This window comes from Streptomyces sp. 71268, assembly GCF_029392895.1.
In the GTDB taxonomy this organism is placed as follows: domain Bacteria; phylum Actinomycetota; class Actinomycetes; order Streptomycetales; family Streptomycetaceae; genus Streptomyces.
Genome location: NZ_CP114200.1, coordinates 7,418,851 through 7,534,193, shown reverse-complemented (window position 1 = coordinate 7,534,193; position 115,343 = coordinate 7,418,851). Strand labels below are relative to the sequence as shown.

Annotated in this window: 76 protein-coding genes, 2 tRNA genes, 5 pseudogenes and 1 riboswitch (1 of these 84 running past the window's edge); of the genes and pseudogenes, 40 read left to right on the top strand and 43 right to left on the bottom strand. The window is 72.6% G+C overall.

Features of this window, described 5'->3' with window-relative positions; all coding sequences use genetic code 11:
- The 5 genes from OYE22_RS30130 to fabD form a co-directional block, all read right to left on the bottom strand.
- Window positions 1-6,735, bottom strand: partial view of an SDR family NAD(P)-dependent oxidoreductase gene (locus tag OYE22_RS30130; protein WP_277323347.1) — the start only. The gene continues 7,491 nt to the left of window position 1, outside the view; 6,735 of the gene's 14,226 nt are visible here — the first part of the coding sequence; its start codon is at window positions 6,733-6,735; its stop codon lies beyond the left edge, outside the window.
- A 46-nt stretch (window positions 6,736-6,781) separates the two neighbouring features.
- Complete coding sequence (locus OYE22_RS30125) at window positions 6,782-13,978, bottom strand: SDR family NAD(P)-dependent oxidoreductase (RefSeq protein WP_277323346.1); 7,197 nt, start codon at window positions 13,976-13,978, stop codon at window positions 6,782-6,784.
- Entirely contained in the window at window positions 13,972-18,018 is a 4,047-nt protein-coding gene (locus tag OYE22_RS30120) for a beta-ketoacyl synthase N-terminal-like domain-containing protein (RefSeq protein WP_277323345.1), read from the bottom strand. The genes OYE22_RS30125 and OYE22_RS30120 overlap by 7 nt, the downstream gene beginning before the upstream one ends.
- 205 nt (window positions 18,019-18,223) lie before the next feature.
- Window positions 18,224-19,042: an enoyl-CoA hydratase/isomerase gene (locus OYE22_RS30115; protein WP_277323343.1), complete on the bottom strand. Its 819-nt coding sequence runs from the start codon at window positions 19,040-19,042 to the stop codon at window positions 18,224-18,226.
- A complete protein-coding gene (gene fabD / locus OYE22_RS30110; protein WP_277323342.1) occupies window positions 19,043-21,439 on the bottom strand; it encodes an ACP S-malonyltransferase in 2,397 nt (798 codons plus the stop codon).
- 933 nt (window positions 21,440-22,372) lie between these two features.
- Here fabD and OYE22_RS30105 point away from each other — a divergent pair.
- The 3 genes from OYE22_RS30105 (at window position 22,373) to OYE22_RS30095 (ending at window position 25,469) form a co-directional block, all read left to right on the top strand.
- Complete coding sequence (locus tag OYE22_RS30105) at window positions 22,373-23,323, top strand: acyltransferase domain-containing protein (RefSeq protein WP_277324393.1); 951 nt, start codon at window positions 22,373-22,375, stop codon at window positions 23,321-23,323.
- A complete protein-coding gene (locus OYE22_RS30100) occupies window positions 23,320-24,624 on the top strand; it encodes a beta-ketoacyl synthase N-terminal-like domain-containing protein (RefSeq protein ID WP_277323341.1) in 1,305 nt (434 codons plus the stop codon). The genes OYE22_RS30105 and OYE22_RS30100 overlap by 4 nt, the downstream gene beginning before the upstream one ends.
- A 137-nt stretch (window positions 24,625-24,761) precedes the next feature.
- Window positions 24,762-25,469 (top strand): hypothetical protein, encoded by a 708-nt coding sequence (locus tag OYE22_RS30095; RefSeq protein ID WP_277323340.1) that lies wholly within the window; start codon window positions 24,762-24,764, stop codon window positions 25,467-25,469.
- Between the two features lie 89 nt (window positions 25,470-25,558).
- Here OYE22_RS30095 and OYE22_RS30090 read toward each other — a convergent pair whose 3' ends face one another.
- The 3 genes from OYE22_RS30090 to OYE22_RS30080 all read right to left on the bottom strand — a co-directional run bounded on the left by OYE22_RS30090 (window position 25,559) and on the right by OYE22_RS30080 (window position 29,121).
- Window positions 25,559-26,560 (bottom strand): SDR family oxidoreductase, encoded by a 1,002-nt coding sequence (locus OYE22_RS30090; protein WP_277323339.1) that lies wholly within the window; start codon window positions 26,558-26,560, stop codon window positions 25,559-25,561.
- A gap of 742 nt (window positions 26,561-27,302) precedes the next feature.
- Window positions 27,303-28,013 carry a ribonuclease H gene (locus OYE22_RS30085; protein ID WP_277323338.1) on the bottom strand — a complete coding sequence of 237 codons (711 nt, stop codon included), beginning with the start codon at window positions 28,011-28,013 and terminating at the stop codon, window positions 27,303-27,305.
- 100 nt (window positions 28,014-28,113) lie between these two features.
- Window positions 28,114-29,121 (bottom strand): DUF4232 domain-containing protein, encoded by a 1,008-nt coding sequence (locus OYE22_RS30080; RefSeq protein ID WP_277323337.1) that lies wholly within the window; start codon window positions 29,119-29,121, stop codon window positions 28,114-28,116.
- Window positions 29,122-29,648: 527 nt separating this feature from the next.
- Between OYE22_RS30080 and OYE22_RS30075 the strand changes: the two genes are divergently transcribed.
- The 6 genes from OYE22_RS30075 (at window position 29,649) to OYE22_RS30050 (ending at window position 39,191) form a co-directional block, all read left to right on the top strand.
- Window positions 29,649-30,743 (top strand): endonuclease/exonuclease/phosphatase family protein, encoded by a 1,095-nt coding sequence (locus OYE22_RS30075; protein ID WP_277323336.1) that lies wholly within the window; start codon window positions 29,649-29,651, stop codon window positions 30,741-30,743.
- Window positions 30,744-30,998: 255 nt separating this feature from the next.
- Window positions 30,999-31,466 (top strand): GntR family transcriptional regulator, encoded by a 468-nt coding sequence (locus tag OYE22_RS30070; RefSeq protein WP_277324392.1) that lies wholly within the window; start codon window positions 30,999-31,001, stop codon window positions 31,464-31,466.
- Window positions 31,467-31,470: 4 nt separating this feature from the next.
- Window positions 31,471-32,403 (top strand): ABC transporter ATP-binding protein, encoded by a 933-nt coding sequence (locus OYE22_RS30065; protein ID WP_277324391.1) that lies wholly within the window; start codon window positions 31,471-31,473, stop codon window positions 32,401-32,403.
- Window positions 32,400-33,479, top strand: a complete 1,080-nt coding sequence (locus tag OYE22_RS30060; RefSeq protein ID WP_277323335.1) for an ABC transporter permease — start codon at window positions 32,400-32,402, stop codon at window positions 33,477-33,479. The genes OYE22_RS30065 and OYE22_RS30060 overlap by 4 nt, the downstream gene beginning before the upstream one ends.
- Before the next feature lie 112 nt (window positions 33,480-33,591).
- Window positions 33,592-36,951 carry a S8 family serine peptidase gene (locus OYE22_RS30055; protein WP_277323334.1) on the top strand — a complete coding sequence of 1,120 codons (3,360 nt, stop codon included), beginning with the start codon at window positions 33,592-33,594 and terminating at the stop codon, window positions 36,949-36,951.
- A 164-nt stretch (window positions 36,952-37,115) separates the two neighbouring features.
- Complete coding sequence (locus tag OYE22_RS30050; protein WP_277323333.1) at window positions 37,116-39,191, top strand: SMI1/KNR4 family protein; 2,076 nt, start codon at window positions 37,116-37,118, stop codon at window positions 39,189-39,191.
- A 466-nt stretch (window positions 39,192-39,657) separates the two neighbouring features.
- Here OYE22_RS30050 and OYE22_RS30045 read toward each other — a convergent pair.
- A tRNA-Pro gene (locus tag OYE22_RS30045) sits at window positions 39,658-39,731 on the bottom strand.
- 194 nt (window positions 39,732-39,925) lie between these two features.
- On the opposite strand from OYE22_RS30045, the gene OYE22_RS30040 reads away from it, so the two are divergent.
- The gene (locus tag OYE22_RS30040) at window positions 39,926-40,219 is read left to right on the top strand and encodes a YiaA/YiaB family inner membrane protein (RefSeq protein WP_277323332.1); all 294 of its coding nucleotides are present in this window, start codon (window positions 39,926-39,928) and stop codon (window positions 40,217-40,219) included.
- A 123-nt stretch (window positions 40,220-40,342) separates the two neighbouring features.
- Here OYE22_RS30040 and soxR read toward each other — a convergent pair whose 3' ends face one another.
- Window positions 40,343-40,852: a redox-sensitive transcriptional activator SoxR gene (gene soxR, locus OYE22_RS30035; RefSeq protein ID WP_277323331.1), complete on the bottom strand. Its 510-nt coding sequence runs from the start codon at window positions 40,850-40,852 to the stop codon at window positions 40,343-40,345.
- 183 nt (window positions 40,853-41,035) lie between these two features.
- Between soxR and OYE22_RS30030 the strand changes: the two genes are divergently transcribed.
- Window positions 41,036-41,109, top strand: a tRNA-Pro gene (locus OYE22_RS30030).
- 133 nt (window positions 41,110-41,242) lie between these two features.
- Here OYE22_RS30030 and OYE22_RS33505 read toward each other — a convergent pair.
- The 8 genes and pseudogenes from OYE22_RS33505 to OYE22_RS29995 form a co-directional block, all read right to left on the bottom strand.
- Window positions 41,243-41,560 (bottom strand): annotated as a pseudogene (locus tag OYE22_RS33505) (site-specific integrase); the annotation flags it as partial.
- 184 nt (window positions 41,561-41,744) lie between these two features.
- Window positions 41,745-43,286 (bottom strand): alanine/glycine:cation symporter family protein, encoded by a 1,542-nt coding sequence (locus tag OYE22_RS30025; protein ID WP_277323330.1) that lies wholly within the window; start codon window positions 43,284-43,286, stop codon window positions 41,745-41,747.
- Between the two features lie 1,413 nt (window positions 43,287-44,699).
- Window positions 44,700-44,852 (bottom strand): annotated as a pseudogene (locus OYE22_RS30020) (transposase); the annotation flags it as partial.
- A gap of 165 nt (window positions 44,853-45,017) precedes the next feature.
- Complete coding sequence (locus tag OYE22_RS30015; protein ID WP_277323329.1) at window positions 45,018-45,407, bottom strand: DUF962 domain-containing protein; 390 nt, start codon at window positions 45,405-45,407, stop codon at window positions 45,018-45,020.
- Window positions 45,404-46,024 (bottom strand): DUF6875 domain-containing protein, encoded by a 621-nt coding sequence (locus OYE22_RS30010; RefSeq protein ID WP_277323328.1) that lies wholly within the window; start codon window positions 46,022-46,024, stop codon window positions 45,404-45,406. Before OYE22_RS30010 ends, OYE22_RS30015 begins: the two co-directional genes overlap by 4 nt.
- 152 nt (window positions 46,025-46,176) lie before the next feature.
- The gene (locus OYE22_RS30005) at window positions 46,177-47,259 is read right to left on the bottom strand and encodes a methyltransferase (protein ID WP_277323327.1); all 1,083 of its coding nucleotides are present in this window, start codon (window positions 47,257-47,259) and stop codon (window positions 46,177-46,179) included.
- 35 nt (window positions 47,260-47,294) lie between these two features.
- Window positions 47,295-48,734, bottom strand: a complete 1,440-nt coding sequence (locus OYE22_RS30000) for a cytochrome P450 (protein ID WP_277323326.1) — start codon at window positions 48,732-48,734, stop codon at window positions 47,295-47,297.
- Window positions 48,735-48,833: 99 nt separating this feature from the next.
- Window positions 48,834-49,922 (bottom strand): UbiA family prenyltransferase, encoded by a 1,089-nt coding sequence (locus tag OYE22_RS29995; RefSeq protein WP_277323325.1) that lies wholly within the window; start codon window positions 49,920-49,922, stop codon window positions 48,834-48,836.
- Window positions 49,923-50,975: 1,053 nt separating this feature from the next.
- Here OYE22_RS29995 and OYE22_RS29990 point away from each other — a divergent pair.
- The 4 genes from OYE22_RS29990 (at window position 50,976) to OYE22_RS29975 (ending at window position 54,606) form a co-directional block, all read left to right on the top strand.
- Window positions 50,976-51,401, top strand: coding sequence for a CBS domain-containing protein (locus OYE22_RS29990; RefSeq protein WP_277323324.1), 426 nt, complete (start codon window positions 50,976-50,978; stop codon window positions 51,399-51,401).
- A gap of 582 nt (window positions 51,402-51,983) precedes the next feature.
- A complete protein-coding gene (locus tag OYE22_RS29985; protein ID WP_277323323.1) occupies window positions 51,984-52,319 on the top strand; it encodes a hypothetical protein in 336 nt (111 codons plus the stop codon).
- Window positions 52,316-53,833 (top strand): C2 family cysteine protease, encoded by a 1,518-nt coding sequence (locus OYE22_RS29980; RefSeq protein ID WP_277323322.1) that lies wholly within the window; start codon window positions 52,316-52,318, stop codon window positions 53,831-53,833. The genes OYE22_RS29985 and OYE22_RS29980 overlap by 4 nt, the downstream gene beginning before the upstream one ends.
- Window positions 53,830-54,606: a hypothetical protein gene (locus tag OYE22_RS29975; RefSeq protein ID WP_277323321.1), complete on the top strand. Its 777-nt coding sequence runs from the start codon at window positions 53,830-53,832 to the stop codon at window positions 54,604-54,606. The genes OYE22_RS29980 and OYE22_RS29975 overlap by 4 nt, the downstream gene beginning before the upstream one ends.
- 76 nt (window positions 54,607-54,682) lie before the next feature.
- Here the strand turns inward: OYE22_RS29975 and OYE22_RS29970 are convergent, their stop codons facing one another.
- The 4 genes from OYE22_RS29970 to OYE22_RS29955 all read right to left on the bottom strand — a co-directional run bounded on the left by OYE22_RS29970 (window position 54,683) and on the right by OYE22_RS29955 (window position 60,621).
- Window positions 54,683-55,102, bottom strand: a complete 420-nt coding sequence (locus tag OYE22_RS29970) for a GtrA family protein (RefSeq protein ID WP_277324390.1) — start codon at window positions 55,100-55,102, stop codon at window positions 54,683-54,685.
- Complete coding sequence (locus OYE22_RS29965) at window positions 55,102-56,052, bottom strand: glycosyltransferase family 2 protein (RefSeq protein ID WP_277323320.1); 951 nt, start codon at window positions 56,050-56,052, stop codon at window positions 55,102-55,104. Before OYE22_RS29965 ends, OYE22_RS29970 begins: the two co-directional genes overlap by 1 nt.
- Before the next feature lie 78 nt (window positions 56,053-56,130).
- Window positions 56,131-58,863 (bottom strand): YfhO family protein, encoded by a 2,733-nt coding sequence (locus OYE22_RS29960; protein ID WP_277323319.1) that lies wholly within the window; start codon window positions 58,861-58,863, stop codon window positions 56,131-56,133.
- 714 nt (window positions 58,864-59,577) lie between these two features.
- A complete protein-coding gene (locus OYE22_RS29955) occupies window positions 59,578-60,621 on the bottom strand; it encodes a LuxR C-terminal-related transcriptional regulator (protein WP_277323318.1) in 1,044 nt (347 codons plus the stop codon).
- A 433-nt stretch (window positions 60,622-61,054) separates the two neighbouring features.
- On the opposite strand from OYE22_RS29955, the gene OYE22_RS29950 reads away from it, so the two are divergent.
- Window positions 61,055-62,224 (top strand): S8 family peptidase, encoded by a 1,170-nt coding sequence (locus OYE22_RS29950; RefSeq protein ID WP_277323317.1) that lies wholly within the window; start codon window positions 61,055-61,057, stop codon window positions 62,222-62,224.
- Window positions 62,225-62,604: 380 nt separating this feature from the next.
- Window positions 62,605-63,063: a lamin tail domain-containing protein gene (locus OYE22_RS29945; protein WP_277323316.1), complete on the top strand. Its 459-nt coding sequence runs from the start codon at window positions 62,605-62,607 to the stop codon at window positions 63,061-63,063.
- A 73-nt stretch (window positions 63,064-63,136) separates the two neighbouring features.
- Here OYE22_RS29945 and OYE22_RS29940 read toward each other — a convergent pair whose 3' ends face one another.
- A complete protein-coding gene (locus OYE22_RS29940; RefSeq protein ID WP_277323315.1) occupies window positions 63,137-64,363 on the bottom strand; it encodes a pyridoxal-phosphate dependent enzyme in 1,227 nt (408 codons plus the stop codon).
- A 169-nt stretch (window positions 64,364-64,532) separates the two neighbouring features.
- On the opposite strand from OYE22_RS29940, the gene OYE22_RS29935 reads away from it, so the two are divergent.
- Entirely contained in the window at window positions 64,533-65,471 is a 939-nt protein-coding gene (locus OYE22_RS29935; protein WP_277323314.1) for a nitrilase-related carbon-nitrogen hydrolase, read from the top strand.
- Between the two features lie 42 nt (window positions 65,472-65,513).
- Here the strand turns inward: OYE22_RS29935 and OYE22_RS29930 are convergent, their stop codons facing one another.
- The 3 genes from OYE22_RS29930 to OYE22_RS29920 all read right to left on the bottom strand — a co-directional run bounded on the left by OYE22_RS29930 (window position 65,514) and on the right by OYE22_RS29920 (window position 70,194).
- A complete protein-coding gene (locus OYE22_RS29930) occupies window positions 65,514-66,440 on the bottom strand; it encodes a ribokinase (protein WP_277324389.1) in 927 nt (308 codons plus the stop codon).
- Between the two features lie 66 nt (window positions 66,441-66,506).
- Window positions 66,507-68,465: a substrate-binding domain-containing protein gene (locus OYE22_RS29925; protein ID WP_277323313.1), complete on the bottom strand. Its 1,959-nt coding sequence runs from the start codon at window positions 68,463-68,465 to the stop codon at window positions 66,507-66,509.
- A complete protein-coding gene (locus OYE22_RS29920) occupies window positions 68,455-70,194 on the bottom strand; it encodes an ATP-binding cassette domain-containing protein (RefSeq protein ID WP_277323312.1) in 1,740 nt (579 codons plus the stop codon). The genes OYE22_RS29925 and OYE22_RS29920 overlap by 11 nt, the downstream gene beginning before the upstream one ends.
- Before the next feature lie 411 nt (window positions 70,195-70,605).
- Between OYE22_RS29920 and OYE22_RS29915 the strand changes: the two genes are divergently transcribed.
- From OYE22_RS29915 to OYE22_RS29895, 5 genes and pseudogenes are all read left to right on the top strand, one after another.
- Window positions 70,606-70,938: a putative quinol monooxygenase gene (locus OYE22_RS29915; protein WP_277323311.1), complete on the top strand. Its 333-nt coding sequence runs from the start codon at window positions 70,606-70,608 to the stop codon at window positions 70,936-70,938.
- Between the two features lie 195 nt (window positions 70,939-71,133).
- Window positions 71,134-72,225: a glycosyl hydrolase family 18 protein gene (locus OYE22_RS29910; RefSeq protein ID WP_277323310.1), complete on the top strand. Its 1,092-nt coding sequence runs from the start codon at window positions 71,134-71,136 to the stop codon at window positions 72,223-72,225.
- Window positions 72,226-73,044: 819 nt separating this feature from the next.
- Window positions 73,045-73,701 (top strand): alpha/beta fold hydrolase, encoded by a 657-nt coding sequence (locus OYE22_RS29905; protein WP_277323309.1) that lies wholly within the window; start codon window positions 73,045-73,047, stop codon window positions 73,699-73,701.
- 114 nt (window positions 73,702-73,815) lie between these two features.
- Window positions 73,816-75,435: a hypothetical protein gene (locus tag OYE22_RS29900; RefSeq protein WP_277323308.1), complete on the top strand. Its 1,620-nt coding sequence runs from the start codon at window positions 73,816-73,818 to the stop codon at window positions 75,433-75,435.
- A gap of 12 nt (window positions 75,436-75,447) precedes the next feature.
- Window positions 75,448-75,735, top strand: a pseudogene (locus tag OYE22_RS29895) (aminoglycoside phosphotransferase family protein); the annotation flags it as partial.
- 21 nt (window positions 75,736-75,756) lie between these two features.
- Here OYE22_RS29895 and OYE22_RS29890 read toward each other — a convergent pair.
- Window positions 75,757-76,119 (bottom strand): signal peptidase I, encoded by a 363-nt coding sequence (locus OYE22_RS29890; protein WP_277323307.1) that lies wholly within the window; start codon window positions 76,117-76,119, stop codon window positions 75,757-75,759.
- Window positions 76,120-76,355: 236 nt separating this feature from the next.
- On the opposite strand from OYE22_RS29890, the gene OYE22_RS29885 reads away from it, so the two are divergent.
- Window positions 76,356-76,712 carry a hypothetical protein gene (locus OYE22_RS29885; protein WP_277323306.1) on the top strand — a complete coding sequence of 119 codons (357 nt, stop codon included), beginning with the start codon at window positions 76,356-76,358 and terminating at the stop codon, window positions 76,710-76,712.
- A gap of 89 nt (window positions 76,713-76,801) precedes the next feature.
- On the opposite strand, the gene OYE22_RS29880 is transcribed toward OYE22_RS29885, so the two are convergent.
- Both OYE22_RS29880 and OYE22_RS29875 read right to left on the bottom strand, forming a co-directional pair.
- Complete coding sequence (locus OYE22_RS29880; RefSeq protein WP_348652255.1) at window positions 76,802-78,280, bottom strand: DUF1266 domain-containing protein; 1,479 nt, start codon at window positions 78,278-78,280, stop codon at window positions 76,802-76,804.
- A 338-nt stretch (window positions 78,281-78,618) separates the two neighbouring features.
- Window positions 78,619-79,902 carry a transglycosylase family protein gene (locus OYE22_RS29875; protein ID WP_277323305.1) on the bottom strand — a complete coding sequence of 428 codons (1,284 nt, stop codon included), beginning with the start codon at window positions 79,900-79,902 and terminating at the stop codon, window positions 78,619-78,621.
- A gap of 5 nt (window positions 79,903-79,907) precedes the next feature.
- Window positions 79,908-80,106: riboswitch (cyclic di-AMP (ydaO/yuaA leader) on the bottom strand.
- Between the two features lie 919 nt (window positions 80,107-81,025).
- Here OYE22_RS29875 and OYE22_RS29870 point away from each other — a divergent pair.
- Window positions 81,026-83,122, top strand: coding sequence for a serine/threonine-protein kinase (locus tag OYE22_RS29870; protein WP_277323304.1), 2,097 nt, complete (start codon window positions 81,026-81,028; stop codon window positions 83,120-83,122).
- Window positions 83,123-83,267: 145 nt separating this feature from the next.
- On the opposite strand, the gene OYE22_RS29865 is transcribed toward OYE22_RS29870, so the two are convergent.
- Together OYE22_RS29865 and OYE22_RS29860 are read right to left on the bottom strand one after the other, a co-directional pair.
- On the bottom strand, window positions 83,268-84,221 hold the full coding sequence (locus OYE22_RS29865; protein ID WP_277323303.1) for an alpha/beta hydrolase: 954 nt from the start codon (window positions 84,219-84,221) through the stop codon (window positions 83,268-83,270).
- A 308-nt stretch (window positions 84,222-84,529) separates the two neighbouring features.
- A complete protein-coding gene (locus tag OYE22_RS29860; RefSeq protein ID WP_277323302.1) occupies window positions 84,530-85,108 on the bottom strand; it encodes a TetR/AcrR family transcriptional regulator in 579 nt (192 codons plus the stop codon).
- Between the two features lie 213 nt (window positions 85,109-85,321).
- On the opposite strand from OYE22_RS29860, the gene OYE22_RS29855 reads away from it, so the two are divergent.
- The 3 genes from OYE22_RS29855 to OYE22_RS29845 all read left to right on the top strand — a co-directional run bounded on the left by OYE22_RS29855 (window position 85,322) and on the right by OYE22_RS29845 (window position 89,282).
- Entirely contained in the window at window positions 85,322-86,077 is a 756-nt protein-coding gene (locus OYE22_RS29855) for a Mut7-C RNAse domain-containing protein (protein WP_277323301.1), read from the top strand.
- A 251-nt stretch (window positions 86,078-86,328) separates the two neighbouring features.
- The gene (locus OYE22_RS29850) at window positions 86,329-88,311 is read left to right on the top strand and encodes a CocE/NonD family hydrolase (RefSeq protein ID WP_277323300.1); all 1,983 of its coding nucleotides are present in this window, start codon (window positions 86,329-86,331) and stop codon (window positions 88,309-88,311) included.
- A gap of 146 nt (window positions 88,312-88,457) precedes the next feature.
- Window positions 88,458-89,282 carry a class I SAM-dependent methyltransferase gene (locus OYE22_RS29845; RefSeq protein WP_277323299.1) on the top strand — a complete coding sequence of 275 codons (825 nt, stop codon included), beginning with the start codon at window positions 88,458-88,460 and terminating at the stop codon, window positions 89,280-89,282.
- 92 nt (window positions 89,283-89,374) lie between these two features.
- Here OYE22_RS29845 and OYE22_RS29840 read toward each other — a convergent pair whose 3' ends face one another.
- A complete protein-coding gene (locus tag OYE22_RS29840) occupies window positions 89,375-90,895 on the bottom strand; it encodes a SulP family inorganic anion transporter (protein ID WP_277323298.1) in 1,521 nt (506 codons plus the stop codon).
- 427 nt (window positions 90,896-91,322) lie between these two features.
- Here OYE22_RS29840 and OYE22_RS29835 point away from each other — a divergent pair, with 427 nt between their 5' ends.
- Window positions 91,323-91,724, top strand: a complete 402-nt coding sequence (locus OYE22_RS29835) for a MerR family transcriptional regulator (RefSeq protein ID WP_277323297.1) — start codon at window positions 91,323-91,325, stop codon at window positions 91,722-91,724.
- A gap of 43 nt (window positions 91,725-91,767) precedes the next feature.
- Here OYE22_RS29835 and OYE22_RS29830 read toward each other — a convergent pair whose 3' ends face one another.
- The 3 genes from OYE22_RS29830 to OYE22_RS29820 all read right to left on the bottom strand — a co-directional run bounded on the left by OYE22_RS29830 (window position 91,768) and on the right by OYE22_RS29820 (window position 94,106).
- Complete coding sequence (locus tag OYE22_RS29830; RefSeq protein WP_277323296.1) at window positions 91,768-92,340, bottom strand: TetR/AcrR family transcriptional regulator; 573 nt, start codon at window positions 92,338-92,340, stop codon at window positions 91,768-91,770.
- A gap of 163 nt (window positions 92,341-92,503) precedes the next feature.
- Complete coding sequence (locus OYE22_RS29825) at window positions 92,504-93,910, bottom strand: amidase (protein ID WP_277323295.1); 1,407 nt, start codon at window positions 93,908-93,910, stop codon at window positions 92,504-92,506.
- Window positions 93,897-94,106 (bottom strand): hypothetical protein, encoded by a 210-nt coding sequence (locus OYE22_RS29820; RefSeq protein WP_277323294.1) that lies wholly within the window; start codon window positions 94,104-94,106, stop codon window positions 93,897-93,899. Before OYE22_RS29820 ends, OYE22_RS29825 begins: the two co-directional genes overlap by 14 nt.
- A 285-nt stretch (window positions 94,107-94,391) precedes the next feature.
- On the opposite strand from OYE22_RS29820, the gene OYE22_RS29815 reads away from it, so the two are divergent.
- Together OYE22_RS29815 and OYE22_RS29810 are read left to right on the top strand one after the other, a co-directional pair.
- On the top strand, window positions 94,392-95,315 hold the full coding sequence (locus OYE22_RS29815; RefSeq protein ID WP_277323293.1) for an MBL fold metallo-hydrolase: 924 nt from the start codon (window positions 94,392-94,394) through the stop codon (window positions 95,313-95,315).
- A gap of 314 nt (window positions 95,316-95,629) precedes the next feature.
- Window positions 95,630-97,681: a serine/threonine-protein kinase gene (locus OYE22_RS29810; RefSeq protein ID WP_277323292.1), complete on the top strand. Its 2,052-nt coding sequence runs from the start codon at window positions 95,630-95,632 to the stop codon at window positions 97,679-97,681.
- Between the two features lie 284 nt (window positions 97,682-97,965).
- Here OYE22_RS29810 and OYE22_RS29805 read toward each other — a convergent pair whose 3' ends face one another.
- Complete coding sequence (locus tag OYE22_RS29805; RefSeq protein ID WP_277323291.1) at window positions 97,966-98,745, bottom strand: NAD(P)H-dependent oxidoreductase; 780 nt, start codon at window positions 98,743-98,745, stop codon at window positions 97,966-97,968.
- Between the two features lie 138 nt (window positions 98,746-98,883).
- Here OYE22_RS29805 and OYE22_RS29800 point away from each other — a divergent pair, with 138 nt between their 5' ends.
- The gene (locus OYE22_RS29800) at window positions 98,884-99,732 is read left to right on the top strand and encodes a helix-turn-helix transcriptional regulator (protein WP_277323290.1); all 849 of its coding nucleotides are present in this window, start codon (window positions 98,884-98,886) and stop codon (window positions 99,730-99,732) included.
- A 206-nt stretch (window positions 99,733-99,938) separates the two neighbouring features.
- Here the strand turns inward: OYE22_RS29800 and OYE22_RS29795 are convergent, their stop codons facing one another.
- Window positions 99,939-100,424 (bottom strand): hypothetical protein, encoded by a 486-nt coding sequence (locus OYE22_RS29795; RefSeq protein WP_277323289.1) that lies wholly within the window; start codon window positions 100,422-100,424, stop codon window positions 99,939-99,941.
- A 734-nt stretch (window positions 100,425-101,158) separates the two neighbouring features.
- Window positions 101,159-102,010 carry an NAD(P)-binding domain-containing protein gene (locus OYE22_RS29790; protein WP_277323288.1) on the bottom strand — a complete coding sequence of 284 codons (852 nt, stop codon included), beginning with the start codon at window positions 102,008-102,010 and terminating at the stop codon, window positions 101,159-101,161.
- 570 nt (window positions 102,011-102,580) lie between these two features.
- On the opposite strand from OYE22_RS29790, the gene OYE22_RS29785 reads away from it, so the two are divergent.
- From OYE22_RS29785 to OYE22_RS29765, 5 genes and pseudogenes are all read left to right on the top strand, one after another.
- Window positions 102,581-103,540, top strand: a complete 960-nt coding sequence (locus OYE22_RS29785) for a D-alanyl-D-alanine carboxypeptidase (protein ID WP_348652282.1) — start codon at window positions 102,581-102,583, stop codon at window positions 103,538-103,540.
- A gap of 93 nt (window positions 103,541-103,633) precedes the next feature.
- Window positions 103,634-104,551, top strand: a pseudogene (locus OYE22_RS29780) (endonuclease/exonuclease/phosphatase family protein); the annotation flags it as partial.
- 194 nt (window positions 104,552-104,745) lie between these two features.
- Entirely contained in the window at window positions 104,746-105,510 is a 765-nt protein-coding gene (cseB, locus tag OYE22_RS29775; RefSeq protein ID WP_277323287.1) for a two-component system response regulator CseB, read from the top strand.
- Between the two features lies 1 nt (window position 105,511).
- Window positions 105,512-106,825, top strand: coding sequence for a HAMP domain-containing sensor histidine kinase (locus tag OYE22_RS29770; protein WP_277323286.1), 1,314 nt, complete (start codon window positions 105,512-105,514; stop codon window positions 106,823-106,825).
- Between the two features lie 546 nt (window positions 106,826-107,371).
- Window positions 107,372-107,716: an MmcQ/YjbR family DNA-binding protein gene (locus OYE22_RS29765; protein ID WP_277323285.1), complete on the top strand. Its 345-nt coding sequence runs from the start codon at window positions 107,372-107,374 to the stop codon at window positions 107,714-107,716.
- Between the two features lie 98 nt (window positions 107,717-107,814).
- Here the strand turns inward: OYE22_RS29765 and OYE22_RS29760 are convergent, their stop codons facing one another.
- Together OYE22_RS29760 and OYE22_RS29755 are read right to left on the bottom strand one after the other, a co-directional pair.
- Window positions 107,815-108,225 (bottom strand): four-helix bundle copper-binding protein, encoded by a 411-nt coding sequence (locus tag OYE22_RS29760; protein WP_277323284.1) that lies wholly within the window; start codon window positions 108,223-108,225, stop codon window positions 107,815-107,817.
- 331 nt (window positions 108,226-108,556) lie between these two features.
- Window positions 108,557-109,363: an AAC(3) family N-acetyltransferase gene (locus OYE22_RS29755; RefSeq protein WP_277323283.1), complete on the bottom strand. Its 807-nt coding sequence runs from the start codon at window positions 109,361-109,363 to the stop codon at window positions 108,557-108,559.
- Window positions 109,364-109,656: 293 nt separating this feature from the next.
- Here OYE22_RS29755 and OYE22_RS29750 point away from each other — a divergent pair, with 293 nt between their 5' ends.
- Window positions 109,657-110,187: a TerD family protein gene (locus tag OYE22_RS29750; RefSeq protein ID WP_277323282.1), complete on the top strand. Its 531-nt coding sequence runs from the start codon at window positions 109,657-109,659 to the stop codon at window positions 110,185-110,187.
- A gap of 63 nt (window positions 110,188-110,250) precedes the next feature.
- Here the strand turns inward: OYE22_RS29750 and OYE22_RS29745 are convergent, their stop codons facing one another.
- Window positions 110,251-110,835, bottom strand: a complete 585-nt coding sequence (locus OYE22_RS29745) for an ABATE domain-containing protein (protein ID WP_277323281.1) — start codon at window positions 110,833-110,835, stop codon at window positions 110,251-110,253.
- 95 nt (window positions 110,836-110,930) lie between these two features.
- Between OYE22_RS29745 and OYE22_RS29740 the strand changes: the two genes are divergently transcribed.
- Both OYE22_RS29740 and OYE22_RS29735 read left to right on the top strand, forming a co-directional pair.
- The gene (locus OYE22_RS29740) at window positions 110,931-112,184 is read left to right on the top strand and encodes a SufS family cysteine desulfurase (RefSeq protein WP_277323280.1); all 1,254 of its coding nucleotides are present in this window, start codon (window positions 110,931-110,933) and stop codon (window positions 112,182-112,184) included.
- 199 nt (window positions 112,185-112,383) lie between these two features.
- Window positions 112,384-113,391, top strand: coding sequence for a helix-turn-helix domain-containing protein (locus OYE22_RS29735; protein WP_277323279.1), 1,008 nt, complete (start codon window positions 112,384-112,386; stop codon window positions 113,389-113,391).
- A gap of 50 nt (window positions 113,392-113,441) precedes the next feature.
- On the opposite strand, the pseudogene OYE22_RS29730 reads toward OYE22_RS29735, so the two are convergent.
- Both OYE22_RS29730 and OYE22_RS29725 read right to left on the bottom strand, forming a co-directional pair.
- Window positions 113,442-114,274 (bottom strand): annotated as a pseudogene (locus OYE22_RS29730) (IS5 family transposase).
- A gap of 41 nt (window positions 114,275-114,315) precedes the next feature.
- The gene (locus OYE22_RS29725; RefSeq protein ID WP_277324386.1) at window positions 114,316-115,242 is read right to left on the bottom strand and encodes a DUF3048 domain-containing protein; all 927 of its coding nucleotides are present in this window, start codon (window positions 115,240-115,242) and stop codon (window positions 114,316-114,318) included.
- Between the last annotated feature and the right edge of the window lie 101 nt (window positions 115,243-115,343).

The window sequence follows — 115,343 nt, the reverse complement described above, 5'->3', positions numbered from 1 at the left end:
GTCGTCGAAGTCGATGAACGGGTTGAGCACGTCGGAGTGGAGCGAGGGCACGAGCGTGCCGTGTCGCATCTGGAGCAGGACCTTGGTGAGTCCGGCGATGCCGGCGGCGGCCTCGGCGTGGCCGATGTTGGACTTCACCGAGCCGATGGCGCACGCGCCGCGCTCCCCCACGCCGTCGAACGCCTGGCTCAGGCCCCGGATCTCGATCGGGTCGCCCAGCTTCGTCCCGGTGCCGTGCGCCTCGACGTAACTGACGGCGCGCGGGTCGATCCCGGCCTGCCGCAGGGCGGCGCCGATGACGTTGCCCTGGGCGCCGGGGTTGGGAACGGTGTAGCCGTTGGTCCGGCCGCCGTGGTTAAGGGCGGTGCCCCGGATCACGCCGTAGATGTGGTCGCCGTCGCGCACCGCCCGCTCCAGCGGCTTGAGCAGGACGGCGCCCACCCCCTCGGCCGGCACGTAGCCGTCACCCTCGTCACCGAAGGACTCGCAACGGCCGTTGCTGGAGGCGAACTTGCCCTGCGACAGGAGCAGGAACTTGTTCGGGTGCAGGGAGAGGTTGACGCCGCCCGCGAGGGCCACGTCGCTCTCGCCGCGCCGGATGCTCTCGCAGGCCAGGCTGATGGCGGTCAGCGAGGAGGAGCACATGGTGTCCACGGCCAGCGACGGGCCGTGGAAGTTCAGGTGGTACGAGACCCGGTTGGCCATCGAGGCGAAGTTGCCGCCGGTGGCGATCGGCGCGCCGGCGAGCTGCCGTTCCAGGCCGAAGAACTGGTAGTCGGAGGTCATGACGCCGACGAAGACGCCCGCCCGGCGCACGCCGTCCGTGCCGTCCGTGCCGTCGAGGTCGCGCGGGGTGTACCCGGCGTCCTGGATCGCGGCGTACGTGGCCTGGAGGAACAGCCGTTCCTGCGGGTCCATCAGCTCGGCCTCGCGGGGTGCGATGCCGAAGAACAGCGGGTCGAACTGGTCGACGCCGTCCAGGAAGCCGCCCCACCGGCAGTAGACGCCCTGCTGCTCGTGGGCCTGGTGGTCCCAGCGGTCGGCGGGGACCTCGGTGACGCTGTCCCGGCCGGCGCGCAGGTTGTCCCAGAAGGTGTCCAGGTCGGGTGCCTGCGGGTACCGGCCGGCCAGGCCGATGACGGCGATGTCGGGCGAGCCGGACGGCCTCGTGGCCGCCGCGTCCGCCGCCGCGCCGACAGTGGCGGGCAGGAAGCGGGAGCGGCCCCGGCGGCGCGCGACGGCCCGCGGCCGGTCGGTCGCGGCCGGTTCGGCGACCGGCGCGGCGGCGGTGGCCGGGGTGGCGGAGGCCGGGGCGGTGGGTCCGGCCAACCGCGCCACCGCGGCGGGGTGCGAGTCCAGCAGGTACTGCCCCAGCTCCGCCAGCGTCTGGTACTCAAAGAACAGCGTCTTCGGCAGCTTGCCGAAGTCGCCCTCAAGCACGTCGGTGAGGGCCATGACGCTGATCGAGTCGATGCCGTACTCGCTCAGCGGGGCCTCGGGGTCGATGGTCCCGGCGTCGAGCTTCAGCTCCCGGGTGACGACGTCCGTCAGGTACGTGACGACGCGCGAGCCGTCGGGCGCGGGGCCGGCCGCCTGCTCCCGCCGCTCGCCGCCGGCGGGGGTCGAGCGGGCGGTGAGCCGGTCGATGGCGGTCGTCAGTCGCCGCTGGTCGCGGGCGGTCAGGGCGAGGGCCTGCGCGGCCTCGCCGCGCAGCGCCCGGTAGAACGCGGCGATGCCGGCCTCGCGGGGCATGGGCACCAGGCCGCTACGGGCCTCGAGTTGGGCGACGACCTGGTCGTCCACGCCCATGCCACCGTCCTGCCACAACGCCCAGTCGATGGTGAGCGTCCGGCCGCTGCGCAGACCGGCCCGCACCTGCTCGGCGCGGTGGGCCGCGAAGTGGTCCATGAAGGCGTTGCCGAGGGCGTAGTCCGCCTGGCCGGGGTTGCCGACACTGCCGGACGTGGAGCCGAAGCAGACCAGGAAGTCCAGGTCGAGCCCGGCGGTGGCGGCGTCGAGCGCCACCAGGCCGGTGACCTTCGGGGCCAGTACCTCGCGGACGTCGGCGAGTTCCTTGCGGATGAGGTAGCCGTCGCGCAGCACGCCCGCGCAGTGCAGGACGCCGTGCAGTCCGCGTCCGCCCGAGGTGAGGTCCGCGACGGTCGCGGCGACGGCGGCGGGGTCGGTGACGTCGAGCCTGCGGTACGACGCCGTGGCGCCCAGCTCGGCGAGGCGCGCGAGGGCCGCGTCGACGCGGTCGCCGGGCGCGGAGCGGCCGGTGAGGGTGATGGTCGCGCCGGGGGCGCGGCGGGCGATCTCCTCGGCGAAGAGCAGTCCGAGTCCGCCGGCGCCGCCGGTGATCAGGTAACCGCCGTCCGCGCGCCAGGGCTGCTCCGCGGTGGCGTCCGTGGCCTCGGGCAGCGGGCGCCACTCGGGCACGAGGCGGCGCTCGTCGGTGTACCGGACCTCGGGGTCGAGGTGCGGGCCGGCCGCCTCGGCGTCGATGCGGGCGAGGTTCGCGGGCGCGTCGTACGGGCCGGGCAGGGCGATGAGTTGGGTGCTCAGCCTGGGGTTCTCCAGGTGCGCGGTCTTCAGCAGCCCGGAGAGTCCGCCGTACACGTGCGCGTCGGCGCCCTGCGGTACGACGACCTGGAGCAGCACGTCCCGCGCCGGTCGGCCGGCCAGGACCTCGCGTACCTCGGTGAACAGTTGCTCGGCGAGCGCGGTGAAGCGCTGGGCGGCGTCGTCGCCGGTGGCGGTGAGCACGCTGACGCTCACGTCGGGGCCGAACGCGTCCGGGGCGGGTGCCGGGCTCGGGTCGCACAGCAGCAGGTGGCGCCGGGCCCAGGTGAGGGGCGCGCCGGCCTCGGCCTTGGGGCGGCTGGTCCAGGTGGCCTCCCAGACGCCGGTCGCCGGCGCGGCCGATGCCTGGTCGGGCATGTCGCGACTGCTGAGGCTGGTGGTGAAGCCCCGGAGGCGGGCGCGGACCTGCCCGGCGTCGTCGCACAGGTCGATGTCGTAGCGGGTCACCCAGGAGCCGGCCGACGGCAGACGGCGGACCACGGCCCAGGCCGGGGTGCCGGCCGGGGCGTAGATCTCCGCCTCGTCGAGGGCGACCGGCAGGTGGGCCGTCGTGCCCTCGACGGCCATGAATCCGGCGGTGGCCTGGAAGGCGCCGTCGAGGAGGCCGGGGTGCAGGACGTAGGCGTCGTCCGCCTCGGGCAGGGCGAGGCGGGCGACCACCAGGTCGGCGCCGAGGCCGAGTTCGGTGATGGTGCGGTGGGTGGGCCCGTAGCGGAGCTGGGCGGTAGCGAAGAGGTCGTAGCACTCGTCGCCGCTCAGGGTGCGGGTGCAGGCGGCGCGGAGGGCCGGCACGTCGATGACGGGCGCGGGCTCGGCCTGGGCGGGCGGTACGAGGACGGCGTCGCCCTGGCAGTGGATGTCGCCGTCGTCTTCGCCGGAGAAGATCTCGAAGCCGATGTCGCCGTTCGGTTCCGGGATGAGGGCGAGTTCGCCGGTCACCGGCGTCGCGTCCACGGCCAGCGGGCGCAGCCAGCGCAGGTTGACCAGGTGCATCCGGACGGCGTCGGCGTCGGCCCCGCGGGTCGCCTGCTGGACGGCCTCGCGGGCCATCTCCAGGTACGCCGCCGCCGGCAGGATCTTGTGGTCCTGGACGACGTGGTCGGTGAGGAAGGGCTCCGCGCCGGTGAACAGGGAGGTGTAGCGCTGTTCGGTCAGGTTGGAGGTGTTCTCGTGGACCAGCGGGTGCAGCCGCCCTACCGCCGCCACGGCGGCGGGACCGTCCGGGACCCAGCACTCCTGCCGCGCGAAGGGGTAGGTGGGCAGGCTGACGCGGGCGGGCGGCTGGTCGAACAGGTCCTGCAGGCGCGGGTCGTAACCCTGGCAGTACAGGTCGGCCATGGCCAGCAGGAGTTCCTGGTAGCGGCCGTGGTCCTGGCGGCTGCGGGGTGCCTCGGCGACCAGGTCGCCCACCAGGCTGTTCGGGGTGAAGTCCCGGGTGACAGTGCCCCGGTAGACCTTGCGCGGCTTGTCACCCTGGGCCGCCTGACGGAGCAGGCGCACCGCGTCCTCACGGTCCTGGACCACCACGGCACACCGATGCGCGAAGTGGTGCCGCCCCGCCATCAGGGTGTGACTGACCGACGCCAGATAACCCGCGCCCACCTCCGGGCGCGCCTCCAGGTGGTCCGCCAGCTCACCGAGCGCCCGGGACAGGGCCTCGGCGGTCTTGGCCGACAGGGGCAACAGGAAGGCGCTGGCGGCGGGTTGGCCGTCGATGGTGGCCTGCTCGGCGCGGGCGGAACCGTGCGCCTCCAGGATGACGTGGGCGTTGGTGCCGCTCATGCCGAAGGCGCTCACGCCACCACGGCGCGGCCGGTCGCCCTCCTGCGGCCAGGGGCGCGGGGAGCGGTTGACGAAGAACGGGCTGTCCTCCCAGCGGATGTAGTCGCTCAACTCCTCGCAATGAATGCTCGGCGGAATCACCTCCTGCTTCATCGCCCACGCCAACGCCATCACACTCACCAGACCCGAAGCGGCCTGGGTGTGACCGATGTTCGGCTTCGTCGACGTCAACGCACAGAAACCGGTCCGCTCCGAACCACCACGGAACGCCTCCGCCAACGCGTTGATCTCAATCGGGTCACCGAGTCGGGTGCCCGTGCCGTGCGTGACCAGGTACTCCACCGAATCGGCGGCCACCCCAGCCCGCTCGTGCACATCCCTGAGCAACCGCACCTGCGCCGCACCACTGGGCGCCGTGATCCCGTTCGTCCTACCGTCGTAGTTCACACCACTACCGAGCACCGTGGCGTAGATCCGCTGACCCTCCGCCTCCGCCGCAGGCTGCTTCCGCAACACCAGCACCGCGACAGCCTCACCCGGCACCATCCCGTCAGCCCGCCGGTCGAACGCCCGGCACACACCCTCCGGGGACAACATGCCCGCCTGTGCCATCGCGTCGTAGCTGGCGGGGTCGGCCAGCACGTTCACGCCGGCGACGATGGCGGTGTCGCAGTCGCCGTACCGCAGGCTCAGGCACGCCTCGTGCAGCGCCACCAGACCGGAGGAGCAGGCGGTGTTGATGGCCATGCTGGGGCCGGAGAGGTTGAGGAAGTAGGCCAGGCGCGAGGCCAGGATGGCGTTGCTGTTGGAGGTGACGCCGATGCCGCCGGTGAGCAGGTCGCGGTAGTCACCCTCCTCGACGCCGACGAACACACCCACCTTCTCGCGGCCGAGCTGCTCGGAGCCGTAACCCGCGTCCTCCAGGGCCCGCCACATCTCCTGGAGCAGCAGCCGCTGCCGCGGGTCCATCAGCTCCGCCTCGCGCGGCGAGATCTCAAAGAACAGCGGATCGAACTCCGCCACCCCCGGAATCGCGCCAAGACGCCGCTCCGTACCCCAGTCCGGACGACGATCGGCGGGCACCTCACCCACCACCGACCGACCATCGGCCAGGATCTCCCACAACTCCTCGACCGAACGCGCCCCCGGGAACCGACCACTCATCCCCACGATCGCCACCGGCTCGGCGGACTCGGCGGTGGCGCCGCCGGCCGGGGTGGCCGGGGCGCTCATCCGCAGCCGTCGGCGGCGGGGCTCGGGCCGTGCGCGGTCGGCGCGCGGGGTGGCGCCCGGGGCCGGGCGTGGTGTCGCGGTCGCGGTGGCGGCACTCGGCACGGTACGGGTGACGGTGCGGGCCTCTTGGTAGTGCCCCGCGAGGAGTTCGGCGTGCGCTTCGAGGAGGTGGCCGGCGAGGCCGTCGAGGGTGGGGTGGCTGAAGAACACGTCGGGGGTCAGCTCGATGCCGAGCCGTTCGCCGAGCACGCCGGCGAACTCCACCAGGCTGATCGAGTCGAACCCGTAGTCCTGCAGGTTGGCCGACCCGTCCAGCTTGTCGAGCGGCAGTTTGAGCAGGTGGAAGACGACGTCCCCGAGCTCCCACTCCAGGCACTGGGCCACCGACCAGCCGGCCATCTCGGCCCGCCGCCCGGGCCCCGCCGCCACCTCCCGCACGGTCTCCGTGACCCGCTGCTCGGCCCCGGCCGGGGCGCTCTCGGCGGGCGCGGCCTCCACCTGCTGCTCGTCGGCCGAGACGCGCAGCCCGCGGAAGCGGACCAGGCTGGTCCCGCGTCGGTCCACCAGGTCGACGGAGAGGGTGGCCTCCCGCTCCGACGGGCCCGTGGCGATGTCCACGGCGCCCCACACGGCCTGGCGGGAGGCGTCGGCGTAGGTCACCTCGTCGGCGCCGAGCAGCCAGACCTCACCCTCGCCCCAGCCCGCCTCGCGGGCGACGGCGGCGAGGCAGGCGGCGAGTTGCCCGGGCACGACCACGGCGTTGCCGCGCCCGCCGGAGGCGGCGCCCGGCTCGCCGAGGTCCACGCGCAGCGACCCGGGCCGGCCGGCCCCGTACGCGTCCACGTCCACGTGCTCGGGGGCGGCGTCGTGCAGGACGGTCACGGTCCCGGTGCTGCCGGTGGACTCGCCGGCGTCGGCGAACACCGCCCAGTCGTCGGCGGCGCCGCTGGCCCCCGGGTGCAGGTCCACGTGCACCTGCTGGCCGGGGCCGACGACGACCGGCCCGTGCCAGGCCACCTGGGTCAGCCGGACGACCGCTCCCGCGTCCCCGCGCTCCTCGGCGGCGAGGGTGGCGGCGGCCCGCACCATCTCAAGCTGAGCGGCCTCGGGCAGCACCTTGACACGCGAGGCGTCCATACCGTCAAACATGGGGATCGATTCCTCCTGCTAAAAGTGCCGCTGCTCAGCGAGTGGTGTTCTCGATGGGAATCAGCAGGTCGTTCAGAAAGGCTTCGCGGCCGGAGAACTTCGAGCTGAACCGGTGGATGACGTTGCCGTCCGACGTGTGCTCGTGCACCAGCGGATGGAGGCGGGAGTCCTGCGGGGCGACGGCCAGGGCGCTGCCCGGGGCGGCGGACGCCCAGTAGTGCTCCGTGCCGAAGGGGTAGCCGGGGAGGCTGGTCAGGCGGGGCTGGCTCTCCCACAGGCCCTCGAAGTGGGGCGGGTAACCCTGGGAGTAGAACTCGGCCAGGGCGGTGAGGTGGTCCGAGTACCGCTCGCTGTCGCCCCACACCGTGCGGCTGGCTCGTACCAGGCCCTCGATCAGCTTGCCGATCGTGGCGTTGGGGGCGAAGTCGCGGCTGACCGTGCCACGGACCAGGTTGGGGATCTTCACGCCGGCCGCCGCCTCGCGGAGCAGCCGGACCGCGTCCTCGCGGTCCTGGACGACCACGGCGCAGCGCAGCGCGAAGTGGTGCCGGCCGGTCATCAGGGTGCGGCTGACCGAGGCGAGGTAGCCGGCGTCGTCGGCGGGCTGGGCCGCCAGGTGGTCGGCCAGGCCGGTCAGCCGCTCCTGGAGCGCCTCCTCGGTCTTGGCGGAGACCAGGAGGAGGTGGTGTTGCGGGAAGGTGCGGCCGGTGTGGCCGGCGGCGTCCTCGCGCTCGGTGCCGTACGCCTGGAGGATGACGTGGGCGTTGGTGCCGCTCATGCCGAACGAGCTGACGGCGCCGCGTCGGGGCCGGCCCGGCGTCGCGGGCCAGGGGCGGGGTTGGCGGTTGACGAAGAAGGGGCTGTTGTCCCAGTCGATGTAGTCGCTGAGTTCTTCGCAGTTGATGCTCGGCGGGATGGTCTCCTTGCGCATGGCCGTCACCAGGGTGATGAGGTTGACCAGGCCGGAGGCGGCCATGCTGTGCCCCATGTTGGGCTTGATCGAGGTCAGCGCGCAGAAGCCGGTGCGGTCGGTGCGCGAGCGGAACGCCTCGGCCAGCGCGTTGGTCTCGATCGGGTCGCCGAGCCGAGTGCCGGTGCCGTGGCTGACCACGTACTCCAGCGTGTCCGGCGAGATGTGGTGTCGGTCGTAGAGGGAGGTCAGCAGGCGGGTCTGGGCCTCGCCGCTGGGCGCGGTGATGCCGTTGGTGCGGCCGTCGTAGTTGATGCCGCTGCCGAGGATCGTCGCGTAGACGAGGTTGCCGTCGTGCTCGGCCGCGCGCTGCTTCTTCAGTACGAGCACCGCGATGGCCTCGCCGGGCACCATGCCGTTGGCCCGCTGGTCGAACGCGTAGCACGTCCGGTCGGGCGAGAGCATGTTGGCCTTGTCCATGGCGACGAAGTCGTGGTCGGAGGCCATGAGGCTGGCGCCGGCGACGATGGCGGTGTCGCAGTCCCCGTACGCCAGGCTCAGGCACGCCTCGCGCAGCGCGACCAGGCCGGAGGAGCAGGCGGTGTTGATGGCCATGCTGGGGCCGGAGAGGTTGAGGAAGTAGGCCAGGCGCGAGGCCAGGATGGCGTTGCTGTTGGAGGTGACGGTGGCCTGGTCGTCGACGAGGTAGCGGTAGTCGCCCTCCTCGACGCCGACGAAGACCCCGACGTTGCCCGCGGCCAGCGACCGCTCGCCGTAGCCGGCGTCCTCCAGGGCCCGCCACATCTCCTGGAGCAGCAGCCGCTGGCGCGGGTCCATCAGCTCCGCCTCGCGCGGCGAGATCTCGAAGAACAGCGGGTCGAACTCCGCGATGCCCGGCACCGAGCCGAACTTCGGCGGCTGCTGGCCCTCGGGCAGCTCCTCGGTGGAGTGCCACGAGGCGCGCTCCTTCGGCGCCTCGCCGATGACGCTGCGGCCCTCGGTCAGGATCGACCACAGCTCGTCGACGGTGCGCGCGTCGGGGAAGCGTCCGCTCATGCCGACGATCGCGATGGGCTCCTCGGCGGCGCCGGTGGCCGTGGCGCGCGCGGGCACGGCCTCGGCGAAGCGCTCCGAGCGGCGCTTGAGGTCGCTAGCCGGGGCGGCCGGCGCCGTGGGGGCGGACGAGCCCTCGCGGTAGCGGGCGGCCATGTGCTCGGCGTGCGAGGTGAGGAGGAAGTTCGCCAGGCGCCCCAGGGTGGGGTGGCTGAAGAACAGGTCGGGGGTGAGGGTGAGGCCGAGCCGGCCACTGAGCGTGGTGGCGAACTTGGCGATGTTGAGGGAGTCGATGCCGTAGTTCGCCAGGTTCTCGTCGGCGTCGAGCTCCTGCGCCGGGATGGCGAGCACCTGTCCCGCGGCGTCGGCCAACTCCCAGGCCACGCACTGCGACACGGTCCAACCACGCATCTGCGGGCGGCGGCCCTCGCCGGGCGCCTGGGCCACGGTGGCCGCCGCGCGCGGGCGGGCCCGCTCCTGGCGCAGGGTGAGTTCGCTCAACCTGACGGCCACCGTGCCGTCGGCCGTGGCCAGCTCCACGGTCAGCGAGCAGGCGTCCGCGGGCCCGTCCGCGCGCGGGGTGACCAGCGCCCAGCACAGCGGCTGGGCCGTGGCCGCGAAGCCGGCCTCGGCCACGGTGGTGACCGTGCCCTGTTCGGCGCCCCAGCCAAGGCGCTGCCGGGCTGCGGCGAGACAGGCTTCCAACCGCGCCGAGTCCAGGACGAGTTCGGCGCCGTCCGTCTCGTGGGGCGCCGGGTCCAGCTCGACCAGCACCCGGTCCCGGCCCGGCAGCGCGCGCAGCGCGGGCAGGTCGAGCGCGGCGGGGTGGTCGTCGCCGGTCGGGGTGGCGACGGGGGCGGCCTCGCCGTCGCAGACCAGGTAGGCGTCATCGCCCTCGCCGGCGTAGATCGCCCAGTCGACCCGGCCCTCGCCCGCGTCCCGCAGGTCCACGCGCAGTTCCAGTGGCGTCGTGCCGTCGTCCCCGTCGGGGACGGTGACCGGCGCGTGCCAGGCCACCTCGCGCAGCGCGATCGGCCGCGCTCCCCCGCCCAGGCCCAACACCACGGCGGCGCGGGCCAGTTCGAGCAGGGCTCCGGTCTGCGCGGTGCCGTCGGAGAGCAGTCCGTACGCGTCGTGCGGGCCGCTGAAGGTGGAGGCGAAGCGCTGGCAGGTGACGTCGGAGACGTTGCGGTGTACCAGCGGGTGCAGGTGGGCGGTGGGCGCGCCCGTCGTGGTGACGGGCGCGGCGGAGACCCAGTACTCGGCGTGCTCGAAGGCGTAGCTGGGCAGACCCATGCGCCGCGGCGGGTTCGCGCCCCACAGGCCGGCGAACGCGGCCGGCTCGTGGCCCTGGCAGTAGGAGCGGGCCAGCTCGGTCAGCAGGCCGGGTCCCCGGTCGCCGGCGGCCTCGGCGGCCAGCTCGCGCAGCGCGCGGGTCTCGGCGGCGCTCGGGGTGAAGTCACGCGGCGCGCTGCCGCGCACCACCTCGGGCCCGTCGTGCCCGTCGGCCGCCCGACGCAGCGCGGCGACCGCCTCGGCGCGGTCCCGTACGACGAGGGCGCAGCGGCGCGCGAAGTGGTGCCGGCCGGCGAGCAGGGTGTGGCTGACGGAGGCCATGACGCCGGGGCCGACGTCGGCGGGCAGCGCGGCCAGGTGGTCGGCCAGGTTGGCGAGCTGGCGGGAGAGCGCCGCCTCCGTCTTGGCGGAGCACACCAGCAGGTGCCAGGGCGCGGCGGGCTGGTCGCCGAGGTGGGCCACCTCGTCGCGGGCGGTGCCGTGGCTCTCGATGACGACGTGCGCGTTGGTGCCGCTGAAGCCGAACGAGCTGACCGCGGCGCGGCGCGGCTGCCCCGCCCGCTCGGGCCAGGCGTGTGCCTCGCGGCTGATGTAGAAGGGGCTCTCGGACCAGTTGACGAAGTCGCTGATCTCCTCGCAGTTGATGCTCGGCGGGATGATCTCCTTGCGCATGCCGACGACCAGGCCGATGAGGCTGACCAGACCCGAGGCGGCCAGGGCGTGGCCGACGTTGGGCTTGGTCGAGGTCAGGGCGCAGAATCCGGTGCGCGCGGTGTGCGGCCGGAACGCCTCGGCCAGCGCGTTGATCTCGACGGGGTCGCCGAGGCGGGTGCCGGTGCCGTGGCTGACCAGGTGGCTCAGCGAGTCCGGCGAGATGCCCGCGCGCTGGTAGACCTCCTGGAGCAGGCGGGCCTGGGCGTTGCCGCTGGGGGCGGTGATGCCGTTGGTCCGGCCGTCGTTGTTGACGCCGCTGGCCAGGATGTTGGCGTAGATGCGGTGACCGTCGCGCTCGGCGTGCGGGCGCCGCTTCAGGACGACCACGGTGATGGCCTCGGAGGGCACCATGCCGTCCGCCCGCTTGTCGAAGGCGCGGCAGATCCCCTGCGCGGAGAGCATGCCGGCGCCGTCCATGACGTCGTACTCGCGGGGGGTCGTCAGCAGGTTGGCGCCGGCCACGATCGCGGTGTCGCAGTCCCCGTGCCGCAGGCTCAGGCACGCCTCGTGCAGCGCCACCAGGCTGGAGGAACAGGCGGTGTTGATCGCGATGCCGGGGCCGGTCAGGTTGAGGAAGTACGACAGGCGCGCGGCCATCACCGCGTTGTGGTTGGAGGTGATGCGCTCCTCGGCGAAGGCCAGGGAGCGGTAGTCACCCTCCTCGGCACCGACGAACACACCCACGCGCTCGGCGGCCAACTGCTCACGCCCACAGCCGGCGTCCTCCAGGGCCCGCCACATCTCCTCAAGCAGCAGGCGCTGCCGGGGGTCCATGGCCGCCGCCTCGCTGGGCGCGATCTCGAAGAACAGCGGGTCGAACTCGGCGATGCCGGGGATCGCGCCGACGGAGCGCCGCTTGTCGTCGGCCCACCACTCGCGCCGCTCGCGCGGCATCGGGCCGATCACGCTGCGGCCCTCGGCCAGCAGGTCCCAGAACTCCTCGACCGTACGGGCGGCGGGGAACCGCCCGCTCATGCCGATGATGGCGAACTGTTCGTCGACGGAGACCGCGTCCCGCGTGACGTCCGGCCCATCCGGCCGCCGCGCCGGGGCGGCGTGCGAGGCGGGTCGCGGCGCGGCCGCCCGGTGCGCGGGCTCGGCCACCGGCTCGTACCGCTGGGGCTGTTGGACCTGTTGGACCTGTTGGCCCTGTGATGCCTGCTGGCCGAGCGGCTGCGGGGCCGCCTCGGCGAGGGAGACCGCCTCCGCCTGTGGGGCGTGCGGTTCGGCCGGGGGCTTGGCGGGGGCGAAGCGGCTTCCGTCGCCGCGCCGGGTGCGCAGCTTGGCGCCGGGGCGTACGGGCGCCGCCTCGGGAGCGGGGGTCGCGTCGGGTGCCGGGTTCGCGTCGGCGAGCGTCGGGGCGGGGGCCGGCTCCCGGGTCGGCCCAGCGGGCGGCACGGGCGCGGTGACGGCCTCGGCGGCGGGCCGGGCCACGGGCGCGAGGTCGTAGTGGTCTGCCAGTTGGGCCCGGTGCCGGGTGAGCAGGAACTCGTGCAGCGTGTGCAGGGTGGAGTAGCTGAAGAAGACGTCCGGGGTGAGGTCGAGGCCCAGCCGCTCGGAGAGCACGCCGGCGAACTCCACCAGCGTGATGGAGTCGAAGCCGAAGTCCCGGAAGTTCTCGTCGCCGGCCAGCTTCTCGACCGGCAGCATCATGATCTGGCTGACCACGCTCTTCAGGTCCCGCCGCAGCGCGTCGGCCAGGTCGGCACCGTCGTCTTCGAGTCGCACCCGCGCCGCCTCCTGGGTCTGGGTCGTGGCCGACGCGTCGGCGTCGGCGTCGTCAACGGCCGCGGCGTCGGCGGTGACGCGCAGCGTGGCGTGGATGCGGTCGCGCTGGCCGACCATGGCCAGGTACGCCGCCTCGGGTTGCGCGATGAGGTGCCGGAACAGGGCGGTGCCCTCGGCTGGCTCCAGGTAGCGCTGCCCGCTGGAGCGCAGGTAGAAGTCGCCCGCGTCGGCGTCGGCCAGGTTCATGCCGTCGCTGCGCCACAGCGGCCAACTGACGGCCAGCCGCCTGGGCCCGGCGGGGTTCTGGTGCGCCAGGTGGCGGGCGTAGCCGACCTGGAAGCGGTTCGCCACCGCGTAGTCGCAGCTCCCGAAGTCGCCGAGGACGGCGGCGCTGGACGAGAAGTAGCACACGAAGTCGGGCGCCTGGGGCAGGCCGGCGAGGGCCCGCTCCAGCGCGCGGGTGCCGGCGATCTTGGGCTCCAGGACGCGGGCGAAGGTCGCCGCGTCCCGGTCGGCGATGCTGCCGTGCGCCTCGACGCCCGCGGCGTGCAGCACGCCGTCGACGCGGCCGAAGCGGTCCGTGGCGGCCCGCAGCACCGTGGTCAGGGCCGCTTCGTCGGCCACGTCGGCCTGGCCGTACCAGGTCGCCCCGGCGCCGGCCGAGGTCAGCTCCGCCAGCCGCGCGCGCACCGCGGGGTCGTCGGCGGGGCGGCGGCCGACGAGCGCGAGCCGCGCCCCGTAGGTGCGGGCGAGCCAGCTCCCGAAGATCGCGCCGAGGCCGCCGGCGCCGCCGGTGATCAGGTACGTGCCGCCGGTGCGCAGCGCGTCGGGGCCCGGTCGCAGGGTGGCGGGGCGCACCCGTTGGACGAGGCGGCGGCCCCCGGTGCGCAGGGCGCCGGTCGGCTCGGCGGCGGCCAGTTCGGCGGCCAGGGCGCTCGGCATCTCCGCGCTGTCGCCGGTGGCCTCGTCCAGGCCCAGGACGGTGAGCGAGGTGCCCGGCACGACGAGGCCGATCGACCGCTCGAAGCCCCACCACGCCTCGAGGGCGCTGCGCTCCTCGCCGTCGGCGAAGGCGCCGCCGAGTACGACGCGCCGGGGGGCGCGGCCGTCCCGGGCGGCCTCCTCAGCGACGACCCGGAGCAGGGCGCGCAGCGGGTCGGGCCGCCACAGCAGGTCGCGGCCGGCGGGCTCGGTGGCCCACAGGTGCGCGATGACGTCGACGGGGCCGTGCTCGGCGGCTACGTCCCGCAGCAGCGCGCGGTAGGCCGCCTCCAGGTCGCCGCCGACCTCGTACCGGTCGGCGGCGAGCCGCCGGTAGTCGGCGCCACGAGCGGCGTGGACGACGGTGAGGTCGGGCTGGTCGGCGACCAGCGCGCGCCGCAGACGCTCCTGCTCCCGCTCGTCGGAGAGCAGCACGAGGGCACACCGGTGCCGGGGCGTTGGCGAGGCCGCCGTCGCGGGTGCCTCCTGCCAGTCCTCGGTGAACAGGTGCAGGTCGTCCGGGATGGTCACGTCCGGGTTGGTCAGCATGGCCCCTCATTTCTGTGGGCGAAACGGATACCGGACAGGCGGACCAGTAGCCGGCCGTTCCTGTCGCGCATGTCGAGGTCAAGGGCCTGGGGGGCGGTGGAGGCGGTGAGGATCGCGTAGACCTCGTCCGCGTGAGCGCCGTGGAAGGTGACCGCGTCGATCGCGGCCGGTGCCACGGCGGCGGGCCACGCGGGCTCCGGCCACAGCGCCGCCACCTGGAGCGCCACGGTCAGCAGCACTGGGTGGGCGACGAACGCTCCGGCGACCGGCCGCGGTGCCGATGGCAGGCTCAGCTCGGCCACCAGGCGGCCGTCGCCACGGCAGACGGCCCTGAGCGCCTGGTACGCGGCGCCCTGTTGGAGCCCGGCGCGGCGCAGGGCGGCGTCGAGGTCGGCCGACGAGCCGTGCGGCCGCGTGCCGTCGGTGTACTGGCGCAGGTCCACCCGGTCGGGCTCGGCCGCCACCGTGGTGAGCGCCGCCTGTCCCTGGCAGAACAGGCGGACGTCGTCGGCGCCTTCGCCGTCGTCCGCTCGCCGCTGGTAGCAGTCGAAGTCGACCAGGCCGTCCGGGCCCTGCACGAGTGCGATGTCGATCGGCCGTGCGTCCGGCTCGTGGCGGTAGCTCTCGTGCCAGGTCAGGTCCGTCAGGCGGACGCCGACGTGCTGGGCGTCGCGGCCGTGCGCGAGGGCGACCGCCGCCCGGGCCGCCTCGATCCACGCGGCGTCCGGCAGCGCGGCACGGCCGTGGGAGAGGTGGTCGCGCAGGAGGGGCTCGTGGCCCGTCCAGGAGGTGCGGAAGCGCTCCTCCTGGAAGTCCGAGACGTTCTCGTGCACGAGGGGGTGCGGGCGGCGGACGGTGTCCACCGGCCCGTCGACCGGTGCGGCCACGCCGTCCGTCCCGACCGCGCCGGCGGTCTGGTGTCCGTCGGCGGTCTCGGTCCGGGGCCGGGGCGCCGCCGGGGCCGGTGGCGGGTCGAGGCCGGGGAGCGGTGCGGGGGCGCCGTCGGCCCACCGGTCGAGCAGCGTCCTGGCGTGCTGACCGGCCGCCAACAGGCCCTCCACGAAGCCCCGTACGTCCCCGTCGGCCAGGGCCTGGACGGGTGCCGGGGTCGGGGCCGTCGGGCCGGCCGCCGGTTCCGCCTCCGACGGCGCGGGGGCGATCTGGCTCGCCGGCTCGGGCTGGCGCTGGGGCTGGGCGGCGGGGCGCGGAGCGGGCGCGGGCCGCGGGGCACGGTGCGTGGTGCGGACGAACTCGGTGGTGGGCAGGGGCAGCGAGCGGCGCGGGGTGCCGGCGAAGTACCGGTCCCAGTCGATGTCGACGCCCGCGCGCCACAACCGCAGCAGCGGTTCGGCCAGCATGTCGGCGAGGGCCAGATCGCCGTCGATCACCACGTCCGCCGGCCCGGTGGTGCCGGGCTCGCCGATCCACAGGGTCGCGGTCAGCGGCCCGGCCGTGGCGGCGCTGTCGTGCGCGCCGGTGGCGGCCCACTCGCGCAACTGGTCCGGCGTGGCCGACATCCCGGCGCGGGCCCGCAGCACCGGGTACTCGCCGTCCGGCGCCGGCCGCACCGCGCGGGCCAGCAGGTCGGCGGCGACCTGGGCCCGGCCGTCGGCGCCGTCGGCGAGGAGTGCCGGTAGGTGCTCGCGGGTGAGTACGCCGTCCGCGAGGAGGTCGAGGACCTCGCGGGCCCGCCGGTCGCGCACCATGGGGTCGCGCGGCAGGCTCCACTTGCGGTCCACGAGGTCGAAGGCGTGCTGGGTGGCCAGGACGCGGAAGACCTCGGCCGGTGTCGTGGCGGCGGCCGGCGGCGTGGTCCACTCCGCGCTGTCCAGCGGCAGTCGCCAGTCCTGCCGGCCGCGCCACTCCAGCTCCTGGTTCCAGGCCCGCAGGTGGCCGCGGAAGGTGTGCTGCCCGTCGACCAGTTGGCCGGCCTTGGCCCACACCGCGGCGGTCTCCTCGCCGCTGAGGACCAGGCCGTCGAGGAGTTCGGCGAGGTAGCTCTCGTCCAGCGGGTGGGTGGGGAAGGTGTGGCCGGTGAGCGGCTCCGTGAAGGGCAGGCGCGGGGCGCGCAGCGGGGCGCTCTCGGGCGCCTTGCCACGGACGAACTCCGCCGCGGCCGGCCAGTCGAGCGCGCCCGTGGCGGCCAGCGCCGGCCACACGCCGGCGCCGTGCGCCGTGACGCTGGCCGGGGCGAGGCCCAGGTCCAGCAGCACCCGCAGCGTCAGCAGCCCGAACACGGCGGCCGACCGCGCGCCTCGGTCGCCCTGGCGCAGCGCGCGCAGCGCCGCCTGCGCGTCGTCGGAGCCGGTACGGAACTCCTCGGCGGCCTCCGCGTACGGCGGCGTGGCCAGCAGTTCGCGCAGCCGCTGCCGGGCGGGCGGGCGCAGTTCGCCCACGGCTAGGCGCCAGGTGCGGTCGGCGGGCGGTACGGCGGGCTCGCCGGCCTTGGCGACCAGTGCCGCGATGTCCCGCTCGCCGCTGACCAGGCCGCCGATCCGGGCCGTGGCGTGCTCGCGGCCGACGGCGAGGGTGTGGCAGACGTCCGCGACGGGGCCGAGCCCGGCGCCCGGGGTGGCGGTCAGCGTGCGCCAGCGGTCGAGCAGCAGGTCGAGCGAGTGCGGGGAACGGGCGGACAGCAGGAAAGGGTAGCGGGTGGAGGGGCGAGCGCGGCGCTTGCCGGCGGGCCGTGAGCCGGTGGTGGCCGGGCCCGCGCCCTCGGTGTACTCCTCGACGATCAGGTGGGAGTTGACGCCGCCCATACCGAAGGAGCTGACGCCGGCGCGCAGGGCGGCGCCGGGCTCGTGGGGCAGCCAGTCGGCGGGCTCCCGGGTGATCTCGAAGGGGCTGCCGGCCAGCTTGATCAGCGGGTTCAGGGCGCTGATGTGGATGCTGGGCGGCACCCGGCGCTCGGCCATCATCATGAGCACCTTGATGAGCCCGGCGACGCCGGCGGCCGCCTCCAGGTGCCCGATGTTGGGCTTGACGGAGCCGACGCGGCACCAGTGCTCGTCGGCCGAGGCCGCCGCGTACACCTGGCGCAGCGCCTCCACCTCGATGGGGTCGCCCAGCGAGGTGCCGGTGCCGTGCGCCTCGACGTAGGTGATGGTGCGCGGGTCGGCGCCGGCGCGGGCCAGAGCGGCGGAGATGACCTCGCGCTGGGACTCGACGGTGGGGGCGGTGATGGTGGCCCGGCTGCCGCCGTGGTTGACGGCGCTGCCGGTCAGCACGCCGTAGATGTGGTCACCGTCGCGTACCGCGTCCTCCAGCCGGCGCAGCAGCACCATGCCCACGCCGTCGCCGGGCACGTACCCGTCGGCGTCCTGCGAGAAGGTGTGGCACAGCCCGGTGGGGCTGAGCATGCGGGCCTTGGAGAAGGAGATGTACTTCCACGGGTGGAGGTTGAGGCTGACGCCGCCGGCCAGGGCGAAGTCGACCTCGTCGCCGAGCAGCGCGTTGATCGCCAGGTGCACGGTGACCAGCGAGGCGGCGCAGGCGGCGTCCACGGAGACGCTGGGCCCGCGCAGGCCCAGGGTGTGGGAGAGCCGGTTGGCGAGCAGGCTGTCGTACCCGCCGAGCGCGGAGTGGCTCTGTACGGACCCGCTGTCCCTGGCCGCCTCCTGGAGGTGGTCGCGGGCCATCGCGCCGACGTAGACGGCCGTCCGCGCGGCGCGCAGCGCGGCCAGCGGCGTGCCCGCGTCCTCCACGCAGTGCCAGGTCTCCTCGAGGAGCAGCCGCTGCTGGGGGTCCATCAGGGCGGCCTCGCGCGGGGAGACGCGGAAGAAGGTGTGGTCGAAGTCGTACGGGTGGGCGACCTGGGCACACCACTTGCTGGCCGTCTTGCCAGGCTCGGCCACGTCGGTGGAGTAGAACGCGGCGGCGTCCCAGCGCTCCGGCGAGATCTCGGTCGGGGAGCTGTGGCCGGCCAGCAGGTTGGCGATGTACTCGCGGTGGTCGCGGGCGTCGGGCAGGCGGGCGCCGATGCCGGTGACGGCGACGGCCGCGCCGGGGGCGGCGGTCCGGGAGGGGGCGGTCTGGGTCACGCGGCTACCCCTTGGACGGTGAGCGGTCGCGGGCCCAGTCGTTCGACGGTGGTCCGCGCCAGCCGTACGCCGGCGCCCACGCCGGCCTGACCCGATCCGGGGCGCGGGGCGTGCGGCGCTCTCGGGTCGCCTGCCCGCTCGGTGGGCAGGTGGTGGACGCGCGCCGCTGGCCGTGCCGGCGCGGGCCTCCCGTCGGAGGTGATCCTCATACTGCTCCCTCATCCGCGCGCGAGGTGCCGTGCGGACCGCGCTGTTCCCAGGGATAGATGCCGTCTTCGACGAAGCGCGTGATGCGCTGGAGGTTCCGCGGGTCGGAGAAGATCTCCAGGTTCGCGGCGATCGCGCCCTCGCGGTGCTGGTGCAACGGGGCGATCTCGGTGCTCATGAAGCGCTTGTACCGGGCGATGCCGTCCGGGGAGAGCTTGCTCATCCGGCCGAGGTGCTGGGCGATGAGCGGCCCGCTGCGCTCGGCGCAGCGGTCGACCAGCCCCCATTCGGTCGCCTGGGCGGCGTCGATCGCGCGGGTCGTCAGCGTCAGGTAGTTGGCCCGCTGGAAGCCGACGCGCCGGGTCAGGAACGGCATGACCATCGCGGGGTAGAGGCCGAACAGCAGCTCCGAGAGGCTGAAGGTGGCGCTGGTGTCGGCGATGACGACGTCGCTGGCGGCGACGAAGCCCACTCCCCCGGCGTTGGTCTTGCCCCGGACGTGGGCGAGGGTGATGTACGGGCCGGTCGCCATGCGCAGCCACAGGTCGTACAGCGGCGCCGGGTCGTACTCCGCCGGCTCCTCGGTGGCGCCCGGTCGGGGTCGCGGGGCGAAGTCGCCGAAGTCGGCGCCGACGCAGAACGCCTCGGCCGATCCCTCGAGGACGACGAGGCTGGCGCCGTCCCGTTCGCAGTCGTCCAGCACCTGGTGGAGCTCGCGGATCATCGCGTCGTTGATGGCGTTGTCGCGCTCGGGGCGGTGGAACCGCACGCGGCGGACCTGGCCCTGGCGCTCTACGCGGAGTGTCTCGTGGCCCATTTACTCTGTTCCCACCGAGGCCAGTCTTCGGCCCATGAGCGCGGCCGCCTCGTCCAGGATGCGGTAGTTGATGTCCGCGACGTGCCGGCGACGCCAGTCTTCGAGGGCGGTGCCCTTGACCCACTGGTTGAACGCGCCGAGCGCGGGGCCGCACTGCACCTGGAAGTCGACCCGGCCCTCGTCGGAGCCGCTGAGGGCCTGCCGCGTGGCGTGGGCGAAGTACCACTTGAAGACCAGGGCCATCTTGTGCTTGGGGTCCTTCTCGGCCTTGTCGATCTCCCGCTGCGGGTGGTGGGCCCGGACCTCGGCGTAGACCTCGGCGAAGCTCTTCTTGAAGTAGCGGCTCTGGAGTTGCTCGGCGGTCGTGGCGTCGAGCTGCTCCAGCGCGTCGTGGCGCTTGTACAGCTCGTAGAGCTTGTTGGCCCGGGCCGGGAAGAGCACGCCGCGCTTGAGCACCTGCACGCGGGCGCCGTACTCGAACATGTCGCCCGCGGGGGCGTAGCCGGTGTCCTGGATGTTGATGTCCTGGAGGAGGTCCTTGACCTGCTCGCTGGTGCCGGCCTCGACGGTGCACTGGTTGATCGACCCGGTGGTCAGGAAGTCGGCGCCCATCAGGAAGCAGGCCGCGGCGGCGTCCGGGGTGCCGATTCCGCCGGCGGCGCCGAGGCGCACCCGCCGCCGGTAGCCGCGCTCGGCCGTGATGTCGTCGCGCAGCCGGCGCATGGCGGGCATCAGGGCCAGGGCGACGCCCTGGTCGGTGTGGCCGCCGGAGTCGGCCTCCAGGCACAGGTCGTCGGCGACGGGCAACTCGCGGGCGAGTTCGGCCTCGTGGGCCGTGACACGGCCCTGGGCGAGGAGCTGTTCGACGATGCGGGCGGGGGCGGGGCTGAGGAAGGCGCGGGCGACCTCGGGGCGGGAGACCTTGGCGATGACGCGTCCGCGGGGTACGACGTGTCCGGCGGCGTCCCGGCGCAGGCCGGTCAGCCGGTAGCGGATCAGGGCCGGCGTCATGGCGATGAACGCGGACGCCTCGACCGTGCGGATCTCGTGCCGCAGGTAGAGGTCGACCAGGGCGTCCTCGCGCTCGGGGTGGCCCGGGTCGTGGACGAGGTTGAGACCGTACGCCTCGCCGCCGGCCAGGTGGCGCTTGAGGAAGCGGATGTCGTCGTCGACCCGCTCGGGCCGCTGGCCCGCGGTGCCGAGGAAGCCGAGCATGCCGGCCTTGCCCACGGCGACGACGAGTTCGGGCGAGGCTATGCCGCGGTACATGCCGCCGGTCAGGCAGGCGTACCGCAGGCCGTACTCGCGCTTGAAGCTGGCGCTGCCGAGGTCGGTGGCGAGGATCGTGCGGGCGACGGCGGGCTGGGGCGCGGGCGTCGGTACGCGCTCGGCGGCCGGCGCGGGCGCGGGTATGCGGGCCGGGGTCTGGGCGGCCGCCGGCGCGGGGGCGGCGCTCGCGGCCGGGGCGAGGGGCTGGGTACGGGCCGAAGTGGCGGCCGCCCACTGTCGGGACTCCCGCTCCTCCTGCTCGGCGGTGACGATCAGCGGTTCGGCGTTGCGGCGGATGCTGCGGGTCAGGCTGGTCAGCACGTGTCCGGGGCCGACCTGGAGGAACTCCTCCTCGCCCTTGCCCATCAGATAGCGAATGGTCTCGCTCCACCGGACGGTCGAGGAGATCTGGGTGATGAGCGTGTCGGCGACCCGGTCGGCGCGGTACGGGCGCGCGGTGACGTTGGCGATGACGGGGATGGTCGGGGCCTTGATGGCGAACCCGTCGGCGAACGCGGCGAACTCGCGCTGCGCGGGCTCCATGTACGGGGAGTGGAAGGCACCGCTGACCTGGAGGACGGTGTACATGCGGACGTTCGCCGCCTGGAAGGCGTCCTTGGCGCGCTCGACGTCCTCGCGCGGGCCGGAGACGACGATCTGCGAGGGCGAGTTGAGGTTGGCCACGGAGATGGAGTCGAAGCCGTGCTCCCGCAGGACGTCGTGCACCTCCTTCTCCTCCAGGCCGCCGACCGCGGCCATGCCGCCGCCGTACGCCTGGCCCATCAGCTCTCCGCGCTTCTTGACCAGTTGGAGGCCGGTGGCGAAGTCGAAGGACTCGGCGGCCAGGAGCGCGTTGTACTCACCGAGGCTGTGTCCGGCGACGTAGTCGGGGCGCGCCTTGCCCTCGGCCAGCAGCTTCAGGTAGCTGAGCGCGTTGACGACGTACAGAGCGGGCTGGGTGTACCGGGTGTTGTTCAGGCGCTCGTCCGGGCCCTCCAGACACAGCGCGCGGATCGAATAGCCCAGTATCTCGTCGGCGGTGTCCGTCAGCTCTTTGAAATCGTCAAAGAGCTCGGCGCCCATGCCGATTTTCTGGGACCCCTGCCCCGGGAAGAGATAAGCCACCATGATGGGTTGCCTGTCCTTTCACACGCCCATAGGAAGCCGGAATGCCGTCGCAATCGGGTGGCGTTCATCGCCATCCGATTACGGGCGCACAACTCATTGCCAATCACGGACCAACCACGCCGCTTGGCGGCCGTGGCCATTCGCCGCGCGCACGGCGCGGTGGTAGTTGATATCGGCCGGACGTAAGGCCGTCAGGACGCGCAGGTAAGCGGCCCGTTGCCGACCGTGACGGCTTGCTTGGCGGGACGGAAAACTCCCACTCGGTCTCGACCCGGAATGCCACCGGGGAAACAGGGAGGTGTGACGCGGGGGCTATCCCCGAGGCGCGGACGTGGCGCCAACTGCACGAGAACCCGTGGAACAGCACATTCCGGGCGCAAACCAGCCAGACCCATGATCAATCCCCCGATGGACTTTCATAGAAAACGCACATGAGCGCGTGCGGAAATACACGGGTGCACCTGTCCACGCAACAGCGAGCAACAAGGTCCCCGCGTCATCACAGGTGAGGTACCGCCCGACGCACGCACAAGCGGACATCGACGGTGACACCCCGACACATCCCCGAACGGCTGCGCGCCATTTCACCCCATTAATGGGCCGGGCGCAACTCCGCTGCGAGCGGTTACCGGGGGAGATCGAACTGTCACGGTTTCTGGTTCCTCGTAGACCATATCGCCTCTACATCCGACCAGGCCGGCACAAGAAGAGGAACTTAACATTCCGCTTCACTTTGGACACCCCACAGCACATCACCGCCGCCGTAAATGTCCAGAATAATTCAGAAGTGTCCGAAGCGTTGACCCGTAAAGCTCGCCACATATACTGTCCGCTTGCGTTTATGCGCATGGAAAAGTGGACCCGTCGGTCCAGTCATGCGATATTTCATGAAAAGAAAAAGCAGAAGTAACCGGGGGATAATACGTGCGCAACATGGTGTACCTGCTCGGCGGGCAGGGGTCCCAGTACTTCGGCATGGCATCGTCCCTCTACCAGGACAACGCCGAGTTCCGGCGCAGCATGGACCGCCTGGACGCGGTGTGCACCGGCCGGGGTGAGCGGTCCGTCGTCGACTACCTCTACGGCTCGGGGCGCGGCCTGTCCGACCCCTGCGACGACCTCGCGCTGTCCAACGCGGCGATCTTCATGGTCGAGTACTCGCTCAGCGAGGTGTTGCGCGCCGAGGGCCTGCGCCCCGACGTCCTCGTCGGCTCCAGCCTCGGCGAGTTCAGCGCCATGGCGATCGCCGGGTACGTGCCGGCCGAGGCCGCCCTCGGCTTCGTGATCGAGATGGCGCACCTGCTCGAAGGCAGGCTGCGACCGGGCGGCATGGTCGCCGTGCTCGGCGACCCCCGGCTCTACGAGGAGCTGCCCGTCCTGCACCAGCACACCGAGGTCGCCTCCGTCAACCACGGCGGCCACTTCGTGCTGAGCGGCGAGGCCGCCGGGTTGCGGATCGCCACCGAGGCGCTCAAGGAGCGCGGGCTGATCACCGTGACGCTGCCCGTCCACTTCGCCTTCCACTCCTCCGCTTTGGACGGGCTGCGCGACCCGATCACCGAACTGGCCGCGTCCCTGACCTTCGACGCCACCCCGGACCCCGCGTCCGCGCGGCCGCTGCTGATCTCGTCCACCAGCACCGACGTGGTCAAGGGCTGGCACGCCGAGGACTGCTGGAGCACCCTGCGCCGGCCGATCGCCTTCACCCGCGCCCTGTCCGCCGTGCCGGGGGCGGCCGAGGCCCACTACGTCGACCTGACGCCGTCCTCGACGCTGGCCGCCATCATGAAGACCAGCCACCCGGACCTGAGGACCTACCCCGTCATCACCCCATTCGGGACCGAGCCGGCGCGGCTGCGGACGCTGCGGGCGGAGGCGCTGTGACCGACCGCGGCAGCGGTGTCGCGATCACCGGGCTCGGCGTGCAGTGCGCCCTGGGCAGCGACGTCGAGGAGTTCACCGCGGCCCTGCGGGCGGGCACGTCCGGGGTGACCTACGAGCGGCCGGGGCCGGACCTGCCGGCCACCCTCGGCGTGGTGGCGCGCCAGCGCCGCACCCCCGCCGAGACCCTCGCGGAGCACTCGTCCACGGTGGAGCCGGAGTTGCGCGAGCGGCTGCGCCCCCTGCTGAGTCGGGCCACCCGCACCAAGCAGCACTCGCTGCTCGCCGCGGTACAGGCCTGGTCCCAGGCGGGCCTGCCGGCCGGGGGCGACCTCGGTCGCACGGAGCTGGACGCCACCCGCGCGGGCCTCGTCGTCGCCGGCGGCAACCAGGCGCACCGGCTGTACCAGGAGATGGGTGACAAGTACCGCAAGGCACCCTCCTTCGTGCGCCCGAGTTACGCCATCGACCTGTGGGACAGCGATCTGCTGGGCACGGCGAGCGAGTTGTTCGGCGTCCTCGGCGAGGGTGTGACCACCGGCGGCGCGTCGGCCGCCGGCAACGTCGGCCTGGTCACCGGGTTCCGCCTGGTCCGGGCCGGCTACGTCGACGCGTGCCTGGTCATCGCACCGATGACGGAACTGTCGCCCGTCGAGCAGATGGCGTTCTTCAACCTCGGCGCGCTCGGCGCCAAGACCGTCCAGGAGCCGGCGCACGAGCGCAGCCGTCCCTTCGACACCGGGCACGACGGGTTCGTCTACGGCGAGGGAGCCGCCGCGCTGGTGCTGGAGTCCGTCGAGCACGCCGCGGCGCGCGGCGCCCGGCCGCTGGCCCACATGCTGGGCGGCGCCGTCGCCCTGCACGGCAGCCGACTGTCCTCGCCATCGCGCGCGGACGAGGTCCGCGTCATGCGACGCGCGCTCGCCGACGCCGGCGTGACCTCCGCCCAGGTGGACTACGTGAACGCGCACGCCACCTCCACACCGCAGGGCGACGAGGCCGAGGCCGAGGCCCTGCGCGAACTGCTCGGCGAGCACGTCGGGCAGCCCTGGGTGAACGCCACCAAGTCGCTGACCGGGCACTGTCTCGGGGCGGCCGCGGCCATCGAGGCGGTGGCCTGTGTGCAGCAACTCCGGCTCGGCTTCGTACACCCCAACGCCAACCTGCGCGAGCCCATCCCCGCGGCGGCGCCCCTGCGCCTCGCCCCGGCCCAGCCGGTCGCGGCCCGGCCGCGCCACGCGCTGAGCAACGCCTTCGGCTTCGGCGGCATCAACACCAGCGTCGTCTTCGGGGCAGCCGGGTAGGCCCGCGAGCCCACTGGCGTACGGCGGCGCACCCGGCACCACCTCACCGGGCTCGGCGAGCGCGACCGCCACCCACCCGCGCGCCGGACTCGACACACCCAACAGCCTTCCCGCCCGGCCCGGTTACCCTGGGCCGGGTGGGAACCAAGCACATGCGGACGCGGGCGGCCGAACTGGTGTCGCTGGAGGGCCAGTCACGATCGGCGGCAGCCCGTACGTGGGCCGAGTCGGCGACCTGGTGCGCCCTGGTGACCTCGCTCCCCGGGCCGCCCCCGGCCGGCGCGGGACGGGTGCGCCCGCGCCGCCGCCCGCTCCCCCGCGTGTTGGCCACCCTCGGGTTCGTGGTGGCCTCGCCGTTGCTCCTCGTGGCGGCCATCGAGGGCTGGGACGGCCCGGCGCTCAGCGCCAAGGCGCGGCGCGCCAGGAAGGAGGCGCGGGAGGCCGCCGAGCGCCGCACGGCGGTGGCGCGCCAACAGGGGCTGTACCAGACGTTCGACGGCGACTGGGACGGCGCGGCAGGGCGGACGCTGCTGTCCTGGTACGCGCAGGCACCCGACGGGGAGCGGCTGATCGTGCCGACGGACGAGGAGTTGGTGCTCCTCGCGGCCCCCTCACGGGTGTGGTTCAAGGGCCGGGCCCGACGGCTGCGGATCGTGGCTCGCATCCCGTACCAGACGGCCAGGCCCGACATCCCGCGCGACGCCGACCAGCACTTCCCGCGCTTTCGGCTGTCGTTCCCCGACGGGACGTGGCTGTCCCTGCTCGCCGACGACGACAGCGACCAGGTGGTGCGGTTCTTCCGGACCTGCCGGTCGATCGCGCGCCGGACGTCCAGCGCGGGCTGACCCCGCGACACACCCTCGGGGGCGCCGTCGCGCGCCCACCGAGCTGACAACGTTGCCGGTGGGGGTGTCGCCGGATACGGGTGCCGTCCTCACCCAGGGGTGGGTTGCTGGGCCATCGCCTGGCAGCAACCCGGGTCAGGCTGGCCTTCGCACGGCACCGGGTCGTCCGTCGCTTCCGGCGCGCTGACGCGGGTCACCAGGCGGGGGTCGGCTTCCAGGTCAGGGAGGAGCGCGGGAAAAGCGGGAGTCCAACCCAACCGCTGCCGCGTCAGGTCGCTCGACACCAGGTTGTCCAGCGAGACGAGGTCAGCGAGGAACTCGAAGTGACAGCCTGCCTCGGCGGGTGTCAGGCTGACGACCGGCACCCGCAGCCGGCGGCCGATGACCTCGGCGATGGCGCGTAACGGCACCCCCTCCTCGGCGACGCCGTGCAGGATCGAACGCGCCGGGGCGGCCTCCACCGCCAGCCGGAACAGGCGCGCCGCGTCCCACCGGTGCACCGCGGGCCAGCGGTTCGCGCCGTCGCCGACGTAGGCCGACACCCCCCGCTCGCGGGCGAGGTCGACCAGGCGCGAGATGAGCCCCCGGCCACCCTCGCCGTGCATGGCCGGCGCGAGCCGTACGACGGAGGCGCGCACGCCCTGCTCGGCCAGGGCCATGACCGCGTTCTCGGCCGCGATGCGCGGCGCCGTCGAGCCCGGCACGGGCGGCACCTCCTCGGTTCCGCGGCAGCCCGGGGCCACCATGGCCAGGAGCAGCGTCGCCGAGGTGACCACGAGCGGCTTGCCGGTGCCCGCGAGCGCCGCCCCGAGCGCCTCGACGGCACCCACGTCCAGCTTTCCCGCGTCCACGTAGTCGGAGAGGTCCCGACTGAAGGCGAGGTGGATGACGCCGTCCGCGGCGGCGGCGCCGGCGCGCAGGCTGTCGAGGTCGCCCAGGCAGCCACGGTGCGCCGCGGCCCCGGCCGTCGTGAGCGCCGCAGCGGCCGTGTCCGTGCGGGCGAGCCCGACGACCTCGTGCCCGGTGGCGATGAGTTCGCGGACGACCGCGGACCCTATGTATCCGGTCGCTCCGGTGACGAATACGCGCACGCGAGAAGACCCCTTGGGTGAGTGAGTTCACGTCACCCCGCCGCCGGACGGGCGGCGGGGCACCAACCTTCACACGCTGGGAACAGCACCAACGCGCGTCCAAGGCCCGTTGCGCATGGGAGATATGCGCATCACACATCGTTGCAGGCGATCATCTCCCGAAGCAGCTCCAGTGGCCACTCCTGGCCACGCCCGTGGCCGGTTCTTGCCACCTTCGCGGGCGAGCTGGCGGGCCCGCACGCCGGTCGCCCAAGTTGCCGCACGTGCAGGACACTTGAGCTCGAACGGCGTCACCACACACCCTCTTCGCCGGTCGCGACGGTCCGGCGGCCAGACCCCCACCGACCGCGTCACCGCACGTGCCGCTCCCTCCGGCGGGTCTCCACGAACCCGCCCCGGGCCGCTCTCCGTGAGCCCGGCGACGGTTGGCCGGGCCCGCCGCCGTGAGGCGCCGGCCGGGAACACCGCACGCGCGCCGAGCGGGCGAGGCAGCGATGCGTTAGTGGAGCGTGAGCGGCGGGGTGCAGAGTCGGGCCGGGGTCGCGACCGGGCCCCGCTGGTCGCCCCCGTCGGGGGCTGGGGCGGCGAGGGGTACCCGGCGCGACGCCGCCGCGACACGACGGCGAGCGGGCCCCTGACCGGCCGCGCCCCCGACGCCGCGAGACGCGGGGCGAGGGCGTCCCAGGACGGGGGCGCGGTCGGCGCGCAAGCGCGAGCCATGGGCGCGGGCCGCGACCGGGGCTCAGACCTGGGCGCCCTCCGCGACCAGGGCGCGGCACTCGGAGTGGCCCCAGCGGGTCCCGAGCTTGGTGATCGGCTCGCCGACCGCGTACGACTTCCCGCACGGGCAGGTGCCGGGGAACTTCGCCTTGATGGTGCGCGAGCCGCCACCCGACGACGTCCGGGCCGGCCGCTTCCCCGTGGCGCCGGAGCGCGCGCGGGCCGGCGTGGCGCGCTGCGGCGCGGGCACCGGCGGTTCCGTGGCGCCGAGCGCGGTGCCGGCGGCCTCCTGCCGTACGGCCGCGTCGCTGGCGGCCTGGTCGGCGATCGCGTTCAGCGGGTCGCCGTCCACCTGGTGCGCCGGCACGTACTGGAACTCCACGTCCCGGTCCGCCAGCAGCGCGTCGATGGCCCGCACGAGTTCCTGGTTGGCGACGGGCTTGCCGCCCGCCGTCTTCCAACCGTTCCGCTTCCAACTGGGCAACCACTGGGTGACGGCCTTCATGGCGTACTGGGAGTCCATTCGCACCTCCAGCCGCACCTCCGGGTCGACCGCCTCCAACAGGCGCTGCAGGGCGGTGAGTTCGCCCACGTTGTTGGTGGCGCGGCCGAGCGGCCCGGACTCCCAGCGCTCGACGCGGCCGTCCGCGTCCGCGATGACCCACGCCCATCCGGCCGGGCCCGGGTTCCCCTTGGCCGCCCCGTCACAGGCGGCGATGATGCGATCAGACATCCTCCGATCATGCCTTACCCGCCGCCGCCGACGAACCGCCGCCCGACCGGGGCGACGGCACGCGGCGGGCCCACCGGCGACGGTCGGTAGGGGGCCAGGCTCAGGACGCGGGGCCGCTGGGCGCCCCGCTGGCGGTCGGCCTCGTCGCCCCGCCGCCCGCCGTCTCGTCCTTCTTCCACGGGCCGATGCCCACCCGCCCCGTCGTCCCGACGTCCAGCTCCGGGGTCACCATCACCGGGTCGGCGCCGGGCTTGGCCCGCACGCGTACGTACGGGGCGTGCGCGGGCTCAGCCGCGCCGTTGTCGACGGTGTTGCGCCAGACCAGGACGGCGTAGGCCCGCTCCCCCGGCCGCACGGCCAGCGGACGCGGCTCGCCGTCCGCCCCGGTGCCGGTGGCGATGGCGCTGCCGCCGTGCAGAACCCGCACGTCCCCCAGCGGCTGGTGGCCGTCGTCGAGGAGTTGGAGCAGCGGGTAGCCGTTGAGCCGCGTGACGCGCGTGCCGCAGTTCTCCAAACGCAGGCTCACGGCACGCAGCCCCATCGCGGCGGAGCCCTCGTCCGCGTGCACGCGCACGCCCGACGCGGGACAGGACCCGGCACTGGCGGGCGCCTCGTCGGCGGGAACGCCGCGCACCTTCGTGATCTTCACGCCGCCGCCGTCGGCCGGGACTCCGGGCAGGTCGTCCACGACGACGGTGCGCCGCACGGTCCGGCCCGGCGGCACGGACGCCACCGTCTGCTCCGTGTTGGCCAGGGCCTCCCCGGTGGCCGACTGGGCGGTGAAGCTGATCGTGTACGTGAAGGGTTCGGCCTCGTGGTTGGTCACCTGGAACTGGGCGCAGGCCCGGGGCCCGTCCCCCACGGTGATGACCGTGACACCGCCCACCAGCCCATCGCTCCTGTCCCGTGGCGAGGCCGACGGTCGGGGCGCGGTGGACGCCCCGGCGGACTCGGCGGGGCAGGGGCGCGCACTGGCGATCTCCGTCGCGCCCGGTCCACGCGGCTGCGACGAGCCGTCGCTCCGCGAGTTGGCCTCCTGCGTTCCACAGGCGGTGAGCAGCAGAACACCGGCGACGGCGAGGGGGCGGGTGAGCGAGGCGGCAGGCATCCGCACAGTCGAACAGGACAAGACCACACAAGGTGGTGACAGGGGTCACACGGGCGGTAACAAGCTTGCCACAGACAAGCGGGGCGGTACGGGCTGGGGTGAGCGGGTGGCTGTGGCGGTCAGGCGCCGTCCCGGGCGGGGCGCCACCCGCACCCGACCACGGAGCGAAGGCCGGCGGGCTCCGGGCGAGGCGCCCCCTTGGGGAGCGGCCAGCGACACGCGCCGATGGGTGCGGAGGCCGGCGGCGCACGGAGCGCGGGTTCCGGCCATGCCGCTGGGTGTACGGGTGGCCGCGCGCGGCGAAGCACCTGCCGCGTCACCCCGCAAGTCGGAGCGCCACCCGTTCGGCCCAGTTCCGGAGGTGTGGCCGGCGAGGGTTGCACAGGGTGGGAGAAGGGTGTGTCGGCGTCGGCGCGGCTCTGGCCTGGCACCCGGGGTCGCCTGTCGCGGACCGGAAGCCGCGCCGTTCCCCGGCCCGGCTCGACCGTGTCAGGCCATGGATACAGGACAGTCACCGGAGGTCGTTGATGGTCAGGCGTCACGAGTCACTCGGGACGGCCGGCGCGGCCGTCGGAGCGGGAGTGCCGGCCGAGGGTACGGCCGAGGCCGCCGCGCAGGGCGCGGGGCAGCACGACGGGCTTCCGTACCGCGACCTGAAGGTGATGCAGTTCAACATCTGGCTCGGCGGCAGCGAGGTCGAGGGGGGCCGAGAGGGCATCGCCGACACCGTCGCCGCCACCGAGCCGGACGTGGTCACGCTCAGCGAGTCGAACCGGGAACGGGTGGACGGTCTCCTGGACGATCTGGCCAAGCGCGGGCTGACCTACTTCGGCTACGAGAACGCGGTCGATCCAGCGGTGATCTCACGATGGCCGATCATCGCGCACACGCCGTTCCCGTCCTGGTCGAAGGTGATCGTCTCGGTCGACGGCACCGAGATCGCGGTCTACTCCGGACACCTGGAGTACCGCTACTACGTCACCTACCTGCCGCGCGGTTACGGCGGCGGCACGCCGCCACCGCTGCCGACTCACGAGTACGGCTGGAAGAAGATCCCGACCGGCCCCATCACCGACGCCGAACTGATCATGCGGCTCAACGCGGCCTCCGGGCGTACACAGGTGACGGAAGCCGTGCTCGCGGATGTCGGGCGGGAGCGGTTCAGGGGGCGGCTGACGCTGCTGGCCGGTGACTTCAACGAGCCCTCTCACCAGGACTGGGACCACCGGACCGGGCACCTCTTCGACCACCACGGCACCGAGGTCACCTGGTCGACGACCAAGGCGATCGAGGACGCCGGGTTCCGTGACAGCTACCGCGAGATCAACCCGGACCCCGTCCGTACGCCGGGCTTCACCTGGCCGAGTGACAACCCGGGCGCCGACGTCGGCCAGCTCACCTGGGCCTCCGATGCCGACGAGCGGGACCGGATCGACTTCGTCTTCTACCTCCCGGACGAGCGTCTACGGCTCCTCGACAGCATCCTCGTCGGACCGTCCAGCACCATCGTTCGCAGCAAGCGCGTGGAGGAGTCGGGCGAGGACAGGTTCTGGCGTCCCACCTGGATCTGGCCGACCGACCACAAGGTCGTCCTCAGCACCTTCCGAGTCGCCGCGCGCTGAGCGCCCGGCTCCCAGGGCCCACACCCGGACGGGACGCGATCCGGCCATACCGGTCGCCGGCCACCAGCCACGCCCGTACGGCTGGCTCGCCAGGGGCGGGACACGGCCTCTCGCTGGTCACGACCCGTTCCCCGTCCGCCGACGTCCCCGGAACAGACGGCCAGCGCACCTCCCATCCGCTTCTCCCCGTTTTCGGCCGGCATTGACAACCGTCCTCGCCCCCCTCCACCATCGTTCCACTAATCAAGTAGTGGAATAGTGGTGGTGATCCTGGAGTACCGCATCGACAGGCGGAGCGGGGTCCCCGCCTTCCAGCAGATCGTGCAGCAGACCAAGCAGGCCCTCCGGCTGGGCGTACTCGTGCCGGGTGACCGGCTGCCCACCGCCAAGGAGGTCGCCGAGACCAGCACGGTCAACCCGAACACCACCCTCAAGGCGTACCGCGAGCTGGAGCGCGAGGGCCTGGTCGAACCGCGACCAGGCCAGGGCACTTTCGTACGTCGCACGCTGGGCCGCCCCGAGACGGGCACCGACTCACCGCTGTACGCGGAGCTGACGGCGTGGATGTCGAAGGCGGCCGGGGCCGGTCTGGAGCGGGAGGACGTGGCCGCGCTGGTCGCGTCGGCGATGGAGAAGCAGTACGCCGCCGGGAACGTGGCGGCAGCAGGGTCCACGACAACGGGGCCCACCGGGGCCACGACAACCTGGAGCACAGGTGAGTGAAGGTATGTACGCGGGGGAAGCCGCGATCGAGGCGTACGGGCTGGGGATGCGCTACCGGCGGGGTTGGGCGTTGCGGGACTGCTCCTTCCGGCTCCCGGCGGGACGGATCTGCGGCCTGATGGGGCCCAACGGGGCGGGCAAGACCACGCTGCTGAGCATCGCGGCCCATGTTCTGCGGCCGACGAACGGCTCGATCAGCCTGTTCGGTGAGGCCCCGGGTTCGGTGGAGTCCGTTCGGCGCACGGCGTTCCTCGCCCAGGAGAAGCCCCTGTTCCGCCACTTCACCGTGGCGGAGACCCTGCGTTTGGGCCGGGAGCTGAACCCCGGCTGGGACCAGCGCGCCGCTGAGGGCATCATCCGGGCCGGGAACGTGCCCTTCGACGCGAGGATCAGCACCCTCTCCGGAGGCCAGCGCACCCGCGTCGCCATCGCCCTCGCCTTCGGAAAGAGCCCCGACCTGCTGCTGCTCGACGAGCCGATGTCGGACCTCGACCCGGTGGTGCGCCACGAGATCATGGGCACCCTGCTCGCCGAGGCCGCCGAGCGCGGAACCACCGTGCTGATGTCCACCCACGTCCTCGCCGAACTGGAGAACGTGTGCGACTACCTCGTTGTCGTTTCCGGAGGCGGAGTGCGCCTCGCCGGCGACGTGGACGAGCTGATGTCCGTGCACACCCTGGTCACGGGCGCCAGGGAGGGTGACGGCATGCCTTCCGCCCTCGGGCACCACACCCTCGTCGAGTCCCGGTTCAGCGGACGGCAGTTCACCGCGCTCATCCGCCCCGGGGGCCCGGTCACCGGTCCCTGGGACACAGGCGCCCCGACCATGGAGGAACTCCTGCTCGCCTATCTCCGCTCACCCGACGCACCCCCGCTGGTCACCCCCACCGCCCAGGTCCACGGCCGGGGGTTAGGCACCGGGGCGGTGGCGGCATGAGGACCTTCACCCGCGGCTCGACCAGCACCTCGACCGGCTCCACGAGCGACGGCGCGAACGGGACCGTGAACGGGACCGCTCACGGGCCCCTGGACGCGAGCACCACGGAGGCCAACCGGCGCCCCCGACTCAGCGGTATGACCTGGCTGGTCTGGCGCCAGCACCGGGCCGTGTTCTGGACGATCCTCGTCGCCACCGTGCTCTTCGTGGGTTGGATGGTCTACCAGCGCGGTCAGCTGGTCGACTTCCTCGACGGTCACGGCTATCCCGGCAGGAGTCTCCACGAGGCGGGCGACAGGTTCCAGCAGTACCACGAGGCGTTCTCCATCGGCTCCATGAGTCTCCAGGTGGTACCCATCCTGCTCGGTGTCTTTCTCGGCGCCCCGCTCATCGCGGGCGACCTGGAGAACGGCACCGCCAAGCTGGTCGCCTCCCAGTCCCTGAGCCGGACTCGCTGGCTCGCCACGAAGCTGGCATCGGCCGGACTGGTGGTCGTGGTGAGCACGGGCGGGTTGTCGGCGGTGTTCGGCTGGTGGTGGAACCCCGTCAGGTCCGAGGGCACGGTTATGGAATGGACTTCGGGCGCCGCGTTCAACACGACGGGCCCGGTGCCTGTCGCCCTCACCCTCTTCTCCGTCTTCGGCGGAGTGGCGATCGGTGTGGTGCTGCGGCGCACGCTGACGGCCATGGTGGTCACCTTCGGTTTCACCGTCGTCCTCCAGCTTGTCTGGGGCAGGTTCCTGCTGTCGCTCGGCGACGTCGTCACGATCACGACGAACAAGGGCGTCACAGGCGAGAACACGCCTCCGACGGTCCCCGAGAGCGCCTACGAAGTCGATCAGTCGTATGTCACCGGCAGCGGGGACCTGGTGGGCTGGGCCTCCTGCTCGAAGGCGCCAACCGACGCGGCAGAGCAGGCGTGCCTGGACAAGGCCGATGTCGTGGGCTGGTCGGTGCAGTACCTCCCGATGTCACAGATGAACGACATGCAGTGGTTCGGGGCGTCGATTCTGTTCGTCCTGACCGCCGGTGTCGTGGCGTTCCTCTTCTTCTGGGGTCGTCAGCGGCTCGTCTGAGTTCGTACGCCCCGCGCCCCTTGAAGAAGGGGCGCCACGTTCCCCTCTGTTTCCTCGTCCCGTCCGTCGGGCTGCTCCGCCATGCCCGGAGGCCCAGAGAGAAAGGCATGCCGTGAAGCACCGTAAGAGGCGAGCGAGCGGGGATTCCGCTCTCGCCGTGCTCGTCACCGCCGCCCTCGCCGCGACCCTGCTCGGTACCCCGGAATCCGGGGCCTCACAGCTCGACAGCGGTACGGCGGGCACGGCCCGCGCCCTCGACAAGGCCAGGACAGTCACCCTCGTCACCGGTGACCGGGTCACGCTGGACGCCACCGGACAGGTCACCGGTGTGCGGCCCGGCAAGGGTCGGGAAGGCACCGCCTTCCGCATAGCGCGGAGCGCCGACCGCACCTACGTCGTTCCGCGTGACGCCGAGCGGCTCCTCGCGAACGGCACCGCCGACCGGCGGCTGTTCGACGTGACGCAGCTGGTCAAGTGGGGTTACGACGACGCGGCCCGCCCCGACCTGCCCCTGGTCGTGACGTACGCCAAGGGCCGCACCCTGGCGCCGAGCACGCTGTCCGCCGCCGGTGCCCGGGTCAGCCGGGACCTGCCCAGCGTCAACGGGGACGCGCTGAAGGCCCGCAAGTCCGAGGGCGCCCACCTGTGGCAGACGCTCACCGGCAGTGGGGGCACGGCGCGGGAGAGGTCGGCCGCCGCCGGCCGGGTCGAGAGGATCTGGCTCGACGGGAAGGTCGAGGCGGCCCTCGACCGGAGCACCGCGCAGATCGGCGCCCCCCGGGCATGGGCGGCGGGGTACGACGGCACGGGCGTCACGGTCGCCGTGCTGGACACCGGAGTTGACGGCACGCACCCGGATCTGAAGGGCCGTATCGACGCGGCGAAGAACTTCTCCGAGGCGACGGACACGGTCGACCGGGTGGGTCACGGCACGCATGTGGCGTCCACGGTCGCGGGGTCCGGCGCGCGCTCCGGGGGCACGTACAAGGGGGTCGCGCCGGGCGCCCGGCTGCTCAGCGGCAAGGTGCTCGACGACAGTGGTTACGGCGAGGAGTCCGGGATCATCGCCGGTGCGCAGTGGGCTGTCGCCCAGGGCGCCAAGGTGATCAACCTCAGCCTGGGCGGCCCCGACACCCCCGGTGACGACCTCCTCGAACAGGCCGTGAACGACCTGTCCGCCACCTCCGGCGCCCTCTTCGTGGTCGCCGCGGGCAACGAGGGCCCCGCCGCCGGCACCGTCGGTTCGCCGGGCAGCGCCGCCGCCGCGCTCACCGTCAGCGCGGTCGACCGCGCCGACACGATGGCCCGCTTCTCCAGCCGCGGCCCGACGGCGGACGGTTCCCTCAAGCCCGACCTCACCGCCCCCGGCGTCGACATCGTCGCCGCGAAGGCCGCCGAGGGCACGGAGGGCGAACCAGCCGCCGACGGCTACGTCTCGATGAGCGGTACGTCGATGGCCACCCCGCACGTCGCGGGTGCCGCCGCGATCCTCGCCCAGCGTCACCCCGACTGGACCGGCGAGCGCCTCAAGGCCGCGCTCACCGCGTCCGCCAAGCCCACCCCCGGTGTATCGGCGTTCGCGCAGGGCACGGGCCGTACGGACATCGCCCACGCCATCGTCCAGCGTCTCACCACCAGCCCGGCCACCCTCGCCTTCCCCACCCAGCAGTGGCCGCACACCGACGACAGACCGGTCACCAAGACCGTCACCTACCGCAACGACGGCGACCGCCCCCTCACCCTCGACCTCACCACCGAGGTGTACGGCGAGGACGGAAAGCCCGCCGCCGAGGGCATGTTCGAGGTCTCGCCGAAGCGGCTCACCGTCCCGGCGGGCGGCACCGCGACCGCCCAGGTCACCGCTGACAGCAGCGCCGGCACGGCCGACGGCCGCTTCGGCGGCTCGGTCACCGCGACGGACGGCGCCGGCGTCACCGCACGGACCGGTGTCGGCCTACAGCGCGAAGTCGAGTCGTACGACCTGACCGTCAGGCATCTCGACCTCAGGGGGAAGCCCGCCGGGCGCTCCCAGACGGGGGTGCAGGGGCTGGACAACGCCATCCGGAACGACTACTCGGACGACACGGACGGCGAGTTCACCGTGCGGCTGCCCAGGGGCCGCTACAGCCTCGAAGGCCGCATCGACACGGGCGCCACCCCGGACGCCGGGGGCCTGGCCCTCCTCCTCAACCCCAAGTTCTCGCTCACCCGTGACACCACCCTCGTCATGGACGCCCGCCAGGCCGAACCGGTCCGGATCACCGTGCCGGACGCCAGGGCCAAGCCCACCGACGCCACCCTCAACTACGGTTTCGACATCAACCGGCAACAGAGCGTCACCACGTACGAGATGAGCGGCTTCGACAAGCTGCGCGTCGGGCAGTTGGGCGCCCGACTGCCCGCCCGCGAGGCGTTCGCACAGTACAACGGCACCTGGACACACGGGAGTACGAGCTACCGGCCGGCGATGAACCGTACCGGCGACCTGGCCGGCTTCACCGCGAACCTGAAGCGCTCGCAGTTCGCCAAGGTCACCATCCCCGTCGGAGAGCCCGCCAAGGACAAGAAGGGGTCGCTCGTCGCCGCGCCCCTCGCGCCGGGGAGCGGCTTCTGGGCCGACCTCAACCCGACCGAGTTCTCCCTGCCCGCCACCCTCACCGACTACGTTCTGCCGGGCGTGCGGTGGCGGTACGCCGTGGGGCAGACGAGTGGCACGGACGCGGGCGGCGAACCCGAGGACGACGCCGGCCAGTGGACCGCGAACCCCCGGGCGTACAGCGCGGGCAAGCAGTACACCGAGCGCTTCAACACCGGTGTCTTCGGACCGCATCTCACGGGCCCGCTGACCGATGGCGAGGACCGTCCGGGCGCGGTCCGCGTCGGTGACACCTTCACGGCCTACCTTCCGCTCTTCTCCGACGGCGCCGGGCACGTGGGCGACTCCCGTTACAGCAAGGCCAGGAGCACCCTGTACGCGGGCGGCAAGAAGATCTTCGCCACGAACACGGACCTGACCGGCATCTCGCACGAACTCCCCGCCGCCAAGCGCACGTACCGCCTGACGACGGACGTCTCCCGCCCCACCGCCCTCTCGTCGGTCTCCACCCGGGTCACCACCGAGTGGGCCTTCACCTCCGCGCACGTCACCGGTGCCGGGCAGCGGCTGCCACTGTCGGTGGTCCGCTTCACGCCCCGGCTGTCCACGCAGAGCACGGCCAAGGCGGGTACGCGCTTCTCCGTCCCGTTCACGGTCGAGGGCGCGGCCACCGCGCGCACCGCCCGCAAGCTGGCCTTCTCCGTCTCCTACGACGACGGCCGGACCTGGCACCCGACGAAGGCGGTCGACGGCAAGCGCCTCGACCTGCGCCACCCGGCGAAGGCGGGCACGGTGTCCCTGCGCGCGACGCTCACGGACGCGGCTGGCAACACCCTGAAGCAGACCATCCACCGGGCCTACCGGCTCGTGAAGTAGGTCCGTGGGCACGTGCGTTGGTTGTACGCCCGGGCCGGCTCCGGCCGGCCCGGGCGCTCCCGCTGGGAACGGGGCACGCTGGCCGCCGGAAGGTCCCCGACTCCAAAGGAGCGCGCTCGGTGGACGGACGGCGACTGTCAGTGGTGGGTGGCAGCATCGGCCCCATGACAGAGACCACGAACTTCGACTGGCGCCCCTTCCTCCTGCGGTGGAGCGAAGAGTGGGCGGACTCCCTCACGGACGACGATGTGCGGAACGCGGACGACCTCGCCGCCCGCCGGGCCCGCTGGCTGGGGTTACCGCCCGCGACCGAGGAACAGATCGTCGCCCTTGAACAGCGCCTCGGTCGCCGGCTCCCGCCGTCCTACCGGGAATTCCTGAAGGTCACCGACGGGTGGCGGCACGCGGGCGGATTCGTCTGGCTGCTGGCCGGGACCGTAGACGCACACTGGCACGAGAACGAGTCGGAGCTCGCCGAGATCTTCGCGGAGGGACTGGACGAGGACGCCGACCACGACCAGCGGTACGAGGTGGACATCTGGCATCGCGGGCTCCAGCTCGACGTCGAATCCGACGTTGTCTACGTCCTCATGGACCCCGAAGAGGTGGACGAGGACGGTGAGTGGACCGTGTACACCTGGGCGAGCTGGAGGGGTGACCCGCCCCAACCACACGGCAACTTCTGGGACTTCATGCAGGACATGTACCGCGAGTTCCACTCCCTGCGGTCAGGGGATGGCGACGAGGCGGCCCCGGAGTTCGCCAACGACACGACGCGCCGGTTGGACGACCAGGTGGCGGCAGCCCGGCTCGCGGCCCTGCGCGGCGACTGGCGGCAGGCCCTGGAAATGCTGGACGAGGCGAAGGAGTACGGCAGGCCACGGGCCGCCGGGCTCGGCGACCAGATCCGCCGGCTACTCGGGGAGACTTACCGGGTGTCCTTCGACGAACTGGCTGCCGATGCGCGGTACGCGTCCGAGGTGCTGCCACCCCTGGTCGCCGACCACGCGGAGCACTCCTACCGGGACGACTCCACCCTCAGGTTCTCGCTGCGCGGCGCGGACGAGGACCTGGTGTCCCTGGCGTACGCCACCTTGGAACAGGTGCGGAACCTGACGTACCGCTACACCGCCGCCGGGCCGTTCGGGGTCGCGGTCGAGCGGGCGCGGGCGCTCGCTCGCCAGGCGGACACCGACGGCGCCTGGCGGACGCTGCGGGCAGCGTTGCCGCAGTGGCAGCCGCTGGGGCCAGACCACATCGTTCCGCTGGGGTGGGTGGCCGATCCGCTGCTCGGGCCGCTGTGGACGGAGGAGCGGGGCCGCGAGTTGCTGGCCACGCCGCGGGGCGGGCAGGTGGGCGTCGCCCCGCCGCCGACAGCCGGGCTCGACCACGAGGGCCTGGACTGGTTGGCGGGCTGCGAACCGCGCGAGGAGCCGGCGTCCTACCGGTTCGTCCTGGTGGAGGGGGTGACACCGGACGAGATGCCCGGACGGCTCGCCGACGGGGCCACGCAGGACGCCGGGGCCGGCGGGGACAGCCGGGCCTCCGGGGGCGGGGTTCGCGGGGGCCGGCTCTCCGTGCCCATGAATCGGAAGGAGGCTTACCGGAACGCCCGGCACAACCTCCAGGAGTTCTCGTCCTTCGCGGACCGGGCGCTCATGGCGGTCGGCCGGGCCGGGTCCGGCTGGAGCTTCGCCTTCGACAGCGATCCCGCCGGGTTCCACCGACCCCGCTTCGTCTCCCCGGCAGCAGCCGCCAGTGCGGGCACCCGGGCAGTGGTGGTGTGGAGCGGGCTGCGCACACAGCGCAGCGAAGAGGCGTTCTGCCACGTGTCGGTCGCGACGGACGGCGTCGAGCAGTACGCGTTCACCTACCTGGCCGGCGAGGTCCACACGAGCGGTGAAATACCCCCGGCGCTGAACCCGGCCCGGTTCTTCGGCGACCCGACCAGGCCGACCGACCCGGCCACGGGCGAACGGACCCTGCTGGCCGCGCTGGCCGATGAGTTCGGCGTCACCCTCCCCCAGCACGCCATCCGGTACGGGCGGCTGCCCATGCTCGTCAGCCGCTCCTGGACCCGGCCGCCACGCGACGGCGAGGTATACCTGGTGGTCCGGCAGACCCACATCACCGACCTGGCGCCACTGCGCGCGCACCTCGCCGTCGAAGACCCCGCGAACGCGGAACCGGCGGACGCGCACGCCGTGACACCGGAGATCCGCCCCGAGGGCGACGCGTAACGCCGAACCCGACAAGGGACGGGTGGCCACCGCGACGGCCTGCCCGCCCAGCTCACAGCCGCGACCCTCCCCCTTCTACTGCCGCCCGGCGCAGCAGCAAAATAGCTCGGAAACGCCGGTCAGCTAAAACGGCGTTCTCGGTGACGATTACGCCGCCAACGTCCACCACCAAGCACAGTCACGAACCTAAGCGACTAACAACGCGTGCCGCGAATTTCAATTCAAAATTCGACACATGCGCCCTTTATTCCAATTGCCCGCATTTGGGTTATTCTAGCTTTCCGCCTGGCTTTCCGCACTTTCCAGGGAATAGCCACACTTGCGCAAGAATCTCATTCATTAGCAGACACACACAAGATCACGGCCGTCGGGGGCAGCGCTCTCCGCGCACTTCACCGTCCCCAAAACAATCAAGGGCCGGTTTCGGATTTCTCCAAAACCAGCCCTTATCTGCGACTCTTACGAGTCGGGACGACAGGATTTGAACCTGCGACCCCTTGACCCCCAGTCAAGTGCGCTACCAAGCTGCGCCACGTCCCGATGCTCTCTCGTCTGGGGCTGGGCCCCGGCCGAGCGCGTACGAGAACAATACCGCACCGCACCGGGTGGTCGTGCCCGCGTTCCCGTCCGTTGATCTTCCTGTCGGGCGACGGCGACGGGCCTCGGGCGACACTCAGGGTGGGTTGAGTAGGGGTACTCATGTGCGGGGGTCACCGCGCGGCGACGCTACGTGCATGACGACACCTTCCATCCAGCGGCCCACGACCACGGCGTTCTTCGTGCAGGCCGCGCTCTCGTTCGCCCTGTCGCTCGCCGCCGTCGCCTTCGGGATCACCAAGCTGTCCGTCGGGGCGTGGGAGCGCGGGTTCCTCGGGCTCGGCCTGGTCTTCGTGGTCACCTCGACGTTCACGCTGGCCAAGTGCATTCGGGACCGCCAGGAGGTGGAAGAGGTGACCAACCGGGTCGACAAGGCGCGGATCGACAAGCTCCTCATCGAGCAGGACGTCTTCAAGCCCGGCCAGATCTGAGGGTCCGAGCACTTCCCGTACGGGGTGTGTGACGCGGCTCACGGCGCCGCGGTCAGGGGTTCGGACCGCGCGCCCACCGCCGCGGGCTATGGGGAGGGCTCATCGGTCGGCCAGCCTCGTCGGCTACAGGTCGGCCCGGGCGTCACCCGGGGCCCGGGCCGCCGTCGCGCCCTTCGCCCGCGCGGGCTCGTCACCGAGCAGGTATCGGGCACCCGCGCCCTGATCGGCCGCGGCGTCGCGCGGGTTGTAGAGGGCGCACTTGCGCAGCGACAGGCAACCACAGCCGATGCACCCCGACAGGCGCAGCTTGAGCCGCTCCAGGTCGGCGATCTGCGCGTCGATGCGCCGACTCCAGACCCGCGCCACCGAGTTCCACTGGGTGGCGCTGGGGGCGCGGTCCTCGGGTAGCCGGGCCAGCGCGGCACCCGCTTCCTCCAGCGAGAGGCCCACCTGTTGGGCGGCGCGTATGAAGGCCACGCGACGGAGCGTGGCACGGGCGAAGCGGCGCTGGCCGCCGACGGTGCGCTCGGAGTGGATCAGCCCGAGCTCCTCGTAGTAGCGCAGCGCGGAGGTGGCCAGCCCGCTGCGGGCCGCGAGTTCGCCGATCGTCAGTCGGTCGTGCTTCGACGTCATGGCGTGCGAGCGTAGTCGCCCACCCGCCGCTGGCAGCAGGGCCCTTCGTCGTGCCAACACCCCCTCCCCCGCTGGTCGCCGGGGCGGCGGCACCACCCTGACTGCATCGACGGCGACGATGCTGTACGCTCTTGACCTGCAACGACGACGGCAGCGCGAGGGCGCGGCCGACGTGGGACGCATCGGGACGTGGCGCAGCTTGGTAGCGCACTTGACTGGGGGTCAAGGGGTCGCAGGTTCAAATCCTGTCGTCCCGACTCGTAAGAGTCGCAGACAAGGGCTGGTTTCGGAGGGAATCCGAAACCGGCCCTTGATCATTTCTGGCGACCGGTTGGTGGCCGACGTCCTTGACCGAGGCCAGCGAGCCCTGATGGTCGGGCTTGTCAGCGGGCGTGGTGCGCGGAGCACATTGAGGTGTGCGGAGAGCGCTGCCCCGGCGGTCGTGATCTTGTGTACGTCCGGGTGCGGGTAGCGCTGGGTGGTGGTCGGTTATCCGTGGCCGGCGATCCTACGGAGGACGTGCAGTTGGACTCCGGCGTCGGCAAGCCAGGTCAGTCCGGTGTGGCGGAGGTCGTGGCGGCGCGGATGCTCGTAGCGGAGTCTCGTGACGACGTAGTCCCAGTGTGTCGCGTCGCGCAGGACAGCGGTGGAGATGCGTCCGCCCCGCGGGCCGGTGAACAGGCGGGCGTCGGGGTGGGAGCCCGCCGCGAAGGCGGCCCAGCACGGCCTGACCGAGTGCTGGGCCCGCGCCCCGGGCCCTTACGGCGCGACGGTGAACACGCTGCCCTGGGCTGGGCCCCGGTCGAGCGTGGGTGGGATGGCGAACGGGCCCGTACTCACCAAGGCGCGAGGTGAGTACGGGCCCGTTCAGGAGCCGGTCCGCGTGACGCGGTCAGACGGTGGTCTTCGCCGACTCCTGGCTTTCGTCGTCCCCGGTCTCGGTGGCCTGGCCCGCATTCCGGGCGCGGACGTACTCCAGGAAGCTGTTGAGTTCGCGCTTGACGGTGGGGGCGAGGAGGTAGAGGCCGATGATGTTGATGACCGCGAGCGAGAACAGGATCGCGTCGGCCAGGTCGATCAGGGTCTGCAGCGTCAGCAGTGAGCCCGCGACGGTGAAGACGGCGTAGAGGATCTTGTAGGCCATCTCGCTGGTCCGGCTGCGGCCGAAGAGGTGCGTCCACGCCTTGAGGCCGTAGTAACCCCAGGTCAGCACGGTGGACAAGGCGAACAGCAGCACCGCCACGGTGAGGACGTGTGGGAACCAGGGCAGGACCGTCTCGAAGGCGTCGGAGGTGATCGTGACGCCGCCGATGTCCTCGCCCGCGCGGGCCTCGCCCCAGCTGTCGGGGTTGGCGATGACGATGGTCAGGGCGGTCATCGTGCAGACGACGACGGTGTCGATGAAGGGCTCCAGCAGCGCGACCAGGCCCTCGCTCGCGGGGTGCTTGGTCTTGACCGCGGAGTGGGCGATCGGGGCGGAGCCGAGGCCGGCCTCGTTGGAGAAGGCGGCCCGCTTGAAGCCGATGATCAGCGCGCCGAGCACACCACCGGCCACGCCTTCGGGGGCGAACGCGCCCTCGATGATGGTGACGACGGCGTCCGGGACGGCGGTGACGTTGACCAGGATCACGACCAGGCACGCGAGGATGTAGACGCCCGCCATGGCCGGCACGAGTCTGCTGGTGACGTTGGCGATGGAGCGGATGCCGCCGAGGAGCACGATGCCGACGAGCGTGGCGACCAGGACTCCGAAGAACAGGGCGCCACCGGAGGATCCGAGCGCGCCGTCCTCGCCGCCGGCGACCGAGACCAACTGCGCGTAGGACTGGTTGACTTGGAAGAGGTTCCCGCCGAAGAGGCCGAAGAACAGGATCATGAAGGAGGCGAGGACCGCGAGGACCTTGCCGAGCGTCTTGCCGTTCTTGCCGAAGCGCTCGGCGAGCCCCTTGGGGAGGTAGTGCATCGGGCCGCCGGAGACGGTGCCGTCGGCGTGCACCTCGCGGTACTTCACGCCGAGGGTGACCTCGACGAACTTGGTGGCCATGCCGAGCAGGCCGCACAGGATCATCCAGAAGGTGGCGCCGGGCCCGCCGATGGAGACGGCGACGGCCACGCCCGCGATGTTGCCGAGGCCGACCGTGCCGGACACCGCGGCGGTCAGCGCCTGGAAGTGGTTGACCTCGCCGGCCGACCCCTTCTCGTCGTACTTGCCCCGCACGATGTCGACGGCGAGCTTGAACTTGCGGACTTGGACGAGTCCGAACCAGCCGGTGAATATCAAACCGGCGACGACGAGCCAGGCGACGATGAGAGGCAGGTCGGTGCCGCCGACGGGGACGGTGTAGAAGACCACCTCCCCCAGCCACTCGGCTATGGGCTCGAAGAAACCGCTGACGGCATCGTCCACGGACTGGGTGACGGAGTCGAGTGACACGTGACTACCTCGATGACGCGGGGGGACGGCTGGCAAGGGCGTCTCGCCGAGGCGAGCGGGTTGAGGAGCGAACACCGTTGTCCGGCGAAGTAACCGGCGAGACCGTTCCGTTTCGGAGCGTGATCGTGTCGGTGGTCTCGTTCAGGGGATGGCGACCCTCCGCAGAGCGGCTCGGAACCCAGTTACCTGCGGAGTTGCGTTGTTCTACCACGGCCGCGAGAAATGCACGAGTGACGTGAATCACATCACCATGTGTGGTCAGGAGAAATCCCACGGGGCGATGCCGGACTGATATCGGTTCCGCGGTATACGTGTCATAGCCACTTATGTCGGGCGTGGTCGGTGGGCACAGGAGCGCCGCGCGCGCCCGAGGGTCCGGCGGGAACGGACGGTAGGAGGCCAGGCGCTTTCCGTCACGGGGCACGGGGCTTGGCTGACCCGCCCTGCGATTTCGGTGTCTGTGTCGTGCCGGGTCCCCACCAGCCCGGCGGCGCCTTCGGCCACGTCCTTGGCGTGATCGGAGAGCACAAGACGGGCCAGCCCAGCAGGAGCAGTCCGGCAGCTCGGTCGACGGTGCTCAGCTGGTCGTCCTGGACCAGGCGCCGGACCAGGGTCCAGCGCTGGTTTTGGGCGATGTCATGGACGGTGCAGTCGCCGTTGTTGATCCGGGCTGTCAGCTGCCGGGTGTGTCCGCGTCGGCTGGTCGACAGGAGGAAGGCGCGGACGGAGGAGCGCATGGCCGGGCCGTGACTGAGCCAGGTGTCGGCGTGGTCCTGCGTGCACTGGACGAGGCTGCTTCCGTTCCGGCGCAGCCACTCCTCGATGGTCAGGTCAGGGGCTGTGCCCGCGCCGTTTGTAGTGGCCAGTGCGGGCTTGGTGTTGGCGTTTTCGACGCCAGGTGGACCGGTGCAGGATGTGCTCGATGGGGGCGGGTCGGCGGTTGGTGAGACGGGTGATCAGCCGTCTCATCTCGGCGAGGCTGAGGTGGGTGAGTGGGGAGGATGCGTTTTCGCTTTCCCGGCATCCAGCTCACAGGCTCGCAGGACGGTCTGGCAGGCGTGGGCAGCCACGGACAGGGTCATATGGCGGTCCCGGCCGGGGTAACGGCGGACCTGGTAGTCGTCCAGGCCGCGATCCTGTTTCGTGCTTTGGAAGCACTTCTCGCTGGCCCACCTGCTGCCCGCGATGCGGATCAGATCGTCAAGCGTTGTCTGGGCCGGGCAGTAGGCGATGTAGTAAGAGATCTCCCCGGGTCGGTTCACTCTGCGGCGGGTGATGACCCAGTGGCGGCGGTCGGGCCGGTGCCAGGGCCGGACCTCGACGTGTGCGGATCTTGTCCGCAATGGCGCGGCGGACCATCACCTTGGCCATGGCCACCTTGGTCTTAAAGGCGGACTCGTCGTCGATGCCGGCGCCGACTTGGCAGTTCTCCGTCCGCCCGGCGGGACTGGAGTATCGCCGCTGTGCCCCGGCCGACCGCGTCCCCTTCTTCGAAAAGCCCGTGTCGTCCACGACCAGGACGGCCTCCCGGTCGCCGAGGTTGTCGACCACGTACTGACGCACGTCCTCGAGCACCTCACCACCCAGGCCAACCCCCTGGTCCCGCACTTCCTCACCGTGCCCTCGCACCAGCCGTGGAAATGCGCCGGGGTCCGCCGGTCGCCCAGCGGCCACGGCCGCGCCCCGCCCTCGTCCGCCGGCCGCGGCGGTGGGCCCTCGCCGGAGGCGAGGTCAGACGCTCTCGCGCAGGGCGGGATCGCGCTCCTGTGTGGCAGCCTCTGCGGTGTGGGGTTCGGCCTCGGCTTGTAGCCGCTGGACCAGTTCCTTCAGCTCGGCGTTGCGACCGCTGAGCATCATGAAGATCATCTTGAGGTCGCCGGAGAACGCCGCGCCGGGGTCGGTGAAGCCGACGGGGAGGTTCTTCTCGAAGACGAAGTGGCCACTCCAGGCGAAGCTGAAGAACGCGCCAGGCACGGCCCACAGCAGCTTGGGGCTGCGGCGCCGTCCGGCCAGGCCCGCGGCGCCCACCGCGGTGACCATCCCCGCCACGTGCATCCAGCGGCTCGCCTCACTGGTGTGGCCGCGCATGTACTCCTCGAAGCGCTGATCGAACTGCCTCATTGTGCCTCTCCGTTCGTCTGGTGAGATGCGCCGTCGGAGACGTTCGGCGCATGCCGCGCGAGCGCCTCCCGGTAGGTGTTCCGCAGCAACGGGTCGGCCACCGTGTCCCGCTCGTAGCGGAAGCCGAAGCGCCTGCGGTACTCGGCGAAGAACTCGCCGTGGTGGTGGAGGAAGAGCACGTCGTGGATGGCCATGTTCCGCAGTGCCAGCAGGGGCACGGGGCCCCTCGACACCGGAAAGGCGGGGTTGCGTGCCGCAGGCTCGGGGCAGGCGGGGTGGAACTGTCCGAGCATCAGTCCCGCACGCGCCAACTCTCCCTTCAACTCCGCTTGGACGGAATCCAGCAGGGACCAGCCGGCGGGTGGCAGGTCGGGCAAGGCCAGCAGGAGGGTACGCATCGTCGCATTGGCCCGCGGCCAGCGCCGGGCGCGGAAGTCGCACACCATGTCCCGCACCACGGCCCGCAGGTCGTCGCCGTCCGCCTCCGTCATTCCCAGACGCGTCCGCAGGAGCAGGGTCCCCTCGCCCATGGCGGGCGCGACGAAGGGGCAGACCGGGCCGGGCCTTCCCAACTCCTCGTGCGGCCGGGTGATGTACGTGTCCAACCAACCGTGCACCAGAGCCTCCGCCGTCGCCCTCACCCGCGCCGGGTCGCCGGCCGGCGGCGGTGCCTTCGCCCCGTGCCTCGCCCCGTCCTCCGTCGCGGAGGTCCGGTCCGGAACCTGCCGAGGGCAGGCGTTCGTCGAGGTGGCCCGCTGACCGGCCGGCATCATCGCGCGCCCCCTGTCTCTACCGGGCAACCGCCGGCTCGTGCCTCCACCACTCCGGTGCCGCCTGGCAGCGGGGTGGTCCGTACGGGGGACAGCCCCGCCCCGCGTAGTAGGTCGGCCACCTCCTCCCCGGTCCGCTCCCGGCCGCCCGCGAACAGGGACATCATGTAGAGGTCCATCAGCGCTCCCCACTGGCCGCCGCCCCCCTGATCCGGCCCGTCGCCCTCCGCCTCGTCCACCAAGTGGTCGATGACGACAACCCGGGCCTCCGGCCCCATCGCCCGGCGGCAGTTGCGCAGGACGACGTGGCAGGACGCGTCGTCCCAGTCGTGCAGGATGTGGCGCAGCAGGTAGAGGTCGCCGCCCGGGGGCAGGGCGGTGAGGAAGTCGCCCTCGACCAGTTCGCACCGGTCGGCCAGCCCGGCATCGGTCAGCCTGCGAGCCGCCGCGGGCAGTGCCGCGCCGAGGTCGACAAGCACGCCGCGAGAGCGGCGATTCTCCCCCAGCAGCCTGGTCAGCAGCGCACCGTCCCCGCCGCCGACGTCGACGATGGTCAGGGGGCCGGTGAAGTCGACTGCCTGGAGCAAGCCCTCCAGTTCGAGCGAGAGCCCGCTCTCCTGGGACCGGTCGAAGATCCCGCGCAGCCACGGGTCGCCGTCCAGGTGGGAGAAGAAATCGACGCCGAAGACGTCCGCGAAGGCCGGACGCCCGTGGCGGACCACCTCGGTGAGCCGTTCCCAGGCCGGGGCCATCGTCGTGGCCACCAGCAGGGCCGTCGGCAGGGCCGACGCCGGGGCGTCGGCCCTCAGCGTCTCGCCGAGCGGGGTGAGGCCGTACCCCTCGCCACCCACCTCCGGTTCCCGGCACAGCACGCCGAAGGAGACCAGTGCGCGCAGGAGGCGGGTGAGCAGGGCCGGGTCGGCCCCGGTGGCCGTGGCCAGTTCGGCCGCGGTCGGTGATCCGGTGCCGATCATTTCAGCGAGGCCGAGCTCGGCGGCAGCGCAGACGGCCCGCGAACGCACGTGACCGTAAATCATTTCCCGCATGCGCCAGGCGTGGTCGGCCCGGTCGCTGTCGGGCACGGCGACCGCTCCTGTCGCGGCCGTGCGCGGCGCCGTCATCGCGGCCCCCTCGTGAGGACACCGCCGGCCCCTTCTCGCACCGGCGGCGCCTCCACCTCCACGAACAGGCCGTCACGCGGGATCAGCGCCGGGATGCCGCCGAACTGCGGATGCCGAGTCCGCAGGTTGAGCGTGGTACGAAGGGCGAGCCGGGACAGCGCGGTGGGCAGGACCGCCGAGGCGATGCTCGCGCCGACGCAGCGGCGCCCGCCGTATCCGTAGGGCAGGTACTCGAATGGAGTGGGAGCGCGGTACCCCTCCCTGGACGCGTCCCAGCGCTCCGGTAGAAAGCGGTCCGGTCGCGCCCACACGGCGGGCGAGCGGTGGGTGATGTAGGCGCTCACCGCCACCAGGCTGCCGCCGGGTATCAGGTGACCCTGGTAGCGAAAGCTACGCACGCATCGGCGCGGGCTCATCACCACGGGCGGGTGCGTGCGTAGGCTCTCCTGTACCGCCCAGTTCGCGTAGCTCAGCTCTCGGCCTCGTGCCGCCGAGGCCCCGTCTCCCGAGGCCCCGTCTCTCGAGGCCCCGTCTCCCGAGGACATGTCTCCCGAGGACGCGTCGTGTGCCTCGTCCCGCAGCCGCTGCCAGACGCCGGGCGTGTTCAGGCAGTTGTAGACGGCCCAGCCCAGGCCCGAGCCGACCGGGTCGTAGCCGGCGATCAGGGCGCTGACGACCATGTCGCGCACTTCCTGGTCCGACATCGCGGGCCCGTCCTCGGAGAGCATCACGGCGATCAGGTCGCGTGACCCCTCGCCGGACCGGTGCCCACGCCCGCCGGGGTCACCCTCGCGGCGCCTTCGCTGAATCTCCTCGTACAGGAGCCGGTCCACGGCCGCGATCGCGGCCAACGCCCTTCTGCGCGCGGCGCTGGGCAGCTTCCAGGCCACGAGCTGCCGCGGGAGCGGGTAGTCCATCAGTTCGTGGATACGTTCCAGCTCGGCGACGAGGGTCCCCTCCTGGGCCGCCAGCCGTTCCCCGCAGAACTGCCGCAGCATGGCGCTACGGATCGCGGAGCGCAGGGTGCCGTGCACATCCACGTACTGCCCCGGCCGCCAGCGGTCGATCGCCTCGTCGATGGCGGCCAGGATCAGACGGGTGCTCTTCTCGGCTCCGCCGCGGTGGAACGAGGGCCTCGCCTTGCGCTTGCGGCGGGCGTGCGGCTCGCCGTCGGTGGTGACCAGAGCGGTGTCTCCGGCGATCGGTCGCAGCATGTCGTAGGCGCCGCTGAAGCGGAAGTTCTCCTGGTTTCCCAGAACCAGGGCGTTGGCGTCCGGTCCGAAGAGGAAGTGGGTACGGGTGGGCCCGAGACCGAAGGCACTGACCTGGCCGTAGGTGTCATGAAGGTGTTCCAGCCCTTCCGGCAGCGAGCGCTGGAAGGCCCGAGTGACCCGGAAGAGCTGTGCCGGAGTCCGGGGTCCGGGTATGGCGGGCATGCGTCGTCTCCTTCTCGTCTTCGCGGGGCGGGCCGCCCGACGCCGGCGTGGACGCGTGGCGGGGCGGCCGGCACGGTGGGACGTCGGTGTGCGAGGGCCTCAGGGAACGGCGGGGGTCGTGACGTCGGTCCGGCGCCGGGAGTCCAGCGCCAGGAGATCGCTGCCGAACAGCAGGGCGACTCCGAGCGCCACCCCCGTCACCGGGACCCAGCCAGGTGAGTGCAGCAGCAGGACCGAGGCGAGAAACGCGGTCGACAGAAGCATGTCGACCTTGAGCACGGCGTTGGCTCTGGCCCGCTCCGTCGCCCGGGCCATCGCCCGGCACTGCACCAGAGCCGCCACCGTCCAGACGAGCGCCCACAGGTCACGAGGTGGGAGCAGCCCGACGGCTACGAACACGGCGGGCGAGAGGTAACCCACCAGCGTCATCGCCGTCGCCGCGCGCGCCGCCGCCGCGCGGGTGGCGAACACCGTCGCGGACGTCCGCAACCCTGCCTCGCGGTCGCCCTCGAAGTCCGGGAGGTTCTTCACCATGCCCTTGGCCGAGAACCAGACCACCAGGAAACCGAACAGCGCCCAGGTGGAGCCGCTCAGGTCGTGGCGACCTCCGGGGGCTCCGAAGGCTCCGAGCAGGAACGGCCCGAACACCGCCAGACTGAAGGCCAGCAGGCCGACGACAGGCCCGTCCTTAAGCCGCAGCGGACGAAACGAGTACTGGTGCGCCCCGACGAGCAGCAACAACATCAAGGGCAGCAGTTGGACACCGCCGTACGGGAGGGTGAGCACGATCAGCGTGCCGGACGCCGCGTGGCCGATCCACAGCGTCCGACGATGCCCCATCCGCAGCACCAGCCACACGCGCCCGGGCAGATTCCGACTGTCCTCGGCCAGGTCCGTGTACGCGTTGTAGAGGTTGGCCATCAGCCCGTACACGAGGGACATGAACAGGCCGAGGAAGAACGCGGGCGACACTGTGCCACCCGCCGCCGCCCAGCCGAGCGCGAAGGCCAGGTTGCCGGGTACACAGGTGCGCGGTCGACCCAGCATGAAGGCGATACGCGCGGTCTCCGACCAGCCCGCGCTGCCCGGCGTCCGCCGTACCGCGTCCTCCCGCCGGGCGGGAGAGAGGGTGGCGAATTCCTCGTAGCCGAAGGAGCCGGTCGACGGGCGCTCAGCCGGGGCCGTCACGGGAGTCGGACGTTCGCGTTGTAACGGCTGTCGTCGTGCGACGCCGACCTGGTGTGGACAGGGGAAACGGCTGCTTCCGCCGGGATTAACGGTATTCCGAGAGCGAGCACGATGCGCCTCCACCTTGAACCGTTGTACATCCAAAGCCGATACGACACCAAGCGCGTCATCGCGCACCAGCGATGATTAAGCCATGGAAAATGTTGCGGGGTCGACGACCGTACGGACGTGAACGTGCCGGGCACGCGTGCCCTTTTCTTTCCCGTAGCAGAACGTAAGGGGCCGGTTGGCGCGCCGAGGGCTCGAGCCTCATAAACCATCAGGCACTTTGAGGCCGTCGCGGCAAGCTTCTCGAAACCCCAGGCCAGGGCGCGTGAGTGCACTGTTCCAGGGCATGCTCGTGGGATCTCCTGGAGCAGTGATCAATCATGCCGCCGGGATAAGCAGCGACGTGCCGGAAAACGTCGGTGGTGTCGAAACGAGCTGTGTCGTGTGACGTCTTGGTGATCCTTTTGGTGCCGCTCTGGAAGCGGTGTTGATGGAGATGGTGGATGTGGGCCGCGAGGTGGACGAGGTCTTTGAAGTGACTGGCGATGCGGGGGGCAGGGGAGCTAAACGGGAATTGCGAGGGAGGGGGTTGCTTTTCTCACCCCGAGTAGCGGTCGGTTGCTGTGGATCCTGGACGTCCACGAAGCCCGCATCGCGGGATTCCTTCGCGAATGCTTCGTAGGCGGCGACACAAGCGATTCCTCCAGGCCGAGAGCCTGACGAGCTTCCTTGGGCACCAGCTCTGGGGGATCAGTGATCTATGCGCGCATGCTGAACGCCGCGTCGACCATGGAGAAGATCTCTCCCGGATCTCCTGACCTCCCCACACGGCACGGCCTGCGGGACCGACGCGGCCGAAGTCGTACCCCGCGCGTCACCGCCCCGCCCCTCGTACGCCACGCCCCCCGGGGGGGCCCGGGCGTCACTCGGATGGCGTAGCCCGGGCAGCGGGCGGCGGGGGCTCTCGGAGACTGGGACCTAGTGAAACCGACAAAAGGAGCATCCATGACCACCGCCGCGGACATCATGCACCCCGGGGCCCAGTGGGTACCGGCGACCGAGAGCCTGGACCGGGTCGCCCAGCTCATGCGGGAACTCGACGTGGGTGCCCTACCGGTCAGCGATCCCACCGACCCGAACGAGCGGATGTGCGGCATCGTCACCGACCGTGACATCGTGATCGGCTGTGTCGCCGCGGGGCACGATCCGGCACGGGTCACCGCGGGAGACCTGTGCAAGGGCACACCGCGCTGGATCAGCGCCGACGCCGACGTGGACCAGGTCCTCACGGAGATGGAGAGCAACCAGATCCGCCGCCTGCCGGTCATCGACGAGAACAAGCGCCTCGTCGGCATGATCAGCGAAGCCGATCTGGCCCATCACCTGAGCGACGACCAGCTCGCGCAGTTCGTGGAAAGCGTCTACGCCTGACCGACCGGGCCGAGCACGACGACGCCCGCCGACCACGCCACACCCGACCAACGGGCGACCGCGCGGCGCGGCGCGGCCGGGGCCGCGCCGCGCGCCTCGCCGCCGTGCCCGCCGGGCGCCGCCCGCTCGTGAGGGGATCGGAACAGCACCCGGTTCAGCCCGCGACGCATAGCGCGCGGCGGAGCAGATCCGTGAGGCACAGCACGCGCCCGTCGAATCCGGGGAGGTCGAATCCGGGGAGGGGGACGGGGAGCGGTTGGGTCCGACAAAGAGGGATTCGAGCGTCGCGCGCGCGGTCGGTCACCGTAATCCGGCGTCGAGGAGATCACGCGGAATCACGGGAGAACACGGTCGCATTCGAAATCAGTGCATTTCCGAATTCGCCCGCAGCCCTTTCCCTGCCCGGTGAGTGGGCCGGCGTGGCGGTGCCGTGGTGGCGGGCTGACCGGGCAATACGATGACCTGCCGTACGCTCAGGTGATTTTCCGCAGGGCGTGGATTGGCGCGGTCCGGTTGCCGAGCGGGGCTCGGGGAAATGGGGTCCGCCAGAGCGTCCTGAGGTCGGCGGTAGGGGGATTTACGGTGGGACGGCCGGACGAACGGGGGGAACCCCCGGAGCAGTTGCGAAAGCGGGCGGGGGAATTGCGGGCCTGTGCGCGCAGAGCGCGCTCGCTCGCCAAGACCCTGGGGCCGCACCTCGACCCCGCGGCCAAGAAGGCCCAGCAGAGCGACCCGCCGGTCTGGCGCGGCCCCTTCGCCACCGACGCCACCCGACAGCTCGTACAGCGCAGGAACACCCTGCACCAGATGGCGTCCGCGCTCATGCACGACGCCGGTCGCTGGGAAGCCGAGGCGAACAGGCTCGACGAGCAGGCCACGGACGCGGCGGCGAAGAAGCCGACGGGGGCGGGGAATTGAGCGAGTTCCGGGGATTCAACAGCACCGAGATACGCGCCCTCGCCGCCAGTTTGCGCAGGTCGGGGAACGACGCACGCGGAGTACACCAGAGCCTGGCCGGCCTGCTCACCGAGGCGGCACAGCTCATGAACGGCAAGCCGGCCACCACCGATCCGCTGCTTGAGCCCCTGGTCGGGCAGCTCTTCGTGATGCCGTCCTTCTTCGGCGGACCCAGTTCCATGCCCGGGGTGCTCGATCGGGAACTCGGTGACATGGCGGGGTCCATGGAGCGGCGGAGTCGGCAGCTCGACGCGTGCAAGGTGCTCATCGAGCGCGGTTACACCATCGACGAGGCCCTCCTGTTCGCCGACGAGGACGCGCCGCGCGAGAAGGACATCACCGAGGCGCTGACGAAACTGAGGGAGCTCGACGGCAAGGACTTCGGCACCAACGGCAACCGCGAGGACCTGGAGAAGGTCCAGGAGAGGCTGGAGGGGCTGACGCCCACCGAACTCAGCCTCTTCTTCGACCGCGCCCCCGCGGCCGACCTCAAGCGCTACAACGACCTGATCAACGACACGGACGACAGCGGCTGGAAGTCGTGGGACCACAACGGCCTGCCCTCCGGCGAGCGCCGGGACCACCTCAGCCTGTTGCTGCGGCGACTGAGCCCCAGGCAGTGGGCCAAGGCGCAGGCCGCGTTCCCCGGCATGCAGCCCGGGTTCAACACGACGGACGCCTTCCTGGACGGGCGCAACGCCCAGTCCGGCGCGCAGGCCAAGGGCATGCACTGGGGCCTGCCGAAGGACCCGCTGTTCAAGCCGGGCTCCAACGGTCAGGAGATCACGGCGGCCGACATCAGCCAGGGGCGGTTCGCCGACTGCTGGTACATCGCCTCGCTCACCTCGACCGCCCAGGTCAACCCGCAGTTCATCCGGGAGGGGATCAAGGAGAACCCCAACGGGACCATCGACGTGCGCATCTGGGACGAGGACGGCGACAAGCGCTGGGTCACCGTCACGCCCGACCTGCCGCTGGACGAGAACGGCGACCCGATGACCGCACGCGCGAACGGCGCGCTGTGGCCGGCCTACTACGAGAAGGCGTTCGCGCTCGTCTACGGCGGCGACAAGGGCGGCGCGCCCGACGGGCGCGAGGATGACGAGCGTTACGACCGCGAGGAGGAGGGGTCGTACGGGGCGGTCGAGTGGGACCACAACGACAAGGCCCCGCCCTACGTCACCGGCCACGAGGCCGAAGGCATCGACAACGACGTCGCGTCCGTGCGCGAGCGCTTCGAGTCCGGCAGCCCGGTGATCGTCAGCACCGGCAGTGGGGACAGCGACCAGAAGGCCGGCCAGGCCAAGTGGGGTTCGACCTTCTCCACGCGGCACGTGTACTTCGTCAAGGGCTTCCGGGGCGACAACATCGTGCTGGGCAACCCGTGGGGCCCGCCCCACCAGGACATCGAGGCCACGCCCGAGGACTACGAGAAGTTCTTCGACGACCCGCAGGCTCTGAAGGTGCCCAAGTGAGAATCGTACGAACCATCGCCGTCGCCGGGTGCGTCCTGCTCGCCGCGGGCTGCGGCTCGTCGGGGAAGTCGGACGAGGCCGGGCCAGGGCCGAGCGACGCGAGCGCCCCGAGCCCGTCCGCGACAGGGCCGGCGCCGGCCCGCGACAAGGGGCCGGAGTGTGCCGGCGAGGCCGGCGCACCGGGACCGCACGTGCTGCGCGGCGGCACCGTCAAGCTGCCGGGGGGCGCCGGTACCGTGCTGTACAAGGAGGCGCGGGCGGACGGCAGGTCCCGTACCGCCGTCCTGACCAACGGCACCGGGTCCGGTTCGGCGCGGGCCGGGACCCAGTCCTGGACCGTGGCGCCGGGCCAGCCCCTGACGGTGGGCGGCACCGCGTTCACCGTCTCGCAGATCTGCACCTACCGCGTCGTCCTCACGCCGAAGGGCTCCACAACCGTGACCGAGTCACCGCAACCCAGCTCCGAGCCCACCTGGCCGTCCCTGGTCGACGGGGGTTTCCGGCTGCGCTGGCACGTTCCGAACAACGAGTACGGCGGCCGGTACAGCGCCGTGGTCACCAGCATCAACCCCGGCCCGCGCGCCGACATCAGCATCGTGAGCCGCGACGGCGGGGACGCGCTGTACGCCGACGCGCGGGTCGGCGACACGCTGGAGTTCACCGGCCGGCTCTGGAAGGTGGCGGCGATCGAGGTCGGCGACGGCGAGCTCGCCGGCTCCAACCCGAACTCCGGGTACGTGGACCTCAAGCTGATCGGTCCGGCCGGCGGCTGAGGCCGAGCGGTGGTGTGGGCCGGGCCGTGCGGGGTCGCCCGCGCGGCTTCGGCCGTCTCCCGCCCGGCCGCCCCGCTCACCGGCGCAGCAGGGAGGGCGGCTCCTCCTTCCCCGGCGTCGGGGTGCCGTTGATCGCCGGGCCGACCATGATCGTTCGGGAGACGAGGAAGGTGATCGGGACGGCGGCCGCCGCGGCGATCAGTGGTGACGCCTTGTCGTTCATTCCCGCGAGGTCGACCAGTACGTAGACGCCGCCCGTGGTGATGGTGAAGTTGGCGACCGTGGTCAGCGGGAAGAGCAGGAAGGTGCGCCAGGCCGGGCGCGTGCGGTAGGTGACGTACACGTTCAGGAAGTACGAGCCGACGGTGCTCAGCGCGAAGGCCACGACGTGCGCCGCCAGATAGGGCATCCAGCGCAGCAGGACGAGGTAGCTGAGGTAGTACGTGCCGGTGTTGACGACTCCCACCAGGCCGAACCGCAGGAATTGTCCGGCGATCACCGCACCAGGTCCTTGACGTCGGCCCTCTGGTCCACGTTGGTGCTCTGGACGAGGTAGTGCGGGCGGCGCTTCACCTCGTAGTAGATCCGTCCGATGTATTCGCCGATCACGCCCACCATGACCATCTGCACGCCGGCCAGCGCGGTCATGACCACGAGCAGCGTCGCATAGCCCGGTGTGTCCACCCCGTCGACCAATACCCTGCCGACAATCCACGCCGCGTAGAGCACGGCAACGGAGAGCAACGACAGCCCCAGATACACCGCGGCGCGCAGCGGCTTGTTGTTGAACGAGATCACACCATCGGCACCGTAGTTGAGCAATTGGCTGAATGACCACTTGCTCCGTCCCTCCTCCCGTACCGCGTTACGGTATTCGAAGGTGACGCTGGGGAAACCCACCCAGGCGAACAGTCCCTTGGAAAAGCGGTTGTACTCGGTGAGCTGGAGTACGGCATCCACCGCGCGCCGGGAGAGCAGTCGGAAATCGCCGACGCCGTCCACGAGTTCCACGTCGACCAGTCGGTTCACCAGCCGGTAGTAACCACGGGCCATCCAGGTACGGGTCACGCGGTCGCCGTCCCGGGTGCGCTTGGCGATCACCTGGTCGTGGCCGGCCTCCCGCAGTTCGACCATGCGTCCCACCAGCTCGGGCGGGTGCTGGAGGTCGGCGTCCATGATGACCACCGCGTCGCCGGCCGCGTTACGCAGGCCGGCGAACATCGCGGCCTCCTTGCCGAAGTTCCGGCTGAACGAGACGTAGCGCACCCGCGCGTCGGTCCCGGCGAGCCGCTTGAGCATGGAGAGCGTGTCGTCCTTGCTCCCGTCGTCCACGTACACGAACTCGAACTCGTGCTGAATGGTGAGGAGCTCAACGACGAGGTGCTCGTGGAAGCGGTCGATCACGGCTTCCTCGTTGAAACACGGGACGACTATCGAGATCAGCATGATTCTCCCCGTACGGGTTCACGGTGGTCGGGTCCGCTCGGCGTGCGAGCGGAGCGCGGAAGGATGGGGGCGGGCCGGTCAGTCATGGCTGGCCGCGCTGGTCGAGGGGTGGCCGGCCGGCACGCGGCCGGCCTGTCGCGCCCGCCAGGCGCGCCAGGCGCCGATCGAGACGAGTCCGAGCAGCGCCAGGCCGGCGGCGGCCGCGCCGCCGCGCAGGCCGGGCGGCTGGAAGGTGCAGCTCACGGTGGTGGCCTCGCCGTCGAGCGGCATCGAGACGAGGCCGAGGTAGGAGGTGGCGGGGCGGCTGGAGCCGCCGGCCGCGCACTCCCAGCCCTTGATGTTGGGCATGGCGACCACGGCGGTGCCGCGGCTGCCGGCGGGCACGGTGGCGCGCACGGTGGCGCCGTCCACGCTGACGTCGGTGGCGCCACGGTCGGTCAGCCGGTCGGCGGCGGCCCGGAGCTTGCCCCGGTCCAGGCAGCCGATCGCGCCCTTGGGTACGGAGCCGCCGTGCATGGCGGTGAGCGTGATGCGCACCTGGCCGTTGGCCGGGGTGCGGCCGAGTTCCTGCATGGCCGCGCTGCGCTTGGGCGGGTAGTCGCCCCGGAAGTCGGCCTGCGGGCCGCGCCCGTCGCGCAGGTCGGCCTTGCCCCAGTAGCGCGGCGCCCACAGGAAGACGGAGCTGCCGGGCCGGCAGACGGCCTTCACCTGCGCCGTCGGGTCGGCCGCGCGGTGCCGGGCCGGCACCCGGTAGCCGCCGTCGCGGGTGCGGGGCAGTTGCGGGCGGTCGGTCAGGTGCAGCGTGTAGCGGGGGACGTCGTACACGCGGGCGCCGAGAAGCAGTTCCTGGTTGCGGTAGGCCGAGGTGCCGTACGCGGGGCGCGGCCCGGGCGGGCGCACGGTCACCAGCGGCGGGACCTTCTGGCGCACGGTGACCACCGGCCCGGGGTGGCGCGGGTTCCACCGCTGGTGCGGGTCCGGCGGCGAGTACAGCCGGGCGCCGACGGAGAAGATGACGTCGGTGACCGGGTTGTCCAGGCTCTGCACCGACCGGCCGCCCGAGGTCCAACCGCCGCCGAGCGCGGTCATGGTGCGGCTGAGCACGTCGGAGGTGAGGCTGCTGTAGTACTGCGCGCCCTGGCCGCCGACCATCATCGGGTCGTTGCCGACGGTCTGTTGGCGGCCGGGTTCGGTGCGGTAGGCGGGCCAGCCGTCCGCGGCCTGGATGGCCTCGCGCTGCTCGCGCTGCCGCTCGCCCCAGGGCGCGTAGTCGTCCATGTGGGCCAGCCGCTTGCGGTCGCTGACGGCCAGCGTCGCGGCGGACTGCCCGACCTGCGAGCCTACCAGGAGCACGGCGGCGAGCACCACGAGCAGGGGGCGCCGACGGGCGTCCGCGACCCGCCAGAGCGCGAGGGCGAGCGCCAGGGTGGCGGCGCCGGCCAGCATGATCGGGACGGACCACGCGTACAGGAGTTGGCTGTCGCGCGCGGCGAGCGTGAGGGCCGCGAGGACGCCGCCGCCACCGAGCAGGGCCCGCCAGGTGGGCCTGGCGTGGGCGAGTGAGAGCCAGGCAGCGATCACGAGCAGGGCGCACAGCACGAACGTCTGCCGGAACTGGCTGCCGTTGGGGGTGGTGAAGGCGTGCCAGGCCAGGTGGGTGGGCTTCCACTGGAAGGACAGCAGCACGGCGACGACCAGCGCGGACCAGCCGTACCGCACGCGGCGCGGTACGGCCGTGTTGAACGGCAGGGTGAGCGCGAGGAGCAGGGCGGCGGTGTCGACGTAGAGCGAGGGCGAGTTGTAGCCGTAGCCGCCGGGCAGCAGCCGGGCGAACACGTCCTGCCACGGCTCGGCGACGAACTCGGTGTCGCGGCCCGGGTACGCCTCGCCGGTGCCGGCGTAGATGACGCTGACCAGCGGCGCGGCCAGGCCGACGCCGAGCAGCAGGCTGACCAGGGGCCGCCACAGCTCGCCGAGGAGTCGCAGGACGGAGGGGCGCGGGGCGGGGGCCGGGCCGGTGGGCGCGGCCGGTGACCCACGTCCGGAGCCGGCCTTGTCGCGGTCTTCGTCGCCCGCGTCGGTGACCGGTTCCGTGACCGGTTCGGCCGCCAGGTGCTGGGCGGCGGCGGTCTCGGACTCCGCGCTCGGCGCGGAGTCCGGGCCCCCGCGCGGGGGCCCGGTCACGGCGGTGACGACGTGCGCCGGGCGGTCGATGGCCAGCCGGGCGATGACGAACAGCGCGGCGCCGATGGTGGCCATGTACGCCGTGTAGAAGTTGGCCACCCACGCGCCGGCGACGAGCACGGTGCCCGTGATCGTCCGCCGGCGGGCCAGCGCCCACTCGCCGACCAGGCACAGCAGCGGCAGGGCGATCAGACCGTCCAGCCACATGGGGTTGCACACCGCGGTGGCCAGCGTCCAGCCGCACAGCGCGTACGAGGCGCCCAGCGCTCCGGCGACCCACCAGGGGCCGGTGCGCACGGTGCGCAGCAGCCAGGCCATGACGGCGCCGGCCGTGGCGATCTTGAGTACGGAGATGACGTAGACGGCGAGGTCGATCTCGTCCCGTGGGAAGAGCCCGACGAGCACCGCGAAGGGGCTCGTCAGATAGGTGCCCAGGTCCGGCAGGAAGCTGGAGCCGTAGCCGGACTGCCAGTTGATGAGCACGTCGCCGTCGGCCTCGCCGTGCAGCATGTCCCACAGGTGCGCGTGGTACGGCACGAACTGGTTCCCCAGGTCATTGACGTTCCGCGTGCGTGACCCGAAGGGAAAGCTGCGGGCCAGGGCGTCGCCGATAACCAGGGAAATCATGGTGAGCAGCGCCGCGAGACCCGCGGCCCGTGCACGGAAGCCCCGAAAAGACGACTCAGACTTCGCCTCGTCTTGACGCGGAATCGCATCCGCTCTGGGCATGGTGAGAGAAGGCATTTTTTCTTTCGGGGATGTGAAAGGGCAGTGACTGAGCGCGGGAATTGCGCGCTGCTATTTCCCTGTCCGGCCGGGCCGGCGCGTTTCCGTGACTCCGGTCACAGATCGTCAGGGGCGACGCTGCGCGAGCGTGCGGAACCACGGGCCGATGCCAATTCGTTCCCCTCTCGGACCAGCGCGTTCGAGTTCGTCAGCGGGTTTGACGAGCGAAATACGGGGAGGGTTGCCCACTCGCTCAAACAAAAAAGGCGTACCAAACGAATGCGCCGGGAGTTAATTGTTCCTCAAACCTGAGTTCACTTTGCATTTGGCGACCGTTGGAATGAGCGGCCGTCAGGCATACGGGACTAACGCTTCCGGTTCGGCTCTCACGACACCTCCACGCGCCCCACGGGCGCCCGGGTGGCGGGCACGGCGTGTGGCCGGGTCGCGCGCGGACGCGCGACGGGCGCGGCGCGGAGGCGTGCGGGCGCGGCGATCAACGGCGCGAGCCCGAAGGGCGCGAGGGCGCGACGTGGAAGGAAGGTGGGCAGCGGGCAGCTGCGCGCGGGTGACGGGGCCGGGCCCGGTGCGGCCGGGCGGCGGGGAGTTGTCGGGTCAGCCGTCGTGGGTGAGGAGGCCGAGGCGGGCGGCGCGCGCTCCGGCCTCGAACCGGCTCGCGGCGCCCAGCTTCTGCATGAGATGGGTCATCAGGCGTCTGAGGGTGCGGTCCGAGCAGCCGAGGCGGCGGGCGATGCTCTCGTCCTTGACGCCGAGGGCCATCAGGTTCACGATCTCCCGCTCCTGCGCGGTGAACTCCTCCTCGGAGCGCTCACCCGCCTGGTCGGTGGCGTAGGGGCGGCCCGCGGCCCAGCCGTACTCGAAGACCTGCTGGAAGCAGAGCGCCAGCAGCGGACTGTGCACGATGGCGTCGCCGTCCTCGAAGTGCGGTGCGGCGCCGAGCGAGAGCACGGTCACCGCGTGGTCGAAGGAGGCGAAGTGGGCGGGGACGGCCGTGCCCACCCGCAGCCGGGCGCCCCGGGCGACCAGGGTGTCGAGGTAGCGGCGGGCGCTCGGGGCGCGGGTCGCCGCCGGAGAGACCACCATCCGCCAGCGCACGCCCTGGTCGAGCATGTGCAGGTCGTTGACGAGACTGGCGTCCAACACCTTGGCGCCCGGCAGCGACATCCGCATGACGATCACCTCCTCGCGGCCCAGCGCGTCGAACTCGTGCAGCCGCTTGCGGAAGAGTTCCCGGTCCCGGAAGAACTCGACCTCCGCGGTGTGCACCCCGTCCACCCGGGTGGACGGGAGCAGCCCCAACACGTCGTCGATGGCCCGCATGCCGGCCTCCAGCGAGGAGGCGGCCGAGCGCAGCCGCTGCTGCTGGGCGGCGACGAGTTCGCGCAGCGCGCGCTCGACGGAGCGGACCGCGGCCCGGTCCCCGCTGAGCAGTCGGCGCTCGATCAGCCAGCGCGCCACCCCGTCCGGCAACGGGCCGCCCCCGGCGGTGTCCGCCGGGGGCGTGCCCATGGCCTGCCGCACGAGCGTCCCGTAGGCGTTCCTGGCCTCGGCCGCGGTCGGGCGGCCGGCGTCGTCCGGGTGGGGGCAGGCACAGGTCGGGCGGTCCACGGCACGCGGCGTACGGGAGTCGATGGACATGCGCCTGACAATAGGTCGTGCCGGGGCGCCGGGCCAGGGTGAGGCGGCGTGCTCGCGGACGGCGCGCGTCCGTGCTGGCCGGCAGCGGCCACGCCGGTTGCGGCCAGCACAGACCATGGTCGCCCGCGGCCCGTGGCATCTACCGTCGTCGCAGCACCGTCCGGTACGTGGACGTCGCGAAGTCCACGCACCGCTGTCGTCCACGCACTCCCCACCGCACCGGGCGTGGACGGATCGACGAGGTACCCCGCCCCGTCGGTGGGGTCTCCCCGCCCCTCCGCGTCTTCCCGCGCCCACCGCTCCGCCCGCGCCGCTGGCCCGGCGCGTGCTCGGGCTGTCCGCGCGCTGCCGCCCACCAGCGGCCCGAAGACGCGGCCAGACTCACCGCCGGTGCCTGTACGGGCCGCCGGCGGCAGACGAAAGGTTTTCCCCGATGAAGCGTTCCCGTCTTGCCGCGGTGCTCCTCGCCACTCCCCTGGTCGTGTTCCCGGCGGCCACGGGCGCGGCGAACGCCGCCCCGAGCGAGCCGTCCGCGCCGATGGTCGCGGTGCAGAAGGCGGCCCCCGGCCAGGCCGTGCAGGGCAGCTACATCGTCACCCTCAAGTCCGGGGTGACGGCCAAGAGCCTCACCAGGGCGAAGGGGTTGAGCACCCAGTACGTCTACTCGAAGGTCTTCAACGGCTTCGCGGCCAAGCTCACCGCCGGCCAGTTGAGCGCGTTGCGCGCCAACCCGGCCGTGCAGGCCATTGAGGAGAACCAGAAGGCCACCGTGAGCGGCACGCAGAACGGCGCCACCTGGGGCCTGGACCGCATCGACCAGCGCAACCGCCCGCTGGACAGCACGTACACCTGGAACCGCGACGGTGCCGGCGTCACCGCGTACATCATCGACACCGGCCTCGACAGCCGCCACGCGGACTTCGGCGGTCGGGCCCAGAACGTGTACAACTCGGTCGGCGGGAGCGGTGAGGACTGTCACGGCCACGGCACGCACGTCGGCGGCACGGTGGGGGGCAACTCCTACGGCGTCGCCAAGGGTGTGGCGCTGCGCGGCGTGAAGGTGCTCGGCTGTGACGGTAGCGGCTCCTTCGCCGGCATCATCGCCGGGTTCGACTGGGTACGCGCCAACGCGGCCAAGCCCGCGGTCGCCAACGCCTCGCTGGGTGGCGGTTACTCGGCCGCGGTGAACACGGCCGCCGCCAACCTCGCCAACTCCGGCGTGCACCTGTCGGTGGCCGCCGGCAACGACAACCGGGACGCGTGCAACTACTCCCCAGCCAGCGCGGCGAGCGTGTTGACCGTCGCCGCGTCGGACAGCTCCGACCGCAAGGCGTCCTTCAGCAACTACGGCCGCTGCGTGGAGACGTACGCGCCCGGCGTGTCCATCACCTCGGCCCGCATGGGCGGCGGCAGCACCTCGATGAACGGCACCTCGATGGCCTCGCCGCACGCGGCGGGCGTCGCCGCGCTCTACAAGGCCAACAACGGTGACGCCTCGTCCGCCACGATCAACAGTTGGGTGACCAGCAACGCCACGCCCGACGTGATCACCGGCAACGTCACCGGCACCCCGAACCGGCTGCTGTTCAAGGCCGGCCTGTAACACCCCGCGCGGAACGGTCCAGCGGCCCTGAGCGGCCGGTGGACCCCGGCGACAGGGTGGCCCACCCTCCGGTGCGGAGGGTGGGCACACGCGTCTGCGGGTTCGCCGTTCGGCGCTGCTGGCGCGGGAGTGTTCCGGCCCGCCGACGCGAAGAGGGTGACGAGGTGTCGGTCACGCACCCGCATGGGCGTCCGTGCGGAGGAGGCGCGGCACGCCGTGACCGGTGGTAGGCGGGGCCCGCCGCATCCTTCGCTTTATCAGGAGATGGCGGCCCGCATCGCACTTCCCGGATATCGCCCGGTTCTCCCCCAACTGCCTTTAGTGTGATCACCACACCGGGGACCTAGGGGGGTGCCCGGCCGTGATCGAAGGAAGTCCTGATGTCAACGCTCTCCATACGCACCGCCGCCTGCGCCGCCGCTGTCGCCGGGGCCGTGCTGGTTCCGCTGCTGCCCGCGCAGGCCCAGGCGGTGGGCTCGGTGCACCTGCACAAGATCTACTACGACAGCCCCGGCAAGGACGACCGGTCCACCAGGAGCCTGAACGCCGAGTACGTGCAGATCAAGAACTCGACCAGCCGCGGCGTGAACCTCCGGGGCTGGACGCTCACCGACGCCTCGCGGCACAAGTACACCTTCGGCACGTTCACGCTGGGCGCCGGCAAGACCGTGACGGTCCGCACCGGGCGCGGCAAGGACAGCGCGTCCACGAAGTACCAGAACCGTCGGGCGTACGTGTGGAACAACGACCGGGACACGGCGACGCTGCGGAAGTCCTCCGGCAGCCGCGTGGACACCTGCTCGTACAACTCCACCCGCTACGACTACAAGAACTGCTGACCCCCGCGCGTCGGCGCCCGCCCGTCCGCGCTGGTGCGCGGGCGGGCGGTTCCCAGGCCGGTCGGCGCCCGGCTCAGGCGTCGATGCCGGCCGCGAGCAGTCGGCGGCGGACCTGGTCCCAGGCGGGGTCGACCGGCTCGCTGACCCGGGAGCCGACGGAGGTGTCCTTGAAGCCGCTTGAGGTGGAGACGCACACCACCGGCCCCTCGATGTCGCCCACCTGTCGCAGCCCCGCCAGGCCGGCCGCCGCCGACAGCTCGACCCACAACCCCGCCGCGGCCAACTCGCTTTGCGCCGCCCGCATCTCGTCGTCGGTCAGCAGCAGTGGCCGGCCGTCGCTCGCGCGCAGCGCGACGACGCCGCGGTAGCCGCCGACGGAGCAGTCGATGCCGTACGCCTCGGTGTCCCCCACCTCCACCGTGGTCGCGGGCACCCCGGCGCGCGCCGCCGCGGTCAACGGGCCGCCGGCGGCCGGCTCGCAGGCGAAGATCCGCGGGACGGATTCGGTGACGCCCAGGCGCTGGAGTTCGGCGAAGCCCTTCCACACGCCGTAGAGCAGCTCGCCGTAACCGGTGGGCACGAAGACGGCGGCCGGGGCCCCGAGTTCGGCGTGGATCTCGTACGCGATGGTCTTGTATCCCTCGGCGCCGTAGGCGTGCCCGGTGTGGGTGGCCGTCAGGTTGCTGACCGGGTGCAGCCCGCAGTGCTCGACGACCTCGCGGACCAGCGGCCACCGGCGGTCGATCGGCACCGGCAGCACCACCGCCCCGTACGCGTGCAGGAACGCGTCCACGGCCGGGGGTGTGTCCGTGGAGGTGAAGACCACGCAGCGCAGCCCGGCCCGCGCCGCGTAGGCCGCCGCCGCCGCGCCGTGGTTGCCGGACGAGGCGACCACGACACCCGGGGCGCCGGCGCGCACGGCCGCGCTGGTCGTGCAGCGGTTGAGCCGGTCCTTGTGGCTCCACGTGGGGTTGCGCGCCTCGTCCTTGACGTAGACACCGGGCGCCAACTCGATGAGCGGGGTGCCGCCTTCGCCGAGGCCGGGCGCGTCCAGCGGCGGCAGCAGAGGTGCCCACCGCTCGATGCCCGCGCCCCGGGAGATGCCGTGCCGCGCGGCGTACCCCGGCTCGAACAGGGCGGTGTCCACGCGTTCGTACGCGTAGTCGACGTCGACCGGATAGGAGAGGGTGTCGGTGCTGGTCCGGGGGCAGCCGCGGGTCAGCGCGGGCCACAGCGGATAGCTGATGTCCGGGTCACCGAGTGAGCGCTGGGCGGTGGCCAGCGTGCTGAGAAGGGTCACGCCGCCCGAGCCTAGGGCGCGTGGCCCCGGCGCGGTGTCGGATGGGGTTCGCCGGGGTCGGTGAAGGATGTGTGGTGCGGCGGACGGTGGTTGGGCCACCGGCGAACGTACCGGGCCGGGGCGGCGGCGCGGTGTTGCCGGACGAGTCGCGGGTTCCTACCGTCGCGGCATGACACCTGCTCGTACCGTGACCGCCGCCGTCGTCCAGGCGGCGGCCCCCCTCTTCGACACCCCCGCCGCGCTGGCCCGGGCCGACGAACTCCTGCGCGAGGCCGTCGGCCGGCGGGGCGCGGAGGTCGTCGTCTTCCCCGAGGCGTTCGTCGGGGGCTACCCCAAGGGCCTGGACTTCGGCGTCCCGGTCGGCAGCCGCACCCCGCAGGGGCGCGACCTCTTCCGCCGCTACCACGCCGCGGCCATCGAGGTCCCGGGCCCCGAGGTGGCGGCCCTGGCCGCCGTCACCCGGGAACTCGGCTGCCACGCCGTGGTGGGCGCGATCGAGCGCCAGGGGGGCACGCTGTACTGCGTCGCGCTCTTCTTCGGCCCCGACGGCTACCTCGGCCTCCACCGCAAGCTGATGCCGACCGCCGCCGAGCGCTGTCTGTGGGGCCAGGGCGACGGCTCGACCCTCCCCGTCGTCGACACCGGCGCCGGCCGGCTGGGCGCGGCCATCTGCTGGGAGAACTACATGCCGCTGTTCCGTACGGCGATGTACGCGAAGGGAGTGGACCTGTGGTGCGCGCCGACCGTCGATGACCGCGACGCCTGGCAGGCCACGATGCGGCACGTCGCCGTGGAGGGGCGCTGCTTCGTGCTGAGCGCCAACCAGTACCTGCGCCGCGACGCCCTGCCGGCCGACCTCCACCCGGTGCAGGGCGACGCGCCGGACACGGTCCTGATCGACGGCGGCTCGGTCATCGTCTCCCCGCTCGGTGAGGTGCTGGCCGGCCCGCTGCGCGACGGCGAGGGCATCCTGACGGCCACGCTGGACCTGGACGACCTGGCCCGGGCCCGCTTCGACTTCGACGCCACCGGCCACTACGCCCGCCCCGACGTCTTCGCCCTGCACGTCGACGAGTCCGCCCGGGCCGCTGTCACCCACCACCCCTGACCTCGGCGCCGGCGCTGGGGGCGGGCCGCGGGTGGCTCGGGGCTAACTGGGCAGTGCGTCGACCTCGGCGGCGGTGGGGTAGGACTGTTGGGCGCCCGGTCTGGTGACGGCCGCCGCGCCCACCCGCACGGCGTACCGCACCGCCGTCGCCAGGTCGTCGCCCGCGCCGAGGCGCCAGGCCAGGGCGCCGGTGAAGGCGTCGCCCGCGCCCGTGGTGTCCACCGCGTCGACCGGGACGCCGGGCACCCGGGTCCGCCCTCGCCGGTCGGCGGCGAGGGCGCCGGCCGGGCCCAGCGTGATGACCACGGAGCGCGAACCGCGACCGAGGAGGGCCGCCGCCCAGGCCGCCGGGTCGTCTCCCGCTCCCGCCGGGTCACCGTCGAGCAGCGAGCGCGCCTCGTGCTCGTTGACGACCAGCGGGTCGCAGGCGGCCAGCACGTCGGGCGGCAGCGGTGCGGGCGGCGACGGGTTGAGCACCACCCGGGTGCCCGGGCCGACGGCCCGTACCGCCGCCGCGACCGTCTCCAGCGGGATCTCCAACTGGAGCGAGACCACCCGGGCCGCGGCCAGCAGGGGCGCCGCCGCCTCGATGTCGGTCGGCGTCAGGCGGGCGTTGGCGCCGGGCGAGACGACGATGCTGTTGTCGCCCGAGGGGTCGACGGTGATCAGCGCGACACCGGTGGGGGCGCCACCCACCAGCACCGCACCCGTGTCCACACCCGCCGCGCGCTGGGTGTCGAGCAACAGGCGGCCGTGCGCGTCGTCACCGACCCGGGCGAGCAGCGCGGTACGCGCGCCGAGGCGGGCGGCGGCCACGGCCTGGTTGCCTCCCTTGCCGCCCGGATAGGTGGCCAGGTCGGAGCCGAGGACGGTCTCCCCCGCCGCGGGCCGTCGCCGTACGCCGATCACCAGGTCGGCGTTGGCCGACCCGACGACCACCAGGTCATGGAGGTCATGGCCTTCCGTCAGCACGTCACGTCCTTGTCCGCCCTCGCGGGCCTCGTCGCTGCGTCCACCGGCGGCCGCCGCGCCCGGTCAGCGCGGGCGCGCGGCGACCACCTTCACCGGCACCTTGACCGTACGACGTGGGCTCTCGCCCCGGGCGAGTCGGATGGCGTCGCGCACCGCGAGCCGGCCCAGTTCGCGCGGTTGCTGGGCGACGGTGGCGGCGAGCGTGCCGCCGCGTACCGCTCGCAGCGCCTCGGGGGTGCCGTCGAAGCCCACGACCTGGACGGACGTGCCGGCCCTGGCGCCCAGGGCCTTGACGGCACCGAGCGCCATCTCGTCGTTCTCGGCGAAGACGCCGTCGACGCCGGGGTGTGACTGGAGCAGGTTGGTGGTCACGTCCAGCCCCTTGGCGCGGTCGAAGTCGGCGGACTGCCGGCCGACGACCCTGATGCCGGGGTGGGCGGCGATGCCTTCGGCGAAGCCCTTGCCGCGTTCGCGGGCCGCGGAGGTCCCCGGGGTGCCCTGGAGGACGACGACGGTGCCCCGGCCGCCGAGCCGGCGGGCCAGCTCGCGCGCGGCGAGCCGGCCGCCGCCCACGTTGTCGGAGGCGACGAGGGTCAGTGCGGGCGCCCCGGTCACGCCCCGGTCGGCGGCCACCACGGGGACGCCGCGCGCCACGGCCCCCTTGACCGCGGGGCCCGCCGCCTGCGAGTCCACCGGGTTGACGACGATCGCGTCCATCTGCTTGCTGACGAAGTTCTGTACGTGGTTGGCCTGTTGGGAGGCGTCGTTCTGCGCGTCGGTGACCTGGAGCCGCACACCGGCGGCCTCGGCCTCCTCCTGCGCGCCCGCCTTGAGCTGGACGAAGAACGGGTTGTTGAGGGTGGACAGCGACAGGCCGACCTTGGTGCCGCCGCCCGACTCGGGGTCACACAGCGCGGCGCCGACGACCACGGCCGCGACCACCACGGCGGCCACCCCGAGCCGGAGCGGCGCGCCGGTCAGCCAGCGGCGGCGCGGCCCCTGGCCGCCGCCCACGGCGCCGGGCGCGGCGGGTCGGGACCCGGCGCGCCGGCGCGCGGTGTCCAGGAGGACGGCCAGCGCGATGACCGCGCCGATGACGACCTGCTGCCAGAACGTGGAGACCTCAAGGAGGTTGAGCCCGTTGCGGAGCACGGCGAGGATCAGCGCGCCGATCAGGGTGCCGGACGCCTTGCCGACGCCGCCGGCGAGGCTGGCGCCGCCGATGACGACGGCGGCGATCGCGTCGAGTTCGTACCCGTCGCCGGCCTGCGGCTGGGCGGACGAGAGCCGCGCGGCCAGCAGCACGCCGGCGACGGCGGCGAGGGCACCGCTCAGGACGTACGCGACGATCTTGTGACGCCGTACCCGGACCCCCGAGAGGTGGGCCGCCTCCTCGTTGCCGCCGATGGCGTACATGGCCCGGCCGGTGTACGTGCGGCCGAGCACGCCGGCGGTGAGCAGGCTCGCGACGAGCATGACGAGTACGGGCACCGGCAGCCAGCCGCCGAGGGTGTCGCCGAGCGTGCTGAGCGGGTCGGGCAGTTCGATGGGGCTGCCCTGCGAGACGACCAGTGACAGGCCACGGGCGATGGAGAGCATCGCGAGCGTGGCGATGAACGGCGGCAGCTTGCCGAAGGCGATCAGCGCCCCGCTGACCAGCCCGCAGCCGACGCCGGTGGCGAGGGCGAACAGCACGGCCAGCCACACGGGCAACCCGTGCGTGGTCGCGGTCCAGGCCAGCACGATCGCCGACAGCGCGGCCACCGAGCCGACCGACAGGTCGATGCCGGCGGTGACGATGACGAAGGTGACGCCGAAGGCGAGAACGGCCGTGACGGCCGCCTGGACACCCACGTTGCGCAGGTTCTCGGCGGTGAGGAAGTCGCCGGACAGCAGCGACAGCGCGGCGACCAGTACGACCAGGGCGGTCAGCGCGCCGTTGTCGAGCAGCAGCCGGACCGCGCGCTCAGCCCCGGCGCGCGCCCCCGCCGCTTCGGCCCCGTACCCCGTGTCAGCGGCCATCGGAGTCCCCCCTGTTGGTCTCGTCGGTCTCGTCGGTCTTCTCGGGCCTGCCGGTGCTGGTTGGCCCGCCGGACTCGCGGGCCTCACCGGGCTCGGCTGGCACACTGGGTTTGGCTGGCACACCGGGCCTGGCTGGCTCCGCCGGGTTGGCCCGGCCGGTGTCGGTCGGGTTGGCTGGGTTGACTGGGCCCGTCGGGTTGGTGGGGCCGGGCGTGGCGTCGGCGCCCACGGCCAGGGCCATGACGGCGTCCTGGGTCGCCTCGCGCGCGTCGAGTTCGCCGGCGATCCGGCCCTGGGCCATGACCAGCACCCGGTCGCTCATGCCCAGCACCTCGGGCAGGTCGCTGGAGACCATGAGGACGGCCCGGCCCGCAGCGGTGAGTTCGTTGACGAGGCGGTAGATCTCGACCTTGGCGGCCACGTCGATGCCGCGCGTCGGCTCGTCGAGGATGAGCACCCTGCTCTCGGCGAGCAGCCACTTGCCGATGACGACCTTCTGCTGGTTGCCGCCCGAGAGCGTGCGCACGGGGCGGTCGAGCCCGGCCGTGCGGATCGCGAGCCGGTCGGCGACGCGGGTCGCCGCCGCGCGCTGGGCCGCCCGGTCCACGAGGCCGGCGCGGGTGGCGCCGCGCAGCGTGACCAGGCCCAGGTTGTCCGCCACCGAGGCGTCGAGGAGCAGCCCCTGCCCCTTGCGGTCCTCGGGCACCAGGCCGATGCCGGCGCGCAGCGCGGCGCCGACGTCGCGCGGCGGCAGCCGCCGGCCGAGCACCGTGACGCTGCCCGCGTCGTACGGGTCGGCGCCGAAGACGGCCCGCACCACCTCGGTACGCCCCGCGCCGACGAGCCCGGCCAGCGCCACCACCTCGCCGGCCCGCACCTCGAAGCTCACGTCGTGGAAGCCGCCGCTCCGGGTGAGGCCGGCGACGCTGAGCAGCGGCCGGCCCCTCGGGTCGGGGGCCTGACTCGCGCGCGGGTACTGCGCCTCGACGGCGCGCCCCACCATCAGGCGGACCAGGGTGTCCCGGTCGGTGTCGGCCGGGACCCGGGTGACGCTGCGTCCGTCGCGCAGCACGGTGACGCGGTCGCCGATGGCGGCGATCTCCTCCAGGTGGTGGGTGATGAAGACGACGGCGACGCCGTCCGCGCGCAGCGCGCGCACCCGGTGGAAGAGCCGGTCGACCTCGGCCCCGGTGAGCGCCGCGGTCGGCTCGTCCATGACCAGTACGCGGGCGTCGCGGCCGAGTGCCCGCGCGATCTCCACCAGTTGGCGGTGGGCTATGCCCAGGTCGCGCATCCGGGTCCGGGGGTCGACGCGCACCCCGACGCGTTCCAGGAGTCGGGCGGCGTCCGCCACCATGCGCCGGCGGTCGACGAGGCCGAGGCGGCGCGGCGGGCGGCCGAGGAAGAGGTTCTCGGCCACGCTCAGTTCCGGCACCTGGGTCAGTTCCTGGTAGATGGTGGCGATGCCGAGCCGCTCCGCGTCCCTCGGTCCGCTCAGCCGCACCGGCGCGCCGTCCATCACGATCTGCCCCGCGTCGGGGCGGTGCGCGCCGGACAGGGTCTTGATCAGCGTGCTCTTGCCCGCTCCGTTCTCGCCGAGCAGCACGTGGACCTCGCCGGCACGGAGGTCGAAGTCGACGCCGTCGAGCGCGACCACGCCGGGAAACGTCTTGCGGATGCCCGTCATACGCAGCACGTACGGGGCCTCCGGTGCGGTCTGCGGCTCCATCCGGGCCTCCCTTCCTCGGGTTGGTGGCTGGGTGTCCCGCCGCGTGTGCGGGGCGGGGCGGTGGCCGGGGGCGTGCGGGGCGGTCGCGCCCGGGCCGGTGGCCGGCCGGCACGGCGGGGCGCCCCGTGGGTGGGGGCTGGTCTCGTCGTCTGCACACGGGGCCTGTTGCCCACGTTGTGGCGCCGCGACCCGCCGGCCGGCGCGGGGAAGGCGGCGGGTGGGTCCGCCGGGGCCGTGGCCCACCTGGCGTGACGGGTCGGCCCGAGCGTCGCCGGGGCGTGCGACATGCCTGGTGGGAGGGGGTTAGGGTGCTAGGTCGGGCGCCCCTGACCAGGTGCGCCACCGGGCAGCGTCAGCGGCGCTCGACGCGCTGGCGACCGCTGCCTCGAACCCCCACCCCGAGGAAGCCGCATGATCTTCATTACCGTGAAATTCACCGTCCGCCCCGAGCGGGCCGACGACTGGATGGACGTCGTCCACGACTTCACCGAGGCCACCCGGAACGAGCCGGGCAACCTGTTCTTCGAGTGGTCCCGCAGCGTGTCCAACCCCCACGAGTACGTTCTGGTCGAGGCGTTCCGCGACGGCGAGGCCGGCCGCCAGCACGTGGAGTCCGCGCACTTCGCGGCGGGCATGGACGCCATGTCGTACGCGGTGGCCTCGACGCCGCAGATCGTCTCGACCGAGATCCCCGGCATGGACGGCTGGGGCCAGATGGCCGAGGTGACGCCCCGGAGCGCCTGACGGCGGGCGCTGGTCGCGGGCCCGCGCGGTGCGCCGCGCGGGCCCGCCGCCGCTCTCGGGGGGGGCGCGTTCCGCCAGGCGTTGCCGGGACGCGTTCCGCCGCCGGGTGCTCCGCGCCGTACGCGGCGGTGGTCCGCGCCGCCCGCTCGGCCCATCGCGGGTGCGGGGTCGCGTGGGCCGGCCGAGACTGGGCGGGTGACCGTCCTCCGCTCACTGGCCGCCCTCCCGCTGCTCGCCGCGCTCGCGCTGTCGGCGCCCGCCCCCGCGCCGGCCGCGCCCGCCCCCGCGCGGTCCGCCGCCGCGCCGTCGGCGGGGCGGACCGTGTCGGCCTGGCTGCCGTACTGGCAGCAGGAGGGCGGCTACCGGGACGCGCTCGCCCACGCCGACCAACTGCACACGGTGAGCCCGTTCTGGTACGAGGCGACGTCCGACCGGCGGTTCACCGCGCACCCGGGCGCGGGCGACCGACGCGTCATCGACGGCCTGCGCCGGGCCGGCGTCAGGGTCGTGCCGACCGTGACCGAGGCCCCGGACGCCGCCGCCATGGCCGCGATGCTCACCGACCCCGCTCGGCGCGCGGCGCACGTGGCGGCGTTGCTGCGGCTGGCCGCCAGCCGACCGTACGACGGCCTCGACCTGGACTACGAGCGGATGAACCACTCCGCCGACGCCGGCGTGCTGCGCCGGGTGCGCGGCGGGTTCACCGCCCTGGTCCGCGAGGTGTGCGCGCGGCTGCACGCGCGCGGCCAGCGGTGCACCGTGGCCGTCTACCCGCGCACCCCGGCGCGCGACACGGCGCCCGTCTACGACTACGCGCGGCTGGGGCGCGCCGTGGACGGGCTGCGGATCATGGGTTACAACCTGCACAACGCCCTGGGCCCACCGGGTCCGCTCAGCTCGCCGCGCTGGTACGACGAGATCCTGCGCTACGCCACCGCGCACGTCCCCGCGGCCAAGATCGAGATGGGCGTCCCGGCGTACGGCTGGGACTACCGCACCGGCGACCGGTCCCGCGCCACGCACCGCACCACCCGCGAGGCGCAAGCCCTGCGACGCCGGGTGGGGGCCACCCTGGAGCGGGACGCCGACTCGCACACGCCGTACTTCCGGTACGTCGAGGACGGGCGGCGGCGCGAGGTCTGGTACCAGGACGCCCGTGGCATCGCCGCCCACCTCCCGGTGCTGCGCCGGCACGGCGTGACCCGTACGGCCCTGTGGGCACTGGACTTCGAGGAGCCCACGCTGTGGCGGACGTTGGCCCGCGGCGGACCCGCGCGGGTGCCGTAGGGCGCACACGGCGCACCCGGGAGGCGCGGAGGCCGCGCTGAAAGGGGCCGACGACGCGTTCTGGACGGCGGTCGAGCGCGCGAACACCCGGGGTCTGGCACGGGAGTTGGGGGTGCCGGGCGCCGCGGTGGACAAGCTGCTGCCGGCGCTGGCGGCCTGGCGCGGCCGGCACCGGGCCGCCGCCAGGCTGGACGCGATGCGCTACCGCACGGTCTGGCGCCCGGCCGGCGCTCCCCGGGCGACGGCGCGACTCGCGGGCACGTGGCTGGTGGTGGGGCCCCGGCCTCCAGCGACCCCGGCCGGGACGCGGACCAGACGTCGGACCGGGTGGCCGTCGGCGACGCGTGCGACGCCGACGTACGCGCCTTGGCTGGCCTCGGGGCGCGGTGCGTACGGCTGGACGTGGACGCCGCCGAGCTCGCCGCGCCCGGCCCCACCGCGAACGCGGGCCCTCGCGCCCAATGTTCCGGCGCCGAGCACACCGGTCGATGCCTCGACACCCGACGGAGCCGCCACCACCGGCGACGCGACCGGGCCCACCCCCGCGACCGGGTCCGCCCCTCCGGCCGAGCCCGCGCCGGGTGACGGCCACCCGAGAAGCCATGCCGCAGGCGGTGACGCGGACGGCGTCCTGAACAGCGCCGTGGCAAGGAACACGGGCGGGGACGAAGGCCGGGAGGCAGGTGACGCGTTGGCGGGCTCGCTCACGGGCCTGTTCCGGCAGGCGCTGGCGGCGGGACGCGCGGGGGCGTTCGTGGAACTCCTCGGACAGGCCGCGCGTTCCGCCCCACGTTCGCCACGACGGGCGAGCCGGGCGCCGTGCCGGAGCCAGTCGTTCTCGCCGCCGACACCCCGGGCCCGCACCTGGTCTGCCTGCCCAGCGTGTTGGCGGCCTCGGGGCCGCACCAGTTCGCCCGGTTCGCCGCCGCGCTGCGCGCCGACTGCCGGGTGAGCGCGCTGCCGCTGCCAGGTTTCCGGCCGGGCGAGCCGCTGCCGGCGAGTCTGGACGCGCTGCTGGACGCGCTGGCCGGGGCCGTGCGGTCGGCCGTGGGTGACGAGCCGTTCGCGATGGCCGGCTACTCGTCGGGTGGGCTCCTCGCGCACGCCGTCGCCGAACGTGTCGGGGCCCGGGCGGTAGTGCTGCTCGACAGCCGTCCGCTCGACGCCTACCGCGCGGCCGACTCCGAACGGCTGCTGGCGGGCCTCGCCACGCGAGCGGACTACCTCGACGACACCCGGCTCACCGCCATGGGCGGCTATCTCCGACTGCTCGCCGGGGCCAGCCTGCGGCCGCACAGCCGCCCCACCCTCCTGGTGACGGCCGCCGAGCGGGAGGCCGAGCCGCTTGCCCCGTGGCCGCTGCCGCACACCGAAGTGAGCGCGCCCGGAGACCACTTCACGCTGATCGAGGAGCACGCGGAGACGACCGCGAAGGCGGTCGGCGCCTGGCTGGGCGAACTGGGGCAGCTCGCCTGACCCGTGCCGACCCGGCCCCCACGGGCCCGTGCGGTGGGCGGCGGCCCGAAGTGCCGCCGCCTACCGCGCCTCCCGGCTTTGCCCTCCACATCACCGCCCTGCATGCTGCGGTTCATGTTCAGGAAACATGGCGTTCGCCCCGACGGATTACTGATCGGGGCCTGCCTGGCCGTGGCCGTCACCACGCTCGCGGCGCTCCCGCTGTCGCTCGCACCCGGCTGGGACGAACTCGTCTACCTCAGCCGCTACGCCCCGTACGACCCGGCCACCCCGTTCAGCGCGCCCCGCTCGCGCGGCGTGCCCCTGCTGGTCGCCCCGGTCGCCTCGGTGACCGACTCGGTCGTCGTGCTCCGCTGTTACCTCACGGCCACCGCGACGCTCGCCCTCTACCTGGGCTTTCGCCCGTGGGTACGGGTGCTCGGGAGTGGGCTGGTCCCGGCTGTCGCGGCGGCGGGGTACGGCAGCCTGTGGATCGCCCTGTTCTACGCGGGCGCCGCGATGCCCAACCACTACCTGGCGATGGCGGCGGTCGGCGCGGTCGGCTGCTTTCTGCTGGCCGTGACTCCGCCAGCCACCTCGGCGAGCGCGCCCGGCCCCGCTTCCGCGCGCGCGGCGCGCGGCCCGCTGGTCGGGCTGGCCCTCGCGCTGTGCGTCGCCGCGCTGATGCGACCGAGCGACGCCGTCTGGCTCGCCGCCCCGCTCCTCCTCGCGCCCCTCGCCGTACCGGCCTGGCGCGGGCTCGCGCCGGTGGCGGCCGTCGCCGCCGGGCTCGCGGCGGGCCTGGTGCCGTGGGCCGTCGAGGCCCACACCCGCTTCGGTGGCATACGCCAACGGCTGCGGGAGGCCAGCGACATCCAGGGCGGCATGCGTCCGACGTTCTCACTGCCGGAGTACGTCACGACGCTGGACGGCCCGCTGCTGTGCCGACCGTGCACGGGCGACGCGGTGGACTGGCCGGCGGTCGGCTGGTGGGTGGCGCTGCCGCCGCTGGTCGCCCTCGGGCTGTACGCGGCCCACCGCGCCGGGCGCGCCCGCGCGGCCTGGCTGGCCCTGCTGGTCGCGACGGCGACGGCGGCCACCTATCTCGCGTTCCTCCCGTACGCCGCGCCGCGCTTCCTGCTCCCCGCCTACGCGTTGCTGGCCATCCCGGCAGCGCTGGGCGGCATCGCCGCGGTCCGCCGCGCCTGGCCACCGCCCGGCACGGACGGCACGGACGGCACAGACAGCGCAGACAGCGCAGACAGCGCGAACGGCGCCGGGCGGGGCGGGGCCCCGGGTGCGCGCCTGGCCGCGGGCGCCACCGCGCGCCGGCGCGTCCGGGCCACCGTGGTGATCGTGGCGGTGGTGGGCCTGTGCGCGGCGCACGGCACCGTGCAGTGGGACACGGTGCGCCGGCACGTCCGCGTGCAGGAGGGGGCGCGCGCCGACTGGCAGCGCATCGCCGCCGTCCTGCGCGAGCAGGGGGTACGCCCGCCGTGCCTGGTGGGTGGCACCCACGCGGTCGTGCCCATCGCCCACGCCGCGGGCTGCCGCTCCCAGCGCGACACCCCCGACGGCCGGGAGTCCGGCGGCGGGGTGCCCGACGCCTTCGTACTGCGGGGCGACCGCCGCTCGCCGTCGTGGGCCCGCGCGTGGCCCCGCCACCGGGTGCCGGCCGCCTCCTACCGGGGCTGGCGGGTGGCGGTGGCTCCGCGCCCGGGGGACGGGGGTGAGAACTCCGCGCGCGAGGGGTGACGGTGCGTCAGCGGACCGGCCGACCTGGACGTCGCTCATTGTGCGACGGCTCTCGCCCTGCTGCACGGGGTCCTCGCCGGCATGCGCTTCGCCGATCGCTACGTCGCCGCGGGAGGAACCCTAGCCGAGGACGGCACCGCGCGTCTCTACTGGCGCCTGCTGGACGCGCTGCTCTTCGCCCCGGACGCGGAGAAGGTCGCCGTCCCCTGGCGTGAACTGGGCCGCGTCGACCTGACGCCCACGGTCCTGGCTCACAGGCTGGAGGGGTACGTCGAAGCCCTCCTCAGCCGCTACGCCTGAACCGCCACCCCTCAGGGCACCTCAGGAAACCTGGTACCCCGGGACGGAAGGCCAGCGGACCGTCAGGAGTACGGAATCCTCCTCCGCGCACCACGAGTGGTCGACGCCCCGGCCCCATACGACGTAGTCACCCTGTTCGGCCAGGACGACACTGCGCCCGGGCAGCTCCACGCGGAACCGTCCGCTGATGAGGACCTGCAGGGTGGTGCGTTCCTCATCGGTCACCCACTGGGCCCGTTCCTCACCCCGCGGGTGGACGCCCCACTTGATCTCCACGTCCTCGCTGTGCCGGGGATCGGACGCGTCCTTGAAGTGGCCCAGCAGCCATCCCCGGTCCAGTGCGGCGTCCCTGCCGGCGTTGCCCACGTACACGCTCTCGGTCATGGCTCCGGAAGGTAGCAGCCAGCGGTTTCGCCACCTTGGCCGCGCCGCCGGGTTGGCTGGGTTGGGTTGGAGCGGGGTGCCAGAGGGGTGCGACCTCCCCCATGGCGCGGCGACGGGATCCGACGTTCCGCTGGGAAAGCCGCGGTGCCGGCGCGCTCCGGTCGCCTTGCTACTATCCGCGACCTGGGGCGCGATGGCCCCGTGGGTGGCGGGAGTCAGGAATGCGAGGGGGCCGGATGAGTACGCGCACGCTCCGCGCGTCAGTGGCCGCGTTCCTCACGGCCGGCTTCGCCGCGGGCATGCTGGGCACCACACCGGCCGAGGCGGCGGGGCTGCGGGGTGGCAGGGTCACCTGGTACGCGACGGGCGAGCGCGTCAGGGTGACGGACACCCGCGCCGACGGTTACGCGTTCGGGGTCCGCGTCTACGACACCAGGCGGCCCAAGGCTGTCAGGACCTGCGCGGTCAACGGCCGGGGCCGCTCGCGGGTGTGTGACTTCGCCTTCCCCGAGGGCCGCCGCATCACCATCGTGGCCCGCCTCACCAAGGGTTCCCGAGCCCTGTACGCGGGCTCCGTCCAGGTCCGTTCCTGATCCGCGCCCGTTCCTGACGGGGCACTGACGGGACGGGTCCGTTCCTGAAGGGGCACTGACGGGACGGGTCCGTTCCTGACGGTGGCCCGCTACTTCCAGGGCAGGTTCCGCCAGGGGCTCCCCGGGTCGGACATCAGCAGCCGGTGGGCGGCGACCATCTCCTCGTACCAGTCCCCGAACTCCTCCTCGTCGAAGTGCAGGCAGCGGCCGAGGATGTAGGCGGCGGAGAAGTCCGCCCAGGAGCGGTAGTTGGCCTGGCTGAGCCGGCCCGCGCGCAGCACGGCCTGTTCGGCCTCCGACAGGGTGCAGTAGCGGGCGCCGAGCCCCCAGCGGGCCATGCAGGAGGCGCGGCCGTAGTCCCACGCCTCCACCGAGCGGACGAACTTGCCGTCGGCGAGCAACCCGTCCGCGCGGAACCTGGCCTCGTAGCGGGTGATGCGGCCGATCAGTCGGCGCACGCCGGCGACCTGGGAGCGCACCTCGGCGTCGCTGCGCGGCTGGGCCACCGTGACACCGTCCGGGGTGATGCGCGGCTCGGCCGCCTCGGCGGCGTTGTGCCACAGCGCCCGCTCCGCCACCTGTCGCCAGTGGTCCACGTCGACGGCGCCCGCGAAGTCGAGCGCCAGCGAGCGGCGGATGCCGAGCGTGAACTCCCATACCGGGCTGGTCATCTCGGCACGCAGCAGAAGTTCCAGGGTGCGCTGCCAGTCGGCGCGGGAGGTGATTCCCCACCACTCGCCGAGCCGGTCCCGCTCGGCCGTGTACCCGCCGCCGTGGTAGGCCATGGCGTTCCACAGCTCGGCGTTGTTGACGCTGAGCAGTGCCCCGCAGGCCAGGCCGTGGGCCACCGGGCCGCGCAGCGGCCCGCCGACGATCAGGGCGCGGAGCTGGGGCTGCGGGGTGTCGGTGGCGGCGGCGTGGTCCGCGTGCTGCTGCCAGACCGCGCGGTGGCTCGGGGTGGTGGGGAAGTACGCCTCGCACGGGCTGCCCGGGTTGACCGCGAGCCACGGCGGGTCCTTGGGGCCCCACACCCGCGCGTACCAACCCAGCGAGCCGGAGTGGAAGACCGGGTCCTCGGCCGGTGCCGGCAGCATGCCCTCGGTGTACACGGCGAGGCAGTCGGTACGGGTACGCGGGTCGCGGTACGGCGTGAAGACCACGGTGTCGGGGTGGGCGTCCACGCGCTCCCGCGAGTCCGCCACGAAGAGTGGGGTGTGGGCCAGCGCGGTGACGTAGCGGGCCCAGTCGCCGCGGGTCTTCGCGTCGTACAGCTCCTGCTCGATGGCGCTCGGTGGCTGCCAGGCGGAGGACTGCCACTCAGCGGGTGACGGTGTCTGTGGCTGTGCCTGGCGCGCGCCGTCCGGCGACGAGCTCGGGCCGTCGGCCGCCGCGGGCGCGGCGGACGGCTGCCGGTCGTCGGGGAGCCGCGGGGCATCCGGAGCGGTGGACCCGCCGCTCGCGTGCGGGCCGGCGGATGGCGCGGGGTCGGCGGGGCGGGGGGGCCGGCGCGTGGCGTGGCGGGGCGCCGTCGGCGTCGGTGGGTGGGTCGGCCTCGGTCGCCGAGGCATCGCGGGCTGCCAGCGTCTCGCGCTCGCCGACGCCGCGTGCCGGGCCGTCGACGCTCCGCACGGGACCGTCGGCGGTGCGCTCCGGCTCGGTGCCACCCTGTTTCGCGGGTTCCTCCCCGTTCCACAACCCCATGAGCGGGAACTCTACCCAGCGCCCGCCCCGTAGCACCCGGGTGGCCGGCCACCAAATGCCCTCGCGGCAGGCGAATCTGCCCTCGCGGAACGCCGATGTGCCCCCGCGCCGGGTCGGCGCGGGGGCACATCGGGTGGTGCGGTGGTACGGGGAGCCCTTGGTCAGCGATCGGTCAGGGGCGCCCGCTCAGCGATCGAGCCGCTGGTCAGAGGCTGACGCCCTTGCCACGCAGGTAGCTGACCGGGTCGACGTCCGAGCCGTAGCCGGCGCCGGTGCGCACCTCAAAGTGCAGGTGCGGGCCGCTGCTGTTGCCGGTGCTGCCGGACAGGCCGATCTGCTGGCCGCCGGTGACCGACTGGCCGGTCGAGACGGAGAGCTGCGACAGGTGGGCGTACTGGCTGTAGTGGCCGTCCGCGTGGCGGATGACGACCTGGTTGCCGTACGAGCCCGCCCAGCCGGCCGAGACGACCTGGCCGGCGCCGATGGACTTCACGGAGGTGCCGGTGGCGACCGGGAAGTCCACGCCGGTGTGGTAGCCGCTGGACCAGCTACCACCGGACTGGTGGTAGGGGGTGCCCATGGTGCTGTTGGCCACCGGAGCGGTGAAGCCGGTCGCCGAGGGGGTCTCGGCCTGCGGCTTCGGCGCGGCCTGGGCGGCCTGCGGCTGCGCGGCCTTGGGGGCGGCCTGCTGCTTCGGCGCCTGGGCGGCCTGCGGGGCGGCCTGCTGCTGCGGGGCCGCCTTCTGCTGCGGGGCCTTGGCGGCGGAGCCGGCACCGGGCAGGGTCAGGTGCTGGTTCGGGAAGATCAGGTTCGGGTTGTCGCCGATGACGTCCTGGTTGCGGTCGTAGACCGCGCGCCAGCCACCGTTGACGTCGTGCGCCTGGGAGATCTTGAACAGCGTGTCGCCGGAGCGCACGGTGTACGCCTTGCCGGCGGTCGAGTTCTGGGTGCGCGGAGCGGGCTTGCTCTCGGCCTTCGGGGCGGCCTTCGGCGCGGCCTTGGGGGCAGCGGCCTTCGGGGCGGCCTTGGGCGCGGCCTGCGGCGCGGTGCGGGCGTCGCGGGTGGTGTTCGCCTGCTCGCGGGTGCCGTCGGTGGACAGCTGCGGGGCCGGGCCGCCGGCGGTCAGGCCCGCCTTGACGGAGCACACCGGCCAGGCGCCGGGGCCCTGCACCTTGAGGACCTTCTCGGCCACGGCGATCTGCTGGTCCTTGGTGGCCAGGTCGGCGCGCGGGGCGTACTGCGCGCCGCCGAAGGCACGCCAGGTGCTGTCGGTGAACTGCAGGCCGCCGTAGAAGCCGTTACCGGTGTTGATGCTCCAGTTGCCGGTCGCCTCGCACTGGGCGACCTTCTCCCACACGTCCACCGAGGCGGCGTTGGCCTGGGTGGCCCCGAGGAAGGGAATGGCGAGGCTGGCGCCGCCAGCGGTCAGCGCGACGGAAATGCCGAGGCGACGCGGGCTGATGCGGCGATGACGCGTGCGATGAGACATAGGGGTATCCCTCTCCTATGCCTGCGAGGTGAGCTGTCGGATTCGGGCTGGAGTTGCCCGGACGTGCCCTGCGCGGCGTCTGGCGCCGCGACACGTCTTCACCCCAAGCCGACCGCGCTCAGCGCGGTGCGGCACTTACCTGGTTCCCCCGCTCTTGCCGTCATGTCTTTGAGGTTTCTCCTCGGCCAGCGGCAAGATTCGGCATCCCGGCGTCGGATACCCGCCTTCGTTTCAGCGGGAGCGCCAACAAAACACATTCATTTCGCCGGCGACAAGCCACGAACCGCCTGATAAAGATCAATTAAGGCATTAGCTCGCAATGAGAGATAACGCTGCGTACGAGATCTGTCCCCCAGGGCGACATCTTCCGGACGCCCGCGACGAGCGCATCCCTGACGGGGCGGGGCCCGGCCGGACAGCCGGCATCGCACGGACACGCCGCGTGACAGATCAACCAGCGACACCCGTGAGCTGCGACACAAGACCCGATAAGCCCGAACAGTCCGTTTTCAAGTGATCTTGCCGGGCGCTCTCGCGACGCCGGCACACCCAGCGAAGCGGCCCTACATGTGCCCCGCGCCACAGAAAACCGGCACGTCGGAGGGTTGTCTCGCACGCCTTCCCCTTAAGAACACGCTCCATGCCTCGCCCGGGTTGCCTCCGCCCCACAACACATCCCGCGACCGACTCCGCGCGACCCACCCCGCCCCTCCTTGCCCCACCTTCCCGTGCCTCACGCCACCCACGACCGCGCCCCTCCCCCGACGCCCGCCGCGTCCGTACGGTCACACCGATCGCCGTATGGACCGCCGCGCACACCGCGCCCCACGCGGCGCCCGCGAAGCCATCGCGTCCGGCGCGCGCCCGGGTCGGCGTCGAGTCGCCGGGCGGGCCCCCTAACGCTCGGGCCACCGTCGGGTCCGCCTCCCCCGTCGCGGGCGCCGGCCGCCGTGACCGGCTGACATTTCCGGGAGTCGGCGCTACCTTGTTCCGCTACCGACAGCACCTCCGTCCCACCACTCGGGGCACGGTATTCGGCCTCCGTATCGCCTCATCTCGCCTCTCTCCGCGTACTTTTGACTGAGCGTTTACTGTGGCCTGGTGCAGGTTGCGAGGGGGGCACATGCGAGACGAGGACAGGGCCGGGGCCGGCGGTGGGCCCCACGACCACTGGGCGGGCAGCGCCCCGGCGCGGGCGGGCTCCGAGGGGACACAGAGATGGCCCCGGACGCCGACGCACAAGGACTCACCCGCGCCCGGCCGTCCGCACGTGGTGATCGACGGCCGCTACGAACTGCTGGAACCGATCGGCAGCGGCGGCATGGGCGAGGTGTGGAAGGCCCATGACCGGCGGCTGCGCCGGTTCGTCGCCGTCAAGGGCCTGCTCGACCGGAACGCGATGACCGCCGACACCCAGGCCGCGGCGATGCAGCGGGCGCGCCGGGAGGCGGAGGCGATCGCCAAGATCGAGCACCCGAACGTGGTGACGGTCCACGACCAGGTCGAGACGGACAACCAGGTCTGGATCGTGATGAAGCTGCTCGACGCCGGCTCGCTGGCGGACCTGCTGCGCAGCCAGCAGGTGCTCGCCGTGCCCAGGGCGGCGGACATCGGCCACCAGATCCTGCGCGGCCTGCGGGCGGTGCACGCGGCGTCGGTCGTCCACCGCGACGTGAAGCCGGGCAACGTACTGGTCCGCGACGACGGGCTGGTGATCCTGGTGGACTTCGGCATCGCGACGTTCGTGGGCGCCGCCTCCGTCACCCGCCCCGGCAGCATCATCGGCACACCCCCGTACCTGGCACCCGAACTCTTCGCACCCGGCTCCCGCGGCCCCACGCCCGCGTCCGACCTGTGGGCGCTCGGAGTCACGTTGTACGAGATGGTCGAGGGCCGCCTCCCGTTCGGCGGCAGCGAGGTCTGGGAGGTCCAGGAAAGCATCCTGCGCACGCCGAACCCGGTACCCCGGTACGCCGGCCCCCTCGCCCCGGTGATCCAGGGGCTGCTGCGCAGCGATCCCGACGAGCGCCTGGACGCGGCCACGGCGGACGCCATGCTGGGCGAGGTGCTGGCCGGTCCGTCGAACGCGGGCCCGGTGATGGTCGCGCCGCGCCCGCCGGCACCCGGGCCCGCGCCCGCGCCCGAACCGGACCCCGCGCCGAGGGCCGCCGGCCCCGCCGCTGCCCCGGCCCCGGCCTCGGCCCCGGCCCAGACTCCGGCCCCGGACCCGGCCGAACCAGCCTCCCCCGACCTCGCGGAGAAGCGTCCGCGAAGCGGCCCCCGTAAGAGGGGAAAGGTGGTGGTGGCGGTGGCCACGTGTGTCGCGGTGCTGATCACCGCCGGCTGGTTCGTGACCGAGGGCTTCGGCTTCGGCGAGAAGGCCGAGGGCAGCGACACCGCCGCCCCGGACCGTCAGGGCGGCGGCCCCGGGACGCCGACATGGCGGAAGACGCACCCCACCCTGCGGATCGGCGTGAAGGACGACCAGCCGGGCCTGAGCGAGCGGGTACCCGGCACGAAGGACACGTACAGGGGCTATGACATCGACATGGCCTACAAGGTCGCCGAGCACTTGGGTTACACGGACAAGGCGGACGTGAAGTTCTTCCCGGTGAGCACCGAGAACCGGAGCAGCGAACTGGCGAAGAAGACGGTGGATCTCGTCGTCGCCTCGTACACCATGCGGAAGGACGGCGACATCGACTTCGTCGGTCCGTACTACAAGGCGGGCCGTGGGTTCCTGGTGCGCGAGAAGTCGCGCAAGTACCCCGACATCGAGGGCCCCAACGACCTCAAAGAGCTTCGCGTGGAGGTGTGCACGCCGCAGAAGTCGACGTACTGGAAGGAACTGCCCAAGCTCGGCTTCACCATGATGAAGTCCCCGCCCACCAGCTACAGGCGCTGCCTGAAGGAACTGTTGGACGAGGACTCGCAGGTCTACGCCGTGGCCTCGGACGACGTCATCCTCGCGGGCTACGAGAGCAAGAACTTCGGCAAGGTCCGGCGGCTGGAGACCATCGAGGGCACGGAGGCGTACGGCGTGGCGATGCTCCCCGGGCAGCCGGTCCTCAAGCGCGAGGTGTGCTCGGCGGTGCGGAAGATCCTGGCGGACAGGAAGGGCTGGGAGTCCATGTACCAGAAGAACCTCGCCGACCTGCTCGCCCCGCAGGGCCCACCGGGCCCACCGGATCTGGACCCGGAGTCGTGCGAGGGGTCCTGAGACGAGCCACCAGCGGGCCCCTGGAGTCCGCTTACCCTCCCCGGGCGACCGCCGAGCGGTTACGGGGAGGGAAAGCGCGCTCCGTGCGGGGGCGGCGGGTGGCCGTCAGTGCCTTGTGCCGGCGAGCGGTGAGTGGCGGGCGCGCCTAGCGCGCGGGCCCGGCCGGCGTGGCTTCCTCCCCGAAGAAGGCGAGCAGCTCCCGCACCACGGCCTCCGGCTGCTCCTCCGGTACGTAGTGGCCGCTGCCCGCCACCTCGACCACGCGGATGTCGGTGCCCTTGTCGGGGCCCATCTGTTCGCGCAGCGCGGCGTAGCTGGTCTCGCCGGCCAGCGTCAGGATGGGGAGCGTGACGGGGGCGTGGGTGGCCAGGTCGGCGATGTCCTGGCGCATCGTCTGGTACCAGCCGTTGCCCGCCCGGATGGCCTCGCGCGTGTCGTAGGCGTGGACGTAGATCCGCCGCGCGTCCTCCTCGACGGACGCCTGGTCGAGCAGCATGTGTCCGTACAGCCAGTCGACCAGCGGGCGGAAGCGGCCGGCGAGCAGTTCCTCGGGGAGGCCGCGCAGCTGGTTGAACGCGAACCACCAGGGGTAGCCGCCCCGGCCCTGGGCGATGGCCTCGGCCTGTTCGTCCGAGCCGGGCAGCATGCCGATCCGCAACCAGGACTCGTCGGGCACACCCAGGTCGATGGTGACCAGGCGACGCACGGACGTCGGGTGGTTGGCGGCGAGGTGGTAGCCGACCGAGGCGCCGATGTCGTGTCCGGCGACGAACGCCGATTCGTGGCCCAGGTGTCGGATCAGCTCGTGGATGTCCCGCGCCATGGTGCGCTTGTCGTAACCGTCCGCCGGCTTGTCCGAGCCACCCATGCCGCGCAGGTCCACGGCGGTCACCCGGAAGGTGCGGGCCAGCTCGGGCAGTACCTTGCGGAACTGCCACCAGGTCTGCGGCCAGCCACCCAGCAGGATCAGCGGTGCACCGCTGCCGCCGGTGACGTGGTGCAGTCGGATGCCGTTGACGGTGGCGTACGCGCTGGTGAAGTCGCCGGCGAGCGAGGCGGCCAACTCGGCGTCGGTGGGCACGGGGTGGTGGTCGGTCATGGGGTGTGTCTCCTTCTTGTTCTTCTTGTCGTCTTCTGGCCGGTCGCGCCTCCTCGCCGTGACGAGTGTCGAGCGTGAAGGCTTCCGGTTTTCTTGAATGAGCAGTCAAATAAGCGGGCAGGCGTACGCCCGGGTCGAGACAGGTTCGGGCAGCCCCCGGCGCGTGGGGCTCGGTCGCACGGGTGGCGACGGCCGCGCGGGGACGCCGCCGCGCCGGACAGCGCGGCACGCCCCGGGCCGGGGCACGCCCCGACCCGGGAGTGAGGGGAGGAAGTACGGGACGGGGCGGCGGGCCCCGTGGCGGTGGCTCAGTCCAGGACGGCCAGCGCCCGCTCCACGGTGTCGTTCAGGAAGCGCTCGCGCACCGGGGTCTTGCCCACTACGCGAACCCCCTGGAGCAGCGTGACCAGGAACCTGGCCAGCGAGGCGGGGTCCTTGTCCGGCGCCAGCTCGCCCTCGGCGCGGGCCCGCACGAGCGCGCCCATGATGGCCGTCTCCAGGGACTCCAGGCCGGTGGCCACGCGTCGGCGCGCCCCCTCGTCCGCAGGCAGTTCGACCGCGGTGTTGGTCATCAGACAGCCCTTGTGGTCGTCGTCCGCCAGCGCGCCCTCCACGTAGAAGCGCACCAGGCCGCGCACCGCGTCGAGCCCGGAGCCCGGCCCGGAGAGGCGACTGACGAACGCCTCCCTGGCATCTTCGCCGTAGCGGTCGACGGCCCTCAGGTACAGCTCGCGCTTGCTGCCGAAGGTGCCGTAGATGCTGCCGCGGCCGAGCCCGAGGTGGTCCACCAGGTCCTGCATCGAGGTGGCCTCGTACCCCTTGCGCCAGAACAGCTCCATGGCCGCCCGCAGCGCGGCGTCCGGGTCGAACTCCTTCACCCTGCTCATGCGCTCACTCTAGGAGATCTTGACCGATCATTCAAGTAAGTCGCCGAAGAGCACCTCCCCACCCCGTCAACCCTTCGCCTTCCTCACGCGGTCCACCGACTGAGTTACGGCGGGGGCCGTGCCAGGGTGGGAATAAGGGACGGAGGAAGGAAGGCGAGGGGGCGGGAAGAAAGCGCGCGCCAGAGCGCCGGGCGCGGTGGCATGCTGGCGCCCGTGAACGCGCGCCCTCGCCTCCAGGTCAAGCTCGACCCCGCACTCCACCGCTTCGTCGCCCCTGATCGCAGGGGCGAGTCCTTCCCCCTCGCCACCGACGGGACCTCGTCGCTCGGCCACGTCGTGGAATCCCTCGGCGTCCCGCTCACCGAGGTGGGCGAGTTGCTGGTCGACGGGGAAGCGGTGGCCACCGCGCACGTCCCGGCCGACGGCCGCACGGTCGAGGTGCGCTCCGTGCGGCGACCCCAGCGGGTGCCGGGAGCGCCGCTGCGCTTCCTCCTCGACGTCCACCTAGGCACCCTCGCGCGCCGGATGCGGCTGCTGGGCATCGACACCGCGTACGAGAACGAGGACATCGGCGACGCGGCGCTGGCCACCCGGTCGGCGAGCGAGCGCCGGGGGCTGCTCTCGCGCGACCGGGGCCTGTTGCGGCGGCGCGAGCTGTGGGCCGGCGCGTACGTGTACAGCGACCGGCCCGACGAGCAACTGCGGGACGTACTGGGCCGGTTCGCGCCCGATCTCGCGCCGTGGACCCGGTGCAGCGCGTGTAACGGGCTGCTGGCCGAGGCGGACAAGGAGTCCGTCGGGCAGCACCTCGAACACGGCACGCGCCACACCTACGACGTCTTCGCCCAGTGCGTCTCCTGCCGTCGGGTGTACTGGCGCGGGGCGCACCACGCGCGCCTGGAGGCCATCGTGGAGGCGGCGCTGCGGGAGTTCGCCCCGGCGGCCGGACGGGGTACGGCAGGCGGGTAAGGCGCGGAAGGCGGGTAGACCCTCCCAGCCTGCCCCCTCCCCTGGCCCGCGCACGCCCGGTTCGGCCTGGTCAGCCCGGTCGGCCTCGTCAGCTCCGTACGCCCTCACCCGCGCCCCACCCACCCGCGCGCGGTGGCTGGGCGGTACCCGGGGCTTTAGCCGGACGCCAGGATGCGGCGGGACGATCACCTGCCCAGACTGGATGATCCCTCTCCCACGCGCGCACGCACTGCCGCAGCAAGGAGGTCCGCGTGTTCAGCTCACGATGGCGCCGGGGCGCGATCACCGCGATCGCGGCGACGGCGTCCCTGGCCACCCTCGCCGTCGGCGCGGCCGTCGCCGACGGCACCGACCCACCCGAACGGCCCACGATCACGGTGGCGGACGGGCGGACGCAGGCGGCGTTCTCCTACCGGGACGCGGTCCGCGAACACCTCATGGTCCAGCTCGACGTCGACAGCGACCGGGACGGCAGGCTGGACCGCGCGGGCGTGGACGTCATCCGCCCCAAGGAGACCGACCAGGGCCTCAGGGTGCCCGCGATCATCGAGTCGAGTCCGTACAACGACACGGTCGGCCGCGGCTTCGAGTCGGAGAAGAAGGCGTGGGACGGGCGAGGGGAGCCCACCACGTTCCCGATGCACTACGACAACTACTTCGTGCCGCGTGGTTACGCCGTCGTCCAGGTGGACACGACGGGCACGGCGAAGTCCGACGGTTGTCTGACGGTGGGTGGCGACAGTGACGTCGCGGCGAGCAAGGCGGCCGTGGAGTGGCTGAACGGCCGGGCGCGGGCCTTTCGCGCCGACGGCAGCGAGGCGTGGGCCCACTGGTCGACGGGCAAGGCCGGGATGGTGGGCAAGTCCTTCGACGGCATGCTGGCCAACGCCGTGGCCGGCACCGGTGTCGAGGGGCTGGAGACGATCGTGCCGATCTCGGCGGTCAGCTCCTGGTACGACATCACCCGCTCGCGCGGCGCCAAGCACTGGGAGGGGTTCAGCCAGTACCTGTCCACCGAGTTGGACACCGACCCGGACGCGAAGTGCCAGGCGGTACGGGACGACCTGAAGGCCGGCGAGGACGACGCGACCGGCAACTACAACGCGTACTGGCACGAGCGCAACCACGTCGCGCAACCGGCGCCCGAGGTGGGCAGGGTCAGGGCGAGCGTGCTGGTGGTGCACACCCTCAACGACCAGAACGTGCGGCCCAACCAGTTCACCCACTGGTGGGAGGGGTTGAAGCGGCAGGGTGTGCCGCGCAAGCTGTGGCTCGGGCAGTACGGACACACCGACGCCTTCGACTTCCCCGGACGCCGGGACCTGTGGGTGGACACCCTGCACCGGTGGTTCGACCACTGGCTGTACGGCATCCAGAACGGGATCATGAACGAGCCGCGGGTCGACCTCCAGACCGGGCCCACCACCTGGACGACACAGTACGACTGGCCGGCGCGCACCTCGTCGGTCTCGCTCCACCCGGGTGCGGACGGCTCGCTCGGGCTGCTCCCCGCGCGCACCGGCTCCCAGTCGTTCACCGACGTCAAGGCCAGCGAGGCCGACCTGATCACCGACCCGACGACCGCCAAGCCTGGCCGACTCGCCTACGTCAGCCAGCCGCTGACCGGCCAGGCCCGGATCTCCGGCACGCCGTCCGTGGACATCAGGCTGGCGCTGGACAGGCCCACCAGCAACCTCACCGCGCTGCTGGTCGACTACGGCACCGACGAGCGTGTCGACGTGCTGCGCAACGAGCCGCAGAACAACCTGCACGACGGCGTCCAGCTCATCGACGAGGAGAGTTGCCACGGCGAGAGCACGGCGGCCGATGACGCCTGCTACAAGAAGGCCGTCAACGTGACGGCCAAGCACCCGGTGCACGTCATCGCCCGCGGCTCGCTGGACGCGCAGAACCACGCCTCCGCGAGCGACCCGCAGCCGCTGACGCCGGGCCAGGGCTACCAGATCCGCTGGCAGACCCTGCCGAACGACTACGTCCTCAAGCCCGGCCACCGGATCGGGCTCGTGCTCGCCGGAACGCCCGCCGAGTACCTGTACTTCGAGACGGCCACCGGCGCCCGGGCGACGGTGGACCTGCCCGCCAGCAAGGTCACCATTCCGGTCGTCGGCACGGCGCTGACCGACGCCGACTTCACCACGCCCGCGCCGGGCGCCACACCGTGGCGCGGGCCCGACACCGCGCCACGGCCCCCGCGCCCGACGTTCCTCCGCTGACGGTCCACCGCCCCGCCCGCCCGGCGGGGCGGCCCCTACCGCACCGAACCGGGGCCCGGTCAGCACCGCGACCGGGCCTCACTCGCACGGGGTACGGTCGGAGCGAAGCACGCGGGGAGTGGCCGGTCGGGCGTAGCGTCAGATACATGACGAAAGTGAATCTCGCGGGTGAGAAGGCCACGCTGCTTCCCACCCTCTACGGCAGGGCGCTGGACTCCCAGTCCCCCGACTCGATCCTGCACGACACCATGGCGTACGACGCCGTCCAGCGAATCGAGGTGGACTTCTCCACCGTGGGCCTGCGGCGCGGCGACGACACCGCGATCGCCCTGCGGGCCCGGTGCCTGGACGACTGGGCGCGTGAGTTCCTGGCGGCCCATCCCGAGTGCGTGGTCCTGCACCTGGGTTGTGGCCTCGACACTCGGGTGTACCGCATCGACCCGGGCCCGGGGGTGCGGTGGTTCGACGTGGACTACCCCGAGGTCATCGAGTTGCGCGGGCAGCTCTTCCCGGACCGCGACGGCTACACGGCCATCGGTTCGTCCGTGACCGACCCGATGTGGCTCGCCGAGATCAAGGGCGATCTGCCGGTGCTCGTGGTGGCCGAGGGCCTGTTCATGTACCTCAGGGAGGACGAGGGCAAGGACCTGGTCCGGCGCGTCCTCGACCACTTCCCGAGCGGCCAGTTCGTCTTCGACGGCCTCAGCAGGCGCGGCACGAAGCTGCAGAAGCTCAACAAGGCGGTGCAGGCGGCGAAGGCCACCGTGCACTGGGGCTTCGACAGTTGCGAGGAGTTGGAGGCCATCGACTCCCGGCTGCGCTGCGTGTCCTCGATGAGCGCGTTCGACCTCGACAACGACCGGCTGCCGACGGGCTTTCGTATGACGGCCAAGGTCTCCAAGGTCTTCACCGGGATGCGGAACCTGGCGGTCTTCTACCGGATGGACTTCCAAGCTTCCGTCTCCCGGTAGCCCGCGAGCGCCAGGTGGTCTCCGCTCCCCCGGGCCCAACCGCCGGCCGGGCGCGAGCCGGGCGCCCGCGGGCCCGGGATGCGGTGGTCGGCTCAGTGTCCGGCGGTGAGCTGGCCGGCGAGCTTGTCGTGGAGGGCGGCGCTGGGTTGGTTGAGGCCGACGATGGTGACCCGCTTGCCGCGCCGGCGGTACTTGTGCTCGATGGCGTCGAGCGCGGCCACCGACGAGGCGTCCCAGATGTGCGCCTCGGAGAGGTCGATGACCACGTCGTCGGGGTCGTTGGCGTAGTCGAACTGGAAGACCAGGTCGTTGGAGGAGGCGAAGAACAGCTCTCCGGTGACGGCGTAGACGACCTGGTCGCCGTCCGGGCCGAGGACGCCGGAGACCTGGGCCAGGTGCGCCACCCGCCTGGCGAAGATCACCATGGCGGTGAGCGAGCCGACGATGACGCCGGCGGCCAGGTTGTGAGTGGCCACCACGCAGCCCACGGTGACCACCATCACCAGCGTCTCCCCCACCGGCATCCGCCGCAGCGTCGCGGGGTGGACCGAGTGCCAGTCGAAGGTGCCCACGGCGACCAGCACCATGATGGCCACCAGTGCGGCCATCGGGATGTCGGAGACCACCGGCCCGAAGACGATGCACAGCACCATCAGGAAGGCACCGGCCAGGAACGTGGACAGCCGCGTCCTGGCCCCCGAGGACTTCACGTTGATCATGGTCTGGCCGATCATGGCGCAGCCGCCCATGCCGCCGAAGAAGCCGGTGACGATGTTGGCGATGCCCTGGCCGACGGACTCGCGGGTCTTGCCGGAGTGGGTGTCGGTGATGTCGTCCACGAGCTTGGCCGTCATCAGCGATTCCATGAGGCCCACCAGCGCGAAGGCGAAGGCGTAGGGGGCGATGGTGGTCAGCGTGTCCCACGTGAAGGGCACGTCCGGCAGGCCCGGCACCGGCAGCGAGGACGGCAACTCGCCCTTGTCGCCGACGGTGGGCACCGCGATGCCGGCGGCCACGGTGATCACGGTCAGGATGACGATGGACACCAGCGGCGCCGGGACCACCCTGGTGACCCTCGGGAAGAGCACCGTCAACGCCAGCCCCGCGACGATCAACGGGTAGACCGGCCAGGGCACGTGGTGCATCTCCGGCACCTGCGCCATGAAGACCAGGATGGCCAGGGCGTTCACGAAGCCGACCATCACGCTCCGGGGGACGAAGCGCATCAGTTTCGCCACCCCCAGGGCGCCCAGCACGATCTGGATGAGTCCGCCGAGGATGACGGTGGCGACCAGGTACCCGAAGCCGTGCTCGCGGTTGAGCGGGGCTATGACCAGGGCGATCGCGCCGGTGGCGGCGGAGATCATAGCCTTGCGCCCGCCGACGAAGGAGATCACCACGGCCATCGTGAAGGACGCGAAGAGGCCGACGCTGGGGTCGACGTCGGCGATGATCGAGAACGAGATGGCCTCGGGGATCAGCGCCAGGGCCACCACCAGGCCGGCCAGCACCTCGGTACGGAAGACCTTGGGCGAGGCGAGCCAGTCCGGCCGGCCGACGCCCCCGGGGAAGCGGGCGCGCAGCGCGGCGGCGGGAGACAGCGGTGAGGACATGCGACCGTTTCTGTTCGGGCGCCCGCGCCCGGGCGGCGGGCGCGTGCGCGTCGTGTGCGGCCCCGGCTCAGCGGGCGGGGCGGACGGAGCGGGTGGGACGGCGGAAGGGTGCCTCGGGGGGTGGGGCGTCGGCGCGTGCCGTACGCGGGACAGGCGAGGCGGGCTCCGTCGACCGCGGGTCGGGCAGCGTCACCCGGACGTTCCAGGGTGCCATCTGTGGGATTGGCCGGACTGCGGTGCGGCCGTCCCCGGGGAGGGTGGCGCCCCGCCCGGCGCCGCTCGAACTCTACCTTAACGTGAGGGCAGAGTACGGACGTCGACGATCCGCCGGCGGCTCACAGCGGGCCGGCGCGGCACGGGTGATCCGTATGCTGGGGTACTTCCCGCCCGGCGGGCGACGGAGAGCACTCAGGGAGAAGACGCTGCGATGACGGAACGGCGGATGCAGATCGGCGAGGTCGCCGAGCGGACCGGTTTGTCGCTGCGCACCATCCGGCACTACGAAGAGGTCGGCCTGGTCACACCGTCCGCCCGCAGCAAGGGTGGCTTCCGGCTCTACACCGAGGTCGACGTCGAACGTCTGATGGTCATCCGCCGGATGAAGCCGCTGGACTTCTCCCTAGAGGAGATGCGGGACCTGCTGGAGATCACCGACCGGCTGGCCGTCGCCGACGACGGGCCCACCGGCGAGGAGCGGGAGCGCCTGCGTGAGCGGCTCGACGCGTACCGCGAGGTGGCCGACGCGCGCTGCGAGACGCTGCGGGCCAGGCTGCTGGCGGCCGAGGACTTCGCCGCCACCCTCCGCCGCAAGCTCGACCCGGCGACGTAGCGCCTCGCGCAGCGGCCCGCGTAGAGCGGGACCACGGGAGCCGTTAGACGAGCCGTTCGGGCCGGCCGAGCGCGGCGTGCACGAGGTGGTCGGCGTACGCGTCGGTCAGCCGACCCGGCCGGAACAGGATGCGGTACATCATCGGGGCGACCAGGCGGTCGATGACGGCCTCGCAGTCGGGCACGGCCTCGCCGCGCTCCCGCGCGCGCCCGAGGATGACCTCGATCTGGGTGGCGGCGTAGGCCGAGCACTGCCCCGCGTTGCCGCCGTCCGGGTCGCCGAGCAGCGCGTCCCTGATGTACGCCCGACCCGTGGGCGAGGCCATCTCCTCAAGGAACTGCCGGGCCCAGGCCGTCAGGTCGGCGCGCACGTCGCCGAGGTCGAGCGGGGACTCGTCGGGGCGCAGCCGCTCCACCGCGACGTCCGACAGGAGTTCCTGGAGGTCACCCCAGCGCCGGTAGATGGTGGAGGGGGTGACGCCCGCGCGGGCCGCGATGGCCGGAACGCTGAGCGCGGCCCGTCCCCGTTCGGCTTCCAGCTCGTGCACGGCGGCGTGCACCGATGCCTGAACGCGGGCGCTGCGCCCGCCGGGCCGCGCCATGGGCTTGGGGCTCATGCCTCCACCTTAATGCCACATCGTTGCGTCTAGCCGGCCGCCGGCCGCCGTCCAATCAGCCGCGCGCTCGGCGCACCCCGGCGGGCCGGGATGCGGAGCCGAGCGCGGGTCGGCCCCGTGGGCGCGCGGTCCGCGCCCACGGGGCGATGGCGGGGCGCGCGGGTCAGGAGACCAGCGCGCCGGGGAGCGTGCGCACGCCGTGAGCCGCCTCATAGACGCGGCCGGCGCGCAGCACGGTGGCGTCGGCCAGCGGGGCGCCCATGAGCTGCATGCCGATGGGCAGGCCCGCCGCGTCCCGGCCGACCGGCAGCGTCAGGGCCGGCATACCGGTGATGTTGGCGGGGGCGCTCAGCCGTACGTAGGCGTCCGAGACGCTCTCGACCGTGCCGTCGGGCCAGTGCACGGCGTGCTGGTCCACCGGGACCGCGGTCATCGGCACGGTGGGCGCGGCCACCACGTCCACCTGCTCGTACACACCCGCCCAGGCCCGGCGCAGCAGGGTGCGGGCGCGCTGGGCGCGCAGGTAGTCGCCGGCCGAGACCAGCTCCCCCGCCTCCAGGAGCACCCGCACGTCCGGGCCGTACGACTGCGGGCTGCCGCGCAGCGTCTGCTCGTGGTACGCGGTCGCCTCCGGCACCATCAGGCCCCAGTGCATGGCGTGGACGTAGCGGTCCATCAAGGTGGTGATCTCGACGAGTTCGGCGCCGAGATCCCGCAGCCGCGCGATGGCCGCGCGCACCGCGGCCTCCACCTCGGGGTCGACCCGTTCGAAGTAGTACGTGCTCGGAACGCCGACGCGCAGGCCCCGTAGCCCGTCCCCGTCCGCGCCGCCGGACAGCACGTCGCCGGCGGACCCGGCGGGCAGGCTGGCCGGGTCGCCGGCGTCGGGCCCGGCCAAGGCCGCGAGCAACAGGGCCGCGTCGGACACGGTGCGGGTGATGGGGCCAACGTGGTCCAGGGACCAGGACAGGGAGGTGACGCCGGAGCGCGGCAGCAGCCCGTAGGTCGGCTTGAGTCCGACGAGGCCGTTGAGCGCCGCGGGCACCCGGATCGACCCGCCGGTGTCGGTGCCGAGCGCGAAGGTGGCCGCCCCGGCGGCGACCGCGACCGCCGAGCCGCCGCTCGATCCGCCGGCGACCCGGTCCTGGTCGATGGCGTTACGCGACTGGGGGGTCGTCAGGCCGTAGGCGAACTCGTGCGTGTGCGTCTTGCCGACCAGCACCGCGCCGCCGGCGCGCAGTCGGGCCGTGACGGCGGCGTCGGTGGACGCCACGTGTCCGGAGCGCGCCCGCGAACTGGCCGTCGTCGGCAGCCCCGCGACGTCGATGAGGTCCTTGAGGCCGCCGGGGACGCCGTGCAGTGGGCCACGGTCGCGGCCGGCCGCCCGCTCGGCGTCGGCGCGTTCGGCCGCCGCGCGCGCCGCCTCGTCGGTGACGGTGACGTACGCCCCCACGCGCGCGTCGACGGCCTCGATCCGCTCCAGTACGGAACCGGTCAGCTCGGTCGCGGACAGCTCGCCGCTCCGGAGGGCGGCGCTCGCCTCGGTGAGGGTCAGCTCAAAGGGTCGCATCGGGGGCCTCCGGCAGGGCGGTGTAGACGGCGGCGGGGTGGGTCTCGCCGAAGTCGAGTTCGCGCAGGGTGCTGACGACGGCGTGGATGTGTTGCGCGGTGGTGGCGACGACGGCGTGCCGCTCGCCGTTCAGCGGGAGGCCCGCGCGGTGCGCCCAGTGGGCGGCCTCCCGCGCGGTGAGGTCCGGAGTGCTCATGGGTGCCCTTCGTCGGGATGGTGGCGGGTGGGTGGGTGGTGGCCGTGGGGCGTCTGCGCTTCCCACTTAAAGCAGAAAATTTGCGTTAGCTGGAGCCTAGGGACTAGCGTCCACTAATGCAAACGGTTCGCTTTTGTTGCTTCCTCACCGGCGCGGGACCCCCGCCGCGCGCCGGCCCGCATCAGCCCGGGCCCCGACCCGCCCGACTGCCGGACGTCACCCCCGTACGCACGAGGCGCGGGGCGCACCCGCCACCCACCGACCCACCCGAGAAGGAATCTCCCGATGCCCAACTCGCCCGGCCCCCCTGCCACTCCGCCCGCCTGGACCGTCGGTGATCTGCGCGTTCACCGCGTCGACGAGGTGACGTTGCCGCCCGCGACCGGCCCCTGGTTGCTGCCGTCGGCCACCGCCGAGGTGGTGGGCCAGGCGCCCTGGCTCCGGCCCGACTTCGCCGACGACGCGGGCGCGCTCCGGCTGGCCAGCCACAGCTTCGCCGTCGTGGTGGGCGGCCTGCGGATCGTGGTGGACACCGGCATCGGCAACGGCAAGACGCGCGCCAACCCCGCCTGGGACCACCTCGACAGCGACTACCTCGCCCACCTGACGGCGGCCGGCTTCGCCCCCGCCGACGTCGATCTCGTCATCCTCACCCACCTGCACACCGACCACGTCGGGTGGAACACCCGCGAGCGGGACGGCGCGTGGCACCCCACCTTCCCCAACGCCCGTTACCTGACCGCCCGCGCCGAGTGGGACCACTGGGCCGGGGTGGAGCTGGAAGACGCCAGGCGGCAGATGTTCCGGGACTCGGTGTACCCCGTGGCGGACGCCGGGCTGCTCGACCTCGTCGACGTCACCGACGACGGCACCACCGTCGCCCCCGGCGTACGGCTGCTGCCCACCCCGGGGCACACCCCGGGCCACGTCGCCGTCGAGCTGCGCGGTGGCACCGAGACCGCGCTGGTCACCGGCGACTGCGTGCACCACCCCGTCCAACTCCTCGACCCCGCGATCACGAGCTGCGTGGACACCGACCCGCGACAGGCCCGGGCCACCCGGCGACGGCTGCTCACCACGCTCGCCGACACCGACACCCTGCTGCTCGGCACACACTTCCCAGCCCCCACCGGGGGCCTGGTCCGCTCCGCCGGCGACACCTTCCGGCTCACCCCCGTGCCACCCTCCCCCGCGCCCCGGCCCGCGTGAGTCGACCAGCCCGCGCGCCTGAGCGCGCCCCCCTTGTGCGCCCCCGTGCGTCGTCTCGCCCGCCACCCGTCCCGGCGACCACCGCCGGACGCTCCGGCCGCCCCGAACCCGTTCGGCGGCCCCGGGGAACCGGACGCCCGGGGTCAACGGGTACGTAACGCCCCCACCCTCGGAGCCGCCACCCATCCGCCCCGCGAACAGGACCGTTTCTCCACTCCGCGCGCACTCGGCACGCGCCTTGACCCCGGGCCCGTACGCAGTACCTTCGGTGCGCACAACCGGCCACGGCCGGCTTCGACTTGAGGGGAAGCACAGTGCGCAAGGGCGATCTCGTCGGTGACCGGTACCTGCTCAAGGAAGGGCCGATCACCGGAGGCAGATCCGAGGTGTGGCTCGCCCACGACACCGTGCTGGGCCAGGACGTGGCGCTCAAGCGGGCCCGGATCGACGACAACAGCGCCCGCGGCTTCGCCCGACTCCAGGACGAGGCGAGGGCGTTGGCCAAGTTCCGCCGGCACCGGAACGTGGTGACCCTCTACGACGCCGTCCAGGTCGGCGAGCCGCCGGCGGCCGAGTTCTGGCTGGTGATGGAGTACGCGTCGGGTGGCAGCCTGGCCGGCCGGCCCCCGATCAGCCCGCGCGAGGCCGCGTCGATCGGCGCGCAGATCGCCGACGCCCTGGAGATGTTGCACGCGGAGGGCGTCGTTCACTGCGACGTCAAGCCCGGCAACATCGTGCTCGGCGACGACAGGACGGCCAAGCTCACCGACCTCGACGCGGCCTACCGGCTGCCCGGCTTCGTCACCCGCACGCCCAACCGCGGCATCGCGTACACCCCGGACTACGCGGCGCCGGAGGTGGTGCGGGGCATGCCGGTACCGGAGTCCGACGTCTTCTCGCTCGGTGCCACCCTCTACGAACTGGTCCTCGGCCACCCCACGGCCGAGTCCCACCCGGGAGGCGACGCCGACGCCCCCTCACAGCGCTCGTCCACCGACGCCGCGCCCGTAGGGCCCGACGACGAGACCCACGTGGACAGCGTGGACGGCGTGGACGGCGTGGACGGCGTGGACGGCGTGGATGGTGTCGACGGTGTCGGTGGCTTCGATGGCGCCGATGGCGCGGTGGGCGGCGGGGCGGCGTCGCGGCTTCGGGCTCACGGCGGCCTGGCCAGGTTGGACGGTGATGTCGGGCCGCTGCGCGAGACGTTGGACGCGATGCTGTCGGCCCAGCCGCACGACCGGCCCACGGCGGCCGAGGCGTGCCGGCGGCTACGGCGGGTCGCGGCGGAGGCCGACCGGCCACCGGCCGCCCCGGAGGCCCACGAGCGGCGGGCGGGGAACGGTCGGTGGGGCCCGGCGGGGCGCAGGCCGTGGGTGGTGGGTTCGGCGGCGGTGGCCGTCGCCGTGCTGGCCACCGTCGTCCTGCTGCGCCCGCCCTTCGGCGACGGCGACAAGGACAGCGAGCGGGACGCGGCGCGCGGCGCGTCGAGCCAGACCACCCCAGCGGCCGCGCCGCGACCCGCGCCAGCGGCCCGCAACATCGACCCCTGCGGGCTGACCAGCACCGAAACGCTCAGCCGCTTCGGCGAGGTGCGACTCGACCCGGCCTACGGCAACTTCGACCGCTGCGACGTGCTCGTGACGGACGGCGAGGACAGCGAGGTGGACATCAAGGTCGACCTCAGCAACGACCCTCCGTCCGACGCCGCGCCGCCATCCCGCAAGGTGGGTGGGGTCGGCGTGGCGGAGCTGCCCGCCGAGAGCGACGAGTGCACCCGCAGGCTGCTGCCGGGCGGCGAGGCCCGGTACAGCGTCTACGTCACCGCCCACCAGATCGGCGACGGGACGGCGCCGCTGTGCGAGATGGCCGAGACCGCGGCCACGTACGCGGCGCGACAACTCGACAAGGGCGACCCGCCACGCCGCACGACCCAGCCAGTGGCCGACTCGCTCGCACGGCAGGACGCGTGCACCCTGCTCGACGCCGAGGCGCTGTCGGTCGTGCCGGGCATCGACGCGGGCGACCCGGACGTCGGCTACGGCAACTGGGAATGCGGTTGGCGCAGCACCACCAGCAAGATCGTCGCCGACCTCAGGTTCGACCGCGGGCTGACCTCACCGACCTCGACCGGCCGCAACACCCAACTCGGCGGGCGCGAGGCCGTCGTCGAGCCGGAGGCCGACGGTTCGGACACCTGCCGCGTCCGGGTGGTGCACCGCCCGTACACCGACCTCAACGGCCGCCGGGCCACGGAGCAGGTGCACCTCGTGGTCACGGGGCCGCAGCCGGTGAACGAGCTGTGCACCATGGCCACCGATCTCGCCACCTCGGCCGCCGACGAACTCCCCCCTCCGCGGGCGTAGTCACCCGCTCCGTGGCGGCCGAGGTGTGTGCGGGAGAGCACGACCCCTTTCTAGCGGGCCGGCGTGGGGACGGGTCCCGGACCGGCGGGGCAGGGCGTGTCCGACGGGCGGCTGGCCGCCCCACGTCGCGGCCAGGCTGCTCGAAGGCCCACTCGAAGCGGGGCAGCGGCAGGGACACCCAGGGCGGAGTCCGGTCAACTGGCCACGTCGGCCGACACCGTCCGTACGACCTGCGGGCTGCTCCTCGGGTTCGCGACCTGGCTCGTCGTGTTCATCGTGGGCGGTCAGCCGCGTACGTGCAGCCCGAAACCCGTGCGGCCCGAAGGCTCCAACCCCTCCTTCAGCTGCAGCGAGGGGATCACGTAGTCACCGAAGTTCTGCCGCCGGAACGCGATCGGCTCGGTCGACTCCAGCGTGAGCAGGCGCTGCTCCCAAGCCTTGGCGACGTCCGGGTAGTCCTCGGTGCTCATCCGGTCGGCGCCGTACAGCACGAAGGGGGGCAGCACCTCGATGCCCGGGTAGTAGAGGATGCCGTGCTGGATCGGGAACAGCAGATCGTCAATGGGGCCGTTGATCCCGCGTGCGGCGTAATGCGACTCCGGGCCCCCGACGGTCACCGACAGCAGAGCCCTCCTCCCCGCGAGGGTGCCTTCACCGAAGCGCTCGCCGTACTTGGTGTCGCTGTGCTCTCCGACGCCGTACGCGAAGTGGAAGGTGAACACCCGGTCCACCCAGCCCTTGAGGATCGCGGGCATCGAGTACCACCACAGCGGGAACTGGAAGATGATCGTGTCCGCCCACAGCAGCTTCTCCTGCTCGGCCAGAACGTCCGGGGTGAGTGTCCCGGCATCGAAGGCCCGGCCCGAGTCCCGGGCGACTCTCAACGGACGTGAGGCGTGGGGGCCGTAGTCCGCGGCGTCCACGACCGCCTTCCAGTTCATCGCGTACAGATCACTCACCCGCACCTCGTGCCCGGCGCTCTCCAACGTGGACACCGCGAGTGCCTTCAACGAGCTGTTGAGCGACTTCGGCTCCGGGTGGGCGTAGACGATCAGCGTCTTCACGGGAACTCCTTCGGATCGGATGGCTTCGATCCTGGACGCCGCGACGCCCGGCGTTCAGGGTCACCTCTTCCACAGGACGGGACTTCCTGGTAACAGCAGGGCCACCTTCGCAGGGGACACCGAGGCCATACTGAAGGCATGGACGATCTCGCGGGCTTCCTACGCACCCGGCGCTCCCAAGTCGACCCGGCAGCCGTCGGCATCCCCACCGACAGCCGCCGCCGGGTCGAAGGGCTGCGCCGCGAAGAGGTCGCGCACCTGTCCGGAGTCAGCGTCGACTACTACGTACGTCTGGAGCAGGGCCGCGCGACCCAGCCCTCCGAGCAGGTCCTCGACGCGCTCGCCCGCGTCCTGGGCCTCGACGCGACCGCACGCGGGCACCTTGACCGGCTCGCCCGGCAGCGCCACCATCGCGCGACGGCACCGGGTGGGCGGGTCCGGCCGGAGCTGCTACGCGTCCTCGACCTGGTCGTCGACGCACCCGCGCTGATCACGAACCACCAACTGGACGTGCTCGCCGGGAACCGCCTCGCCGGGCTCCTCTTCGGCCAGCGGATACCGGGCCTGAACACCGCCCGGCACATCTTCCTCGAGGAAGCCGAGCGCGGCCTGTACGCGGACTGGGAGAAGTGCACCCTCGACGTGGTCGGGCACCTCCGCCTGGCCGCCGGGAAACACCCCGGGGATCCCCGGCTGGCCTCGCTCATCGGCGAACTGTCGATGGGCAGCGACCGCTTCCGCCGCCTGTGGGCCCGCGCGGACGTGCGCGCCCGCACACACGGACGCAAGGCGTACCGGCACCCGCTGGTCGGACTGCTGGAACTGCACCAGGAGAACTTCGCGCTACCGGACGAATCGGGCATGGAGCTACTGATACTGTCCGCGGCCCCCGGCAGCCGCGCCGAGGACGGGCTGCGCCTGCTCGCGGGCCTGGGCGTGGACAGCGGTGACGAGCCTTCCACAGCGAACGCTCAGGTCCGCCAGTAACTCAACGACGTCTGTGACAGCCTGGCGCTGTACGAGAGCCGGCCGCCTAACGAGGTACCAGGTATCGCTTCCGCAGGCGTGTCACTTCACGCGCGAGTGGCGCGGCGTCTCCTGCCCGCTGACGGGTCGTGTAGTTCGCAGGTCAGGGGTGAACTGCTGCGTAGGCTCGCTGCCGCACTATCGGCGCGGGGCATCCGCACAGCCCATCAGATGTCTATCCAGAACGCTTCCATCCAGCGGTTCTCGCCGATGCTTCCAATCCACTGGTCGTACGACCACGCGTTCGTGCCCTTCCAACCCACGCCCTGTACATGGGCTGCGGCCTTCATGGTCTCGTTGTTGCTTCGCAGGCGCAGCGCCTGGACCGGCTGGCCGCCGCTGTGTGAGAACTCATAGCTGGTGCCGGGTGCTATGTAGTGCTCGGGGCCGGTGCCGGTTTCCGCCCAGTGCGCCTGCACGTTGAGGTTCATGGCGCCGGTCGTCCCGACGTAGAACTTGATCCTGTCGATCGGTTTGTTCTCGCCCACGGTCCCGGTATAACCGTCGGCGCCATCAGTGCAGAGCGTGGCCGACCATCCCTTATTCCGCACGTGTGCCTGATAGCAAATGGCCCGGCCCTCGGTCCGTGAGCCGCTACGTTGCACGCCCGCTGCGTTTACCTCCCGTAATTGCTCCGGGGTCAGCTTGGCCACCTTGACCGATTCCCCCGCCGCAGGTGCGGGTGTGTCGGCTGCCTGCGACGCCGGAGCCGTTCCGATGAGCGCGAGAGCGGCAAGCAGCGGAACGGTAAATCTTGAACGGATTCGCACTGTTTACTCCACATGATTGAAGTAGTGCTCCTGTTGTGCGTAATTACACGGTCACGGAGTTCCCTAGGTCCACACCAGAATCAGACATTCCATACCACTCGGAACAGAGGTGCCGGGCCCGGGACATCTGACGAGGGGGTTGCGCGGGCAGGCCGTCGCAGTCGTCCAGCAAACTTGTACCGAAGCGACAGGGGTCGACCTCACACTGATCGTCTCCCATCCTCAACACCCTGCTCGATGCTGTCGCCCGCTTCACCGCTCCCAGCTGATCGATCGCCTGCGGCCACCGCGCGCCTCGGACTCCGCCGCCCTCGACGACGACGGCGGCCGTCCACGGAGTCGGCCGGGGCGAACAGAGCGCGCCCACCGCCTTTGTGCCCGCCCGCACCGTGCGTCTCCGCGCCGCCCGTCCCTCTGGAGCCACTGCTCACCGCCCGTCCCCAGACCGCTCGCCCGAAGCCGCCCGCCATCCGCGCCCGCTACGCCCACACCCTGCCGCGCGCGGCCGTGGAAGCCGAGCTGAACAAGTGCGTGCGACACGCGCCGGCCGACGCACAGGTGGAAGTACGGTCCCAGGCCGGCGAGATCACCCCGGTTCGCCTCCGGGGACAGCCTTGTTAGCTGCGAAGGATTTCGACCAGGCTGGCGAAGCTGTCCCTACCGTGGCCGGCGTCGATGGCCCGGTCGGTCAGTGACTTGATGAGTTCGGGCAGAGCGGTGTCCAGGCCCCGCGCGCGCACGGCGTTGATGAGGTGGTCCATGAGCGGGGCATCCAGCTCCAGCCATTCCTGATCGCCGGGGTAGCGGTGGTCGTCGACTTGGCGAGCGTAATCGGTGATCACCTCTGTGACGGTCGTGGACAGCCAGTGGGTCAGCAGGGGGGCCACCGTCGTGGCCTGGACCTGGGCGGTGCCCAGCAAGGCGGTGGTCTGCAGGAAGCCGATCAGGGTGGCCCAGGCGAAGTTGAGCATCGCCACGTCATAGAGAGCCGCGGTGCCGGGGGCCGGGCCCAGGTAGGTAGCGCCGCCGATGTGCGCGAGCGAGCTTCGATGGCGCTGGAACACCTCGTGGGAGCCGCTGTAGACCAGCACTGTTTCCGGCTGACCGACATGCTCGGGATGGGCCATCAACGCACCGTCGAGGTAGTGCCCACCCCGGTTTCGCACCCAGCAGGCGGCCTGCTCGGCCTGCTCGCTCGTTCCGGAGGTCAGGTTGACCACGTCGGCCGAGACGTGCGGCCCGGCCTGGCCCAACACGCGTTGGACGGCGTCGTAGTCCTCCAGGCACATCAGCACCAGTGGAGCCGTGAACGCGACCTGCAGCGAGTCCACCCGCCGTACGTCCTCAACGGGCTCGGCCGGTGCACCGGCTTCGGCCCAGACCACGACGTCGTGACCTGCCGCCGCGATGGCCTTGGCCAGCGCCGCACCTCGCGGGTTCAACCCTATGACCGACGTACGCACGCTCATCGCTCCTCCTACGTTGGCGAGATCAGCGCACTTCGCGCGGCCTTCGCGTGCTGAAGCTAGACCTTTACATCAATGTCAGAGTCAACCGGAGTCGCGCATGCGGATCGGGGAGCTGGCGGGGCCGGATCAGCCGGTCCATCACCGAGTTGTCCACCGCTCGGACAGTGCTCGACACCGTCATCGGCGCCACCTCACCGCACGCCGTGCTGGCAGCACGCAACGGGCTGGATGAAACGCTGTAGGTGTCGTGCTCGTGGTCGCATGCGGGAGACGCCCCCAACCCCGCACTGTTCCGTTCGGGCACGGCCATCCGTCCTCCCACCCACCGGGTGCCCCCGGCCCGCCCAGCGGGCCGATACGCAGATGACACACATCCGCGCGGTGCCGGCCGCACGGCCCTGATCAGCCAGCTGCGGTCGTCTTCCAGTCTTCGAGGTGTGCGCGGGACCTTCGTGCACGTCGAACTGGGAGAGGTGGTCGCCGGTGCGCGCTCGTTGGATACGCGTCGCTCGTACGGGAGCAGCGGGGTGGGGTCGGTGTCGGGCGGCGGGAACCTCGGCCGCTTTGATCGTGACGCTCGGTGTCGGCGTCGGTGGTTGGGTGGGGCTCGCCGGCGGCGGTGAGCACGGTGGTGGCGGTGTGCGGGCCGGCGGTCGAGCCCTGGTCAGCTCGGCGTCCCCGGCCCCGTCCGGCGCGCTCCGGCTGGACCTGCCGTGGCCCGCGGAAGGCCAGGCGAGCGTCGAGGTCGCGGGCCTCGGCAGCCTGGGCAGCAGCGGGCGGCAGCAGCCGGTGCCCATCGCGAGCCTCGCCAAGGTGATGACGGCGTACGTGATCCTCAAGGAGCATCCGCTGCGGGCCGACGAGGTAGGACCCCGGATCACCGTCGATGCGACAGCCGAGGCCGAGTCGCACTCGCTCAGCGAGTCCACCGCCCCGGTCCGTGCCGGGCAGCGGCTCACCCAGCGCACACTGCTGGAGCTGTTGCTGCTCCCCTCGGGCAACAACATCGCCCGGCTGCTGGCACGTTGGGACGCCGGCAGCCAGCAGGCGTTCGTGGCGAAGATGAACCGCGCGGCGGCCGACCTCGGAATGCGCCACACCACGTACACCGGGGCCAGCGGCGTCGAGCCGACCACTCGCAGCACCGCCGATGATCAGCTCAAACTGGCCCGCCAGGCCATGCGGGACCCGGTGCTGCGCACGGTGGTGGGCCTGCGCGAGACGACCGTCCCCGAATCGCCCGGCGTCATCACCAATACCAACCGGCTGCTGGCCAAGCCCGGCGTGGTCGGGCTGAAGACCGGATCGAGCACGCCCGCCGGGGGCAACCTGCTGTGGGCCGCCGAGGTGGGGTCGGGTCGCGCGCGGCACCTGGTGCTCGGGGCGGTGTTGGGGCAGCGTGCCCACACCACGCCGGCCGAGGGCATGGCGGCTGCGCTGACGCACAGCGGTGAGTTGATCGATGCCGTCCGCCAGGGTCTGCCCGCGGCCCTGATCGGCAGCGGTGCCCGGCAGCCGGTGCGCTCGTGAGCGCGCTGGTCGACCGCCTGGTGCGCCGCTCCCGGGCCACCGAGTCCGCCGACCGGCCGGCGGTGGCAGTCGGGGCCGCCGCGGGGGGGCGGGGGGAGGTGGCGGCGCGGTCGGTGGGTGGCTGCCGCCGCGGGGCTGTGCGCACTGGTGATGGCGGCGCACGCGGCGGTGCCGAACGGGTTCGGCAACCTGGGCAGCCTGCTGGAGACGTTCCTGCCCTGGCTGGGTGTGAGCGTGCCCGTGCTGCTGGTCCTGGCAGCGATACGGCGTTCCGCGGTCGCCGCGGTGGCCGGGCTGCTGCCGGCCCTCGTGTGGTGGTCCCTGTTCGGCGACGTACTGGTGGACAAGCGAGCCGCCGGCGGCGACCTGACCGTGGTGAGCCACAACGTGAACGACGCGAACCCGGACCCGGCCGGCACCGCCCGCCAACTCGCCGCCAGCGGTGCGCAGGTGCTGGCCCTGGAGGAACTGTCGCCCGACACGACGCCGACGTACGAGCGCGTGCTGGCCGACTCCTATCCCTACCACGCCGTACGGGGCACCGTCGGACTGTGGAGCAGGTACCCCCTGCACGACGTGGCGCCGGTCGAGATCATGCCGTGGCCCCGCGCCCTGCGGGGCACCGTCGCCACGGCCAAGGGCCCGATCGTCGTGTACGTCGCCCACCTCGCGTCGGTGCGGGTGCGCCCGGGCGCGGGTTTCGCCACGGCGGGGCGGAACGCGGCGGCCGAACGGCTGGCCGCTGCCGTACGGGCCGAACCGGCGCCCCGCGTCCTGGTGGTGGGTGACTTCAACGGCACGCCCAACGACCGCGCCCTGGCACCGGTGTTCGCCCCGCTGCGGTCGGCGCAGGAGGAGGCCGGCGCCGGGTTCGGCTTCAGCTGGCCAGCCGCGCTGCCGGTGGCCCGGATCGACCAGATACTGCTGCGGGGCATCGCCCCGGCCTCGTCGTGGACCCTGCCGAGGACGGGCAGCGACCACCTGCCGGTCGCGGCCACCCTGCGACTGTGACCGACTGCCTCGGCCGGGCCACCCGCAGGGACACCCACCGGTCCAGCCGCGCGGTCACCACCAGCGCGCCGCCACGGCACCCACCCTGCCGGCAGTCGTGCTGGCAGGCTGTCCCTGGACCCGGAGTGCCCCGCTCCCGGGTCCGTACCCACACAGCCGGACCTCCCGGCTCGGCTCGACCTTCAGGTGATGTGATGCGACAAGAGCGTGACCCCAGTGCGCGAGCGGACGCGGCGACGCCGAGCCGCCCCGCCGCCGACCTGCCGTCGGCCGTGCACGTGCTCCTGGTCGAGGACGACGAGGCGATCCGCAGGTCCGTGGGGATGGCACTGGAGCGCTACGGCTACCGGGTGTCCGTGGCCCCCGACGGCCTGACCGGTCTGGAGATGTTCCGGGCAGCGCGGCACGACCTGTTGCTCCTCGACATCATGCTGCCGCACCTGGACGGCATCGGGCTGTGCCACCGGATCCGCGAAACCAGCCAGACGCCCATCCTGATGATGTCGGCCCGCGGCGACGCGCTGGACGTGGTGGCGGGGTTGGAGGCGGGGGCCGACGACTACGTCGTCAAGCCCGTCGACACCAACGTCCTGGTGGCACGCATCCGCACGCTACTGCGCCGGGCCACCTTCACCGCCTCGCCCGAGAGCGACGACCGGCCGGGCGACGCCGATGGCCTGCTCACCTTCCGCAACCTGAGCATCGACACCCGTGGCCTGGAGGTCCGCGTCGACGACCGGCCGCTCGCCCTCGCCCCGACCGAACTGCGGCTGCTCCTGGAGTTCGCGGCCGCGCCCGGCATCGCCCTCCAACGGCAGACGCTGTTGCGCAAGGTGTGGGACTACGGATGGGACGGCGACATCCGGGTGGTCGACCTGGCGGTGCAGCGGTTGCGCAAGAAGATCGGCGCCGAGCACATCGAGACCATCCGTGGCTTCGGCTACAAGTTCCGGCGCTGAGATGCCACGGAGCAACCCACCCACATCCGCCGCCCGCACCACACGCGACGAGGGCCCGGGGCACACCCTGCGGCGCCTGGTCAACCCGCGGTCCCTGCGGTGGAAGGTCGCCGCAGGGGTAGCGGCAGCGGCCTGTGCCATGGCCCTCGGCATCGGGCTCCTGGTCCACCGGACCACCGAGGAGCGGGACATGAACATCGGCCGAGGCCGTGCGATCGAGGCGCTGACGGAGGCCGAGGCCGCGTTCCGCGGCGAACAGCCCGTGCCCTCTCCGCCCGCGGAACGCCTCGTCTACCTGGTCGGTGACGACGTGCCGGACCCGCTGCTGGAGCGCATCGGCTCTCGCCCCGCGTCCGACCCTGTTACCTGGTACGACACCCGAAAGCCGCTGCAAGGACCGCGGATGTGGGCGGCGGGCCGGGTGGACGGCACGGCCTTGGCCGTCCACGTGGACATGTCCAGCGACTGGCGCAGCCGACAGGCGCTGGACCGGCACATGCGGTACGCGGCCCTGGCCACGCTCGCCGTCGTCGTCCCCCTCACGGTCCTGGCCGCCGAACTCGTGCTACGGCGTTTGCGCCGCGTCGCCGGGACGGCCCGGCGGATCAAGCACGGCGACCTCGACGCCAGGACCAGGAGCCGTGGCCACGACGAGATCAGCGACATCTCCGGCGCGGTCGACCTGATGGCCGACGCCCTCCAGGACAGGCTGCGCAACGAACAGCGCTTCACCGCGGACGTCGCCCACGAACTCCGCACCCCGCTCACCGGCCTCGTCACCGCCACCTCCCTGCTGCCCGAGAGCGAGGCCACCGACCTGGTGCGCGACCGGGTGCGGGTGCTGCGCTCCCTGGTGGACGACCTGCTGGAGATCTCCCGCCTGGACGCGGGAGCCGAGGAAGCCGACGCCCAACCGGTGCCCCTCGGCGAGCTGGTGGCGGAATCCGTACAGCGCACGAGCCTGGAGACGGACGTTTCGGTGATCGGTGACCCGGTCGTCGAAACCGACCCCCGCCGGCTCGACCGCATCGTCACCAACCTGATCCTCAACGCCCACCGCCACGGCACGGCGCCCGTTACGGTCCTGGTCGAGGGCGCAACCATCGTCGTACGCGACCACGGCCCCGGCTTCCCCCGGGAGGTCCTCGACCACGGCCCGCAACGCTTTCGCACCGGAGCCGCCGAACGCGGCCACGGCCACGGCCTCGGCCTCACCATCGCCCTCGGCCAGGCCCACGTCATCGGTGCCCGCCTCACCCTGGCGAACGCCGACGCGCCGTCCGGCGCCGTCGCCACGCTGGAACTGCCCCGCTGAACTGCCCGCCCCCCTTCGACGGCCGGGCCGGCCGCCCCGTACCGCCGCCACGCGCGGCCCGGTCGGGGCACTGCGCGTCCCCGGGCCCGGCTCACCCCTGGCCGCGCTGGCGAGGGCGGCCGATCCACTGGCAACGGGTCCGGGTGCCGTCCTCGTAGGTGGAGCGGCACCCGGTCTTCGGCGGATCGACGGTGAGCAGGCCGATCCGAAACGGTCAGCAGGGAGCGTAGACCGAGCTGATTCTGTCGTTGAAATTGCTCGGGAGGTTGATCGTCGGACCGAAGGCGCCGTACGTGGCCAACTGACCACTCCCGCCGGTGCCGTCGTAGACACGCGCTCCCGGAGTGGACGCGCTGAGGGTGTCCCGGGCCGGTGCCGGGCGGCCCCGCCACCCGCTACGAGGCCGGACTCCGCCTTGCGGCGCTCATCCTCCGGCTTCGGATACCCAACCCAGACCGTTCGTCAGACAGGCCCTACGGGCCTGGCCCGGCGGGGCGGTATGGCCCGCGTGGGCACCCGCTGACCGGCGCGATTACCGTATGGGCCATGACCGATTCCGAGGATGTGCGTCGCATCGCGCTCTCCCTGCCGGAGACAGTGGAGAAGATCGCCTGGGGCATGCCCACGTTCCGGGTTGCCGGAAAGATGTTCGTCACCATCCCCGACGACGAGTCGTCGTTCGCGGTGCGCTGTCCCATGGTGGAGCGCCAGGAGCTGATCGCGGCCGAGCCGGCCAAGTTCTGGGTCCCCCCGCACGAGGCCAGCTCGCACTGGGTACGGGTGCGCATCGCGGCCCTCGACGACCAGGACGAGTTGCGCGACATCGTCGTCGACTCCTGGAAGCAGGCGGCCCCGCCGCGCCTCCTGGAGAGCTTCACCGCCCCCGCCTGACACCGCCCGCTGCCTGCGCCGCCGCCTGGGCCCCGCGCCACCGGCCAGGTCCGCGCGCGGCGGGCCCGGGGCCGGGGCCGGGGCAGCGGGAGGGGCGGTCAGGCCAGCGTGCGCAGCAGCGCGCGGCAGGCGTCCGCGCAGCGGCGGCACGCCTGGGCACAGACGCGGCAGTGCTCGTGCGCGTCGGCGTGCTGCTCGCACTCCTCGGCGCAGGCGGTGCAGACGGTGGCGCAGGCTTCGAGCTGGGCTCGGGTGACGTTGACGTCGTAGCCGGTGTGCCGGGAGAGCACCGAGGCGGTGGCCGCGCAGATGTCGGCGCAGTCCATGTCGGTACGGATGCACCGGGTCAGGTCGCCGACGGCTCCCTCGGCCAGGCACGCGTCGGCACAGGCCGTACACGCCTGGGCACAGGCGGCGCACTCCTCGATGCAGCGCTCCAGGGCCGCGGGGTCCACGCCGCCAAGGTCGGCGGGGTAGGTGTGCAGCATGTCCTTGACCGTCGTCGTCATGACGTGCTCCTCGTCGTTCGGAGTGCTGCCGGACCGGCTCGCCCGGCAGGGGTGACTCGCTCCCCGGGTTTCACCGCGACACCCGCGCAAACGCCGGCCGCCCGGCGGTGGCGGGCAGCCGGGTGACGGGCGCCATGCGGCGTGCGGCATGCGCCGGCGTATCGGCTGATATCTACCGACGTATACCGATACGAGCCAGACAGGCGCACAATGGAGACGGCGTGACGCCGCAGGAACGCACGCTACGGACCACTCCCCACCACCTCGTACCGAGGTGGGCCGCCGCGCCGGTGCGCACACCCGCCGGCGCGGCGGTGCGTCCGGGCGCCGGTCAGGGCGCGGCGCGCGGCCGGTGTTCGGCCAGCCAGCCCGTGGCGTACGCGACGGCGTCGGCCAGCGGGAACAGGCGCGCCTCAGCCCCGCCGACCGGGCCGCACAGCACAGGCCGCTCCTTCTCGAAGGCGGCGCCCAACTCGTCGAAGCGGTCGTCACTGATCGACGTGTCCCACACCGTGCTCCAGCGGCGGCCCGCCGGGGTCGCCACGGCGAAGGAGTTGCGCACCCGCTGCCCCGGGAGGCGGTACTCGGCCAGGTGGAAGGCGGTGCACGAGTCGTACCCCACGCCCAGCAGCAGCACCCGGGCCGCGGCCTCTTCGAGGCGGGCCAGCGGGCTGCGCTCGCCGAGCCGGCAGTCGAGCGCGTGGCCGTCCACGATCGCGCGGGCGCGCGCTCCGATGGCGGCGAAGGAGGTCTGCGGGTGGGCGCTGCGCGCGGCGCCGGGCCAGGTGCGCGCGGTCTCCGGTATCGCTCCCACCCGGTAGCTGCGCGAGGTGGCCGGGTCGTAGGCCGGTAGCGCGGCGCGGATGGTCGGCCACCACTGGGCCGGCACCGGTGGTTGGCTCCAGCCCGCGGGGTCCGAGTTGTCGCTGGTGTGCGTGGGGACCACCAGCGTGCCCGTGGTCCCCAGGACGTCGAGCAGGGCCGCGACGACGACCGGGGCGCCGCCGCAGACCCAGCCCAGTGAGCTGAGTGAGGAGTGCACGAGCAGGGTCTCGCCGGGCCGCACGCCCAGGTCCCGCAGCTCCGTGGTCAGGGAGTCGCCCGTGCAGAGTGGGCCGGTCGGCCGCGCCATCGACATGGCTGACGAGTCTGTAACACCGCGGCGCGCGCCGCCACCGATCAGGCGCCGGCCCACGCGCGTTCCGGCCACCGCGCGCGCCGAGCCCCCAAGCCGGCAGGCCCCGGCCGACCCACCCGTCGGGAGCCGTCCCGGGCCGCGCGTCGTACGGTGTGGCCGCCCACGCCGCGGTCGGGGCGCGCGGTGGGGCGCCCTTCGTGCCTCGTCCCACGCCCCGTCAACTCCGGGCGCTGGCGATACCCTTGGCACCGAGCGCGTTCTTGTTTCAACTCAGCTCCGTGAAAGGGAATTCCGTGAGCAGTCTCAACAAAGGGCTCAAGAAAGTAGAGGTGGCCCTCAAGTGGGACCCGAGTCCCGCGGGCGAGCCGATCAATGATCTCGATATCATCGCCGCGACCTATTCCACCGAGGCGCCGTACGGGAAACCCGTCTATCTCGTCCACTTCGGCAGCCGTTCACCGGACGGCACCATCATCCTGAACCGGGACAGCCAGACGGGTCAGGGCTTCGGCATGGACGAGGTCATGACCCTGGAGTTCGACCGGCTCGCCGAGACGTACGGGCGGGTGGTGGTGGGTGTGGTGATCCAACAGGGGGGCGGACACAAGACGTTCGGGGACGTGCCGAACACGGCCGTGCGGATACAGGAGCGGTACACCAAGCTCGTGGAGTACGACTTCTCCACCGTGGCGGCGGCCACGGCGGCCACCATCGCCGAGTTCACCCGGGACGAGGCGGGAGAATGGGACCTGCGGGAGATCATCCGCGGATTTGACACCAACCCCGCGGGATTCGCCGATGTGATGGGCCAGCGTCCCGTCTGAGGGGCCACTTCGGCTTTGCCGGCGGATTCGCCGTGGCATTTCGCCGAACCGGGTTCGCCGCCGTTACCCCTTGCGGGCCGCGTAATGTCGCGCGGCCCGCACTCTGTTTCCGCACTTCGTGGTGCACCAGCGGCGGGCGGCGTGCGAGCGCAGGAACCAGCGGGCACAGCCGCGCGCCCCGCACTCGGCGAGTTGGGCCGCGTCCGGGCCCGTCAGCAGTTCGGTGCCGTCGTCGGCGAGCAGCGAGAGCGCGGCGCCGGCCGGGTTGCCCGAGTCCGGTTCGTCCGCGCGGCGCGGGCCGTCGGCGGCCCACGTCAGTCGGGGGGTGGGCGGGGCGGCGGCGAGCGCCTCGTTCAGCGTCTCCAGACTGGCCGGCGCGGGCACCGCGCCGCTCGCGCGGGCCGCGAAGAGTTCGCGCAGCGCCTCGCGGAGCGCGCGGAGCCGACCGAGCTGACGGCCGGTGAGGGCGACCGGGTCCGGCAGCACCTCGTGCCGGACCAGCCACAGGTGCGCGGCGTCGGTGTCCTCCAGCAGGTCGACGGGGCCGTGGCTGACCGTGAAGCGCGAGTTCACCAGGGCGAGCGAGGCGAAGCGCTCCTCGCCCGGCACCGGGAGCTGATGGAGGTAGTACGGCGCGTCATGGTTCACGACCTCATGGTAACGGTTGCACTTCTCCGTGAGGAGGTCTAGCGTCCCTCACGCTGAACATCATCAGAAGGCATGAGAACCCTGGAGGTGCCCCCGTGGCCATCGACGTCGACAAGCTCCGCGACGACTTTCCGATCCTGCGACGGACCATGGAGAGCGGCGCGCGGCTGGTCTATCTCGACTCGGGCGCCACCACGCACAAGCCACTCCAGGTCCTGGACGCCGAGCGCGACTTCTACCTGACCCGCAACGCGGCCGTGCACCGGGGCGCGCACCAGCTCGCCGAGGAGGCGACGGAGGCGTACGAGGCGGCGCGGCAGACCGTGGCGGACTTCGTCGGCGCGGCCCGGGACGAGGTCGTGTTCACCAAGAACGCCACCGAGGGGATCAACCTCGTCGCCTACGGCCTGGGTCAGGCGACACGGAGCGCGGACGGCCGGGGTCCCATCGGGCCGGGCGACAAGATCGTGGCCACGGAGATGGAGCACCACGCCAACCTCGTGCCCTGGCAGCAGCTCGCGGCCAGGACCGGGGCCCGCCTCGACTGGTTCCGGCTGACCGACGACGGCCGGCTCGACCTGGATGACCTGGACCGGCTGGTCGACGCGGACACCAGGGTGGTGGCCGTCAGCCACCAGTCCAACGTGCTGGGCACCATCAACCCGGTGCGCGCCATCGCCGAGCGGGCGCACGCGGTGGGCGCGTACGTCGTGGTCGACGCCGCCCAGTCGGTGCCGCACCGGCCGGTGGACGTGACCGCGCTCGGCGCCGACTTCCTCGCCTTCTCCGGGCACAAGATGCTGGGACCCAGCGGCGTGGGCGTGCTGTGGGGCCGCGCCGAACTGCTGGCCGCGCTGCCGCCGTTCCTCACCGGTGGCTCGATGATCGAGGTCGTGGAGATGGACCACGCCACGTTCCTGCCACCGCCCCAGCGTTTCGAGGCGGGCGTGCCGATGGCGGCGCAGGCGGTGGGGCTCGCCGCGGCGGTGGACTACCTGCGGGCGCTGGGCATGGGCGAGGTGGCGGCGCACGAGGACGCGCTGACCGCCCGGGCGATCGAGCGGCTGGGCGAGATTCCCGGCGTGCGCATCATCGGCCCGCGGGAGATGACCGAGCGCGGCTCGGCCGTCTCGTTCACGGTCGCGGACCTGCATCCGCACGACGTAGGGCAGGTGTTGGACGAACGCGGCATCGCCGTGCGCGTCGGGCACCACTGCGCGCGCCCCATCGTCCGCCGCTACGGCATCCCGGCCACCACCCGGGCGACGTTCTACGTCTACAACACGCTGGAGGAGGTCGACGCGCTGGCCGACGGCGTGCGCGCGGCCCAGGCGTTCTTCGGCCGGTAGCCACCGCGCCCGCGCGGTGACGGCGACGGCGGCGGCCGACACCACGCGGGCCGGCGAGGGCATTCGAAAGGTTGGCCGAATCCTTGCCGCCGACACGGCGCGATGTCCTCGCCCCGCCCCGTGGTGTTGGTCATCCTGGATCGGTCAAGTACCGGGCCTCACGCGGTAGGTGATGGGGCGTCATGAACGGTGGTGCGCCGTGTCCTCGCCGGCTCAGCTCGCACTGGGTGACTTACACCAGATCAACGTACGGGTCTCCACGCACCCGGGCCTGTCGGTGCGCTCCCTCTTCTCGGACGTGCTGGGCGGCCCGCCGCAGGGCGTGCCGCCGCGCATCCGCCAGATGATCCGGGCCGCGCTGCCGCCCGGCGCGGCACGGCTGCTGCGGTCGCTGTTCGCCGCCTCCCACTCGCCCATCCCGTGCTTCCTCACCTCGGCGATGGACCCGTTCGCCGAAGGCGGCGTGGAGGCCCAACTCGAACGCATCCGGGACCTGTCGTCGGACGCCGTCCAGCACCAGGTGGCCGAGCACTTCACCGGCCAGCCGACCGCCGTCTGGCACCGGCTGTTCCAGCACCCCCGGGTCTTCGCCGCCGCTTCGGCCAGCGTCCAGGAGGCCATCTGGCGGGCGTACGAGCCGCTGTGGCGGCGCACGGCCGCCGTCCGGGCCCGGGAGGTCGAGCGCATCGGCACCGCCCTGGTCACCCGGCAACTCCCGCTCGTCCTGGCCGACCTCGGCCCGGGCTCCTGGTTCGACGGCTCCACCCTGCACTTCGAGGAGGCGCGCCGCCTGCACGGCGGCTCACTAACGCGTCCCCGGCAGGGCCCCGACGGCAACGTGCTGGTGCTCGCGCCACTGTCGTCGGGCACCAGGGCGCTGGCGGGCTGCACCGTGGGGGCGGGCAGCGTGCGCGTCGGCTACCCGCCCGCGGGCCTGGCCCGGGCCCTCGAGGGCGCGGACGCGCCGGGCCCGGCGGACGCGCTGGTGCTGGTGCTGGGCGAGCAGCGGGCGACGATCCTGCGGCACGGCAGCCGCGAGGCCACCATGACCGAGATCGCCAACCACCTCGGCTGCTCGCCGGCGACCGTGACGTACCACTGCGCGCAACTGGAGCGCGCCGGGCTCGTCCAGCGGGTGCGCCAGGGCCGCACGGTGCGGCTGCGGCTCGCCGACCGTGGCGCCGACCTGATCGACCTGCTCCGCTGACGCGCCCGGGCGCCGGCGGCCCCGGCCGTCCTAGGTTCTGTCGTCAAATGTCACGCCCACATCAGGAGTGATGCGAGGGTGACGGCTGCTTCGTAGGACTGGGCGGTCTTGTCGTATCGGGTGGCGATGCCGCGCCACTGTTTCAAGCGGTTGAAGCACCGTTCCACTACGTTGCGCTGCTTGTAGGCCGTGCGGTCGAAGCTCGGCGGCCGGCCGCCACGGCTGCCGCGCTTGAGCCGGTTGCGGATCTGGTCGGCCCGCTCGGGAATGGTGTGCTGGATGCTCCGGCGGCGGAGCCAGGTGCGGATCGCCTTCGAGCTGTAGCCCTTATCGCCCAGGACATGGGCAGGGCGGACCCGAGGCCGGCCCGATCCGGTGCGGGGCACCCGGATCGCTTCCATCACCGCGGTGAACTGGGTGCAGTCGTTGGTGTTCCCGCCCGTGACGACGAAGCCGAGCGGGCGGCCGAGTCCGTCGCAGGCGAGGTGGATCTTGCTCGTCAGCCCGCCTCTGGACCGGCCGAGCGCCGGGGTGCGGAGCCCCCTTTTCGGGCCCCGGCCGCGTGCTGGTGTGCCCGGACGATGGTGGAGTCGACAGACACCAACCAGTCGATGTCGCCCGCCGCATCCGCTTTCGCCTGCGCGGCCCGCAGCATCCGCTCGAATGTTCCGTCCGCCGCCCACCTGCGAAAACGCGTGTGGAGAGTCGCCCACGGCCCATACCGGTCAGGCACATCCCGCCAGGCCGTCCCGGTCCGAAACTTCCACACGATCCCATTCAGCACCCTGCGGTCATCCAGCCGCTTCCGCCCCCGCAACGACTCGGGCAACAACGGCCGGACAAACTCCCACTCGGCATCGGACAGTTCATGGCGACGTATCACGACCCCATGATCCACCAGACAAGATCATTTGAAGACACTGCCTAGCGGGAGTTCCCCGCGGCCCCGGACGGCACGGCCTCCCGTGGGACGTAGGCCACCCACACCGGGCCACGGGCGAAGGCCAGGCACTCGCCGTCGGGCGTGGTGAACTCCGTGCCCCGGGTGGCGGCCGGCCGTTCCCAGCGGGCCTGGTGCGCCTTGCCGTCGCGCAGCACCAGGGCCGGCCCGGAGCCGGTGGTGTCGGTGAACGGCGAGGCGCTGCCGGAGCGGTCGTGGAAGCGCGAGTCGCGGATGGTGACGCCCTGCACGACGACGGTCGCCGGCCCGCGCCCCTTCGCGTCGGCCACCGGCACCGACGTACCGTCCATCGAGACCCGGTAGCGCTCGCGCTCGCCCGCCCAGGCGAAGGAGATCGCCGCCGCCGGGTAGCGGACGGTGTACGAGGGGGTGTCGCGGCCACCGGCGGGTGCGGCGCCGAAGCGGAAGCCGATGTCCGCCGCGTCGTCGGCGTCGGGCGCGGCGGACAGCGCGCGCTCGGGTCGCAGGTAGAGGTTGTGCGGGGCGGCGCGGCTGTCGCTGCGCGTGTAACCGTCGCTGACCCGCTCGGGCGGAACCGGGTGCAGGGGGGCGTCCTTGACCAGCGGCAGCAGCTTGGACTGCGCGCCCGAGTAGGCGAAGGCCGGCTCGCCGAACTGGCGCAGCAGTTCCAGGTCCGTCTCCCGGGCGCTGCGCACCGGCCCGACGGTGGGTGGCAGGTGGGAGGAGTACACGGCCATCAGGCGGGAGAGGCCGGCCTCCACGCGCTCGACGTAGACGATGTCGGCCGAGCCGAGGCCGCTCTGGGGCCGGGCCGGGCCGACGTTGTCGATCTTCACCGCGAGCACCGGGGCCTCACGCGCCCTGAGACCGGTGAAGGGGGACGTGCCGTCCTCGGGTGCCGAGCTGTCCTCACACCCGACGGCGACCAGCGTGAACACGGTGGTCAACGCGGCCCACCACGCTGCCGCCCGGCGCTTCCTGTTGTCCACCGCAGCCCTCTTCGTCCGGGGTCCCGCTCCAGGAGACCCCA

Bases quoted from the DNA above. Each gene is read 5' to 3' on its own strand.
- OYE22_RS30125 (WP_277323346.1), bottom strand. From the start codon at position 13,978: ATGCTGACCAACCCGGACGTGACCATCCCGGACGACCTGCACCTGTTC.
- OYE22_RS30115 (WP_277323343.1), bottom strand. From the start codon at position 19,042: ATGGGCCACGAGACACTCCGCGTAGAGCGCCAGGGCCAGGTCCGCCGC.
- fabD (WP_277323342.1), bottom strand. From the start codon at position 21,439: ATGGTGGCTTATCTCTTCCCGGGGCAGGGGTCCCAGAAAATCGGCATG.
- OYE22_RS30105 (WP_277324393.1), top strand. From the start codon at position 22,373: ATGGTGTACCTGCTCGGCGGGCAGGGGTCCCAGTACTTCGGCATGGCA.
- OYE22_RS30085 (WP_277323338.1), bottom strand. From the start codon at position 28,013: ATGTCTGATCGCATCATCGCCGCCTGTGACGGGGCGGCCAAGGGGAAC.
- OYE22_RS30080 (WP_277323337.1), bottom strand. From the start codon at position 29,121: ATGCCTGCCGCCTCGCTCACCCGCCCCCTCGCCGTCGCCGGTGTTCTG.
- OYE22_RS30075 (WP_277323336.1), top strand. From the start codon at position 29,649: ATGGTCAGGCGTCACGAGTCACTCGGGACGGCCGGCGCGGCCGTCGGA.
- OYE22_RS30065 (WP_277324391.1), top strand. From the start codon at position 31,471: ATGTACGCGGGGGAAGCCGCGATCGAGGCGTACGGGCTGGGGATGCGC.
- OYE22_RS30060 (WP_277323335.1), top strand. From the start codon at position 32,400: ATGAGGACCTTCACCCGCGGCTCGACCAGCACCTCGACCGGCTCCACG.
- OYE22_RS30050 (WP_277323333.1), top strand. From the start codon at position 37,116: ATGACAGAGACCACGAACTTCGACTGGCGCCCCTTCCTCCTGCGGTGG.
- OYE22_RS30040 (WP_277323332.1), top strand. From the start codon at position 39,926: ATGACGACACCTTCCATCCAGCGGCCCACGACCACGGCGTTCTTCGTG.
- soxR (WP_277323331.1), bottom strand. From the start codon at position 40,852: ATGACGTCGAAGCACGACCGACTGACGATCGGCGAACTCGCGGCCCGC.
- OYE22_RS30015 (WP_277323329.1), bottom strand. From the start codon at position 45,407: ATGAGGCAGTTCGATCAGCGCTTCGAGGAGTACATGCGCGGCCACACC.
- OYE22_RS30000 (WP_277323326.1), bottom strand. From the start codon at position 48,734: ATGCCCGCCATACCCGGACCCCGGACTCCGGCACAGCTCTTCCGGGTC.
- OYE22_RS29990 (WP_277323324.1), top strand. From the start codon at position 50,976: ATGACCACCGCCGCGGACATCATGCACCCCGGGGCCCAGTGGGTACCG.
- OYE22_RS29965 (WP_277323320.1), bottom strand. From the start codon at position 56,052: ATGCTGATCTCGATAGTCGTCCCGTGTTTCAACGAGGAAGCCGTGATC.
- OYE22_RS29960 (WP_277323319.1), bottom strand. From the start codon at position 58,863: ATGATTTCCCTGGTTATCGGCGACGCCCTGGCCCGCAGCTTTCCCTTC.
- OYE22_RS29955 (WP_277323318.1), bottom strand. From the start codon at position 60,621: ATGTCCATCGACTCCCGTACGCCGCGTGCCGTGGACCGCCCGACCTGT.
- OYE22_RS29950 (WP_277323317.1), top strand. From the start codon at position 61,055: ATGAAGCGTTCCCGTCTTGCCGCGGTGCTCCTCGCCACTCCCCTGGTC.
- OYE22_RS29945 (WP_277323316.1), top strand. From the start codon at position 62,605: ATGTCAACGCTCTCCATACGCACCGCCGCCTGCGCCGCCGCTGTCGCC.
- OYE22_RS29935 (WP_277323314.1), top strand. From the start codon at position 64,533: ATGACACCTGCTCGTACCGTGACCGCCGCCGTCGTCCAGGCGGCGGCC.
- OYE22_RS29925 (WP_277323313.1), bottom strand. From the start codon at position 68,465: ATGGCCGCTGACACGGGGTACGGGGCCGAAGCGGCGGGGGCGCGCGCC.
- OYE22_RS29920 (WP_277323312.1), bottom strand. From the start codon at position 70,194: ATGGAGCCGCAGACCGCACCGGAGGCCCCGTACGTGCTGCGTATGACG.
- OYE22_RS29915 (WP_277323311.1), top strand. From the start codon at position 70,606: ATGATCTTCATTACCGTGAAATTCACCGTCCGCCCCGAGCGGGCCGAC.
- OYE22_RS29900 (WP_277323308.1), top strand. From the start codon at position 73,816: ATGTTCAGGAAACATGGCGTTCGCCCCGACGGATTACTGATCGGGGCC.
- OYE22_RS29890 (WP_277323307.1), bottom strand. From the start codon at position 76,119: ATGACCGAGAGCGTGTACGTGGGCAACGCCGGCAGGGACGCCGCACTG.
- OYE22_RS29885 (WP_277323306.1), top strand. From the start codon at position 76,356: ATGAGTACGCGCACGCTCCGCGCGTCAGTGGCCGCGTTCCTCACGGCC.
- OYE22_RS29880 (WP_348652255.1), bottom strand. From the start codon at position 78,280: ATGCCTCGGCGACCGAGGCCGACCCACCCACCGACGCCGACGGCGCCC.
- OYE22_RS29875 (WP_277323305.1), bottom strand. From the start codon at position 79,902: ATGTCTCATCGCACGCGTCATCGCCGCATCAGCCCGCGTCGCCTCGGC.
- OYE22_RS29870 (WP_277323304.1), top strand. From the start codon at position 81,026: ATGCGAGACGAGGACAGGGCCGGGGCCGGCGGTGGGCCCCACGACCAC.
- OYE22_RS29865 (WP_277323303.1), bottom strand. From the start codon at position 84,221: ATGACCGACCACCACCCCGTGCCCACCGACGCCGAGTTGGCCGCCTCG.
- OYE22_RS29860 (WP_277323302.1), bottom strand. From the start codon at position 85,108: ATGAGCAGGGTGAAGGAGTTCGACCCGGACGCCGCGCTGCGGGCGGCC.
- OYE22_RS29845 (WP_277323299.1), top strand. From the start codon at position 88,458: ATGACGAAAGTGAATCTCGCGGGTGAGAAGGCCACGCTGCTTCCCACC.
- OYE22_RS29840 (WP_277323298.1), bottom strand. From the start codon at position 90,895: ATGTCCTCACCGCTGTCTCCCGCCGCCGCGCTGCGCGCCCGCTTCCCC.
- OYE22_RS29835 (WP_277323297.1), top strand. From the start codon at position 91,323: ATGACGGAACGGCGGATGCAGATCGGCGAGGTCGCCGAGCGGACCGGT.
- OYE22_RS29830 (WP_277323296.1), bottom strand. From the start codon at position 92,340: ATGAGCCCCAAGCCCATGGCGCGGCCCGGCGGGCGCAGCGCCCGCGTT.
- OYE22_RS29825 (WP_277323295.1), bottom strand. From the start codon at position 93,910: ATGCGACCCTTTGAGCTGACCCTCACCGAGGCGAGCGCCGCCCTCCGG.
- OYE22_RS29820 (WP_277323294.1), bottom strand. From the start codon at position 94,106: ATGAGCACTCCGGACCTCACCGCGCGGGAGGCCGCCCACTGGGCGCAC.
- OYE22_RS29815 (WP_277323293.1), top strand. From the start codon at position 94,392: ATGCCCAACTCGCCCGGCCCCCCTGCCACTCCGCCCGCCTGGACCGTC.
- OYE22_RS29800 (WP_277323290.1), top strand. From the start codon at position 98,884: ATGGACGATCTCGCGGGCTTCCTACGCACCCGGCGCTCCCAAGTCGAC.
- OYE22_RS29790 (WP_277323288.1), bottom strand. From the start codon at position 102,010: ATGAGCGTGCGTACGTCGGTCATAGGGTTGAACCCGCGAGGTGCGGCG.
- cseB (WP_277323287.1), top strand. From the start codon at position 104,746: ATGCGACAAGAGCGTGACCCCAGTGCGCGAGCGGACGCGGCGACGCCG.
- OYE22_RS29770 (WP_277323286.1), top strand. From the start codon at position 105,512: ATGCCACGGAGCAACCCACCCACATCCGCCGCCCGCACCACACGCGAC.
- OYE22_RS29765 (WP_277323285.1), top strand. From the start codon at position 107,372: ATGACCGATTCCGAGGATGTGCGTCGCATCGCGCTCTCCCTGCCGGAG.
- OYE22_RS29760 (WP_277323284.1), bottom strand. From the start codon at position 108,225: ATGACGACGACGGTCAAGGACATGCTGCACACCTACCCCGCCGACCTT.
- OYE22_RS29755 (WP_277323283.1), bottom strand. From the start codon at position 109,363: ATGTCGATGGCGCGGCCGACCGGCCCACTCTGCACGGGCGACTCCCTG.